This window comes from Streptomyces sp. NPDC046759 (assembly GCF_040645475.1).
Taxonomy (GTDB): domain Bacteria; phylum Actinomycetota; class Actinomycetes; order Streptomycetales; family Streptomycetaceae; genus Streptomyces.
The window spans coordinates 1-114167 of record NZ_JBEYYJ010000024.1; the positions used below are offsets into that span (position 1 = coordinate 1).

Below are 114167 nucleotides of genomic sequence, written 5' to 3' on the forward strand. Positions count from 1 at the left end.
TCGTCCGCCCGCTCCAGCAGGGCGCGGGCGTCAGGGAGCAGGGCGGCGCCGGCCGGGGTGAGGGAGACCGAGCGGCGGTCCCGGTCGAAGAGCCGAACGCCCAGGTCCCGTTCGAGCGCCTTGATCTGCTGGGAGAGCGAGGGCCCCGCGATGAGCAGGCGCTCGGCGGCCCGGCCGAAGTTCAGTTCCTCGGCGACGGCGACGAAGTACCGCAGCTGACGCAGTTCCACGCGCGCCATGCTACGCGCGCCAAGAGGCCGCGCCTCTCGGCAGCGAGGCGACCGCTCATGCCATCAGTGCCGGCCTCGGGCGCACGAATGCCTCACCGACGACCGCGAGGGTACATCGTGCAAAAGCTCCTGGCCGAGATCACCGTGAGCGTCCCCGACGGCACGAGGTTGGCCAGCGGTAGGCCGCACGACGGAACTGCCGGCCGTGGCGATCGGGCCCGGCTGTGGCGCCCTGTGGGCGAGTTCCGCGCCATCGGCGTGTGGCCGGCAGACGACGAGGAGGAGTTCCACCAGAGGTGCTTCGCATCCGGCCGCTGCGCCCGTGGACAACGCTCATCGCCGCTCCTTTGGAGTTCCTGCCGACGATCGGGCCGGTCCACGGCGTACGATGATCGCCCTGATTCCCTGAGCCCATGCCGCCAGGGCGGCCGCCACGCCCGGTCGCGGGCATGGGCGTCGGCCCTTTTCACCCAGGCCTCGATCCAGCCTGCTGATGCACGTTTGGACAGGGCTGTCCGCGGGTGCCGGGGCTAACCCGGCCGCCGCCAACTACTCCGGCTGTCCCCTCGGCGGACTCGCGGGCGACCGGCCCGACACAAGCCACGCCGCCCTCTTCCTCTGATGGGGCATCGCCGTCCCGGCCAGCCGCGTGATCAGAACGCCGTACGGTCCCCAGCCCTCGGCGCGCCCAGCAGGGCCCGGCAGTTCTCCCAAAGGGGACTCAACCGCTGGGTGCTGTTGTAGAGCTTGGCGAACATCACCTGGCCTTCCAGCTGGGCCACGACGGCGCGCGCCGCCTCACCGGTGTCGGCCACGGCGGCCTCGCCGCGCTCACGGGCCTCGGCGATGACGGACTCCACCATGTCGACCTGCGCGTCGAAGATCTCCTGCAGCCGCTCGCGGACCGCCTCGGTCTGGTTGCTCAGCTCCAAAGTGAGGTTCCCGAACAGACAGCCCGCCACGGTGCCGCAGCCCAGCTGTACGGCGCGCTGGCCGGCCTCCGTCTCCTCGAACAGCCGCCGCAACCGCCACAGCGGCTCCGCGTCACCGGTCAGGGCTTGGGTCCAGTCGCGCTTCTGGGCCGCCCAGTGTTCGTCGACGACCGCGAGTGCGAGGGCCTCCTTGGACTCGAAGAAGTAGTAGAAACTCCCCTTAGGCACCCCGGCGGCCTTGCAGATCTCGGCCACCCCAAGCGCCGAGTACCCGCGCTCCTCGATCAGCGAGCGGGCGGCGTCCAGGATCTTCCGCCTGGCGTCAGAGGTACGTCCCATGACATCAGCCTACGGAATAACCGACCGGTCGGCTATCTGCAGCGAGCGAACCTCGGGCGGCCGTAGGGCACCGATGCAGGGAGAGGCTCTCCAGCCCGGTCAGCGCGCAAACCGAAGTACAACCGTCTCGCTTCGTCCCTACAATCACCCTCCTCCCGTCTGTCGAACTGGGTACTGGTCGGTTCCGCACGAGGAACCGTTACGCGGATACGCCGTGTCGCGCGCGGAGGTCGATCACATCCGTTGGCGGCCACGGTCCTGGGGCGAGTGCCGCACCGCAGACCTCTCAGCCGACGTGGCGCCGTCGACTCAGCGGCTTTCTGCCGGTTTGTCGCGCAGCAGCGCGGCCGCCTCGGCGGCCTCGGCCGTGACACGGGTGGCGGCGCGTGCGGCTCGCCCGGTCATACGCCAGGCGATCATGCGGAGTGCCGTGGGCGGCGCCGGCGGAAAGAACCGAGCTGGCCGAGCACGGGGATGTCGTCGCGTACCGCCTCATGGCTCACCACCTTGCCCTCACGGAGACCGAGTACATGGATCTGCTCGAAATCGATGTCATGCCCGGTGGGGGGTATGGCTTGATCGAGTGCGCCGTCGCGGTAGCGGACGAAGGGCCCCGTGTGGCGGCCCCGCATGCGCAGCCGCACCCAGACCTGGTCGTCAGGCTGTCCCGGCTTCTCTGCAGGCTGCTCGGGCGCGGCGAGTTCGCGGAAGGACTGCTGCCATCCGGGACTGAGGGCGGGGATGTTCAGTGCTTTGCGCACCTTCGCGGGGCTCGGTCCGGGAGGTAGAGCAGCGCGTCGGCGTCGGCGACGCTGAGTTGTTCCGGTCCCTTGCGGGTGAGGGTGACGGCGTCACCGGCCTGGACGCGGCTTCGGTGATCACTCGGAGGTAGAAACCCGGCCGGTGGTGGGCGACGAGCAAGGAAGCCATGGCGGGTTCGCCCAGGCGCATGCCGACCCGGTAGCAGGTGACGCGGGGCTGCGAGACTTCGAATTCCGCTTCGCAGATGCGGTACCGGTCACCGGTGCATACTTCGTCGTCGGGCAGGCCGTCGACCGTGAAGTTCTCCCCGAAGATCCCGAAGGTCAGGTCGTCGCGACCGAGCTGTTTTTGCCAGTACCGGTAGGACTGCAGTGGCAGACGAGGACGGCTCGCATTTCGCCGCCGTGCCCGGCCAGATCTCCTTGACCGTCTCCGTCGACGTTCAGCCGCCGGACCATGCGGCAGCCCTGGACAGGGGCCTTCCAGGCTTCGGTGTGCAAGGACGTCGCAGTCGATCTCGCCCGCTGTAGGCCACGGGCTGGATTCGCCGCAGAAGCCGCGCCCAGGTGCCGTTCGCCGACCACAGCCGGTGGCGTGGAAAACGAGCAGATCAAGTGACGTCACACGATCGGCCGGAGGGCTCCTGGGTGTCCAGTCCCGGACCGAGGTGCTGGCGCATCAGCGCCTGCGCGGTCGTCTCGGCGGCGGCGAACCTGGAGCGTCCTGCGTCGGTCAGGGTGGCCTCGACCGTCCTGCGGTCTCCGGCACGACGCTGGCGATCAATCAGTCCGGCAGCCTGCAGACCCCTGAGGAGGTAGGACATCCGGTCCCCGGACTCCTGGAGGAACGCCGCCAGCTTGGCAACGGGCACAGATCCGCTCGCGGCCTCGGCGAGCGCGCCGAGAATGAGGTAGTCATGGAGCGACAGTCCGTGCCGCACCCGCAACTCACCGTGCACGAGACCCAAGGTCCGCAGGACCCCTGGAAACTGACACCGCGTGGTGTCCGACCGATCGTAGTCGATCATATTCCTTCCCAGGGGTCGGTTCTCCGGCCGCAAGCCCGCGGCCGCAGCATCACAACCAGATTCCATACGACGCCGATCCCGGGCCGGACGGACACGAAGCCCCCGGATCAGGACGACGTCACCCGCCCGCACTCCGAATATGCGACGACAGCAGGCAGCAGGCCGTCACCCGTCCGATGTCCTGATGTGAGGCCGTCGTGGCGCGCCCGGCCATCCGTCTCCGCGCTCCCGGCGTCCTAGCGTCGTCAGTGCGACGCGGTCGAACGGGTCGGTCTCCGCAACGGTTGCGAAGTCCTCGAACACCTGACACGCAGGCGGACGACCGCCGTAGCCGCGTCCGCCATCCCAAGGCTTCACAGAGGAAAGAAGGCGTTCGCGCCATGGCGTCGCAATCAGACACCGCTCGAGCAGCGTCTCAGAAACTGGACTTCGGGCTCAACGAATGGGTCGTGGACGAGCAGCGACGTCGTTACCTCCACGACCCCGGCTCGGTCGATGAGACGTGGAGGAACTTCTTCGCCGCTCTGGTGTCCCCGGCCGCCGGTGCCTCCCTAACCGCCTCAGCCCAACACCACAAGGACACCGACGAGGCGGCGCTCAAGGCGGTCCGGGTCGCGGCGCTCATCCACGCGTATCGCGTGCGCGGGCATCTGATGGCGGGAACGGACCCGCTCACGGCCCGGCCAGCCGCAGCACACCCGGAGCTCGACATCGCCGCGTTCGGACTTGACGACGCGGACCGGGCGGAGGACTTCGCCGTGGACGGGTTCGCCGGGCGCGCCACGATGACACTCGACGAAGTGCTGGGCGCGTTGCGGGAGTTCTACTGCCGCACCGCCGGGTTCGAGTACATGCACATCCAGGACGCCCGGGAACGCCGCTGGATCCAGCAGCGCGTCGAGGGGCCGCAGCGCCGCCCGGACCGTGCCGGACAGCTGCGGATCCTCTACCGGTTGGGGGCCGCGGAGGCCTTCGAGACGTTCCTGCAGACCAAGTACGTGGGCCAGAAGCGGTACTCGCTCGAAGGCGGCGAGTCGGCCATCGTGCTGCTCGACGCCCTGTTGCTCCGCGCCATCGAAGACGGTGTCCAAGAAGCCGTCATCGGGATGGCGCACCGCGGCCGGCTGAACGTCCTGGCCAACATCATCGGCAAGTCCTACGGCCAGATATTCGACGAGTTCGAGGACGCGGTGGACATCCGGTCGGTCCAGGGCTCGGGGGACGTGAAGTACCACCTCGGCGCGGAGGGCACCTACCGTGCCCTGGACGGCGGCACCATCGCCGTCTCGGTCGTGGCGAACCCCTCGCACCTGGAGATCGTGGGGCCGGTGGCCCAGGGCGTGGTGCGCGCCAAGCAGGACGTGGCCGGGGACCAGGGCGAGCCCTTCCCCGTACTGCCGGTCGTCCTCCACGGCGACGCGGCCTTCGCCGGCCAGGGCGTGGTCGCCGAGACCCTGAACATGTCGCAACTGCCGGGCTACCGCACGGGCGGGACGGTCCACGTGGTCGTCAACAACCAGGTCGGCTTCACCACCCTGCCCACCAACGGCCGTTCGAGCACGTACGCCACCCATGTGGCCCGGATGGTGGAGGCCCCGATCTTCCACGTCAACGGCGACGACCCGGAAGCCGTCGACCGCGTCGCACGGATGGCCTTCGACTACCGCCAGACGTTCCACAAGGACGTCGTGGTCGATCTGGTCTGCTACCGGCGCCACGGGCACAGCGAGGTCGACGACCCGTCCATCACGCAGCCGATGATGTACGAACGCATCGACGCCAAGGCTTCGGTGCGCACGCTGTACGCCGCGGCCCTCATACGCCGCGGGGACATCGGCGAGCGGCAGGTGGAGAGTGCCCGCCGCAACTACCAGGATCACCTCGAACGGGCCTTCGCCGAGACCCGGGCGCTGCCCGCTCCCACACCGGCCGAAGACCTTCCTTGCGCCAACGCCGGACAGGCGGCCACCCAGCGCACGGCGACCGCGATCGACGAGGCGAGGGCTCGTCAGGTCATCGCATCGCAGACCGACCTACCGCGGGGCTTCACCGTGCACCCGCGTGTCCTGCCGCAGCTCCACCGGCGCACGGCGACGCTCGACACCGGCACCGTCGACTGGGCCGCCGCGGAGACACTGGCGATCGGTTCGCTGCTGCTGGACGGCGTCCCGGTACGGCTGGCCGGACAGGACTCCCGACGCGGCACCTTCGGCCAGCGCCACGCCGTACTGACCGACCGGCGCACCGGCGCGGAGCACACGCCGCTGAACTCCCTCAGCCCGCAGGCCGCGAGCTTCGCACCGTACGACTCGATGCTGTCCGAACTGGCAGTCCTGGCCTTCGAGTACGGCTATGCCCAGGCCCGTCCGGAAGCCCTGGTGCTGTGGGAGGCCCAGTTCGGTGACTTCGCCAATGGCGCGCAGACGGTCGTCGACGAGTACATCGCCTCGTCCGAGCAGAAGTGGGGCCAGCGCTCCGCAGTGACCATGCTGCTGCCTCACGGCCTGGAGGGCCAGGGTCCCGACCACTCCTCCGCCCGGATCGAACGCTTCCTGCAATTGTGCGCGCAGGACAACATGACCGTGGCCATGCCCTCCCTGCCGGGCAACTACTTCCATCTGCTCAGGCAGCAGGCGCTGGACGGCAGCAGGCCACTGGTGGTCTTCACCCCGAAGTCGATGCTGCGGTCGAAGGCGGCCGTCTCCGCCCTGGCCGAGTTCACCCAGGGCGGCTTCCGCCCGGTCCTGCCGGACGACACGACGGACCCGGCCCGGGTCTCGCGCGTGCTGCTGTGCTCGGGCAAGGTCTTCTACGACCTCGACGCCCACCGGCACGCCGCGGGCTCGACCGACACGGCGATCGTCCGCGCGGAGCGCCTCTACCCGTTCCCCGACGAGGAACTCGCGGCGGAACTCGCCCGTTTCCCCGCGGCCGCGGACGTGCGGTGGGTGCAGGAGGAGCCGGAGAACCAGGGTGCGTGGTCGTTCCTCGCGCCGCGTCTGCACCGGCTGACCCGGCGCGCCGTGGAGTGCGTGAGCCGGCCCGAGGCGCCCGCGCCCGCGGCCGGCTCGGCCCGCCGGCACGGCGTGGAGCAGAAGGCTCTCGTGACATCGGCCTTCCAGTGATCAGCGGCTCGCGGGGTGCGCATCGGCTGCCCACAGCGCGTATCCGTCGACACCACGGCAGCATCGAGGAGGAGCAGCGGCATGAGCCTGCCGGCGCGCATCAACCAGCCCGCGGACTTGAGGGGTCTGAGCCATCCAGAGCTGGTCCGGCTGGCCGGGGAGATCCGCGACTTCATGGTCCGCCACGTCGCGGCCACGGGAGGCCGTCTGGGGCCCAACCTCGGCGTCGTGGAACTGACCCTGGCGCTGCACCGGGTCTTCGACTCCCCGCGCGACCGGCTGCTGTGGGACGTCGGGCACCAGGCGTACGTCCACAAGATCGTGACGGGGCTCGCCGGTGAGTTCTCCGGCCTGCGGCAGCGTGGCGGGCTTTCCGGATACCCGAGCCGGGAGGAGTCCACGCGCGACCACATCGAGCATTCCCACGCATCGGTAGCCCTGTCGTACGCCGATGGCATGGCCAAGGCCGCACAGCTCGCAGGAGAGTCGGACCGGCACATCGTCGCCGTCGTCGGCGACGGAGCACTCACCGGAGGGCTGGCCTGGGAGGCCCTCAACAACATCGCGGCGGCACCGGACCGGCCGGTAGTGATCGTCGTCAACGACAACGGACGCTCGTACGCACCGACCGTGGGCGGACTCGCCCGGCACCTGGCGGCCCTGCGCACCCACGCCGGCTACGAGCGTCTGGCCGGCTGGGGCAGACAGGCGCTCGACGGTGCCGGAGCGCCGGGCCGGGCGCTGCACCGCACCCTGCACGCGGCCAAGGAAGGCATCAAGGAGGGCCTGAAAGCGGGCCTCGCAGGGGGCAGCGCGGCGACATCACCGCCCTGGAAGCAGCCCTGGAACGGGCTAAGGCGGCCCATGGCGCCCGGTCGTCGTCCACTGCATCACGCGCCAGGGGCTCGGATACGCGCCGGCCGAGCAGAACGAGGAGGACCACCTGCACGGCATCGGCATCGTCGACCCGCAGACCGGGCACCCTCTGCGGCCCGCTGGTCCGACCTGGACGGCAGTGTTCGGCCGGGAACTGGTCGAACTGGCCGACGCACCCGGACGTCGTCGCGATCACCGCGGCCATGCCCGGCTCCGTCGGTCTCAACGACTTCGCCGCACGCTACCCGGCACGGTTCTTCGACGTCGGGATCGCCGAGCAGCATGCGGTCGCCTCGGCCGCCGGGATGGCCATGGCGGGCCTGCATCCGGTGATCGCCCTGTACGGCACGTTCCTGAACCGCGCCCTCGACCAGGTGCTGATGGACCTCGCGCTGCACCGGCTCGGTGCGACCCTGGTCCTCGACCGGTCCGGAGTCACCGGTGACGACGGCCCCAGCCACAACGGGCTGTGGGATCTTGCGATGCTCCAAGCTGTCCCCGGCCTGCGTATCGGGGCTCCCCGCGATGCGCGCATGCTGCGGCGGCAGTTGCGGGAGGCCGTGTCGATCACCGACGCGCCGACGGTCCTGCGCTACCCGAGAGGCGCGGTCGGCCCGGGGATCCCGGCGGTCGGCCGCGCCGGTGCGGTCCACGTCCTGCGCGAGGCCCACGGCCGCGGCGTCCTGCTGGTCGCTGTCGGAACGACGGCCTCGGCCGCTCTCGAAGCGGCGGAGCTCTGCGCCGAGCAGGGGGTGGAGGTCACCGTAGTGGACCCACTGTGGGTCAAGCCGCTCCCCCGCGATCTGCCCGCGCTCGCCGCCGAGCACGCCCTGGTCGTCACGGTCGAGGACGGCCTGCGCACCGGAGGAGTGGGCACAGCGGTGGCCCAGGGCCTGCAGGAGGCCGGCATCCGCACCCCGGTACGTGCCGTGGGCGTGGCGGACGGGTTTCCCCGGCAGGCCACCCGGGCCGAGATCCTCGCGGAAGCAGGCCTGACCGCTCAGGCGATCGCACACACCGTCACCGAGACCCTGGCCCGCGCGGCCGTCACCACGGTACCCACCGGTCCCCGCACCATCCCCGCACCCAAAAGGCAATGAATTCGCATACAAGTAAAGTGCTTCCACTGCGAAAGCGGCCGGAGGATGCGTCATGTCCGAGATCATCTGCCGCAGAATCGACGAGCAGACGCCAAGCGAGGACGGCGAGGTCGACGAGCGCGTGCTGGTCGGGTCTGGCCGGAAGATCTGCGCCGGCAACGCGCACCGGATAGCGGCGGCGGAACTCTCCGAACCGCTGGGGGCGGTGGCCGTACCAGCGCTGCAGCTCGATGGATGGTGCGACCTCCCGCAGCCATTCGTCGAGCCGGTCCTGGCCGAATGGCTCACCGAACCCGGCTCTCTCGATGAGCGGCGCCCGGATGCCGCCGTTCCCGAGAACGGACGTACCGGTCCCGGTTCCCGGCCGCCCGGACACCGCGCGGCCGTCTCGGCCGCGGTGGCCAATCTCAACGCGGGCGCACTCGCGTTCGTGATGGGCACCGGCATCGTCTCCACGGCCTGTACGTCAACGGCGCCGACACCGCCTCCGCCGTACTGCTGTGGGTGGCCCTGGCCGGTTATGCCGTACTGGTGCCCGCCTACGGCTGGCGGCTGCCGCGCCAGCGCGCACGGTTCGTCGCGGATCTCCTCGGGCCGCGTGCCTTCGCGTTCCTCACCCTCGCGATCTCCTCGAACGTGCTGGCTGCTCGCTTTGTACCGGCTGGACACACCGCGGTCGCCGGGGCGTTCCTGGCGTTTGGGACGCTGGGGTGGGTGGTGCTGGACTACGGCATCCCGCTCGCGCTCATCACCACGCTGGAGCGGGGCCCCTCGCTCGACCAGGTGAACGGCGCCTGGTTCCTGTGGCCGGTGGGATCGGAGTCGGTGGCGGTCGCGGGGGCATCGCTGGCGCGGGTGACCCCGGGACACGCACTGGCCGTCCTGGCGGTGGTGTGCTGGGCCGTCGGCCTGATGCAGTACCTGCTGACCACCGCGCTGGTCCTGGCCCGGCTGCTGGCCCGGCCGGTGCAGCCGGAGGGCCTCATGACGTCCGTACGGATCTTCATGGGGGCGGTGGCTATCGCCGTACTCGCCGGAGTCCGGCTGATCGCACTCCATCCAGGCACCACGATGTTGTCGCGCCCGCGCGTCGTCGGGACGTCCGTCGTCCTGTGGGCCTTCTCAAGCTGGCTAATTCCGCTCCTACTGGCTCTGGGCGTTTGGCCGCACGCGCTGCGCCGTATCCCGCTGCGCTTCGAGCTCGGCTCGTGGAACCTCGTCTTCCCGGTCGGCATGTATGCGGTCACCACGCATGAGCTGGGACGCGCGAACGCAACCTCGTGGATGAGCGTGGGCCGCTGGCAGGTCTGGATCGCCGTGGTGTTCTGGGCTGTCGTGTTCGCCGCCATGGTGGCAGCCAGACTCCGGGCCCGCCCCACGACCGCGCATGGATCCGCCGGTGCGGGGCAGACGGCCCGCCCGCAGAGCACGGCCTCGACGGCACCCGGGGCGCCGCCATCGGCACGTGTCGCGGTGCGGCGCAACCCGGCTGCCCGTCGGCAGACAGCCGGGTTCGCGCGATGCGTCCGTGTCATGCGGAGCGTTACACGGGCCCCGTCAGCGGCGGGCGCGCTCACGCTGCCGGACAGCATGCCGCAGGGAGTGCCAGGCGACCACCGCCCAGGCGGCGACGAGCAGGGCGTACAGGACGACGGCGATCCAGACGAACAGCTGCGAGCCGGTACGAGCAGCGAGCGCGCTGGTGCCGGTGACGCACGCACCGAGGGGGAAGATGAAGGACCACCAGGTGGCTGCGAAGGGCAGCCCTCTGCGGATTTCCCGTACGGTCAGCGCCGTGGCCAGTACCAGCCACAGCAGGGCGAAGCCCCAGATCCCGAGCCCACCCAGGAGCGCTACGACACCGCTCCCGCGCGCGTACGGGGCGGGCAGCGCGCTCGGCGACGCCGTGGCCAGCGTCCCCAGCGCTGTCACTGCCTGATCCAGCGCCCCCACGCCGATCCACATCGTGGGCACCACCGCACCGCCGGGCGCGTCATGATGCACCAGGCGGCTGTACACCATGGCCAGTACCAGCAGGACCGCGACCAACCCGAGCCCGAGCATCGAGTAGCAGCACAGCAGCAGGGCCAGCCGCACCTGCCCGGCCGGCGCCCGCGGGATGAGCAGCGCGCCCGTCGCGGCGGAGACCAGCGGCGGCACCACCGGTAGCAGCCAGCCGCCGAACGCCGCGTCCGGCGTGAAACGGTGCCGCGTGACCATGAGATACGGCACCGTGCAGGCGGTGGCAAGACCCAGCACCGTACCGGCCGACCACAGCACCCAGTCCGCATCCACCGCCGCACGCTCCCCGATCAGCCGCCGGCCGAGCAGCAGCGTCCCGGCTCCGACGGTGAGCAGAGCCATCGGTGGCGCCCCGAAGAACTGGGCCAGTACCGGATCACCGGCATGCACCCGCAGCGTCCGCTGCCCGGTATAGCTGACGGCGAGCACGATCAGCAGCAGCGCAGTCCCCGCCCAGACCACCGTGGCGGCCTCGCCGAGCCCGGGGAAACCGCGCGGCAGGGTGGCGGCCGCGACGGCGACGATCCCGCTGCCCATGACGGCGGCGAACCAGCCGGGACCGAGCCGGCCACGCTTCCTGCCGTTCGCCTCGTCCGGCTGGTCACGTACAAGCACGGATGATCTCGGGGCCGAGCCGACCGCGGACGCTCTCGGGGCCGGGCCGACCTGGCACGGGACCGCTCGGCTGGTACTGGGGTGGGGTGTCACGGCGCGGAGTGCCTTCTCTTGGGGTGTCGGATCCGTCACCGTCCACGACCAGCCACGGTGACGGGCCGGCCGACTGGCCGGGCCACACCCCAGCAGCTCAGGGACGCGGCCGAGACCATCGGCCCGTTGGCGCCGTTGACGCTATGGCGAAGCGCGGCTCCCGCCACAGAACAGCACGCGCCATGGCGCCCTCACACCAGGACATCGAGCACCGTGCAGGCCCGTTGCCGGGTGCCGGCCCGATGCCCCGATGTCCTTGTCCGAGCGTGTTGTGGCCACATCTGTGGCCATGACGAGACGGCAAGCGACCGCTGAACACGGGCGAGGCGCCGAAGCCTGATGCCTCGTTCCACACCACGGAAGGCAGCAGCATGCCGCAGAGACGCGGACGACAATGGGCACGGGAGCAGCAGAGCATCGCCGGGCGGATGATGGTGTCCTCCGATGTGGGCCCCAGTCCGTCCGGGAGGCGCACGATGAAGGACAGGCCGTCAGGCAGGAAGCCGCTCCTGGTGACCGTGCTGGTCTTCCCCGGCGTACGGCTGCTCGACGTCACCGGCCCGATCGAGGTATTCACGACAGCCAACGAATTCGGCGGCCGCTACCGCGTACGCACGGTCTCCCCTGACGGCGCCGACGTGGTCACCGCAGCCGGCACCGGACTGCGCGTCGACCTCGCTGCCGCGCAGGTACAGGCGGCCAGCGATGTGGTCGTCATCCCCGGCGGCCCGGAGTGGCCTTCCCTCATCAAGGACGACGCGCTGCTGGACGCCATGAGAGGGCTCGACGCACGCGGCTGCCGCACGGCGTCCATCTGCACCGGCGCCTTCCTCCTCGCCGCGGCCGGACTGCTCGACGGACGCAAGGCGACAACGCACTGGCGCTTCGCCGACCAGCTCGCCCTGCGCTACCCGAAGGTGACCGTGGAAGCGGACGCCCTGTTCGTACGCGACGGCCACATCATGACCTCCGCCGGCGTCACCTCGGGCATCGATCTCTCGCTCGCCCTGGTCGAGGAGCACCTCGGCGCCGACGTCGCCCGCGCCGTTGCCAAGGACATGGTCGTGTTCATGCAGCGGCCGGGCGGCCAGTCCCAGTTCAGTGTCCGCACCCACACCCCGCGCGCGAGACAGGAGATGCTGCGCCGGGTCCTCGACGCGGTCGCCGAGGACCCGTCCGCCCCGCACACCCTTGCCGCCATGGCGCGCCGGGCAGGTGTGAGCACCCGCCACATGACACGCCTGTTCCACGACGAGATGCACACGACCCCGGCCCGCTACGTCGAGCAGATCCGCATGGAGGCTGCCCAGGCGATGCTGGAAGACAGCGACGACCCCATGGCCACGGTGGCCCGGCGCACCGGCTTCGGGTCACCGGAGTCCCTGCGTCGGGCCTTCACGCGCAACCTCGGCATCACGCCGGGAGCCTACCGGGCACGCTTCCGCACCACGCACACCGGAGTCGACGGCAAGGGCGTCTGAGCCCTGGAGGTATCCGGCGAGCACAGACAATCGCCGAAATCCGACAGGCCGGCCGTGCCGGACGAGGCCAGTCAGGCCTCCTCGACAGTCTGTCCCAAGCACCGGCTCGGCGAGCGCGGCCCGCCACGCGGGCGCGCTTAAAGGACCGGCGAAGTACTGCGTCTCGTGCACGACCTGCTGGTCGGCGAATTCCATGACGCTCGCCGAGTACGAAGGCGCACCGTCGTAGAGGGTGACGCATTCGCTCACCCATACATGCGCGTGGCCGGTGACGCGCAGGGGGGTGAAGCGCCGGTCGGCAGGATGCCCGCCGCGTTGTCTCGCGGCCCCGGAAACGTTCGCCCGAGTGCGGATAGTCCAGCATCGCGTCCTCAGCCTGGATCGCGTACTCGGCCTCGATGTCACCTCGTCCGGAAGCGTGTTCCTTCCTCCAACGGCCTGGTGGGCGTTCGGCTCGAAGGTCCGTATCCGAGTGCCTCACGGCAGTTTCTCGGGCCATGGGGCGACGCAAGGAGAGCGCTGGGACGGCGGGGGGCGTCGGATCCGGCGTCCCGGAATCTCGACGGGAGGCAGCGGCTTGGCAGAGGACCGGACGGTCCCGGGCGTGGCCGGGACCGATCACGAGCAGTTGCGGGCGTTCGATGGGCCGGGGGCTGCGTCGGCAGGGCGGTCCGCCTTGCGCGAGCACTTCTTCGACCGGCCCGCCCTCGAGGTGGCTCCCGAACTCCTGGGGGCTCTCGTGGTCTCGCGCTCGCAGCGCGGCGTGACGGCGGTGCGTATCACCGAGGTGGAGGCATACGAGGGGCCCGATGACCCGGCCTCGCACGCGTTCCGGGGCCCGAACCGGACCAATCGAGCGGAGTTCGGGGCCCCGGGGACCTTTTATGTGTACCGGACGCACGCGGTGCATCGGTGCCTGAACGCCGTCTGCGGGCCCGGACGGCGTCCCGCTTCGGTGCTGCTCCGCGCCGGCACCGTCGTGGAGGGAGCAGACGTCGCGCAAGAACGCCGGGGGCCTGGGGTACGGGCGCGCGATCTGGCGCGCGGCCCGGCCAACCTCGCGCGAGCGTTGGGCATCGCCGATCTGCAGCATGACGGACAGTCAGCATGCGACGCAGCGGCGGAGTTGTTCCTCGCGGAAACCGCCGGGAGCGTCTCGTCCGCGCGGGTCGCTCGAGGGCCGCGGACGGGGGTGGGCGGTCCTGCTGCTTTGTACCCCTGGCGCTTCTGGATGCTGGGCGAGTCGAGCGTCAGCGCCTATCGGGCGCACCCGGGGTCCCGCCAACGGAGGCGGGCGAAGGGCTGATCCTCCCGCCGGCCTGGGACATCACGAGTGCCGGGGCCGCTCCCCGGAGGCGGCGGCAACCGGAGGTGCTTCAGCCTCGCTCCGGTACCGGCGCCGGGGTCTGCGACGAACCCGCAGCGAAGACCGAATGTGCGCCTTCACTGTCCTTATCCGCGGCCACGCACACCTGGCACCTGCGAGTTGAAAACCTCAGGCAATGTCCGTTGGGCCGGGCCCGCTTGCTGCTTCTCCTCCTGAGACGGCGTCCGCGGGGACGGCGGCGGCCCGACCGTATAGAAGGCGATCAGTGATGACTCCGATCAGTCCCGCTCCCGAACCGGATCCGCGCAGGTGGCGCGCGCTCGGGATCATCTGCCTCGTGCAGGTGATGCTGCTCCTCGATGTGACCGTGGTCAATGTCGCGCTTCCTCCCATCCAGCACGATCTCGGCTTCACGACCACGGGCCTGGCATGGGTCGTCAACGGCTACACCGTCACCTACGGTGGGCTGCTGATGCTTGGCGGACGCCTGGGTGATCTGCTCGGCCGCAGACGCCTCTTCCTGACCGGCTTGGCGATCTTCGCGCTGGCGTCGGCGAGCGCGGGAGTGGCCCAGCAAGCCGGTGTACTGATCGCGGGCCGCTTCGTACAGGGCGTCGGTGCGGCACTCGTCAGCCCGGCAGCCCTGTCCCTGGTGACGCTGCTGTTCACACAGCGGCAGGAAAGGGCACGGGCCATGGCCATCTGGAGCGGCCTGGCCGGAGTTGGGGTAGCCCTGGGAGTCGTGCTCTCGGGCATCCTGACCACCCTCGCCTCCTGGCGTTGGATATTCTTCATCAATCTGCCCATCGCCGCGTTCGCGTTTTTCGCCACCTTCAGGCTCGTCTCCGAAAGCCGGGCCACCAAGCGCGGTCGGCCTGACGTCCTCGGCGCCGTCACGGTCACCCTCGGTCTGCTCCTGGTCGTGTTCGGCCTCCTGGAGAAGGACAGTCACGTATGGTTCTCGTTCCCCGTCCTGGGTTGCGTCGTGATCGGTGTGCTCTGCCTGATCGGCTTCGTGCTGGTGGAGGCTCACGTGGCCCAGCCCCTGGTGCCCCTCGCATTCCTGCGCTCACGTAACCGGAGTATCGCCAACATCGTGCGCATCTGCTACTACGTCGGGTTCGCCACCCTTTTCTTCTCACTGAGTCTGTATGTCCAGCGCATACTGCGCTTTTCCGCGCTGGCGACCGGATTCGCCTTTGTACCGTTCGGGTTGGTCATTCTCTTCAGCGCCACTGTGATGGCACCACGTCTCCTTCCCCGGTTCGGTCTGCGGGCCCTGAACGGAGGAGGGCTTGCGGTCACCACGGTCGGCTACGTCCTCCTTGCCGGCCTCAGCAGCCACGGCACCTATGTGGCCGACGTACTGCCCGGACTGATCCTCGTGCCGCTGGGAGGCGGCCTCGTCCTCGTCGGATCCACTGTCGCCGGAGTGGACGGCGCCACCGGTGAGGACGCGGGCATCGCCACCAGCATGAACAATGCGTCCATGCAGATCGGCAGCGCCATCGGTCTGGCCGCCCTGGTCTCACTGGGCACCGGCCACGCCGCCGTGCTGCGGCGTGCGGGCGCCGACCAGGTGACCGCCGCCGCGCACGGTTACGCCTTCAGCTTCACCATCGCCGCTGGCATGACGGCCTTCGGTGCGTTCCTCGGCTTCGCCGGAATCCACCCGACACCGGCCGAGACTCCAACGGTGAGGACCAATGCCAGGCGACGCGTGGTCTGACGTGCCGCCGGCGGCGGTGCCGCCGCGGCGAAAGCGAGAGTCCGCGGCCGCGGCGGGCCTGGCGGAACGGTGCCGCCGCTGCGCGTCAGGGGACATAGTGGGCCTGCTCGAAGAGGCCGAGTGTGCACCAGCTGTTCGTGCGACGGCGGCATTGCCGGGTCTGAGCTTCCATCGGCCGCCTCCCCTGCCCCTCCCGTGGACGCCTCAGGCCGGTCATCCGGCATGACCCTGTGCTTCTCGAACTCCGCTCCGCCATAGCCATCCCCCGGCTCGACCGCCCGGCAGGCGGGTCTCCACCAGAACACGCCGGGCGCGCACACGACCAGCACTGCTCACTTCACCGCACAGGCAGGACTCCAGACATGACCACACACGACCATCTCGACTACTTCAAGCCGCAACTCGTCGTCATCCCCTGCGGCAGCCGCAAACTGGGCTCGCCCGCGCGCGCCGCAGACATGTACGTAGGCTCCTACCACCGGGCATGCCGCAAGGCGGCCGATGCACTGCAATCTGACCTGCTGCTCATTCTCTCCGCACGCCACGGGCTCCTCGACCTCGACGACGTCATCGAGCCCTACGACACACCTCATGGCGCAGCCGACGCGGTAACGAGCCAGGTCCTTCTGGAACAGGCAACCGTGCGTGACATCGTGGGCCTTGACCCGGTGGTGGCCCTCGGCGGTGCACACCACATCAGCCTCGTGCGCTCGGTCTGGCCGCACGTCCACACCCCGTTGGCCGGAGCACGCGGTATGGGTGAGCAAAGGGCCCGGCTTGCAGCATTGCGCGAGGGACGGGGAATGCCTCTGACATGACGCTACGTGCGGCGACCCCGAGGCCTCGCCGCCATGTGCCGAGGCGCATGGCACTACGGGGACTGGGGAGCGTTTCAGAAGTGACGGTCGTACATGGTGTGGTGGTACCACAGCGCGACGTCGTGAGGCTGATGGTGAAGGCGGTGCTGACCGACCCGACCTGCGGGCTGCGCGCCCGACTGGTTGTGCCAGTTGCCCCGCAGTCTCGGTTCTTAAGCTAGCGGAAGCGGTTAAACGAGCGGGGCGCTGCCGGTCAAGGGCAGCGCCCCGTGTGAGCTGACGCAGCACCGTCTCGCGGAGGTCGACGACGAAGACGGTCCCGATGCTGCTCCAGCGTGACCGTATGTCTGGTCTGGACCATCCGTACCAGTGCCAGAGCGGCCGCGGCCCTGTTAACGACAGCAGGCCCCGTCACTTCGCCGGCAGGATCGGATCGAAGCGAGGGCGACGTGCACCGGGCCACATGTCGCATGGCCGACTCCTTTCCGGCCCTCGTGCGAGCAGTGACCATTTCCCGGGACGGCGCTAACCGCCGCTTGTTCGAGCCACTGATGAGACAGGGCCGGAGCACTGGTCTTGAAATGCTCGATCGGCCTCGTCAGCACCGAGGGGCGGGGCATCAGTATGGGCCGGGACCGTCCTCCTCCTTCCTCACACCGGAACGGATGGCGCCCGGCACCCAGCGGCCACTCCCCCGGCATCGACGGGGGCCGGGCGGCAGTCGGTCCGGTGCCTTGACTGGCCTTGGACTGGGTTGGTTTGCGCGTGACCGGGACCACCTCATCGGGCGGGAGGTCAGCGGGCAGGGCGGGTGTTGGACGGTGAGGCTCCGCGTCGCCAGTCCGCGAGCTTGTGGCCGCGGAATGCCTCCCCGCTCTCGATCCCGGCCTTGTTCCTGGCGAACTCCCGCTCGGCTGCGTACATCTGCCGAGGTGCGCAGCCGAGGTGTCCCCAGCCGTCGGTCACCTCCGTGATGACCTCGCCCTCGCCATAGTCCTTGAAGCAGGTCTGGCAGGTGCCCGGGTACGCAGCCCGCGACGACTCACGCGACAGCGGCACCGCCTTCCTCGCCGGTGTCTTCCTTGCGGCGGCTTTCTCGACCAACCCCTTCTTCGCTGCCGCCCTCTTCTTGGCGGCTGCCTGGGCCCTCTTGAGCGCCTCACGCTGGGCCTTGCCGAGCTGTCGCCCGCGTGCCGCCTCGGCGGCCTTCTGTGCCCGGGCCTGTCCCACGCGCGGATTGCAGCGCCGCCGCCCGGTACCGTCGCGCGCCACGCGCCACGCGCACCGACTATCGGGGACCGCGGCGCACGGGTGCGTACCGGTGCGCGCGGCGCGATGGATGGATGGTGCAGGACGCCCCGCAGCGAGCAGCTCTGAGGATGCCGCGAGCACCTGGTGGGAGATTCAGAAATCGCCGTCAGAGCGCCCGGCGCACCGGTAGTCGCACCGCCGCACCTCGCGTGCCGTCGTCATGATTCCGCGAACGGGCCGGTGGCGACGAAGCGGTGGAGCTGGCGGGCGAAGCTCTGCGCCTCCTCGGGTGGCCAGGAGGCGAGGGACGCCTCGATGAGCGTGGCGAGGCGCTGCCGGGTGGCCTTCACCGCCTGCTGTCCGGTTTCGGTCAGGGCGAGCAGGGTGGCGCGGCGGTCGTCGGGGTCGGGTTCGCGGCGCAGCAGACCGGCTTCCTCCAGGCGGGTGGCGCGGCGGGTGACGCCGGAGCGGTCGAGGCCGATTTCGCCGGCGAGGTCGGCGGCGCTGCACGGGCCGGTCCGGGCGAGCCCACTGAGGACGGGGTAGGTGGTTTCGTCCACCGCCTCGCCCAGGCCGTCCGTCAGCCGCGCGTACAGCCGTGCTCGGGTGCTTCGCCTGAGCAGAGCTCCGAGGGCGTCGGCGATCTCGTGTCCCGCGTCGTTAGGCATGACCCAAGAATAGCGTGCGCGACGCACGCAATCTGTAGTACGGTGCATATGCGTGCTCGGCGCACGCACTTTCTGTCGAAACGCGAACCCAAGGGGACCGTCATGCCCACTGCCAGCACCCCCACCGACGCCCGCACCGCCCTCACCGACCTGCTCCTCACCCCGGGCCTCGACCTCGACGAGGCCGCCGACCGGCACTTCGCCCCCGACTACCGCCAGCGCACCGACGGAAGCTGGGCGAACCGCACCGAGTTCCTCGCCCACATCGCCCACCTGCGCACGGTCGTCGCCGGCGGCTCGGTCGAGGTGCACGACGAAGTGTCGTGCGGCGATCGCTACGCCGACCGCCACACGATGGAGGTCATCAAGACCGACGGTTCCACCGTCCGCATGGAGGTCTACCTCTTCGCCGAGTTCGCCCCCGACGGCCGCTTCCGCCGCATCGAGGAGACCACCCTCATGCTCGAAGGCACCGACGCCGACCGGAACCTCGGCAGCGCCCGCTGAGCCACATCGCCCACCTGGCGTCACAAGGCCCCCTGCCCCAGCGCATCGGCGCGCCGCCGTCATGGCGCATCATCCGAAAAGTGAGAGGAAGTGGTTGTCGTGCTCGACGTGCTCATCGCCGGGGCCGGCCCAGTGGGGCTCTGGCTCGCCGCGGAGTTGCGCCTGCACGGGGTGGAGGTGACCGTCGTGGAACGCCGGGCGGCACCGGACGGACGGTCGCGCGCGGTCGGCATGCAGGCCGGCACGCTCGACACCTTCGCCACCCGCGGCCTCGCGGAGCGGTTCATCGAGCGCGGCACCCCGGTGCCGACCGGCCACTTCGGAGCGGCGACCACCCGGCTGGACTTCTCCACAGTCGGGGCGGTGCACCCCTTCATGCTGGCGCTCGGTCAGTCCGTCACCGAACAGCTCCTGGAGGAGCACGCGGTCGCCGTGGGCGCCCGGGTCCTGCGCGGGGAGGAGGTCGTCTCGCTCACCCAGGGGCCGGACGCCGTCGAGGTGGTGATCCGGGCCGGCGGCACTCATCGGACCGTGCAGGCCCGCTGGATGGTGGGCTGCGACGGCACCCGCAGCGCGGTGCGCCAGGCGGCCGGCATCGACTTCCCCGGTCAGGACACCACTCTGACCGGGTGGCTCGCCGACGTCGAACTCGACGATCCGCCAGCCGCGCCGCTCGCCGCCACCGGGCCGGCCGGTTCGTTCCTGGCGGCCCCGATCGGCGACGGCGTCCACCGACTGGCGGGCCTGTCCACGGCCACCATGCACCACGGCACCGGCGAACCGCTGACCGTGGAGGAGGTGCGCGAGCAGACCCGCGCGCTGGTGGGACGGGACCTGGGCATCCGCAACCCCCGGTGGCTCTCGCGCTACGGCAACGCCACCCGCCAGGCCGCGCGGTACCGGGCCGGACGGGTGCTGGTGGCCGGGGACGCGGCGCACATGTTCTTCCCCGCCGGTGGGCAGGGCATGAACCTCGGTATCCAGGACGCCACCAACCTGGGCTGGAAGCTGGCCGCCACCCTCCAGGGCCGGGCACCCGACGGACTACTCGACAGCTACGACACGGAGCGGCGGCCGGCCGCCCGCGTCGTCATCGACAACACCCGTGCGCAACTGGCCCTGTTCGCGGCGGCGAGCCCGGAGCAGATCGCGCTGCGCGAGGTCTGGTCCGCCGCGCTCACCGAACCGCGGACCAACCGCCAGTGGGCCCGCCGGATCGCCGGCTTCGACGACCCGCTCCCCGCCGGCATCGCACCCGGCGCGCACTCGCTGACCGGCACCCGACTGGCCGGCCTCGCCCTGGACACAGCCGGCGTACCCACCGCCCACCCGCTGATGCACCACGGCCGACCACTACTGCTGGATCTCGGCGGAACGCGGACGCCGTGTTCGGCGCCCGGCCTGGACCGCCGGACGGTAGTCGTCAATGCCGAGCAGTCGAATCCGGTCTGGCGGGACGTCACCGCCGTCCTGATCCGGCCAGACGCCCGGATCGCCTGGGCCGGCACCGACACCGAGCCCCAGCGCCGGGCCGAGGACTGTCTCACCGCTCTGCGCACCCTGTGCCGCTGAACGCCGCTCGGTGAGCCCACCCGCCGGCCCCGCATAGGTCGTGGCCGGGCCGAGCAACCTGCTGCAGCCGGCCGTGACGAGCAGCCCGGCGGCCGCCTGCTGCAGCCACTCTGCCTCCTTGGCGGCGGCCGCACCGGCCGTGAGAGGTCAAAGCGGACCTTGTGCCCCGTCCGAAAAGTCCACCAGCGGCTCCTCGGCCGGCCGCGGTAGCCCGCGGCCCCTGCCGGAGCGGTGCCGCTGCAACCTGCCACAAACACGCAGACCATCTGCCCGGTGCGGGGGTTGTGCGCCGGCCTCGCCCTGGCCGTGCCGGCCGACGGGGAGCATACCGAGACGACGCCGTCCACCACGCCGCCGCGAAGCCCGGCACCACCAGCACCGCGATCGGCACGTAGGGGAACGTCTTTCACACCATCGCTGAGAGCCGGGCGGGCGCACACCCCCTCCGCCGAGGTGGGAATGGCATAGCCGTGCACGCTCGGCGGGGCGGACGGGGCCGGCGAGCAAGCACGGTCCCGGTGTCGGCCTCTGGACGCAGTACGTGATGGCACGTCTTCCCACCGTGCCGCCGTGGCTGTACCCGCCACGTGCGCCTGATTTCCCCGACTCAACTCTGTCAAAAAGTTGGATCCCCGGTCCGGCCGATGCCGTCTTAAGGGTATCCGCGAGCGATCATGTCCGTTCGCCTTACTGTCCGTTGCGAGGGGAGACAGCGGGTGGCTGGAGCATTCCAGTTCGAAATACTCGGCGCGGTCCGCGCACACCGGGGGGACGTAGAGCTGCGCGTGGGACCACCGCAGCAGCAGGCGTTGTTGTCGCTTCTGCTTCTGCGCGCCAACCAGCCCGTGTCCATGGCTCAGATCGTCGGCGCGCTCTGGGCGGACGCGCCGCCCACCCGGGCGGTGACCACCATCCGCACCTACGTCTGGCGGCTGCGCAAGCTGCTGGAGTCGGAGGGCGCCGCGCCGACCGTCCTGGAACTGGCCGGTGACGGCTACCGGCTGGTCGTGCCGGTCGGGGCACTGGATCTGCACCGTGTCGAGGAGCTGGCTGCCGGGGCCGCCCGCGCCGCGGCCGGTGACCGGGTGCCGGAGGCCGCGCAGTTGCTGGCACGGGCCCTGGACCTGTGGCAGGGGGAGCCACTGGCCGGGGTGCCCGGGCCGTTCGCCGAACGGCAGCGCGTCCGGCTCGAGGAGCTGCGGCTGACGCTGTGCGAAAAACGCTTCGAGCTCGCCCTGGCGTTGGGCCATCACCGCTCGGCCGTCCCGGACCTGGTCGAGCTGACCGACGCCCACCCGCTGCGTGAACGCCCCTACGGTCTGCTGATGCGCGCGCTCTACGGGGCGGGGCGTCAGGCCGACGCCCTCGCGGTGTTCAGCCGAGTGCGGGACCTGCTGATCGAAGAGCAGGGCATCGAGCCCGGTCCGGAACTGGCTGAGGTGCACCGGAGGATCCTGGCCGGCGACCCCACTCTGACCGGACCCGGCCGGACCCGATCGAAACCGGCGCAGCCTCAGCCGATGCCGCCGGAGAAGGGCACGGAGGGCGACTGCGCGCCGCCGGTCGACGACAGCGGCGACGGCGACAACGGCGAGGCCGGCCGGCGGGAGACGTCGGTCCCGGTTGTCGTGTCCTCCGCGTGGCAGCCGGTGCCCGCCCAGCTCCCCTACGACGCACCGGACTTCGTCGGCCGAGCCGATCAGGTCGACGCCTGGCTCGCGCTGCTCACCGAACCGGTGCGCCGGACGCCGGTCGTGCTGGCCGCCGCCGGGATGGGGGGCGTCGGCAAGACGTGCCTCACCCTGCATATCGCCCATCGGGCCCGCACCCACTACCCCGACGGTCAGCTCCACGTCGACCTGCGGGGCAGCGGAGCCGACCCGGCGAAACCGGGCTTCGTCCTTGCCGGATTCCTGGCCGCGCTGGGCGTCCCCGAGGGTGAGGTGCCAGACGGCGTCGAAGACCGCTGTCGGCTGTTCCGGTCGCTGGTCGACGGACGACGGCTGCTGATCGTCCTGGACAACGCCCGGGACGCCGCCCAGATCCGCGAGTTGATTCCGGGTTCGTCCAGCTGCGCCGTCATCCTCACCAGCAGATCGCCCATGTTCGACCTTCCGTTGACGGATCAGCTCCTGCTGGAGCCGTTCCGTTCCGAGGAGGCGCTGGACCTGCTCGGCTCGATCATCGGCCGAGAGCGGCTCGAGGCGCAGCAGGAGGACGCACTGAAGCTGGTCGAGGCCTGCGGCCATCTGCCGCTCGCGGTGCGCATCGTGGCCACCCGGCTGGCGGCGCGGCCCGCCTGGTCGGCGGCGACGCTGACCGCGCGCCTGGCGGACGAGCAGCGGCGTATCGCCGAGCTGCGGATCGGCGCTCTGGCCATCGACGCCGTCTTCGAGCTGGGTTACCAGCAGCTCACCGCCGCGCAGGCGCGGGCGTTCCGGCTGGTGGCCCTGGCCGGTGCGGCGGACATCGGAGCGCGGGCGGCGGCTGCCGCGATGGGTGTCGATGAGGCCACCGCGGAGGTCCTGCTGGAGTCGCTGACCGACGCGGCGATGCTGAAGTCCGCCAAGCCCGGCCGATACGAGTATCACGATCTGGTACGCGTCTTCGCCCGGCAGCGTGCGGAGTCACACGACCCCGGGGAGGCGGCGGCGGCCCTCGGCAGGCTGCTTGACTTCCTCCTGGCGACGGCCGCCAGCGCGTTCCCGCACGCGATTCCCGGAGATGCGGTGGCGGACGCGTTCGGCCCACTGAGATCGGACGGGCTCAAGTTCCACGACGTTCACGCCGCGCGTGCCTGGGTGGTGGCCGAGATCGACGGCCTGGTCGCGGCGGCGTTGAGTACCGTCACGCTGCGTCTGCCGGACGCCGCGCAGGACCGGCTCGGCAGTGCGGTGGACCTGCTGCTCGCGGTCAGCCCGTTCGCCCATGCCGTCTGGTACGAGCGGATGACCCCGGTGGCGCTGGCGCTGACCGAGACCGCGGAACTGACCGGCTGCCAGCGGATCATCGGGCGGGCGCGGATGCTCTGCGGGGGCATTGCGCTGCGCGCGGACCGGATCGAGGACGCGGGGCGGCATGCCGGGCTGGCCGTCGAGGCGGCCCGTGCCGCGGGCGACGTGTACACGCTGCGGCAGGCCCTCAACGACCTTGGACTCGTGGCGCAGTTCCTGCGCCGCTTCGAGGAAGCGGCGGCCTGCTACGACGAGGCGATCGCCCTGGCGCACGCCTTGGGTCACCACTCCGGTGCGGCAGTGACGACCGTCAATGCGGCGCTGGCCCGGGTACGCAGCGGGCGACCCGAGGAGGCTATCCCTTCCTGCGAGTCCGCGTTGTCGCTGATGCGAGAACTGGGTGACAATGTTGGCGCGGCCTATGCCCTTTATGTACTCGCTCTGGCGCTGCACGAACTGGGCCGCTACGAGGAGGCGGTGGCCCGCTACGGCGAGGCTCTGACGGTGTGCCGGGCAGTCGGGCTGCGGGAGCGGGAGGCACAGGTGCTCTACCGCCTGGCGGAGACCTTGCGCAGCACCGGGCGGCGGCAGGAGGCAGCGGAGCACGCGGCCGAGGCGGTCGCCCGCTGTGAGGAGGCCTGCTCCGACCGGGACCGGGCGCAGGCCCTGGTCGTCATGGGGCGGGCACTGGCCGATCTGGGGGAGACGGACCGGGCCAGGGAGCACTTGGAGCAGGCCCGTGTTGTCTTCACCCGCTTGGGACTGCCCGACGCGGCCGACGTGTCGAAGCTGCTGGCCGAGGTGCCCGGCCCGTGCTGACGGAAGGTACGGCAAAGGCCGCCCGGGGCCGGGGGTGCCCGCGCCGGGCGGCCGTTCGTCAGCCGTGGATCACATCTTCGCGCCCGGCGGATTGTAGCTGGATCCGGTGTTGTTGACCTCGGTCCGCCCGTCGGCCTGGACGATGCCGTGCTCGCCCGCGGGTGTGCGGGTGTGTGCCAGACCGGCGGATCCGGCGGCCCCCAGGGCGGTCGCGGCGAGCAGTGTCAGGGCGAGTGCCGTACAGGCGCGGCGCAGCTGATACATGGGAGGTCCTCCTTGACGGTCACCACCGGTGGTCTGCCGGTGGTTGATTGAAGGATGGTGCACTGCTATGGACGGGTCACGTCAGCAGCAGAGGGGTATGTCGGTGGTGGGCGAGGTGGTTTCGATCGCGGTCAGCGCGTCGCGGAACTCCGGCGCCGGTGCCGTGGCGAGCGAGGCGGGGAGCACCGCCAGCAGCAGGGCCAGGACAACGGCCCGGGCGGCTCGGTGGTGGAACGGGCCGGTGACGGCCCCGCCGGGCGTGCGGGCACCGGTGGGGCGGCTGGAGGCGTACGACATGCTGAGCATCTGCTTTCGTCGGGGAGGACCGATGAACGGTGCCGGAAAAGGGGCGGCCGCTCCTTTCCTGCGCGGTCTCCTTCGACGTTAGGCGCCGGCGATCAACACTGGTTCAGCAACCGATCTATGCCCGGGTCGATCGCTTGTGACCGGCGGACCCCGGGGCGGCTGTTCGCGCGCCGGAGGCCTCCGTGACGGCCGCTTGGTCCGTGGACGGGAGCAGGCTGCTGCGCTGGCCGAGGCAGCGCAGGCTCTGCCGGTACGCCCCCAGGGCACGGTCGGCGTGTCCCGAGCGCTCCAGCAGGTCCCCGAGGTCGTTCCAGGCGGAAGCCGCCTGCCGGTCCGCCCCGGAGGCCTCCAGCAGCAGTGCGGCCCGCTCGCAGCCGGCTTCGGCCGCCGCCGCGTCCCCGAGCTGCAGTTGGGCGCCCGCAAGCACCAGGAGGGTGCGCGCGGTCTCCAGCCGGTGTTCGCCGCCCAGCAGTTCCAGTGCCCGCCGGGCGTGCCGCTCGGCCTGGCCGGCGTCGGACTCCAGCAGGCACGCGCGGGCCAGCGCGGTCTCGCAGTACGCCATGTCGATGGTGCTGCCGTGGTCTGCCAGGCTCTCGGCGCTGCGGGTCAGCTGCGCCTTGGCCTCCGCGAGGTCGCCGTCCGGCGCCTGCATCAGCACCGACGCGTAGGCGTTGCGCAGCCGGGACAGCGCCCGGGCGTCGTCGCCCTCGGAGTAGATGGCCAGGGCCCGTTCCAGCAGCAGCAGGGCGTCGGCGGAGGCGCCGTTGCGGTGCGCCACCACGCCGGCGTTCCAGTACGCGGCGCCCAGGGCCTTGCGGTCGCTGACCCCCTCCGCTTCCTCGATGGCAGTGCGGGCCAGAGCGGCCGCGCGGTGCAGGTCGCCGCGCTCGCAGTGCAGGCCGACGAGCGTGGCCAGCAGTTCGACGCCCAGCACGGTCGGCGTGAGCTGGAGCCCGCGGGCCTCTTCCAGGGTGGCGGTGGCCAGGTCGATCGCGTGGGCCAGATCGCCCATCTCCCGGTAGCAGCGGCACAGCGCCACCGCCACCGCGAGCCGCGGGACCAGGGACTGCCCGTAGCCGGCCTGGTCCAGCAGCGCCTGGTAGTGGTCGGCGGCCTCCTCCAGCCTGCCGTCGTGCTCCAGGGCCTGGGCCACGCCGTACTCGGCGGACAGCCGGACGGCGTCCTTCCCCGCTGCGGCGGCCTCGTCGCGGACTGCGGCATAGGTGTCCAGGGCTGTCTTCGGGTCACCGTTGCGCAGGCTGATCTCCGCGTAGCGCAACTCGGTCTGGAGGGTGTCGTGCCGTTCGGTCGCGAGCAGTTCCAGGAGGTGTCCGGGGGCGCAGCCGAGCCGGGCGGCGATCTGTTCCAGGACCTCCGGGGAGGGGGTCCGCTTGCCCGCCTCCAGCAACGAGATGTAGCTCGGGGAGAGTGTCGCGCCGGCCAGGTCCATTTGCGACAGGCCGGCCTCGCGACGCAGCTGGCGGATCCGTGAACCCAGACTCTGCGATTCCGCCATGATGGCTTCCTCTTATTATTGTGACTGACGGCAGGACGTGATGAGTGAATATACTCGGTCAAGTCCGGGTTGTGCCAGGCCTGCGTGTCAGCCGGCGCATGGGGCCGAGAAATAGGCCGCTTCGGGGCCTGCGGTTCAGCCGGCGGGGAGCAGTCCCCCGAGCCCGTGGGCACGCTCGACGACGAAGCCCTCCGCACGGTCGGTTCCGCTCAGGCTTCCGTGGAAGCGGTCCGCGGCCTCCACCGCCGCCAGGTCGAGGGGGCGGAAGCCGGGCCGGGCGGCGCCGAAGGGTTCCAGGGCGCGCCGCTTGGCCGCGGCGTATGCGGTGATGTCGACGAACGCCTGGGGGGCGAAGCGGGAGAACGCCGGGGTGCGCATCTCGCCCGGCCGCATCCCGTAGAGGTCGACGCGGCAGGTGCGGGTGGCGGCGGCCACCGCCCGGGCGGTGAGGCGGTGGTCGGCGTGGCCGTCGCCGCTCCAGTGGGTGAGCACCGCCCGGGGGGCGACGTCGGCGATCAGCCGGTCCACCGCGGCCACCAGGACGATCTCCCCGATGTCGGCGACCTGCCGGTTTTTGCCGCCGGTCGGCCAGCGCAGTTCGTAGCCGAGGGTCGCGGCCGCCTGCTCGGTGTGCCGGGTGCGCTGCTCGGCCCCGGCTCCGGACTCCGGCAGCGAGAGGACGGCGGTGACCACCCGGACGCCGTGTGCGCCGAGGTGGGCGATGGTGCCGCCGGCGGCGATCTCCGCGTCGTCGGGGTGGGCGACCACCACCAGCACCGAGGCCGGCCGGTGCCCGGCGCCGGGTGCGGGGCCGGATGCGCTCACACCTGCCATCCGTAGAAGGCCACGGTCTTGTCGATCTGCTCGGCGGGCAGCCGGGCGTACCAGTTGAGGGTCTCGGCCAGGGAGGTGGTGTAATCGCTCAGCCGCAGATCGCCGAGGACATCGCGCAGCTCGGTCATGTCGGCGGTGAGAACGGTGCGGGGCACCTCGCCGGGGCGCATCGGCAGGTGCTGGATGCCGGCGGCGTTGCCGAAGTGTTCGTTGACCGCGGTGGCCACCTCGTTGACGCTGACGCTGATGCCGCTGCCGCAGTCCGGGATCACGTCGGTGCGCTCGGTGCGGGTGAAGCGGATGGTCATGTCGGCGAGGTCGTGGGAGAAGACCATGTCCACGATCTGCTCGCCGTCGCCGTACACCTGGATGGGCAGGCCCCGCATGGCCTGAGCGGCGAAGGCGGGGACGATCTTGCGGATGGGGAGCAGCGACTGGCCGGGGCCGTAGGCGTTGTAGTAGCGCAGGGAGCAGATGCGGCTGGGGCCGGAGTCGTTGGCCATCTGGGCGAAGGACTCCGCCGCCGCCTTGGTGATGGTGTAGGTGTTCAGCCAGACGTTGGGCTTGCCGGGGTAGAAGACCCGGGGCACTCCGCAGGTGCCGGCCGCTTCGAAGACCTTGACCGTGCCGCCTATGTTGATGTCGATGGCCTCCTGCGGGGTCTCCTGGAGTTCGGAGGTGCCGAGCACGCCGGCCAGGTGGTAGACCTCCTCGGCGTCCTGGAAGGTCTTCATCAGCAGTTCGGAGTCGCGCACGTCGCCCTGCACGAAGCGGGCGTCGGGGCTCAGGGCCTTGGTGCCGATGGGCACCAGGTCCAGGACCGTGACGTCGTGGCCCTCTTCGATCAGGCGGCAGGCGATGGTGCTGCCGAGAAATCCGCTTCCGCCTGTGACGACGGCTTTCATGGGGTCTCCTTGGGTGGGTGTGCGAACAGACGGACGGGGGCCGGGCGGACGGGTGGGTCTGGCGCCGCCCGAGGGCTCAGGGCCGGGGTGCGGCGGACGGCCGCGCGGCGGGGGTGCCCCATTCCGCGTAGGGGACGGCGGTGCCGCGCAGCGCGGCGCCGTAGCCGCCGAGGTTGTCCACCAGCGCCGGCGGGTCCTGCAGGGCGGAGAGGCGGGCGGGCAGGTCGGCGTAGAGGTCGTGCGGGGTGGCGGCGACCAGGGTGCCGAGGCCGCTCAGATCGTCCGGCCAGCGCAGCGGGCGGGCGCCGGTGAGGGCGGTGATCTCCTCGGGGGTGAAGTAGGGGTCGTGCAGCAGGACGTCGGCGCCGCGGGCGAGCAGGTGCTCGGTGACTCGCGCGGCGGGCGAGCCCTCGACGATCCTGGCGTTGGGCGCGTAGCTGAGGCCGAGGATGCCGATGGGGCCGTCGGTGATCCGGAGGATCGATTCCGCGACCCGGGCCGGATGGTCGCCGTCCCACGCCATCGCGGCGGCGACCAGGGGCAGCGGGGTTTCCTCGCCCGGGTGGCCGGTCCCGTCGACGGCGAACCGGGGGCTGAGCGGGATGCAGTAACCGCCGATGCCGATCGAGGGGTGGAAGGTGGGAACGTTCCACTTGGTGCCGGCCAGCCGCAGCACTTCGGGGACGTCCAGGCCGGGATAGGCTTCGGCGAGCTGGTTGGTGAGGACCAGGTCCAGGTAGCGGTAGAGGTTCTCCACGGGCTTGGTCAGCCCGGCGTGCCGCCAGTCCGGCGCGGGGTGGACGACCTCACTGATCGCCCCGTACAGCTCCCGGGCCAGCGGCAGGGATTCCGGTCGGGCGGTGCCCACCACCCGGGGCAGGGTGCGCAGGTTCATGTCGGGCGAGAGCATCCAGTCGCGGCGGGGCGCGGCCACCAGGTGCAGTGACGCGTCGGTGGCGGGGGCCGCGCCGAGCGCGGCGGGCACCAGGTCGTCGAGCCAGCGCAGGCTGACGGTGCTCTCCAGGGCGACGAGGGTCTCGCCGCCGGCGCGGGCCCGGCCGACGGCGGTCAGCACCGTGGTCAGCGGCCCGGTCACCGGCCGGCCGGCGCGGTCGGTGTTGACGCAGACCAGGTGCACCCGGGCGGCCACCGCCGCGGTGTCGTCGGGGGACGCGGCGCGCAGCCGTCCCCCGGAGCGGGCGGCGGCGAGGGGGATGACGTCCTCGAAGCCCGGCAGCGGGACCACTCCGGCGTTGATCTCGCCCACCCGGTGCTCGTCGGTGTCGAGCACCGTGCAGGGGAATCCCGCCTGGGCCAGCGCGCACGCGGCGGACAGACCGATGAAGCCCGCCCCCCACACCGTGACGGGCTCCGTCCGGTCCTGCAGCGCCGCCAGAAGCGGGCGGGGGGACGTCGAGGGCTGCATCGGCCTACTCCCTTTCGTCGAACCTAATTGACTGAAATGATATTGACAGCTTTACATCGCAGTCAATATCTGAGTCACAATGACAGTCAAAAACATTTTCAACGGTGTGCGTATGCGGTCTGCGGTTCGGTCAGGTCGAGGTTTCTCGTGACCCCGGTGGTGGCCGCGTTCTGCAAGGTGAGCCGCCCCGTTTCGGCCTCCTTCTCCCCCACCAGCGCGAACCAGTGGGTGGGCCGGGCCGGGACCTGGCGGAGCTGGCGGCGCAGCCTCCGGGGCCGCCAGTGCTCCAGCACGTCGTACCCGGCCCCGCGCAGGTGCCGCGCGGCGTCCATGAAGGTGCGCAGGTCGGCGGAGGGCATGCGCATCAGGTGCACGCACTCCGCCTCAGGCACCGGTCCCAGCTCGGCCAGCAGGCTGACCGAGGCGCTGGTGCTCCAGCAGGTGCTCAGCCCGATGTCCAGGGTGCGCACCATGTGGTGGTAGCCGCCGCCGTCCCCCAGCGTGCGGCCGTCGCCGGCCCGGGCCAGGAAGCACAACCCCGCCTGGTACTCCGGCGCGTGCTCCCAGTCCAGGCCGAACTCCACCCGGACCCCCAGCTCGTGGGCGATCGTCAGGACGGTCAGCAGGTGAGCCGTCCGCTCCACGGCCACCGGCTCCGCCGTCGCCACCCGCTGGGGGGCCTCGTCCGGCGGCAGTCCGCGGCACAGTGCGGAGAGGCGGTCCAGGCGCCGCAGGAACCGTTCGTGGGACGGCGGTGCCGGCTTCTCGTCCCGCGGCTCCCCGGCACCGTGGCGGCGGCGGCGGTGGAGCGCGGTGCGGGCGTCGGCCGGGCTCAGGCCCTCGTCGGCGGCTATCGCGTCGAGCACCCCGTAGTCGCAGTACTCCAGCCGGCCCCCTGCGGCGGGGCCCAGGATCTGGAAGATCTCGGCCCACAGGCGCAACAGGGTCAGGTCGGCGGCGAGTTCGTCGGTCTCGTTGCAGATGACCGCGACCGCCTGGCTCCAGCCCCGGTGCCGCTTGCGCCGGTAGCGCGCGATGGGCACGCAGGCCGCGCCGAGGGCGCTGGCGCCGCCGGTCAGCCGCCCCGACCCGGCCAGTGCCCGTAACACAGCCACCAGGGAGTCCGCGGTCAGGGCGAGCCGCCGGCCGGAGAGGTCCTCGAAGGCGAAGATGCGTCCGGTGGCCGCGGAGCCGAACTGCTCGAAGGTCTCCGCGTATCCGACCGGGGCCACCGTGACGGGCGCGAAGCCGAAGCTGCGCGTCACCGAACGGAACATCGCTTCGGCCCACACCCCCTGGGCGGCCTCCTCGCCCACCAGGTCGCTGAACCCGCGGGGCAGGGCCTCGAACGTGTGACTCATGTCTACCTCCCCTGGGAGCGCGCTCAGCGCAGCGACAGTGATCCGGTGCGGACGGTGTGCCGCAGCGCCCTGGTCAACAGCAGCCAGGCCAGCAGGCCCCAGCCCGCGGCGACGGCGGCCTCGCCGGCCACCGCGCCCAGGTCGAGCGGGCCGCCCGCGGCCAGCGTCCGGGCGGCCGACAGGCCGTGGGTGAGTGGCAGGATCCGGGCCAGCAGGCCGGCGGCCCCGGATCCGGGCACGGCCGTGGTGACCCCGGCGAGCAGCATCAGCACGATGGTGGTGCCGGCGGTCAGATACATCCGGGAGCCCGGCCTGCGGACGCTGACGCTCGTCATGCACAGGGCCAGGCAGTAGCAGGACACCGTGCTGAGGCAGAGCACGGCGAGGATCACCGGCAGCGCCGCCCAGTGCAGCGGCACCCCCAGCAGCGGGGAGACCACGCACAGCGCGATGGTCGAGGTCAGCAGACCGTCCGCCATCCAGTGCAGGCCCCGCGAGGCCAGCACCAGGAAGGTGCTGCCCCGACTGAGCAGCAGGAACTGCAGGGTGCCGGAGACCCGTTCGCCGACGGTGGAGGAGACCACGCCCAGTGCGCCCAGCGGCCCGAGGACCGCGGCGTTGCCGAACGCGAGGTAGGCCTCGGCGGAGGGGGAGCCCACCAGCCGGCCGAGGCCGGCGAAGAACAGCACCTGGCAGATCAGGCGCACGGTCCAGCCGAAGAGCCAGGTCCGCAGGCTGAACATCGCGCGGTAGTCCTGGTAGCTCGCCAGCGCGCCGTAGGCGACCTGGCGTCCGGCGGCGCGCAGCCGCGCGGCCGGCGCCGGGCGCCGGGCGGGGACCGCATCCGGGGCGGGGACGCCGGGAGCAGGGCCGGTTCCGAAAGCGAGGTCAGTCATGGAGAACCACCCGTCCACTGCGTACGAAAGACAGCACCCGGCGTACGGCCCACAGCCCGGCGGTGGCCTGGAGGGCGACCAGGGCGCACAGCACGGTCAGCCGGGCGCCGAGATCGGTCACCGGGCCGGCGGCGGCGTCCCGCAGCAGTTGCGCTCCCCAGGAGAGGAAGAAGCCGCGGGCGATCCAGCGCAGCGGCTCGGGGAGCGTCGCGACCGGCAGGATCAGCCCGCCCAGCAGGTAGAAGGGGTAGGTCAGGGCGTTCTGCAGGCTGCGGGCGGCGCGTACCAGGATCATCAGGCCGCTCATCAGCAGCGCGGTGGCCGCCACCCCCATCGTCACCAGCGCCGCGACCAGCAGGGTGAGCCCCGGCCGGTCCACCCGGACCGGCAGTCCGAAGACCCAGCGGCCGACGAGGAACATCTCCCCGAGCACGGGCAGTGCGAGCGAGGTGGTCAGCAGAGTCCGCAGGGCCAGCGCGAGCAGGTAGCGGGAAGGCGTCAGCAGGGACAGGCTCAGGGTGCCCTGGGCCCGGTCGTCGTCCACCGCCTGCGAGGCCACGAACACCGCGTGGGACCAGGCTCCCATCAGGAAGGCGGTCAGGGCCGTGGTGGTGGCCAGCCCGCCCTGGTGGTGCCCCTTCAGGAAGTGGAAGAAGACCAGCGAGTAGCACGGGATCACCACCAGGGTGGCGAAGAGCTGGGGTGAACGGATCAGCATCTGCGCCTGGGCGCGCACGAAGTGGAGCATCAGAGCGCGAACTCCCGGTCGGTGATGACCGTGCGGTACAGCTCGGTGAGTCCCGGCGGTGCCACCGCGATCTCGGTGGCCCCGGCCTCCAGCAGGAGGGCGAGCGCCGCGGACTGGGCCTGCGGGCCGTCGAGCCGGGCGGTGAGGGAGCCCTGCTCGGTGACCTCGACGGTGCCGGGCAGTTCCGCGATCCGGGCGGCGACCTCCGCGCGGACGCCCTGGGCCCGGATGGTGCGCGGTGCGCCGATCCGGGCGAGCAGCTCGTCGGCGGCGCCGATGTTGAGGATGCGGCCGTGGTCGATGAGGGCGATGCGGGTGCAGACGTCCTGGGCCTCGTGCATGTCGTGCGTGGTCAGGACGACCGTGCAGCCCGCGTCCTTCAGTTCGTGGACGAGCTGGCGGAAGCCGGCCCCGGCGTGCGGGTCCATGCCGTTGGTCGGCTCGTCCATGATCAGCAGCGGGGGGCTGCTCAGCAGGGCTCGGGCGAGGTGGACGCGCTGGACCATGCCGCGCGAGAAGAGCTCGACGCGGTCGTCGGCACGGGCGCCGAGCCCGAAGCGCTCCAGCATCTCGTCGGTCCGCCGTCGGGCCTGCTTGCCGCCGAGGCCCTGCAGGGCGCCCCAGTACAACAGGTTCTGACGTGCCGTCAGACGGCCGTACAGGCCCCGGTCGCCGCCCAGGACGAGGCCGATCAGACGGCGGACCTCCTTGGGCCGGCGCACCACGTCGTGGCCGCCGATCCGGGCGGTTCCGGAGGTGGGCAGCAGCAGTGTGGTCAGGATGCGGGAGAGGGTGGTCTTGCCGGCGCCGTTCGGGCCGAGCAGGCCGAGCACCTCTCCCTCCCCGATGCTGAAGGTCACCCCTTCCAGCGCGGTGGTCCCGGCGCCGCGACGGGAGGTGAACACCCGGCCGAGGTCTTGTACGTCGACGATCGCCACGGCTCAGCTCCCGCTTCCTGCGGGGGCCGCGGCCGTGGCCGGAGCGGGACGCTCGGGCCACGGGGCGAGCGCGGACAGCGCGGCCTGCGCGACCTCGTGATCGGCGGGGTCGACGAGTTCACCGGTGACCAGCAGGAGGTCGGCCACCGGGGTGCGACGCAGCAGCACCCCGTCGAGGTCGTGGTCCTCCATCGCGTCTCCGGCTCCGCGACGCAGCGGTTCGGTGAGCTGGAAGCCGTACAGGCGCGGTGCGCCGGCCAGGGGTCCGAGTGCGGCCCGGCGGGCGCGTTCGAGTCGGGCGCTCTCGCGCAGGCCGTCCAGCAGCTGCGCCGGGACGACGGGGGCCAGTGCCGGGTGGCCGGTGACCTTGAGGCAGAGCTCCTCCAGCTCGGGCGCCAGCGCCTGGTCGGCGGCGACCCGGACCAGCGCGGCCGGGTCGGGGGCCGCGGGTGAGGTGAGGACGCAGACGAGGTCCAGTACGTCCTTGAGGGTGAAATCGCGCTGGAAACGCTCCTCCGCGACCGCCAGCACATCGGCGTGCACCTGCTCGGCGGGCAGTTCGGGCCGCAGCGGCACTCCCCGCTCGGGCAGTCCGCCGTAGGCGAAGGTGGTGACCTCCACCCCGCGGTCGAGGTCGAGCATCGGGTCCTCGCCGAGCCACCACACCGAGACCAGCAGGTCCCGCCGGCCGTCCGTGTCCAGCTGCGTCATCAGCACCTCGACCGCCTCCTGGCGGTCGAGCACCTCGGCCAGCACCCGCCACAGCGTCGCCTCGTCGGGGACGACGACGTCGAGGTCGCCGACCGAGCGCAGCAGGCCTTCCGGGTAGTAGCGGTTCAGGGAGGGACCCTTGACGGTGCGTGCCCCGGGTACCGCGCGGATGGCCGCGTCCAGTTCCCGGTAGAGCTCGCACCGGCGGGTCATCCGGGCCAGTTCGGCCCTCGATCCCTCGCCCAGGGCCACCCCCTCGCGCTCGGCCAGGGAGAGCACCAGGGTCGAGACGACGGCGCCCTCCTGCCGCGCCCGCCGCAGCAGGTGGCGGGGGGCGAGGTCGCGGTCGACGTCCAGCAGCTCGTACAGCAGGTCGAGGCTGAGGGGGAAGACGGAACGAGTCGGTGGGTTCACTGGGTCTCTTCCTGGTCCTGGGGTGCGGCCGCGTCCTTCGTGCTCGGGCGGGACGCGTGGCGGTACTGATGGGTGCGGCGCCAGCCGCGGGCCTCCAGGGCCGCGGCGACAGCTCCGGTGCGGCCCGCTTCGTCGAGGCCGTGGCAGACGTTGCCCAGCAGGGGCAGCCCGAGGCCGTCCGCCAGGACGGCGCAGGCCCGCACCAGGGCCGTGATCGCCTCGGGGCGAAGGACAGGGTCGTCGATCAGGATGTCGACGAGGTCCACGAAGTCGGTGCCGCTGGGGTCGTCGTGGGCGTCGACGCAGAGCGTGGCGTGGCCGACGGGGTGGTCGCCGTCGCCGGCGTACACGACGAAGGTGCGCCTGCCGGGAGAGTCCAGCAGGGCGTCCACTGCGGCCCGCACCTGATGCGGCCGGGTGGTCAGGCCGCGGCCCGCGGCACCGGTGACCATGGCCCGGCGCAGCCAGTCGTGGACGGCGCGGTCGTGCTCGCGCATCTCGTCCGGGACGATCCTCAGCCCGGAGGTCCGCGTGTCCTGCGGGGCGGGTGCGGCGTCGAAGGGCAGGGACAGGTAGCTGAGATGGGGGGTGAGTGCGGGGTGCGGGTCGTCGGTGCCGGCCACCCGGACGACCGCCTCGGTGCAGTGCGGAAAGCGGGCGAAGAGCACTTCGAGGAAGGCCGGCGCCGCACGGAGCAGGCGCGGGTCGGCGTGCTCCACCAGGCACTGGTCAACTCCGGTGAGCGGCTCGTGGTAGGCACCGGCCACGTACACCAGGCCGTCGATGCGGTGGAGCAGGCCCGCCTCGTCGGCGGCGGCCAGGTAGGCGTCGCAGGCGGTCAGGGCAGCGGTGGGCGCCGGGGCGGCGCGGTCGGTGGTCACGGGATTCGGTCCGCCTCGGGCCGGACCACGGCAACCAGTTCGCGCGCCACCGCGGCCGCCGCGGCGGCGACCTCGTCCTCGGTGACCCGTCCGAGGGCCTCGATCTCCTGCTCGGGCAGGGTGACTTCAGCGGCCAGCACCCGGTCGGTGGCCAGCGCGATGGCGGCCTCCTGCTGGGACTCGGCGCGCAGCACGACCTCCACCACGGCCTGCCGGACGGCTGCCGAGAAGGCCTCCTCACCCGGCCCGTCCGCGGCGATCTCGGCGAGCAACGCGCGGAAGGAGCCGAGCAGCCGGGGGCCGTTGGCGGGGTCGACGCCGGCCAGCATCCGCCAGGCGCCGGTGTCGCTGTAGCTGCGGGACCAGGATTGGAAGGAGTAGGCGAGCGCCTCGTCGTTGCGGATGCGTGCGTAGAGCAGGGAGGCGGGGCTGGCTCCCATGAGATGGCCGAGCACGGTGTAGGCGTGCCGGCGCGGATCGCCGAGGCGCGGCGCCCGGCTGCCCGCTTGCAGCCAGCAGAACTCCTCGGGCCAGCGCTCGGGGGTGCCGGTGCTGACCGGGGGCGGGTCCTTCAGCGGGCGGGCGCCGAGCGGCGGCGCGGCCGGGAAGGTGCCGAGGGCCGCCTTGTCGAGGGCGGCGAGCAGTTCCCCGACGGGCAGTCCGCCGACGGCGCTCACCGCGACGGGCGCGCCGGACAGGGCCTGGCGGTGGGCGTCGCGCATGACGTCCACCGTGATGCGGGCGATGCTCTCGGGGTCGCCGCCGACCGGGGAGCCGAGCGGGTGGCCGGCGAACAGCCGGGCCAGGAAGGCGTCCTGGACCGCGTCGGAGGGGTCGGAGGCCGCCGCAGCCAGTTCCTGGAGGACGACCTGGCGCTCCTTGTCCAGGTGGGCGGCGGTCATTTCGGGGCGGAGCAGGGCCGCGCCGATCCAGCCGATGACCTCCGGCGCGTCCTCGTTGAGCACCTGGGCGTGGATCACGAGGAGTTCGGGGCTCGTGAGGGCGTTGGAGTTGCCGCCGAGCCGCTCGATGCGCTCGCTCAGCGAGGGGCCGCCGTCCAGCGGGACCGACATGACGAGGTGTTCGAGCATGTGCGTGGCACCGGCGACCCCCTCGGGGTCGTGCCGGGCACCCGATCCGAGGGCCACGCACACGGTGGTGGTGCGGCTGCCGGGGGTGTGGTCCACCAGTACGGGGACGTTCTGCATCAGGAGCTGTTCGGTCACGGGGGGAGGTCTCCGTCGCTGCGCGGTGCGGGCGGGGTGGGGCTGCGGGCGGTCCCGTCCGGGAGGCCGCCGGGAGCACCGCCGGGGACCGGGCCCGCGGACACGGCCGGGAACGCGGCGGCCGGGCTGCCGCCCGAACTGGGTCGGCAGCCCGGCACTGGTCCTGCTTACTTGCCGGCGCGGACCTTGATCTTGTCGAGACGGGGGCGCAGGCCGACAGCGTGGTTACGGGTCATGATGACTCCTTCATTGTGTGAGTAATCCGCAAGGCATTCGTTCCCTTGCCGACGAAGCGATATGACCATGACTATGACCGCCGAGTCAAGCGGTCATGTCAATAACTTCGGGAGCGACCGCATCGGCGGCGGCGCAGATGGGTGCGGACACTGCAACATGGTTGCGGTGCAGCAGTGTTGGCCGGTCGGCTATCGCGCACGGGAGAGCATCCGCCCGTCGCCAGGAACTTGACTGCGTTTATTGACTAAGCGTGGCGCGGCGTGTCAATCTCGCGGTGCCAAGCATGCGAACGTAAAGGGGAATCCGTTGGGAAGCGTGTCGGAGAGCCAGCACTCCCTGCTCCTGATCAAGCCGGACGGGGTCTCGCGCCGCCTCCAGCCCTTCATCCTCGACACGGTGCGCGAGGCCGGGCTGACCGTCCTGTGCCACCACCGGATCCTGCTCGACGAGGACGACATCCGCCGGGCCTTCGCCGACATGCGACGCAGCGAGAACCCGCTGGAGCACCTCACCCTCGACCTCTGGTACGCGCACCGGCCCATGGAGGTGATCGTCGTCCGCGGCGGCGACGACACCATGGAGACGGCCGCCGCCGTCAAGCGCAAGGCACGCGCCGCCTACCGCCTCGGCGTGTGGGCCAACGTGGTCCACACCCCGGACCACTGGGAGGAGTTCGCGCTCCAGCTCTCCGTCTTCGGGCAGGACTGCCCGGACTGCCGGGCTCTGCTGGGCGACACCGACTTCGGGCACTACCAGGACGTTCCGCAGGCCTACCCGCCCGGGATCCTGCTGCCCCCGCAATGGCGCGATCCCGAGGCGCTGAGCGCGGTCGTGGAGCCGATGTGGCGCGACCCGGCCTCCTGCGTCTGGCGCCCCACCTACCCCCGTCTGTACGAGGCGCCGCACCCCGCGGACGGGCCGCGCGACCACGCCGTGTGCGTCACCCGCTCGCCCAACCAGCTCTCCTTCGACAACCTGGTCGCCGCCGTGATGGCCGCCCTGCCCGGCATGGACTTCCCGCAGGCCTTCGAGGTGATCTTCACCTCCCTGCACCACGCCGAGTTCCCGCTGGCCGCCGGCACGCTCGCGGAGTGCGAGGGCTATGCGGCGGCGCTGTGGGACACCGGTCTGCGCACCGTCGTGCGAGCGCTGGACGACGACTTCGTCTATCCCGCCGAGGACGGGCCCGGGCACCGGGCCGCGGCCGCCCGGAAGGTTCCGGCGTGAGGGCCCCCGCCGCCACCGCGCTCGCGGACACCGTCCCCCAGCGGCTCGACGCGCTCCTCGGGCGCGCCTGCGCCCGCTTCGCGGACCGCGTCGCCCTGGACGACGGCGAGGACGTCCTGGACTACCGCACCCTCGGCGAACGCGGCCGTGCCCTCGCCGGCGCGCTCACGCAGGCCGGACACCGGCTCGGGGAGCCCGTTATCGTCGCCGTGGACAACCGGTGCGGCGACCTCGCGTGCGAACTCGGCGCCTGGGCCGCCGGGGCGGTGGTGGTTCCGGTGCACCGCGACTCCCCCGCACTGGTGCTGCGTTCCACCGCCGAACGCGTCGGCGCCCGCCTGGTGCTCGGCGATCCACGGCACCACCCCGTGGCGTGGGAGGACGCCACCGGCCCGGCCGGACACCCCTGGATCGGCCAGATCGTTCCCGGCACCGGGACCGGCACCCGCGGCGGCGGCCTGCCGCGGGTGCCGGCCGAACTGGACGCCGACCAGGCCCTGGTGGTCTTCACCTCCGGCTCGACCGGCCGCCCCAAGGGCGTGGTGCTCTCCCACCGCGTCCTGCACACCAAGCTCCGGGCGATCTCCTCGACGCTGCCGTTCGGGGAAGGGCACAGCGCCCTGCACCTGCTGCACCTCAACTTCAGTTTCGGGCAGTGGACCTCCCTGCTCACCTTGGCCACCGGCGGCACCCTGCTGCTCACCCCGCGCTTCCGGGCCCGCGAGGTACTGGACCGCCTCGCCGAACGCCCCGTCGAGCGGACCGCCGTCGTGCCCAGCATGCTGCGGCTGATCCGCCGCGAACTGGACGGGTCCCCGGACGCGGCCGCCCTGCTGCGGCGGCTTGCCGAGGTGGGCTCCCCCGGCACGTGGATCTGCGGCGGCGAACCCCTGCCCGCCGGACTGGGCCGCGGGATCAGGGCGCTGCTGCCGCACGCCCAGATCGCCGACGTCTTCGGGCTGAGCGAGAGCGCCACCTCCGACTTCATCCTCACGCCCGACCGCTACGACGAGGAGGCCGGCACCATCGGGCGCCCCTCCCCCGGCGTGGAGTACCGCATCGTGCCGGCGGACGGCGCCGCCGGCACCGGCCCGGACGCCGCGACCGCGGGCGCTGCCGGCACGGACACCGGTGCAGGCGGGACGGCACCGGCCCCCGGCATGGCTGCCCTGGGCGTGGCCGGTGAACTCTGGCTCCGCACAAACCATCTGATGACCGGGTACCTCGACGATGCGGCCGCCACCGCCGCCACCATGGCCGGGCCCTGGCTGCGCACCGGCGATCTCGCCCGGCACCGGCCGCAGGACGGCCTGGTGGAACTCGTCGGCCGCGCCAAGCAGCTCATCGTGCGCGGCGGCGCCAAGATCTCACCGCTGGAGGTGGAGGACGCCTACGCCGACCACCCCGACTGCGCCGCCAGCGTGGCCGTCGGAGTTCCCGACGCACTGCTGGGCGAGCGCCTGCACCTGCTGTTCGTGCCCCGCGCGGGCCGGGCGCCCACCGAGGAGGAGCTGCGGGCCCACGGGCTGCGCCGGCTGGAGTTGCACAAGGTGCCCGAGCGGGTGCATCTCATCGAGGAACCACCGCTGGGGCGCACCGGCAAGACCGACCGGGCCGCGGCCGCGCGCATCGCCGCGGCGCGCGCATCGGCCGCGCTCCCGGCCTCCGACGGCGCACCGCGGGGTGCGGCATGACCCTGCTGGGCGTCTCCACCGGTGTGCTGGCCGACCGTAGCGATCTGACGGGGCTGCTCGCGTACGAGCCCGATGTCGTCGAGTTCTACAACTACCCCCGGTCGATGCTCGGCTCGATCGGCCGGTTCTGCCACCGCCACGGCATCCGGCCCGCGCTGCACACGCCCGTCCCCTACGACGAGCCGCGCCCGCTGCGCCGGTTCGCCCCGACCGGTCCGGACCCGGACGAGGCGGCGGCCGCGCTGCGGATGACCGGGGCCACGGTCCGCTGCGCGGCCGACCTCGGCGCGCTCCACGTGGTGGTGCACTTCCCTAGCCCCTATCCGCCCTACCCGGCCGCGGGGTTCGACAGCTGGTGCCGTGACTTCCTGGACGCGGTCTGCGGGCTGGCCCGCGAGCACGCAGTCCCGGTCCTGGTGGAGAACCTCTCCGCGCACCCGCTGCTGCACACCGCGGCCCACTACCGCGACGCCCTCGCCGACCGCCCGGAGCTGGGGCTCTGCCTGGACCTCGGCCACGCCCACCTGCTCGGCCCCCAGCAGGGTCCGCTCGCCTACGCCCGGGCCCTGGGCCCCGCGGTGCGCAGCATGCACCTCTACAACACCACCGTCGCGCGGTATCCCGAGCACGGCCACGAACCCGCCCACGCCGGGCAGTCGGCCGCCGAGGGCTACCTGCCGGTCGCCGAGGTGCTGCCCGCGCTGCTCGCCCTCACCGGCGCCCCCGCCGTCGTCCTGGAGCACCGGCCCCTGGCAGCCGGTGACCCGGGACCCGAGGAGATCAGCCGGTGGATCCGATCGGTGATCGGCCGCCGGCCGGACCCCCCGCAGGAAGACGGCCCTGCCCCGCGCGCGCCCGACGACCCCGCCCGTCCCGCGCCCACCGGACCTCTCTGTCCCGCCCACCCCTGAGGAACCCCGATGCCCGACACCCCTTCGCTGGAACTGCTGCGGCGCCTGGCCGCCGCCGACGACGACCTGCGCCCCGCGCTCCTCAAACACGTCTCCGAGGCCACGCAGCGCCTGATCGACCGCACCGGCCGCGGCATGGACCTCACCGAGGCCGACCTGAGCGGTCTCGACCTGCGCGGCGCCGACCTGCGCCGTGCCACCCTCAACCGGGCCCTGCTGCACAGCACCCGCCTGCAGGAGGCGGACCTCTCCGAGGTCACCATGGTGTGCCCCGGTATGGAACGCACCAACCTCACCGGGGCCAGCCTGCGCTCCGCCTACGTCCACGCCCTCGCCGCGCAGACCTGCGTGTTCGACGGCGCCGACCTGACCGGACTGCGGGACGCCACCGGCACCCTCTTCCACGGGTGCAGCATGCGCGGCACCCACCTGGACGACGGGCACCTGTCCGGTTCCTCGTTCTACCAGTGCGACCTGTCCGACGCCTCGATGCGCAACATGAACCTCCAGGGCGCGCTGATCAGCGAATGCCTGCTGGACTGTGCCGCCCTGGACGGCTCCTGCGTCGACCAGCTCTCGATCACCAAGTCCAGCCTGCGCGAGGCCTCGCTGCGTTCGGTGGCCGGCCACAATCTGACTCTGCAGCGGCTCACCGCCGCCGACGGCCTGGTGCTTTCCGATGCGGGGCTGCCCCAGCTCCGGCTCACCGGCATCCAGGCGCACGGCTGGAGCGCGGCCGGGCTCAAGGCACCCGACGGCGACTTCGCCGACCTCGCCGTCACCGCCGCCGACCTCAGCGGCGCCCAGCTCACCGGGGCCCGCTGGGTGCGCTGCACCCTGCCGCAGGTCCGCCTCGGCGGGGCGTCGCTGAACAACGCCAGCATCGTGGAGAGCAGCCTGCGCGGGGCGGTCCTCACCGCCGCCCGCGGCGAGAACCTCCACATCGTGGAGAGCGACCTGTCCGACGCCGAGATGAGCACCTTCCTGGGCCGCTGCCTCACCGTGCGCGACTCCAGCCTCGCCGGGGCCAACCTGCGCCACGCCAACCTCTACCGCGCGATGATCACGGGTGATCCGCCGCGCGGCATGAGCCTGCGCCGCGCCGTCCTGGACGGTGCCACCCTCGTGCAGGCCTACGTCGCCGCCGACCTGCGCGAAGCCGGCCTGGTCGGCGCGAACTGCGCCTACAGCCGTTTCAGCCAGTCCGACCTGTCCGGTGCCCGGCTCGACGGTGCCGGGATGTATCAGTCCACCTGGGTGAAGACCGTCGTGACCGGCGCCTGTCTGACGGGGGTCAAGGCACCGGTGTTCACCGACCGCTGCCCAGGGCTGGCCGAGGCCCTGGAACGCGACGGCGGACCGGCCGCGCGCGAGTTCGCCGCCTTCGTCGACAGCCTGGGCGCCGCGCTGGCGAAGGGCCGCAAGGGTTCGACGTGACCATCGACCAGAGCCCCGACGACGGATCGGCCGGCCGGCGCCGGCTGATCGAGGCCGGAGTGACGCTGGGGCCGGGCGTGCGCGCCTGGCTCGGCGCCAATGTCCTCATCGGCCGTGACGTGACCATCGGCGCCGGCACGGTCCTGGCCGCGGACACCCTCACGCTGCGCGACGGCGTCACCATCGGGGAGAACTGCGACCTGCGCGCCGGGACCCTCTTCCTGGGTGACGCCAGCGAGTTGCAGGACTCGGTCACCGTGCTCGTCGCCGACGCCTTCGAGATCGAGGGCGGCGGGCGCATCGAGTCCGCCACGCACATCACCTGCCGGTCCTTCCAGGCCGACCGGCTGCTCTACCTCGGCCAGGGCACCAGCGTCGGTTACGGCGGCACCACCGCCTCCACCTCGCACGTCGTCCTCGGCTCCCGGGTGGCGATCGGGCCGCACAGCATCCTCAACGCCAACCACCCCATCATCCTGGGCGACCAGGTCGGATCCGGCTCGCACCTCACCGTGTGGACCCATGGATTCCACTTCGGTCACCGGCTCCTGGACGGCTACCCCGCGACCTTCGCACCCGTGCGCATCGAGCGGAACGTGTGGCTCGCCTACCACGCCACGGTGCTCCCGGGGGTGACCATCGGCGCCGACACCATCGTCGCCTCCGGCAGCGTCGTCAGCCGCAGCCTGCCCGCCGGGGTGCTGGCGGGCGGCGTGCCCGCCACCGTCAAGCGCACCCTGGATCCCCGGCCCCCGCAGGGCGTCGAGGCCCACCGGTGCGTCGACGCGCTGCTCGACGACTGGATCGCCGAACTCCAGTGGAAGGGCCTGGCCGCCGGGCGTACCGCCGACGGCGGGATCGACGTCGGCGACGGCCACCGCGTACTGCTGGTCACCGAGGACACCTGCCTCGACACCGTCAACGCCCACGCGGCCGGCCGGCGCGGCTTCCATCTGCTCGCCGTGGAGGACCGTCCCGACCTGCGTCCCTGGACCGGCCGCAGCCGCGCCCTGTTCGAACTGCGCTCCGGGCGGCTGACCGGCGGCCTCGACGACATCGGCCACGACCTGCGGGACTTCCTGCGCCGCAACGCCCTGCCCTGCGGCGACCAACTGCCCTTCCGCAGCCTGCCCGTCGAGGGATTCGCCCGGCTGGCCGCGCTCACCCGTAAGCCCACGACCACCGGGAACGGCCGATGACCACCACACCCCGACCCGCGCGGCACACGGCCCTGCCCGGGCCCGCAGGCGGCCCGCGCAACCTGGACCTGCGCTACGCCGACCGCCCCGTGGACCAGGACCACCCGCACTACTTCCCCTTCGTCCTCGACCACGCCGCGTCCTGGCTGGAGGACGGCCCCGGCAAAGCGGTGTGCGAAGTGGGCTGCGCGGCCGGAGCCTTCGCCCACTACCTCCTCGAACGGCATCCCCAAACCGACCTGACCTGTGTGGACATCCAGCCCGCCCTCATCGAGCAGGCCCGGCTGCGGGTGCCCGGCGCCCGCTTCCTGACCGGCGACGTGCTGCGGCCCGACACCCTGCCCGCCGGGCCGTTCACCACCGTCTTCATGGTCGCCCTGCACAGCCACTTCGACGACCCCCAGCAGTGGATCGACGCGCTCGTGCGCCTGACCGCGCCCGGCGGGCGCGCCTACGTCTTCGGCCTGTTCAACCCCGAGCCGGTGGACGTCGTCGTCCGGCTGCGCCACCCGGACGCCGACCCCGAGTGGCTGCCCGGCTGGAACCAGTTCTCCGTGCAGACGGTCGGCCGGCTGCTGGACGGGGCCGGACTGCAGCACGTCTTCCACCGCTACCTGCCCACCGCGGCCCGCGCACGACGGCCCGAGGACCCGCTGCGCTCGCACACCGTGCCCGACCCCGAGGCCGACGCCGCCGCGGACCCGGCGCTGGTGTTCCTCAACGGCAGCCAGATGCTGCACCGTTTCGCGCTGCTGGAGATCCACCGGCCGAAGTCCGCGGCGGCCGGCAGCGGTGGCCGGCCGTGACCGACTACCGGCACCGGCCGCCCGGCGGTCCGCGCCGCGGCCGCCTCGCCGCCCACGGACACAACGTCTTCGCCGAGATGTCGGCCCTGGCCGCACAGCACGACGCCGTCAACCTCGGCCAGGGCTTCCCCGACACCGCGGGCCCCGACACCGTCGTCGAATCCGCCGTGCGGGCCCTGCGCGCCGGCCACCACCAGTACCCGCCCGTCCCCGGCCTGCCCGGCCTGCGCCGCGCCGTCGCCGACCACCAACAACGCTTCTACGGACTGGACATCGATCCCGCCCGGGAGGTCGTCGTCACCACCGGCGCCTCCGAAGCCCTGGCCGCGGCGCTGCTCGCGCTGACCTCGCCCGGTGACGAGGTCATAGCCCTGGAGCCCTTCTACGACTCCTACTCCGCCTGCGCCTCCCTGGCCGGGGCCACCCTGGTGCCGGTCCGGCTGCACGCACCGGACTTCACCTTCGACACCCGGGACCTGGCCGCGGCGATCACCGGGCGCACCCGCATCCTGCTGCTCAACACGCCCCACAACCCGACCGGCGCGGTCCTGTCCGTCGAGCAGCTGCGCGAGGTGGCCGCGCTGGCCCGCGCCCACGATCTGCTGGTGATCTCCGACGAGGTCTATGAACACCTGGTCTTCGACGGGGTCCACCAGCCCGTCGCGACGCTGCCCGGCATGTTCGAGCGCACCCTCACCGTGTCCTCGGCCGGCAAGTCCTTCTCCTTCACCGGCTGGAAGGTCGGCTGGGCGACCGGTCCCGCCGACCTCGTCACCGCCGTCCGCGAGGTCAAGCAGCACCTCTCCTTCGCGGGCGGCACCCCCTTCCAGCACGCCGTGGCCGACGCCCTGCGCCTGCCCGGGGAGTACTTCGCCACCGCCACGGACCGCCTGCGGCGGCGCCGGGACCTGATGACCGACGGGCTGCGCGCCCTCGGTTTCGACGTCCGCCCGCCCCAGGGCACGTACTTCGTCACCGCCGACATCACGCCCCTGGGCGAGCGGGACGGAATGGAGTTCTGCCGCGCGCTGCCCCTGCGCTGCGGCGTCGCCGCCATCCCCCACCAGGTCTTCTACGCCGACCCGGAGGCCGGGCGCCGCCACGTGCGCTTTGCCTTCTGCAAGCGCGAGAGCGTGCTGCGCCAGGCACTGGACAGGCTGAAGGAGGGGTTGGGGTGATCCCGCCGCAAGCCGGGCCCCGGCACCGGGACGGCGCAGCGCGCACCGGGCCCGTGGTCCCGCACAACGGGCCGCTGGTCACCGAGGACGACATCGCCGCCGTGACCGGGTCGCTGCGCTCCGGATGGCTCGCCTCCGGCCCCCGGACCGCGGCCCTCGAGGAGGCGTTCGCCGGGCGCTTCCGTCCCCGCCACGCCAGCGCCGTCTCCTCGGGCACCGCGGGCCTGAGGCTGGCGTTGCACGGCGCCGGCCTGGACGGCACCGGCGCCACCGTCGCCGTCCCCACCTACGGTTGCTCGGCCCTGCTCGACGCCGTGCTGGCCGCCGGCTGCACCCCGGTGGTCGTGGACGTCACCGAGCGGACTCTCACCCTCGATCCCGCACGGCTCGACCCGGCGCGCCGGCCCGACGCCGTGATCGCCGTGCACACCCACGGCCACCCCGCGGACCTGGACGCCCTGCGCCCCATGACCGCACTGCTGGTGGAGGACTGCTGTCAGAGCCTGGGTGGCCTGGATGGGCACGGGCGCCCCCTCGGCGGCATCGGGGACGCGGCGGTGTTCTCCTTCTACGCCACCAAGACGCTCGCCGCGGGAGAGGGCGGGATGCTGCTGCAGGCCGACCGCGCGGCCTGGGAACGCGTCCGCGTCCACCAGGACCCGGCGGCCCGCGAGGTCTACACCCCACGGTTCAACCACCGCCTCTCCGACCCGGCCGCCGCCCTGGCGCTCAGCCAGTTCCGGCGCCTGGACCGCATCACCGCGCACCGCCGCGCCCTCGCCGCCCGCTACACCGCCGCCCTGCCGCCGCACGTCGCACCCCCGCCCGGCCTGGATCCCGGCCAGGTGCCCTACCGCTACTGCCTGCGGGCCACCGGCCGCACCCAGCAGCAGCGGTGGATCGGCCACCTGCGCGCCGCGGGCGTCCGCGCCGACCCTCTGATCCCCGCCCGGCACCTGCTGCACCGGCAACTGGGCCTGGATCCACAGGACTACCCGGTGGCCGAACGCGTCGTGGACAGCACCGTCTCGGTGCCGCTGTTCGCCGCGCTCACCGAGGAACAGGCAGACCGGGTGGCACAGGCCCTGACCGGTCTGCCGGACTGAACGAGGAGGAACCACCGTGACGACACCCCTGCCCCCCGCCCCCGAAGCACACCTGGAACCCGGCGCCCGGACAGACCGGCGGGCCGTCCTGGCCCAGCGGCTGGCCACCGTCCGCGCCCGGATCGCGGACGCCGCCCGGGCGGCCGGACGCGACCCCTCCGCGATCACCCTCATCACCGTCACCAAGAACCGGCCAGCCGAGGACGTCCGTCTGCTGGCCGGGCTGGGCGTGCGCGACGTGGGCGAGAACCAGGACCAGCAGGCGTCCGCGAAGGCGGCGGCCTGCGCCGATCTCTCCCCCGCGCTGTCCTGGCACTTCATCGGCCAGCTTCAGACCAACAAGGCCGCCTCGGTGGCCCGTTACGCCGACATGGTGCACTCCGTGGACCGTTCCCCCCTGGTGTCCGCGCTCGGCAAGGCCGCCCGCCGCGCCGAGCGGGAACTGCGCTGCCTGATCCAGGTGAGCCTGGACGCAGGACCCGGACGCGGCGGGACCCACCCCGACGAGGTCCCCCGCCTCGCCGCGCTCATCGCCGACCAGCCCCTGCTCACCGTGGCCGGGGTGATGGCGGTGGCCCCGCCCCTGGAGCCGGCCGACCGGGCGTTCGCCCGGCTGCACCGCGTCCGGGAGCGGCTGCTCGCCGATCATCCGGACGCCGGGGTGATGTCGGCCGGCATGAGCGGGGACCTGGAGGCCGCGATCGCCGCGGGTGCGACGCACGTCAGAGTGGGATCGGCCGTGCTGGGGCCCCGCACGCCCGCGGGGACACCCGCACCATCGCTCTGACACCACGTCAATAAGCCTTGTTACAATGTCATTCACTACGTGTGACCCCATAGGAGCCCCTCCGTGAGTCGTCTGCTGCCCACCGCTCCCTACCGCGGCACCAGGGATTTCCTCCCTGCCGAGATGTCCGTCCGACAGCAGGTGTTCAGCCATCTGTACGAGACGGTGGAGCGCTACGGCTACGGCCGCTACGACGGGCCGATCCTGGAGTCCGCGGAGATCTACGAGGCGAAGTCCGGCCAGGAGATCGCGAACCAGCAGCTCTACTCCCTCACCGACCGCGGCGGCCGCCGGATCGCGCTGCGCCCGGAGATGACCCCCTCGGTGGCCCGGATGATCGCGGCCAACGCCAGCAGCCTCCAGTTCCCGGTGCGCTGGTACAGCCACGTCAACTGCCACCGCTACGAGCGGCCGCAGCGTGGCCGCACGCGTGAGCACTGGCAGCTCAACGTGGACATCTTCGGGTCCGACAGCCCGAACTGCGAGATCGAGATCTTCGAGCTCATCCACGACCTGATGGGCTCGCTCGGCGCGACCCGCGACATGTGGCTGCTGCGGGTGGGCGACCGCGCTGTCCTCAACAGCATCCTGCGCGACGTGGTGAAGGTGCCCGAGAGCGCGCACCAGCAGACGATGGCCCTCATCGACCGCTGGGAGAAGGTGCCGGACGAGAAGCTGCGCGAGGAGGCCGAGGAGTTCGGCCTGGACGCCCGGATGTTCGACCTCCTGGAATCCACGCTGCGCTCCGGGGCCGAGGTGCTGCCCGCCCTCCCGGACGAGGTCCGTGAGACCTCCGCGCTGGCGCAGGTGATGAAGAGCGAGGCCAGGGATCTCTTCGTCTTCGACCCCTTCATCGTGCGCGGCCTGCAGTACTACACCTCCACCGTCTTCGAGGTGTTCGACCGCTCGCCGGAGAACAACCGCTCGCTCTTCGGCGGCGGCCGCTACGGCGACCTGGCCGGCCTCTTCACCAACCAGCGCATCCCCGGCATCGGCTTCGGGATGGGCGACGTCACCCTGCACGACTTCCTCGGCACCCACGGTCTGCTCCCCGAAGCCCGGAGCGAGGTGGACGTCAGCGTGATCCCCGTCGACGACGACCTGATCCCTGCCTCCCGCGAGGTGGCCCGGCGGCTCAGGCAGGCCGGGATCCGCACCTCGACCACGCTGGAGCCGCGCAAGCTGGGCAAGGAACTCTCGCGCGCCGACCGCGGCGGCTCCCGCTTCGCGGTCATCGTCGGGCGCGACGAGTGGCAGCGCAAGGCCGTCGTCCTCAAGGACCTCAAGGGCAGCGCGCAGCACGAGATCGATCTGGCCGACGTGGTCGCCCACCTCACGGAGCGCCTGGCGGCTCCGGGGGCGTGAACCCCCGGGGAGCCGGGCTCCCCGCTCGCCGTGCCCACCGCACCGGCGGCCTCGGCGCGCAGCCGCCGAGGCGTCCGGTCACGCGGCGCCCCGCCGCTCCCCGGTCCACCGGTCCCGGTGCCGGTGCCGGCACCGGCGTGAAGACGTCCGTTCCCCCCGGAGGGCGCCGGATCTCCCCGAGACCCCCGGACTCCCCCTCCCCCACACCCTCCGGCGAGCGCCGCCACGGCGGACGGGGCTGCGCGCCTCGGGCTGCCGCAGGAACCCGGACGCGTCGACGCTCCCGCATCGGTCGCGCGGCCGGCGGGCGAGTGCCCGAGGTGACCCGGCGCGTGCCGGGGAAGGGCTGGACGCCGCGGTTCCCCGTGCCGCTCGTCCGACTCCGTACGGCATGGGCCGGCTCCCTGCTCCCGGCTGGGCGCCCGCCGGCCCCTTCCCCCTGAACTCCCGGAGACTGAACCCAGATGAACGACGAGAAACGCCCGACCGGCGAGGAGCTGGTGGAAGGGCTCTGCGAGGCGCTAGATGCCGACAGCGGCTGGATCCCCGCCCTCGCGGGCCCTGGCGGACCTGCCGGTGTGAGCACCGGTTCGGCGCTGGACGTGGTCGTGGCGCAGCTGTGGAAGTTCGTGCAGGCGCCGACCACCCCTGAGCACGTCGCCCGCCCACTCGCGCGCGCGGCCGAGGCGGCCGACACCGCCCTCGTCACGGAAGGCGCCGCGCGGTACGGAGCCCTGGACACGGCGTACGCGTGCGTGCTCCAGGCCTGGCAGGCGGCGGGCCGCTGAGCCAGCCCCGAACGGCAGACGCGACCACCGGCCCGTCGCACCGGCAGCCCCGACACGTCGAAGGGCACGACGGATCCACCCCGTCCATCCCACGCCAGGACACCAGCCTCGCCACAGCGCAGGCGGTTCAGCTCGGAGCCGTCGCCGACGCACCAGTGACCTGATCGAGGCGGTACCGGATCCCGGGCAACCGAATCCGCCGCATCTGTGGTCTGGAGGGCGAGGGAGGGTGCTTGATGCAGGCCAAACAAGAGGCCGAGTTCCAGGAATTTGTCAGAGCGCGGTGGTCCCATCTCGTGCGGACCGCGTATCTGCTCACGGGCGATGTGCACCACGCCGAAGACCTGACTCAGACGGCGCTGGCCAAGGCGTACCGGTCATGGCGGCGCGTCTCGCGCAGCGACAGTCCGGAGGCGTACGTCCGGCGGATAGTGGTCAACTGCAACAGCGACCGGTTCCGCAAGCGGCGGGTTACGGAGGCTCTGACCGCGGCGCCGCCGGAGGTGGCCGGGGCCGATGAGGCCGTCTCGTGGGCCGACGAGCGCAGCGCCCTGCTCGCGGCGCTAGCCGGACTGCCGCCGAAGCAGCGGGCAGTGATCGTCATGCGCTATTGGGAGGACCTGTCCGAGGCCGAGGTCGCCGAAATGCTCGGCTGCTCGCCCGGCACGGTCAAGAGCCAGGCGTCCAAGGCGCTGGCGAAGTTGCGTACGCATCCGGGGCTCGGGCAGATCGTGGACGAACCTGTCCGCAGCCGCGTGCCGTCAGGGCAGGAAGGCAGCAAGTGAACGAGGAGCAGAAGCAGCAGGGAACGGAAACCAGCGGGAACTTCGAGGAGCAGCTGCGCGAGCTGCTCGCCGAGGACGCGAACACCATCCGACCCGCGCCGGTGCCGTATCCGGCGATTCGCCGCCAGGGCACGATCGAGCGCCGACGCCGGGTGGCGGCGATCGGGGCAGCCCTGGTGACGCTGGGGGCGATGCCCGTGGGGGCGTACGCACTAGCCGACGGGGATACAGGCAAGGACACGACGGCGTCGGCACCGTCGGTCACCGCCACGCCGCGGACGTCGGCGACGCCGGCACGGACGCCCTCCCCGTCACCGCCGGGGCCCGCGCGGCCGGCCACGAAAGGCCAGCTCCTCGACGGGATCACCTTCGGGCAGGCCGTCGACGGGCTGAAGAAGTGCCTCGCATACGACCAGTCGCACACAGGCGGCCCGTCCGGCAAATTCCACACGGACCTGGGCACGGCAGAGAACTACCGGATCATCCTGGCGATGAACAGCATCGGCGACTCCAACGCGCCCGGCAACGGGATGTACGTCATCGCGGTGAAGGAGCAGCCGAAGCGGATCCGGCTGATCTGCAACATCAAGAACGGCGAGGCCGAGGGTCTCAACACCAGCGTAGGGTCCGACGATCCGCCGGGTGCCGGCCCCGTGACGGCCGACAGCAACGGCGGCAAGCTCTACCAGCAGTCGTTCCTCGACCGCGGCCACTGGAAGCTGCCTTTTCGATGGGGTGTCATCGGCACCGTCAAGCCGTCCGTGGCCCGAGTGACCGTCTCCTACGGCGGCGCCACCAGCGAGGGCGCCCTGGACCACGGCTGGTTCGTCGCCTCTGGCGTCCTGAACCAGCAGGTCACCGCGGCCCCGCACATCAAGGGTTACGACGCCGACAGCAAGCTGGTCTACGACTCCGACAAGGACAAGTACTACGAGAAGCAGCTGCCGTAGGCCACCCGGCCGGGGGCGCCAGACAGGGGATGGCGCCCCCGGACCTTGGTCAGCGGTGCAGCACGAGGGCCTTTCTCGCCGAGTCGCGCCTGCACGGTGGCCTCGTCAAAGGCGTCATCCCTGAACAACTCCAGCAGCGCGATCACGGCGCCCCGCCGCACCAGGAGAGCAGTCGCACATACGCTGTAGGCCTGTCGACGGGCTCGTTGTTCCTCCGTGTCAGCCTCCACCCGGCAGGTGATCCTTGCCGATCCCAGCATGCCTGCCACGCCGATGATCGTGCCGGGAAGTGTCCCGCCAAGGCCTGCAAGACCCGAGTAACGTCGTTGAGTCCACCCTGGCATTCTCAGGCCGAGCACCACCTTGTGGTTCGCGAGGCGGCTGGCCGGCCTCGCTTCCCCGGCGGGTGCATGCCTCGTGCTGGATGGCCGGGCAGAGATCGCGTCGAACGGGCTGTCTATGCCTCCTCGGCGAACATCCGGTCCAGGAAGCGCTCAGGGTGGTTGACGAACGCACGGGTCAAAGCCACGGGCTCGGCCTGCTCATATTCCACCTGCTCGATGGTCCCGTCGCTTTCGATCTGCAGAATTCGTGCCCCGGGCATGGCCAGCAGGATCGGCGAATGCGTGGCAACCACGAACTGGCACCCCTGGTGGAGGAGTTCCCGGATCCGAACCATCATCGCCAGGCATCCCTGCACCGACAGGGCTGCCTCTGGCTCGTCCAGTACGTAGAGACCGTTCGGGCCGAAGCGGTGGTGCACCAGATCGAGGAACGACTGGCCGTGGGAGCGTTCGTGCAGGGACCGGCCGCCGTAGGCGTGCAGCAGTTCCCCCGAGCCTTCGTCCAGCCGCTCGATCTCGGTGGCCACGTTGTAGAAACTCTCCGCGCGCAGGAAGAAGCCCGTGCGAGGTCTACGGTTCCAGCACACAGTCAGGTGATCGCCCAGATCGGACTCGGTGGCCCGGCTGGCGAACCGGAAGGACCGGGAACCGCCCTCGGGGTTGAACCCGGCGGCCAGGGCCAGCGCCTCGATCAAGGTGGACTTGCCCGAGCCGTTGTCGCCGACCAGGAACGTCACCGCCGGATCCAGATCGAGCCTGTCCATGCCGGCGAGGCGGGTGACGACCGGCAGGCTGAAGGGGTATCGGTCGGTGCCCACGCGCGAATCGAGCGCGACATAGCGGACAAAGCCCTGGCCGTGGCGAGTCATCGGCTCCCCGTTCTCATCCAGTCCGGCGCACCAGGGTCCATCGGAGTCATGCCCTGACCATAGATCCAGGCACTGACAGCCTGTGGACTGGGCGCTGTACGCGCCCAGCCACCGCGAGCGGTATCCGGTGTTGTCCTGCGGCGGTCCGGGCGACGGCGCCGCGCCGTCAGTGGTCGTCCGGGGCCCGCGCGCCACTGGCGGGGGAGCGCCACCGCGAAGACCCGCCCTGGTGGTGCGGTGGCGAGGGCCGGAGTTCCCCTGTGGTGAGGCGTCCACTGGCATGTCGATCGGAGCCGGAGCGCAGTAGCTGCTCTCGATGCCGAACAGATCGAACGACAGATAGCAGCCAGCGCTTGCGAGTCGACGCATGTCACGGATGTCGAACAGTGTGCGCTCTACGTGACTCATGAGTCAGCGTGACACGTCGCCCCCCGCTCTCGTGACGATGTCCACGCACTCGAACGGCGCCTTGGGGTCGCGGCCAGGGTGTATCACCAAGGCCAGCCCTGACGCGAGCTGGGTCCGTACCGCGGCGCGCAGCGCCATGACCTCGCTGTGCGACGGTGGCCACCCGAGACCGATCTCCCCAATGACGCCGGCCCGGACGCCCGTCGAAGCCACACCGTCGACGATGTCGGCGAGGATCAGGGCCGCCATGCGCTCCTCGCCCAGTTCGGCGAGACCGCCGGGATGGAACCGCTCGGCGTAGTAATCGCAGCCCATCACGATGTTCACGTCCGTCGCCGAGGAGACGGACTTCAGACCTAGGGGGTCACGACCGATCCCTGCTGGCGCATCGCGTTCGGGATCGGGAGACCCCTTCCGCGTCTTGGTCCGCAGGAAGGTGATGCCTCGGCGCACGAGCAGGAGCCGTAAGGCTTCACGGCCGATGTGGTATGCGGTGTGAGCCACCGGTTCGACGAGATCGGCCTGGCCTGCCTGGACCCTCGATGGTCGGGAGGCCGTCCCCGCCTGCCCACTCCTGACGACGAGGACTTCTTCATCCAGACGGCCACCACCTGCCCAGCAAACTCGGCCAGCCCTTCACCCGCTGGTCGCCTCCCGCACCGGGTCCTCGTCGGCCTGGACCAGCCGGGCGATCACCGGGACACGGTGCTGGCCGGCCGAGGCGAGCAGCATCATCGCCCGCCGGTAGCGCATCGAGCTGGTACTGCCGCGGCGCACGACCTGCTGCAGCTTCTGCTCTTCCTGATCGGTCAGTCTGCGTACCCGCAACAGACTCGGCCACCATCCCTCCAGCAGACTGAACGGACGTCAGCACACATCCCACCGAAGGAACCAGCGGCCCGGCGAACCTTCCCGGTCAGAGCACTAGCGGCGGCGCCTGGGCGGCTTGCCGATGGCCGGGAGCGGTCCAGCCATCTTGAGCGTGCGCAGCACGGGCGCGCTGTCCAGGGTGCGGATCGCCTTCAGGGCGCCCAGGCGTTCGATGAGGTAGCGGTGCAGTGCCGCCGGGTCGGGGCACAGGGCGTGGGCGGTGAGATTGTGGGGGCCGGTGACGGCGGCCACGTAGGCCAGCTCCGGGTGCCGGGCCAAGGTACGGGCGACCTGGTCGAGGTGGGCAGGGACGACGGCCATCCACAGGAGCGCCTGCGTGGTGACGCCCAGCAGGGCGGAGTCGAGTTCGACGTCGAAGAAGAGCCGGCCGTCGGCCCGCAGTTGCTCCAGCCGACGCGCGACGGTGGCGGGCGACCATCCGGTGGCTGCTGCAAGGCTGCTCAGACTCGCCCGACCGTCGCGCTGGAGGGCGGCGAGCAGGTCGGAATCGGCATCGGTGAGAGCCGCCTGCCCCCCAGAGACGGCGGTGACAGACGCCGCCTCAGCCACGGCGGTGCGCAGGCGGCGCTGCTGCGCGGCGTCGAGGGCTTGTTCATGGCCGGACCAGGCGGTGGGACCACCGAGGTAAGTGTGCAGCACGCAATGTGCGGAGACGGCGGTGATGCCGGCCGTGCGCGGGATGTCGTGCAACAGCAGCGCGTGTCCGGCGGGCCCGTCGGCGGTGGAGGTGTGCACGATCGCGACGATCTCGGTGCCGCCCGAGGCGAGCTTGACCCAGGAGGTGTCGGCGCGGTGGGCCAGCGCGTCGGCAAGGTCCTGGGCGGCGCGCGGGCCCGCGGTCAGCCGCAGCAGCCACTGGGTGCGGTCGCTGTGCTGCGGCTCGGCCAGGCCGACCACCCGCAGCGCAGCGTCTGCGCACAACCGCCGGTAGCGGCGGGAGACCGTCTGCGCCGAGACGCCGAGGACGTCGGCGATCGCACTGAAAGGCGCCCGCCCGTCGATGCGCAGGGCGTGGATGAGACCACGGTCGATATCGTCCAGCATGTGAGAATCATGCACGAAAGACCTTCCAATGGAATGATTCGACAATTCAGCCGCCCAAAGTGGAGGTGGCGCGGCGGCGGCGCGCACTCTCGGGCGCATGTCGTACTCCACCACCACTCCGCCTCCGCAGAGGCGCTGGGCGGGACTCGCCGTGCTGCTGGTCGCCGAGGCCATGAACCTTCTCGACGCCACCATCATGACCGTCGCCGCCCCTGTGATCCGCGCCGGTTTGGGCGGCCCTGCCTCCAGCATCCAGTGGTTCAGTGCCGCGTATACCTTGCCGTTCGCCGTCCTCCTGATCACCGGCGGGCGGCTGGGTGACATCGTCGGCCGGCGGCGGGTGTTCCGTCTCGGCATGGCCGGCTTCGTCCTGGCCTCGCTGGGATGCGCGCTCGCACCGTCCACGGCGGCGCTGATCGCCTTGCGGGCGGTGCAGGGCTCGGCGGCCGCACTGATCATCCCGCAGACCATCGGCATGATCCGTGCCATGTTCGCCGGCCCGGAACTGGCACGGGCCATGGGCACCATAGGCCCGGTCATGGGGCTCGCCGCGGTCACCGGCCCCGTGGTCGGTGGTGTGCTGACCCAAGCGGATGTGCTGGGTTCCTCCTGGCGCGCGGTCTTCCTCGTCAACGTTCCCCTGGGCGCCGCCGTGTTGGCGGCCAGGTCGTTGCTGCGCGAGGACCGTGCCGCGCTCCGGCCGCGGCTGGACCACGCCGGCACGGTGCTGGCGGTCCTGAGCAGCAGCCTGCTGGTCTATCCGCTCATCCAGGGCGGCGCACATGGCTGGCCGGGCTGGTGCTGGCTCATGCTCGCAGCTGGCGGCGCGGGGCTGGCGGGCTTCGCCGCACATCAACGGCAGCGGGCCCGCAGGGGACGCAGCCCGCTCATCGAACCGGGCCTGTTCGTCGACCGTGCCTTCACCGCCGCGCTGGTGTCCAGCGTGCTGTTCTTCTCTGTGGTGGGCGGTCTGATGCTGGTGACCGTGGTGCAGATGCAACTGGGCCTGCACCGCGACGTCCTCTCGGCCGGCTTCACGCTACTGCCCTGGTCCGCGGCGATGGCACTGTCTTCCTGGGCAGCCGGCGCCTGGCTCGTCCCCCGCTACGGGGCCCGGGTCATGAGCGCCGGCCTGCTGGCCCTGCTCGCCGGAGTCGTATCGGCCGCCGCCGTGTATGCCACCAGCCGGCCCGCCTCCTACCCCTGGCTGCTCCTACCCGCGCTGGCCGTGGCCGGGATCGGTCAGGGCCTGTACGCCGTGCCGTTCTTCACCACCGCCCTTCACCGAGTCCGCCCACACGAGACGGGCTCCGCCGCTGGCCTGCTCAATGCGGTGCAGCAACTCGGCGGCACTCTCGGCGTCGCCCTGCTCGGCAGCCTCTTCTTCCATGCCGCCGCGCCCGGCGCCCCCACCCCGGCTGCCGCCGCGCTCACCGGCGCCCGTAACGCCTTCTGCCTCGGCGCCGCGCTCATCCTCACCACCGCAGTGACCACGGCCATGATGCTCCGGCGGCGGCGCCCGTCGCGCACGAGGCCGGATCGACCCTTCGTGCCCGATGCCACGGCCAGGTGACAGCTTTGGAGCGGAGGGCCGTCAACCCATCAGTGCTTCGAGGTCAACTCATTGCCCCTTTGACGCAGTACAAGTTCCCGCCAGGTCCTCTCGAAGCCTGGCATGTCCTCGACCAAAGTCTCCCACGCGGTCTCGTCGAACCACTGCGCATCGGTCGGCCGATACCACTGCTCTGCCGCTGTTGACTGTGGTCACGGGTCCTCCCCTTCCGGACCTGCAGCCGGATGCGCTCCCGCCCAGCCCTCCCTGCGCCGGCAGCCCACCTCGTTGTACGTATCTCAGGCCCCCGGACCTACCGGAACCCACCGGTCACCACCAGGCGACCGGCCTGTGGTCTCACACTCTCGCGTTCAGCAGTTCCCACTGAGGGCGCTCGGGGTCGCGGTCGGCGACGCGAGGTCACCACAGGTCCCACCACCGGCTAGTCCTGCTCACCGAGCAGCCGTCACTGAGTAGCCACGCCGAACAGCCACAACCCGTAGGGCATGAGGATCAAGGGAGCCGAGATCAGCAAACCAATCCTCCAGGATGTCCTTGACCCGACGAAGAGGCCGAATGCCGCCATGAGGATTGGCCAGACGACCAAGACGGCGAAGACGATCACACTCGCACCTGAACCCATACCTGCCCCCTCTTGTCACCCGCCCGGCGTGCATCGGCAGCCTTCTCTCCGATCACGAAGGCACTATTTGAACACGTTCAAATCCCTTGTGACCAGTGCTCTGCCCCGCATCGTTCGCCGGGTTGGCAGGGAGTAGCACGGTGTGCGGTGCGATCGTCCGCGTCGGTCTGCCGAGGGACGCGTTGCAAGCCGCGCTGGGCCTCGACGACGAGATCACTGGAGCGGGCAGCAGCAGGGGACGCTGCCACCTCGACGTGGGAAATCGAGGCGACCCTGGATCCCGGCCTCGCAGTCGACCGGCTGCGTGCCGCGCTCGGCGGGCTCGGCGGGCTCGGTGTCGAGGCATGCGCAACGTTCGACGTCAGCGACTGATCAGGCTGCTGCTCGGCCTCCTCAGCCAATGCCCTTCTCGCTGCGGATGCGGGCGCGTTCGCGACACCGGGCGACGAGGACGTCGCGGTGGCGGGCGTTGGTGTTGCGCCATGGGAGGTAGGCGTGCAGGCGCGGGTCTGTGCCGGGGGGTTGGGTGCTTGGGGTTGGTGATCGCGAACTGCCGCAGCGGGCCGAACCGGGCCTCGATCGGGTTCGCCCACGAGGCGTAGGTGGGGGTGCATTACAACTCGACCCGGTGCTTCTTCGCCCAGCGCCGGATAGTGTCGCCTCTGTGAGCGGATGTGAGCGGACAGGTTGTCCAGGGTCACGTAGATCTGGGCGCCGTCCGGGCGGGAGGCCCGGATCGGCCTCGATGCGGCCAGAGTAGTCGCGGCGCCCTTGTGGTTGTGGTTGACGCCCCGGAGGTCGTCGTCGCCGACGGAGCAGTAGCCGTGGAAGTAACGCACCCCGTCCGTGCGGTGGAACGTGGCGGGATGCCGCTCGGGGCGGCTGTGCTCGGCCCAGCACGACCCGGCGATGGGGCGGATGCCGAGCGGCCCCGAAGTCGGCGAAGGCGAACAGGCGGTCGCGAAAGCTTTACAGGACGTGCTCGATGCGGTCGAACTTGGTGTCGCGATCGGGGTCGGGGGACGCCTTCCAGATTTTGGTGCGCTGGAAGGTGACGCGGCGGCGGGCGAGCAGGCAGCGCAACGCTTCCCGGCTGATCCGGCTGACTTCATCATCCGGGCGAAGTCGTGAGAGGCGTAGGCCACATCGCGTCGCGGTGGTGGCGCTCCTCTGCATACAACTGAGCGTAGGAGTCACGAAGTTGCTCGACCTTGCACTGCTCTTCGGCAGCCCGCTGCACACGGCACGAGCCCACTCTTCCTGCGCGGCTCTCGCAGTTCGGCGTGCTGGGCAAGGCTCGCCGGCGCCGAGCGCGAACGGCGCGTGGCCACCGGTCCGTCCCGTCCGGCCTCACTGAAGACCGCCACGTTGCGTGGCGTGCACGTCGAGCGAGTCCCACGCCACCGTCGCAGACGGTCGAGTCGACAGCCGATGGCGGCTCGTAGAAGGCGAGTGAGTGAACTCAGCCAGAATCCGGCAGCGCCGCCTCACCAAAATCGTCATCCGGCTCCGCACTCGCCTCGCCAGCCGGCTTCACCTCCCGCCGGGGCGGCTTGCGAACCACCCCAGCAGCCGCGCGAGCCAACTGCTCCTGCAACTGGCCGAACGCCATGGAGGCTGACCGCTTCCTCAGCCTGCGATTTCTGCTCATATGGGCATAACGCGCCACTGCACCACCCGTCACCCCAATACCGCCGAACGGAGCACCCGTGCATGTCAGCGGGCGGCTTGGGCCGATCTGTCCCGCGCGTCGCAGGCACCTTCGTCCACGACGTCGCCCTCTGCACCGGCCTGCGCGGACGACCACCCAGCGGACCGCGGCGTGCCCGCACCGCGGCCGTCGCCTCGGAATGACGTCGTACGGTGGTGAACCGCCAGGCCGCCCAGCCTAGTCGGTCTCTGGGCTACGTCGCCCGGGAAACGGTAAGCGGTTGCCGGCGCCCGCTGCTGTAAATCCCTGCCCGGGTCGTCCGCATGGCGTACGCTGGGTACACCGACGCGGGGTGGAGCAGCTCGGTAGCTCGCTGGGCTCATAACCCAGAGGTCGCAGGTTCAAATCCCGCCCCCGCTACCAACATCTGGCCCCCTTTCCGACACCGCGTCAGAAAGGGGGCCAGAGCCGTCTGTGCCGTCCAGTCCTCCCGGGGCGTGGCCATGTCCGCGGTCACCCGTCGAAGTTGGACCAGAAGATCCCGACGCCCATGCCGTTCTCGTCACGGCCGACCAGGATGCTGTTCGACGTGAAGTCACAGGTGGGGAAGACCAAAGCATTCGCGCCGCTCGTCGGGTCGACGACGACATCGAGCATCGGGGTCCGGGAGCCGGCCTCCTGCTGCGCCTCGAACTCGGCCATGGCCCGGGCCACGGGGTCCTCGGCCCCGGCGAACCCAGCGGTCCGGTGGAGGGCCCTGCCGATGACCAGGTTGTCCGGGGTGCTGGAGTAGATCGCGGACGCATCCTCACTCAGCTGGTTGACGTCATCCGACGCCTCCTCCCAGCTCGCACCTATCAATGCCTCCGAGGTGGCACCGCTCGCGACCAGCGCGACCGCCGAGACGGCGGCGCCTCGCTCGTCGTCCCAGTCGAACGCCAGATACACCTCGTGCAGCCCGTCGGCGACGTCGTCGAATGTGAAGAATTCCCCGCCGTCGAGGCCGCACACCGCAATCTCGCCGCGGCTCAACAGCTGCCCGGCCAGCGTGAACTCGCCCAGGTACCCGGGCTCCCCCTCCGGATCGTTCGCTTTCAGAACCGCTTCGATCGCTTCAATCATCTTCATGCCGGTGAGTGTGCCATCCCCCACTGACAGGCCCGGACCAAGCGGCCCGGGGCCTCTGACATGCGGTGTCAGGCGCGATGGCGAGGACGCATGCACGAGCGTCTCGGTCCCACTCCTGGTATGCCCGAGTGGGCACAACAGCTCTCCAACATCGCCATGCACCGGACATGACGCCGAAGCGGAGCCGTCTCCTGAGCGGCCTCACGGGCACCGGGACGTGCGAGGTCCGCAGAGGGCGCTTGTAGGCGAGTTCTTCCTTGCCGGAGACGATGAGTCCGCGGTGCGGGTGGGCCCGCGCGAGAGTCAGTGCTGTAAAGGGTCCGGGCATGAGTAGCTGGTGAGGCCCCGATGAGTAGGTGGGCTCATGTCGCTGTCGGGTCGCCGAGTGCAGCCTGGATCCGTGAACGTGCTCCGGAACGTCAAGCCCCGCGACCTGGCCGACTGGCCCGCGTGTCGCTTCCTTGCCCTGTTTTTCTGGAGCTGGGTGGCGGTGTTCACCTTCGGTCCCGTCCTTCTCCTGGCTGTTCTCTCCGTCGCCTGGATGCAGCCATTGACGTCGGTGATCGCGTTGACAAAAGTGACCGCGCTCCAAGTCGGCTTCATCGCAGTCACCGTGACACCCCCTTTACTTCGCCTCTGGCATCCGTCGTCTCGCCCGCTCCGCCCGGTTCGCGCTGCTGGGTCCCCTGGCCAGTGCCATCGCTCTGGCCGTGTTCCTGTGCCACGGCCCTCACAATTGACCTGTGTCATCGCGGCGTGTCCTCCGATGGTCCGGTCAACAGCTCGATGCCGCCCTGCGCAGCAAGCGTCGATGCAGTGCCTGAACTTCGTGCGCTCATGGCCAGCGCGTTTCTCGGCGCGAGTCGGGAGCCGGGCCAGAAGGTCACGTACGCGGTGGTGACGGTGCCACTGGGTGCGCCGGCAGTCGGGGCGGGCGTGTGCCGGCCGTCGGGATACCTCGTCGACGACGTCTCGCCGCTCGTACACCTTCGGGTACCGCTGCCCGGAAGGCTGACGGAGATTCAAGAGCTCCGCGACTTGGTCACTCGCGTGACCCTCGCCAGGCCGTTCTCACGCAGGGGAGGGCAGCATCAGCAAACCGGCCTCCGACGACGTCATCCCGTTCCCTCGATCGACAGCATGACGGGGCTGCTCTGATCGGTAAGGCTCGCAGCGTGCGTGCACAGCATTGGCACCTCCTGGACGGTCGAGCAGTCCAGGATTCGGCCGTCGGCGGTGCCGATGAGCAGTCGGCCAGGTTCGGCAACGGTCAGCGCGGTCGCCACGACGGGCACTCCGGCAACAGCCAGGTGCCGACGCCAGCGGACGCTGCCGTCACGGAGATCGAGTCCGACGATCTCGCCATCGTCGTACGTGACATAGACGGTCTCCGTGTCGTGGTCGAGGTCCGTGGCTTTCCGGTCCGTCCGAAAGACCCAAGTCGGCTCGCCACTGGCCACCGCGCGCCGTACGACGAACGAGCCGCCGGGTTGCAACCCGTGGCCGTGGTAGACAGTGCCGGCATGAATCAGGTCACCGTCGGCGGTCTCCACGCCGGGGCCGGCGAAGTGTGTCTCACCTGGTTTCCAGGAGTAGGGAAACAACTGATTGCCCCCCGCTCCCCCAGGCTCACGTGGACGTCCGGCAACCGGTATGAATCCCAGGTCCGCTGCCGCCACCCAGACTTCACCTCGTTCAGGCTGCTGCCCGCCCTTCATGGAAGCGGTTCCCAGGAAGTAGATCCGGCTGCCACGCCGGATACGCAACCTGCTGCGCTCCCCGTTCCGCCCAGCTGGGGCGAGGGCGGGCAGGCCGTCAGCACATCGCACCAGGGACACCGAGCTGCAGGGAGTGAGGTGGTCGAGCTGCGCCCCGTCCTGGAGCGCGAGTCGGACCACGGCCTGAGCACGCTCCTCCCACGGAGGCCGCACCAGACCGACCCAGGCCGATCGCTCATCTGCAGCGATGACAATGTCACGGCCGCCACCATCGTCGTCACGGACAGCCCACTGCCGTCGCCCCGAGGGCAGCCAGCATTCCAACCGGACCCTGTCGAGCGTCGCCACGATCCTGCCGTCGCACAATTCCTCAACCGCCCGGATGTTGCGTCGGGGGTCCCAGTTCGTACTCAGACCGGAGACCGTCTGGCGGGCATGCTCTCGACGGTCGGTTCGCGGGGCCGCTACCCGCGGTCCGGCCAGGTCATATCCGGTGATCGACCGGGGTGGTACGACCCTCCAGTCGGGCCGATGCACCACGGCGACGTGCCCTTCGCTCCACGCGTCTTTGTCCTGCCAGTCGTCAGGCGGTGCCATCAGCACACGCAGTTCCTGTTCGCTGAGCCATTCCAAGCCCAGGACCTGGCGGCCGAGCTCGTGTTCGATGAGCGACGTGGCGCTGCCCGTCTCCAAGTCCAGAAGGAGCAGTTCCCCTTCGAAGAAGTAGCCGCCGTCGTAGTGGCCCGTCCCGACCGCAAGGAGGGGGAGCCTGGGGTGGAAAGCCATCGCGTGTACGGGATAGCGGGCATGGACAAGGGCTCGGCAGGCCAGATCATCAGTGCCGTAGACGCCAACAGGCGCAGTGCTGCCGAACTCGTGCACGCCCGCCACGGCCAGCAGCCCGCGGCCCTCGTCATCGACGGCGAGGACGGGATCACTGACCTCGGCGAAGGGACGGTCACCGAGGATTCGATCGATGCGGAACGAGAAGGTCACGGTGGTGATCTTCTCAGCGGTCAGAAGCGCCGTGAAGACGCGGACTTCGAGAAGCCGAACGGAAGAACGTGACGGGGAAGCGCGGCGAGGACTGGATCGCCGCACGTACGGCGCGCTCAGGGGGTCGGGGCTTCGCTGCCGAGGCCGGCCGCGATGGACGCCGAGACCGGCGAGCAGGAGGTCTTCGACCGCGCGAGTGGCGCACCGCCGGCCTGCGCCGTGGCGGCAAGCACGGCCTTCGCGGGCACCTACCCACCGATCACCATCGACGGCCGCCGTTGCATGAACGGCACCCTGCGGTCGGCGACCAACGCCGGACTCGCCGCCGGAGCCCGCACGCTCGTCGTGACCGACCCGCGGGCGGACCTGTTGCCCGGCGAGTTGCTCCCCCAGGAGCTTGCGCGGTCGCCGCGGCGCACACGATCAGCAGCTGCCAAAGCAAGTCGTCCGGTCGCCGTGATCACGATCTACCGCTTGAGTACTGCTCCCTGGTCCCTCGTCCCTGGCCGTGGGGCAGGGTTTGGCGTCGACTACCGGTCAGGATTTGAATCTTAACGACGGGGCACGATGTGGGACCGTCAAGGTCCCGGACGTCAGTCCACCTCATCGCCGTAGGTGTAGGGGTACGTGGCGAAGTAGTGCTCCCCGCGCTTGGCCATGTCCGCGGCATATTCGACTCGTGCCCACCGGTCCGCTGCACTGATGTCGGGGTGTACGGGAAGCGTTTGGGGAGCCGACCAGAGCTGGATCAGGTGCCTCTCCCCGTGGTCGCCGATGCCGGGCTGGGGGTTGTCGACGTGGCAGTACAGGCGCATGCGGACCCAGCCACCGCTGTCGGCAGCCGGTGGCGGCGCCTGAAAGGGCGGTTGCTCTTCGGGCCATGCATCCCAGAAGTCGCCTTGCCCAATGGTGGCGAGGTAGAAAGTGGAAGTTTCGGTAAGCAGGCTCAGCTCCTCCGGCAGCTCCCGTCCGTCACCGGACTCGGGGCGGGGCGGGCTGTCGTGTATCTGAACGGTCATCTGCAAGGGGCCGGTGTCGGTGGTGGGCAGGACGACAGCGGTGGCCTGCGTGGCCGGGCCGCAGCGCCACCCGAACGGCATCTCGGGCGGGAAGTCGTAGTCGTCGAAGCCGATGAAGTAGCCGTGTTCGCCGAGGTCAACGGTGAACGAAGCTTCACAGACCAGCATGGGGACCCTCCTTCAACGGAGCGAGAGTGCCCTGCTCCCGAACACGCCGGGATGCGGGGCACCTGTCCGGCGGCGAGTCTAGCCGCGCTTGCGCGATCAGGTAGCAGGGATCTTGGTCTATGACGTGCATCTGGCATTGCCACGCTGGGTTGCGGCCGCCCTGGGACTGTTCTCGTTGACCTTCATCCAGGTGATTTCCCGCTTGCTGGCGGGGAGGTGGGTGCCGCCCTCGCCATGCGCTGGACCTAGCAAACTCGTGGCCGGCTACCTCCTCGGCGAAACTGCGCCAAGTGCCGAAGCACCGGGCCTGATCGGGTCAGCCACCGCGCGGACCTTTCCGGCCCTGGGGACGAGCAGGCCGATGTCTTCGCAGCGGTAGCCACATTCGCTCGCGCGCATAGCCGTGACATCCGCGATGGCCGCTGAGCGACCACGCAGCGCGCAGACATGATCGGGCATCAGATGGCCCCTGTCAGCTTCTGAACGGCTTCGATCACGCTGTCCACCACCTCGGTCACCGGCTGGGAGGCATCGATGATCGTCGCGCCACGGTTCCCGTAGATCGCTCGCATCCGAGGATTCCACTTGAGAGCCGCCGCGAGTTCTTCGGGATGCTGACCGAATGCATTCGTCGTGCGGGTCGCGAGCCGGTGGCGGAGAGTCTCCTCGTCGATCACCAGGCATACGACGAGGTCAAAAAGTTCGCGGACCTCTGCCTCGTTCTCCGCCGACCCGCACAAGAACGCGATTCGGAAACGAGACTCCTCGACGAGGGTCTCAACGCGCTCCCGGACGATTGCCCACCCGTATCGATCGAGCCAGCCCTCGGGAACCGGATACGGAGGATCCATCACGACCTCGCCCGTAACCCGCTCGATCCAGCGACTGAAGCCGTCCTCGTCGGCGTCGAGCGCGACATAGCCACGCGCTCGCAACATCCCGCAGACCGTGGACTTACCAGCCCCTGAATTGCCCGTCACCCACACCAATGTCACGACGCCAGAGTAGACACGGCCACCTCGGGCTGGCGGCACACCGGCGACCCCGACGGGAGAAGTCGTACACCAAGGCGAAGACCTCGGACGCTGGGTGTGATCCGTCCGGCTCGCCCGGGAGAGGCTGACCGCCGTGCAGCAACGGATTCCATCGGTCCGAGGCGAGGGCTCCGCCGCAGCCGACGACGGATTCCGTCCGCGCCACGCTCCAGGCTCGCCCGGCGGCACAGTCCTTCTCAGGCGATGGGCAGTTCGGTGTTTTCCCGCCTGAAAGGTCCCGGCCAGGCCATGGACGTTCAGGGCGGCCACCGTAACCGTTCCGGTGCGGTTTCCGGGCATCCCCTGGCAGGTAGACGCGATGTTCGCGGTCATTCTCACGCCAACGACGACTGTTTGACGGACCTTCACTTCAGCAACCTGAAGACCTCGGGAGCACCCCCTACTCTCCTACTGCCCGAAGCAAAGACGACCGCCTGAGCAGTAGACAACCCCCCGCGCTGTCCCAACCGCTCCCACAGGAGGTCCACCGTGTCCTTGCTCTCCCGCATCAAGCGCTCGCGCCGGGCGCTCTCCCTCGCCGCACTCCCCGCCGCCCTGGTCGGGGTGTGGGCCGCCGCCCCGGCTGCGCAGGCCGCCGCTCTCCCCGCCCCCGACCACGTGATCGTGGTGGTGCTCGAGAACCACTCCTACGAGCAGGTCATCGGCAGCACGAGCGCCCCCTACCTCAACAACACCCTGGTGGCCGGCGGCGGCAACCTCAGCCAGTCGTACGCCATCACCCACCCCAGCCAGCCGAACTACCTGGACCTGTTCTCGGGTAACAACCAGGGCATCACCACCGACAACTGCTACACGCCGCAGTTCAGCAGCGCCGCGAACCTCGGCTCCGAGCTCGTCTCCGCCGGCAAGACGTGGGGCAGCTACAACGAGGGCCTGCCCTCCCAGGGCTCCACGGTGTGCACCAACTCCGCCACCAAATACGCCCGGAAGCACAACCCGTGGTTCGCCTTCAGCAACGTACCGCTGAACACGGCGCACACCTTCACGCAGTTCCCGACGGACTACACGACCCTGCCCAAGGTCTCGTTCGTCATCCCGAACCTGTGCAACGACATGCACGACTGCTCCATCAGCACAGGTGACACCTGGCTGGAGAACAACCTCGGCGCCTACGCGACCTGGGCCAAGGCGCACAACAGCATCCTGGCCGTCACCTTCGACGAGGACGACAGCTCGCACAGCAACCACATCGCCACCGTGTTCTACGGTGCGCACGTCGCTCCGGGCAGCACCACCTCGACCCACTACAACCACTACAACACCCTGCGCACCCTCGAGGACCTGGCCGGGCTGACCACCCATGCCGGAGCCGCGGCCAACGCGTCCGACATCACCGGCATCTGGAACTGATCCCCGGGTCCGGCTTCAACGCCGTAGCACGAAGATGGCCCAGGCCCACAGCAGTGAGCCCGCGTCAGAACCGCTGCCTCGCAGGAGTCGGCGGTTCTGATGTACCGGGTGGTGGCGCTTGTACGGCGTCCGCTCGTCGGCGTCGTCAGCCTTGAACGCCGAGGTCCTGGCGACGCCAGCAGATCAGCCGTCAGATGGGGCCACCCCATCGGTTCCATGCACCTCTGCCCAGCCGGGAGGCGGGATGGCAGAGCTGGTCAGGGTCCGGCGGTGGTCGGACGCGGAAGGGCAGAGGCTGCAGCGGATCGTGCGCCGTGGCAGCATGAACACGGTTCGCTGTCGGCGGGCGATGATCGTGCTGGCTTCGCCCGGCGGAAACAGCGTCCCGGTCATCGCCCGGCTCGTGCAGACCGACGAGGACGCCGTCCGCGATGTGATCCACCAGTTCAACGAGACGGGGCTGGCTTGTCTGCACCGTCGGTGGGCGGGAGGCCGTCCCCGCCTGCTCAGCGATGACGACGAGGACTTCGTCATCCAACGAGCGCCCGGACCGCACCTTCGCCTTCCACGAGTTCGGCCCGCTCGGCATCCGCCCCCACCGCCGGCCTGTGTTGGGCGAAGCAGGGCAGACCTGACCGGCTTCCGGCCACCTTCCACCGCACCCACGGAGTGCGCTGCTTCCACGGCTGTCACTCGGTTGGCGACGACACGCGTCTGCACGAGCGGCCTCACCCTGGGAACGAGCCCCGTCAGGGCCTTTCGGGCTTTCGGGCCAGGAGGCAGGCGCGTGGTCGGTTCACCCGTCCGCCGGGCTCCTGCTCCAATCTCGCGGTGAGGACGAGACCGGCCTGGTCCAGCAGCTCGACCATGCGGTCCAGGGGCAGAAGGTACGACTCGTAGGACACCGGACGGCCATAGCCGTGGGTCGGCTGGAGTCGCTCATTGCCGACATAGTCTCCCCAGAGCAGGTAGCCGCCGGGCGCGAGGGTGCGGTGGAACTCGGCGAACACCGCCGGCAGCCACTGCGGGGGCGTGTGGTGGGTGGAGTACCACGCCAGAATGCCGCCGAGGTCGTCGTCCCTCATCTCCAGCGCGGTCATCGAGCCCTCGGTGAACCGCAGGTTCGGATACGCGTGCCGGGCCAGCCCGATCATCTTCGGCGACAGATCGACGCCGAAGGCGGACACTCCCAGCCCGGCCAGGTGCGCCGTCACGCGGCCGGGGCCGCACCCCAGGTCGGCGACCGGCCCCAGAGCGGGGGTCCGCACGAGTTCAGCAAACCCCGCCAGCATGGCGCGTGACAGCGGGTCCATCTCGGATGGAGGCGGGACGCGTTCGAGGTAATCGGCGGCGACCGTGTCGTACGACTCGCGGACGGCGGTCAAGAAGGAAAGCTCAGCCATGCCGGCGACCCTAGAGCAGGGAACTGACAGGCCGTGGGCCCGCCTTGAGTTGACCTGCGCGGCGTCCACCGCTGTAGCCCCCCTGCCCACACCCCGTTGGTCGTTTTCGGTCATGGCAGTAGGTGGAAAAGGTCCTTCCCCACGGAGACGGGTGCCGCACATGCGCAAACACCGTCACCGCCCCGTGCGACGAACCTTGCCCTTCGCCGTCATACAGTCCGCCGGCGCCATGACGAACGTTCGTTGTCGGTGGCATCGGCTAACGGGCTGCCCCATGACTGATCTTAGGGCGTTCCGGCCCGCCGGCGTGGGGGTCGGCGGCCTGGTGGTTCCGCAATCGCAGGTCGGCCCGTTACTCGTACCGGTACTTCAGCGAATCAGCCTCCGCCTGCTCGATGTCGGCGATCGTCAGCTCGGGCATTCGCAGCTGGGCCAGCGTCACCTCGGCCGAGGTCGGCTGGGCGTCGGCCGACAGCCACTGCTCCGGCTTCCAGGCCCCGCTGCGCAGCAACGACTTGGGGCAGTGCGGGTAGACCTCCTCGATCCCCAGCACCAGCGCACTGGCCGGCGGCTTGCCCACGGCGGTCAGCTGCGACAGCAGCTCCGGGCGGGTGGAGACGCAAGCCCGGCCGTTCACCCTGAGCGTCGTGGTGCGCCCCGGAACGACGAACAGCAGGCCGGCCCGTCCGGTGGCCACGACGTTCTGCAGGGTGTCCAGACGCTTGTTGCCGGTCGCGTCCGGTATCGCCACCGTCCGTGCGTCCAGGACGGCGACGAACCCGGCGGGGCCGCCGCGCGGGGAGACGTCACAGTTGCCCTCGGCATCCGCGCTGGCGACCAGGACCAGCGATGAGCAGCCGATCAACCGCCGGGTTTGCTCGGTGAGTTCGGTCATTTGCTTGCGCACGGCCGCGTCGCCGGGGAGTTCGTAGACTCGGCGCAACGCCTGTTGGTCGGGCACGGCGTCGAGGCGGAGCGAGTCGAAGGCGCTGCCGGCAAGGGGTGTCGTCATGCCTCCGACCCTAATGGGCCGACCTGCGATTGATCTTGGTCGGTTTCCGTACGGACAGGTCCTCGACCCGCCCACCACCGCTGACCTTGCTCTCCCGGTGTGGCCCTTCCGGGGCGCGCGACGGCAGGCCCCCCGGCTGCGCGAGGCCCACATACAACCCACGCGGGGACCCTCACCCGCCGGGTCTCGAGGGCCACCATCACCCAGCCCTCCGTACTCACCGGCCCCATCTCAGGACGTCGGCTGACCAACGCCGGGCAGAGCCTCTTCTACCGCGAGCCGGAGGGACTGGCCATCAGCATGCCCACGGCGCACACCGGCTCCCCGAAGACCGCCGGACGCACCGGAGCGCCGGACGGACATCCACACAAACCGGCTGCGCAGCTCAAAGAACGCCCAGTCACCGGCCGCCGCCGGTACCGTGCGCACCCTCCGCGCCACGAATACCGCCCGGCACGGGCCCCCACGACTCGTTCCCCGTGATGCCCGCACCGCGTGAGCGGGGCGACAAGCGGGCCGCCCCCACTGCTCCACTGGACCTCCAGCACACCCTGCAGCCACTCGCGGCGACAAACCGGCACTGCCGCCCCCGCGACGAGCCGGGTCAACCGGCAGAACCTGATCGCACTCCACCCCGGCCGAGCGGGACGCTCCGCCAGAGCCGCGGACCGATGACCCCTGGACCCGTCCCAGGCAAAGACAGACCCGCGACGCCGGAGATTCCCCGGCAGCCGCAGGCCGTCCTGCCGGATCCCGTGGCCGGACCTGACCCGGCCGCCCCACGCGCATCCCCGCCTTTCCAGGGCCCGGGTGAAGCGGTGATGCCACAGCGGGGCCCCTCGGCGGCGAGTTCCGCCGCCAGCCACCACTGAACGCCGAACGCCGCAACGCCAGACCCTGCGCGCGCTGCCGAAGGCCGACGGCACAGACGCGGCACGTGCCCGCGGTCCCGTCTGCGCGTAGTGGCGGGCCGGGCCGTGCGTACCTGCGTTCACGCGCCCGGGAACTCGCGGGGAGCCCCGAGGGGGCCCCAGGAGGACGCCGGGACGGCGTCGCGGTCAGTGCGGGTGGCCGGGGTGGTCACGGTGGTCGTGCCCCGTGGGGCGCTGTGCCAGTGCCTGGGCGCGTGTGCTGACCTCGTCCGTGGACACGGCACACAGGCCGGTAAGCACGTCCTCCAGCGCGGCCAGCCAGAGCCGGTAGTAGTCGTACGGCTCGTCCACGGCTGAGGAGGTCTCCCAGGTTCTGATCCGGGCGATCAGTGCGGCCTGGAACTGCGGCCAGGTGAACGTGCCGGCCTCGTAGAGGCTGACGGCCATGCCGAAGGCGCGGCTCTCCCAGGGCTCGGTGAACACCAACTCCCCGTTGGAGCGGGGCGGTGCGGCCGGGCCCTCGATGTCCAGCGGCGCGCTCATGGCGCTTCGACCTTCGCCACGCCGACCATCGCATCCCTCGTCACCAGCGGCACGAGTTCCTCCTCGGTCAGGTGCTCGGTGCCGGCCGGGCGTTCCGGCAGGACCAGCCAGCGGACCTCGCTGGTGGAGTCGTGGACGGTGATCTGCACGTCGTCATCGAGGTCGAGGCCCATCTCGGACAGCACCGTGCGCGGCTCCTTCACCACGCGCGAGCGGTAGGCGGGGTCCTTGTACCAGCTCGGCGGCAGGCCCAGCACCGGCCACGGGTAGCACGAACACAGCGTGCACACCACCACGTTGTGGGTCGTGGCGGTGTTCTCCACCACCACGATGTGCTCCCCTTGAAAGCCTCCGAAGCCCACTTCCCTGATGGCGGCCGTGCCGTCCTCGAGCAGCCGCCGACGGTAGTCCGGGTCCGTCCAGGCCCTGGCGACGACCTTGGCGCCGTTGAGCGGGCCCACGTGGGCCTCATAGGTGGTGATGAACCCGTCGATCGTCTTCGGATCGATCAGGCCCCGCTCGGTGAGCAACTGCTCGAGCGCCTCGGTACGCAGTGCTACGGGAATGGTCTCGTCCGGGTCGTTATGGGCAGCGGTCATCAGGGGGTCTCCAGGTAGCACTCGAACATTTCCACGGTGACGGCGAAAGGTTCGGCGTCGGTGCCCCACAATTCACGTGAGTCGAATCGCACCGAGTAGACATGCTGCGGGTTCTCGCCCAGGAAATGGGCGTTGGTGTCCGGCAGCACGTGGGCCGGCTGGACGATCTCGACGACGCCGGTATGGCCCCGCACATAGCCTGGTAGCCGGGTGTGCCCGGGTACGGACATGTTCTTCGCCTGTACACGCTCACCGACGGTGAAGGCCGGCGCGGTGCCGACGGTGCGCAGCGAGCCCTCGGCGGTCGGCGAGTAGTTCGGCTTGGCGGGCTTGGGGACCGGCGGTTCCTTCACGTGTTCACCGCGCAGGTTTCGGGCGCGGGCGTCGATCGCGCCCGGCGCCAGGATGGCGCTGTCCAAGAGCCTCAGCTCCCCGGCGTTGAGCCAGCGACCGTAGTAGCCGTCTTCCAGGTAGGCGGCTCGGTCCAGGCGTTCCAGCGCGTGCCGGAAGGAGTCCAGGTTCCCCCCGGACACCCGGTTGGCAAAGATAGCCAGCGCGAATGCCCGGCCCTCCCAGGACTCCTCGAAAACAGGTTCATCGCGCCTCGGCGGATGCATGGGTCCCCATCCTGGGGTTCCTCCCATGTCAGCGAGTCCATCCATCACATACCTCGCATATTGCGCATTAGCCAACATTCTTTCTCGGATCGGAGGAATCAGATACCTCTCTCGCATTGCGCTGACCTGCACTCGTCTGTCGCTCCTCGCGACTTGCGCGGAACCACATGCGACGGAGGGCACCGACCGGTCGTCCCGAGTCCGCCCCGCGGCCGATGCGTGGTCACTGTCCTCTCCTCGTTCCCCGGGACAATTGCGGATGCCGTCGCCTGTCGGACCCCCCGAGCAGCACTGACCCGCCGCAGGTCGTCGAGTCGACGGGCTCCCGAAGAGAGCGACCGCCTCCACGCCGCCCGGCCGCAGCCGAGCAGGAACGGTCTCAGCGGGCGACCCCGCAGGTGGGTCGATACGGTGCCGGCTCCGGACAGCGGCACGGCTCCGACACAACAGTCACCGAGGAGCCGCGGAACACGGACGGCAGTCGGCAGTCGGCAGTCGGCAGTCGGCAGTCGGCACCCAATGATGCGGCGAAGCCGGAGTCGCAGGTGCCCGTGGGATATGAAGAGCCGGCCCTGCCAGTGCTGCCGGGTGACTACCAGCGCATCCGTGAGGCAGGACTCGCACCGAAAGCGGACAGTTCGCCGCCCGGGCTTCCCCGCTCGGTGGTTGTTCGCCGCCCGGCTGTGGTTGACGGGGCGATCTTTCCAGCGTTCGTATCCGCGGTAGTCCGAGCTCGAGAAATGTTCCTCGTTCCGGTGCTTCCGGAGCGATGGCCGTGGGTGCGGCACTGGACCGTGTGAGGGCAGGTACAGGGGCCGAGTTCGGTGGGCACCGTAAGTGTCAAGCGCACCGGACGCAAGGTCCGTCAGACCACTGACCGCTCCGGAGCTGCCTGAGCGGTGACTGCGTGCCGAGTGGCCTGTCACCGAGCCGCAGCCGGTGCGGTTCCCCGGGCGTCCCACTAGTTTCGGGCCTTCGGCGGCCGCGGCTTTACTCGGCCCAGGGCGTGAAGCCGGTGTCGAGGACGGCTTCGAGGAGCGCACGCATCTGGGCTGCCTCTTCAGCTCCGAAACACTCCTCGAACCGAGCCGGCATTTCCCGCCACAGCGGCAGCGCCGCCTTCATCCGGGCCCCGGCGTGATCGCAACGATCCGTGCCCGGTGGTCGGCCGCGGACGGCTCGACGGTCACCAGGCCCTCCCGCGCCAACGGCTCGAGGTGCGAAGCCATCGTCGTACGATCCATCGGATCATGCCGTCGAGACTGGTGATCCTCATCTCCCCGTGCGCAGTGAGCTTCTGCAGGATGCTCGACTGCGTCGCACGAAGACCGACCGAGATCAGAGCCGTGTCACAGGTCGCGCTCAGATACCGGGCCGCCTTACGCAGAGCCAGGTGTGACCCAAGAACCGGCGCCTGAGGAAACCACTCTTGCTACCCGGACAAAAACGAGCATGAGCTCCTGGAGTCTCGGTCTTCACCAGCCTGGCCAGGCGCCACACCGACCGCGTCCTGGGGACAGCCCGAGTCGGTGACCGCGATGGGCCGAGCATTCAGGCAGAGGCGGGGGAAGCCCACAGGTGTCCTCGGTGTCCACCGCTGCGGGGCGGGTCACGTCGTGCATGCTGTGGTGCATGGCCACGATCCACCGCCGTCCCGACACGCTGACCGTCGGGGTGCTTCTCGCAGCAGTCGGCGGTTTTCTGGACGCATACACGTTCATCCGGCATCAGGTGTTCGCCAACCTGCAATCGGGCAACGTCCTGCTGTTCTGCGTGGAAGCCACGGCCCGGCACTGGCACAGAGCCTTCCTGCTGCTGGTCCCGATCGCGGCCTTCAGCGTCGGCGTTCTCCTGGTGGAAGTACTCGGCCTGCCTCGTGTCAACCGGCTCGTGCGCCGACCGCTGCGGCTGGTGCTGACGCTTCAGATCGCCTTGCTCGCAGCGATCGCAGCACTGCCTGCCGGCATGCCTGAACAGGTGACGACGGTGACGGTGTCCTTCGTCGCCGCGCTGCAGTTCTCGACGTTCACCACTCTGCGCGACAGCCCTTACACCACGCTGGCGGGGAGCGGGAACCTACAGAAAAGCCTCGTCGCCGCGCACCAATGGTGGGCGACCAGAGAACAGGCGGCCGCACGGCGGGCGGGACGGTACGCCTCGGTCGTCGCTGCCTTCGCGGCTGGCGCGGCCACCGGCGCGCTCCTTACCCGCGCGGCCGGGACCTGCGCCGTCGGCGCGGCCGCCGGCCTGCTCGCCGCCGTCCTCACGGCGCTGATCCGGCAGACACGGCAGATGGAGCGCGGCACGACGGACCGAAACCCGCCGGCGCCCCCGCCTGCGGCCACCCGCTGATCTTCGAACGTCACCGCCCGACGCCTGCCGTCGGGCGGCCCGGGTCGGGCCCGGAAGCGGGGCCGGGCGCTCGCCTCGACCGATGCTGATGACCGGTGCTGATGACCGATGCCGATGACCGACGTGCGGTGACTGGCCAGCTACCACCACCCCCGGCGTCAGGACCGTTGACGAAAATGCGACGTGACGTGTTTCGGCCAGCGTCAGACAGTGGCAGCCGGCAAAGCACTGGTCAACGCTGCTCTCATGAAATCGAAACCCCTCGTACGAGCATTGCTCGCCGCGAGTTTCAGTACGACCCTTGCGGCCACCGCGGTGTCCACCGGCGCGACTCCGAGCGTGGCGGACACCGCGGAATCCTCGGCAACAGCGCACTGGCAGTCCATGGGCCCCGACACCAGCGGTGGACGTCTCGCGTTCACTGCGGCCGCGCCAGCCCGGCTGTATGTGCTGACGAACGCAGGGAACAGCGTCTACCGCAGTGACGACCACGGCGCCACGTGGGGCGCGCCGGGCTGGCTGGGGCCCCGCGACTCCAGCGGCCGTCGCCTGGCGGCGGATCCCGGCAACCCCGACATGGTGTGGGTCGCGGCTACCGCCCCGGGTACAGAGCTGGGCTCGGTGCTGCGCAGCCAGGACGGTGGCAAGACCTTCCAGGTGGTCCTGAGCAGCCCGACGGACATCACCGACGTGGTGGTGTCCCCCACGGGCCGTCAGCTCTTCGCCGCGGGATCGGCGGGTGTCTGGGAGAGCCTGGACCACGGCACGCACTGGGCGCTGCTTCCCGGCTCACCGGGCCATGTGCAACGCCTCGCGCTCAACGGCGAGCGTCTGTTCGCCGGCACGACGACGTCGCTGTACGTGATCGCGGACGCGCTGACGCATCCGCAGGAGGCCCGGAAGCTCCCGCTTCCGGCAAGCGTGTACGTCCAGCATCTGTCCGCTCGCGGCGGGGTCGTCGTGGCCGATCAGAGCCCTGACGGCAGCGCGGTCATCTCCACCGACGACGGCGGCAGTTGGGACACGCTTTCGGGTCCCTGGGGCACGGACTACGTGGTCTTCAGCGCTCTGACCGCGAACGGTGAGATCCAGGTGGAGACGCTCCAGCCGGCTGCCGACGCCACGACCGCACGCAGGAACATGTGGATCAGCTCCGACCGTGGCCGCACGTGGACTGCCCGGCCGAACGCCGTGACGGCGCTCGACCTGTACGAGGACCTCGGCAGCTTCCCGGACCGTCCGGACCAGCAGGTGGTCACGGGACCTGCGGGTACCTTCAGCACGTACAACTCGGTCCGCTACCGGCGCATGGGGGTGCCCGCCGCGGAGGTCGACGCCCTCGCGGTGTCGGATCACACGCTCTTCGCGGGTACGTCCGTGGACAGCTACAGTTCGCGGGCAGTGCTCTCCAAGGGGCTTCCCGCCGGCTTCCAGAACTGGGGCTGGAACGGGCGGTCGCCCGACACGCTGGGCAACGCGATCGGCGCGCTTGCCGTGGTGCCGGGCCAGGGAATGATCAGGGCGCGCATGGCACTGTGCCCCGATTCCTGCATCGCTTTGGAGCGGTCCAGCGACGGTGGTGCCACCTGGCAGCCGTTGAACTCGGTCTTCGTGGACGGGGCGACCCGCTCCATGGCCATCGACCCCCATGACCCCTCCCACCTCTACGTCGGGGCGTACGGCCTGGCCAGCGGTCTGTACACCAGCAGGGACGGCGGCCGGACCCTGCAGAAGAACTTCATCCCCGGGTTGCAGGGCGTCCGCTCCGTCGCCATCGATCCCCGCGCCGACGGTTCGCTGTGGATCGGCGATGTCTCCGGGCTGTACCTGAGCAAGGACTCCGGCGCGAGCGCGGTCCAGGTGCTCAGCGGGGACGTCGAGCGGGTCGCTGTCGACCCTCAGGACCCCGATCACATCGTGGTTGCCGGCAAGAACATGCTCAAGGTCAGCCATGACGGTGGCGCCTCGTTCAGCGACGCCGTGGGCCCTGCGGCGGACTACGACGATGCGGCCTTCGCCCCGGACGGAACGGTGTTCGCCGCTTCCGCCGACGGGATGGGGGTGACTGGCCAGGGTGTGGTCCGCAGCGTGGACGGCGGTGCCCACTTTGCCGATGCCACCACCGACCTGCCCGACCGTGATGTGCGTTCGATCCTGGTCTCGCCCGACGGAGAGTGGCTGTTCGCGGGCACGGGCGGCAGCGGTGTGTACCGGATCGCCCTGAACCGCCTCGGCGGGTAGTCAGAGCGGGTGCCGGGGGCCGTCCTCGCCGTACGCAAGGCCCCCGGCATCGTCGTCCAGCCAGCCGAGCTTGCACGCCTGCCAGGCCAGCTGCATCCGGCCTCGTGCGTGGGCGCGGCGCATCAGGTCGTGCACGCGCCGCTGCACCGTTCGCGGACTGACGCGCAACTGCTTGGCGATCGACTTGTCGCTCATCCCGCCGATGAGGAGGGACAGCAGCTCACGCTCCTCCACGTCGAGAGGGCCGTCACCGTGCAAGGAGTCGATCAGCACGGGCGTCGCCCGCTCCCAGTGTGTCTCGAACAGGGAGATGAGCGCCACCAGCAGGCTCGTTCCCCGGACCAGTGCGGCGGTGGGTTCACCGGTCGTCTCGTCGCCCAGCGGGCACAGCGCCATCGACCGGTCGGCGATGGCCATGCGGATCGGCAGTCTCGAGATCGACCGCGCACGCTCCCCCGCGCGCAACCCCTTTGCAAGGTCTGCCGTCGCTCCCGGGGCGTCCAGCAGTGCGGACTCATAGATCACCTGGTAACGCACGCCCCGGGCCAACGCACGGAACTCCTCGTCGTTCTCCCCCGCGGTCATGGCGATGGGTTCGTCACGGCAGAACCACAGCATCTCCTCCCGGGCGTCTCGCTGCAGACTCAGCGCCTGCTGCCGGATCGCCTCCGCGCCGGTCAGCACCTCGACCAGCTGCGCGGAATCGCGCCGTAGCGCGCTGCTGCGGTACTCCTGGGCCAACTGGGCAACGGCCGCCCGCGCCCGCTCCAGTTCCGCCTGACCGTCCACGAGCAGCGGCCCGAGCGCGACGTCCGGCGGCGTGGGTGCGAAATATCCTGAGGTGCGGCTGATGAACCGCTTGTCCAGCAGGACCTGCAGGACCGGCTCCACCTCGGAGGCCGGCAAGCCGAGTTGAGCGGCGACCTCTTCGGGAGCGGACCGGTAGCCACTCACGATCACGCGGTAGACCCGCTCCTCGTCATCGTTCAGGCCGAGTACCCCTAGCACCGCGCCTCCTCCCTGCCTACTCCTCAGTGACCAGCCGGAATGTTAACCGGACGGTCGCTTGTACGGATTCCCGTGAGTCTTCGCACGCGAGCTGCTCGCCGCAGGGACTCAAGCCCCCGGCGAGCGGCGACGTACGCATCTGGCCCATCGGGAGCGGCACCGAGGCGGTGACACACCCCTTCACCCAGCACCGCGCGCGTTCCCGGGTGCTGCCGACGGCGGCCGCCAGCGGTGACCGGCAGGCGGGGTTCAGCCGGATCTCGATGTCGTCGGACGTCATCTCCGGCACTGGGTCGGCCGTGACGCGGCCCCGCACCGGACGGCCGCTCTCGGCCTCGACGAACGACAGGGGCGGCCGGCCATCCTGGGGTGCGTATCGCCCCCGATCAGCGACATGAGCACCGGCAACAGGTCTTCGCCGGCTTTCGTCAGCCGGTACTCGTCGCGGGCCCGGCTCCCGGGCTCCCGGGCTCCCGGGCTCCCGGTAGGGAACGGGCGCGACGATCTGCGCGGCCTTCGACTGTGCGAGTGCCCGGGACACGGCGGGCGCCGAGGCCCCGACCCGCGCCACGAAGTCGTCGAACCGGCCGACGCGCAGGGCCGCATCCGCACCGACGCCCTGGCCGACACGCTGGAACGGATCCCGGAAGGTGAGCCGGTCATCGTCTGCCTGCAGGCCGGAAACCTGCACTCGGGTGCCTTCGACCCCATGGCCGACGCGATCACTCTCTCCCACGCTCGCGGCGCATGGGTCCATGTGGACGGTGCCTTCGGTCTGTGGGCCGCGGCCTGCCCGGACCTGCGCCACCTCGTCGCAGGTGTCGAGGCCGCGGACTCCTGGGCCACCGATGCGCACAGGACCCTGAACGTGCCGTACGACTGCGGTGTCGCCATCGTCGCCCACCCGGAGCCCTGACCTCCGCCATGAGCATCCGGGCGAGCTACCTCATGTCCGACGCCGACGGGTCGGCAGACCCTCACTACAAGGTGCCCGAACTCTCACGCCGCGCTCGCGGCGTCCCCGTCTGGGCCGCCCTGCGCTCACTCGGCCGCGAGGGAGTCGCCGCTCTCGTCGCACGACTCGCCCACGGTGCACGGTCGATCGCCGAGCAGATCGCCGCCATCGACACCGCTCACGTCCTCAACGACGTCGTCCACACCCAGGTCAGTGTCTCGTTCGGCGACGACGAACGGACTCGCGAGGTCACCGCCCGGCTGCTCGCCGACGGCACCGCGTGGATGTCCGGCTCGCGGTGGAAGGGCCGCGACGTCCTTCGCGTCTCTGTCAGCAACTGGACCACCGACCAGGGAGACGTGCGTCGGTCCGTCGAGGCGCTGCGCCGGGCCTCGTCCGGGCGATGACAGGCTTTCCCCCGCGAGACCCGGGTCATCCGCCCCAGTCGGGGCCCCCTCACCACGGCGGGAAGGCCACGTGGGGCCCCGGGCACTGCTCCCGGGGACCCCCCGGCCCCGGCCTTCCTCCCGACATGGAAGATGTCGACGGGACAACGGTGACGCACGAACGAGGGTGGCCGACGTCCGACAGCCCGCGGGCAGGCGACATGAAGGCGGAGAACGGCTTGACATTCAACGTGCTTGGACTGACAGAGGTAACCCAGCGCGTCTACGCCATGCTGGTCCATATGCCCCACGCCACGGCTTCGGAGCTCGCCGGCGCCTGTGAACTGTCCGTTCCCGCAACCACGCGGCAGCTGGCCGATCTGGTCAGGCAGGGCCTGGCGACGCGGGCCACCGGCCGGCCACCCCGGTTCACCGCGGTGGCCCCCGACATCGCCGTCACCGCGCTGATACGGCGCCGTGAGAAGCAACTCGATGAAGCCCGGTCGCAGGTGCACCGGCTGATGGAGGCACACCGGGAGGCATCCCGGATCAGCAGCCCGGACCTCGCGGTGGAACTCCTCACCGACCGAGCCGACGTCAGCGCCGCGGTGCAGTGCCTGACCACCCAGGCGCAGCGTGAGATACGGGCCTTCGACCGGCCGCCCTACGTCGACCGGCCCGGCAGCAACTTCGACGAACAGATCGCGCGGCAGCGCCGCGGCGTCGCCCACCGCGTGATCTACGACCGCGCCGCCGTCGCCTGGCCGGGCCGCCTCGCGGACGACATCCTGCCCAGCGTCCGGGCCGGCGAACAGGCCCGTGTCCGCACCGAGCTGCCGCTCAAACTCGTGATCTGCGACAGCCGGGTCGCGATCATCCCCATCAGTTCGGCGCCGGGCGGGCAGTTGGCGGCGTATCTGGTGAAGAGTTCACCGATGCTGGTGGCCCTGGAGTCGCTCTTCGAGGTGGAGTGGGAACGGGCGGTACCACTGCCCCTGCCGAACGGCACAGTCGCCGCCGAGGCCTGCCCCGAGAACAGCACCGGCGAACCCGACCACGAGACCCGGTCGCTGGTGTCGCTGCTCGCGGCAGGGCTCACCGACGCCGCGATCGCCCGGGCCCAGGGATGGAGCGAGCGCACCACCCAGCGCCGTATCCACCGGCTGATGGGTCAACTGGGGGTGGACACTCGATTCCAGGCCGGGCTGACCGCCGCACGCCGCGGCTGGCTGTGACCCTGCGCCGTCGGCCACGCGGCGGCGGACGGCCCGGCTTCCCTGGGAGGCCGGGCCGTCGTGTGTCCGCGGTACACGGTGAGGTCGGCGTTCGGCAGCGCAGTCCAGGCGTTGTCGGCGGGGTCGGCGCATAGGTCTTCCGGCCGTTGGCGGTGCTGTAGGCCGCTCCCCCAGGTGGTGTCTCGGCAGATCGGCGATCGGTGACAAACTGTTGGTGCCGGGGGTGTAGGTGGACCGTGCGTCCCTTCCCCCCGGTGCCGACCACGCGCCCCCCGGCGCCGCCCCGGTCCGGCCACGGACCACTCGAGTCCGGTCACCCCAGGATGGGCGTGTGAGCTCCGATACGCATCGGATGGCGATCCTCACCTACGACGGGGTCACACTGCTGGAGCTCGCCGGCCCCGCCGAAGTGCCCGGGGAGGCGGATCCGCTCGGCGCCGGCTACCGGATCGCCCTGGGGGCCACGACGGTTCTCAGGCAGGCAGTGCACCGGGACCTGTTGCCGCAGGGCATCGAGCGCCTGCTTCCGGGAGGCCGGGGCGATCACCACCTGCCTCCGGGAGTCGACGCACGTGGTTCCCACTGATCAACGAAGCCACCTCGGACGGCCGAGCCGCCCTCTGGTGCCCTGGTGGTGGGCGGCAGGCATTGCGACCGTCGGTTCACCGGCGTGACCGGGTGGGCCGGGTCGCCGGCTCCTGCGCCAGCTTCTCCTTCTCCGCCTTCAGCTTGCGCCATACCGTGCCGAGGGCCTCGATGTCGCGCTCGTCGAGGAGGTCGGTGAAGACCGGCGCCAGAACCTCACGGCGGGTGGCGTCGGCCTGCCCGAAGACCTGGCGGCCCTCCTCGGTGAGCGAGACCTCGACCGACCGAGCATCGCGCTCCGATGGCGTGCGGGTCACCAGCCCCCGCGTCTGCAGGGCGTCCACGACCCGGGATACCTGGCTGCGGCTGAGCATGGTGCTGTTGCCGAGAACGGAGGCGGGCACGGGCTCGGGGCTCGATGCCAGCCACAGCATGACCTCGAACCAGGACACAGGGAGATCGTGCGCCTTGATGAGGGCTCGGTCCACGCGCTCGGTCATCACCGTGCCCGCCCAGACCAGCCCGTAGAAGGCGTAGTCAGCGGCGGGCATCTCGGCCTGGGGCAGCTTCTTCGGCATGACGCGAGTATAGGCGGTGTTGCGTGCGCACACACATAAAGCTATGTTGTGTGTGCACGCACTTAAACCGCTGCGAAAGGCTCCGCCATGTCCCCCACCCCCCGTACCGTCCTGATCACCGGCACCTCCTCCGGTATCGGCCTCGCCGCCGCCGTCGCCGCCGCCCGGGCGGGCTGGCGTACGGTCGCCACGCTCCGCGACACCACCCGGGCCGGCGCCCTGCGCAAGGCCGCCGCCGAAGCGGGCGTCGAGCTCGACGTCCGACAGCTCGACGTGACCGACGAGGCATCCGTCACCGCCGCCCTCGACGGCGTGATCGCCGACTACGGCCGCCTGGACGCCGTCGTCAACAACGCGGGCGCCGGCCACCTGGGCACCCTGGAGAACGACTCCGTGGCGGACATCCGCAGCGTGATGGAGGTCAACTTCTTCGGCGTGCTGAACGTCTCCAAGGCCGCGCTGCCGCACCTGCGCGCCGCCGAGGGCCGCCTGATCACCGTCACCAGCGTCGGCGGGGTCATCGGCCAGCCGTTCAACGAGGCCTACTGCGCGGCCAAGTTCGCCGTCGAGGGCTACATGGAGAGTCTGGCCCCTGTCGCCCGCACTCTGGGGGTGAGCGTATCGGTCGTGGAACCCGGCGCCGTGGCCACCGAGTTCGTCAACAACATCGGCGTCGACCTTGATGCCGCCATCGACGCCGGGCCGTACACCGACGCCCTGCGCCAGTACATCGACCGCACCGCCGAGCAGTTCCTCGACGGCAGCGCCCAGACCGCGGCCGGGGCTGCGGAGGCGGTCATGGAGGCTCTCCACGCCGACCGGCCCGCCTTCCGCATCCAGACCACCGACTGGGCCCGCACCTTTGTCGGCACCAAGCTGGCCGACGTCGACGGCTCCGCGGTACAGGCCCTCACCTCCGCTTGGGTCGCCTGACCACGTTGCTGACAGCGTCGCCGTGACCGCGCCCGCCTGCGAACCGAAGGGCGGACGCCCGGCTGCTCAGAGCGGTGGAGCCCGTCGATCTGCTCGACCAGGCGCTGGTCTGAGCGGTGGGACTCGCCTGGGACTCACCAGTGGTGGGCGGGCGGGTACGCCCTCACTGGGTGAAGCTGAAAGCGTGAGCATCAGTAGCGAGCGCCCGGTAAGCGCTGAACAGATCTACGCAGCACTGACCGCTCTGGCGGCCGAGCCGGTGGCGGATCCGGAGAAGCGACCCGAGGGGCCGCAGGAAGAAGACCGCCTGCACCTGCTGGGCAGCCTCCTGGCGAAAACAGAACTCGAGATCACCGCCGCAACCCGTCTGACAGGGGAAGAGGAGGAGATCGAGGACGTCCTCGAGACGTTGCTCGGCTGGGGGGAGCAGGTAGGAGCGGATCCCGGCCTGGCGGTGAACGTCCTGACGAACCGGCTGCAGCGCACCGCGGTGCAGGTCTCCGAGCCCGAGGCGGAAGAACTGCCACCCGGCCGGGAGGCCGCCTTCGCCGCCGTCATGACGGCGGTGTACACGCTCGGCGCCCAGCTGCACGCCGACCGCGGCGACACGGAGGGAACCCGACACGCCCTGAGCGGGGCGGAAGAAGCCCTCATTGACATCCTGCAAGGCATCCATGACCTGCGCATCGCCATCGGCGACGCGCCCGGGCCCGAGGAACAAACCGACGACTGACCGGTCCGGCCTCACGGTCCCCAGCCCCCAGCCCCCTGCCGGCAGCAGGCAGCCGGCAGCAGGCAGGGGCACGGTCCGACCGCAGAAGAAGCCGAGTGCCTCCGACGGCGTGAGTGCTCACCTGCCGGCGGCTACGGCACCGGGTCCCGCCGACCCCCGGCACATCCCATCAAGCGGCTTCCCCTCCCGCGCTCGGTGTCGGCCCGGCGGCGATGGAGAAGCCCAGGACGAGGCCGGCGCCGCCGGCGTGCGCCGATGTGAGCGCGACGCCGTGGGGCAGTGCGGTGACGGCCACCGTCCTGGGCTTCAGCTCGTCGCGGAGTCCGGAAGTGGCCGGCAGCCCGGCGAGGTCGTCGACGGCCACGCTTCGGCCGAGGACGCTCACCGTGGTCGGCGTGACGGTGAGGGCGTGCGCGGTCGTGGACAGGGTCGCCCGCACGGTGACCGGCAGGCCCAGGCGCCCGACGGTCCCTGCGAGGATCAGGTCCCCGTCCCGGCCGCCGGCGGTGAGGCCGTTGCCCGTCGCGCCCAGGCGCCGGGTCACCTGGTCGTATCCGACGAGGGCGGTCGCGGTGCCGCCGGCGCTGTCGCCGTTCGTCGTGACGTCCTTCAGGCGGACGGTCACATCCAGCACGGCGTGCTGACGGTGTACTCCCTTCGCGTTCACCTCGACGTCTCCGACCTCCCCTCCCAGGGTGCGCAGGCCCGCGAGGGGGGTGGTGAGGTCGGCGTGCACCGCGCCGTCCGGCTTCAGCCGGCGCGCGGCCTGGGCGACCACCCGCTCCTCGGTGCGGTGCTCGACGAAGAGGTCGGTCGCGCCGGTGAGCAGGGCCAGGGTCGCGGCGGTGGCGGCAAGGATGAGGCGGGTTTTCCCGCGGAAGTTCGGTCTCACGTCGTCATTGCTCCGGATCGGTCGGCGTGCGGTCAGGCATGCAGACGCGGGAGGACCCGGTCGAGCCGGCGGGGTAGCCACCAGTTCGCCCGGCCGATGAGGAACATGGCGGACGGCACCAGGATGAGGCGGACCACTGTGGCGTCGACGACCACGCTGATCGCCAGCCCGAGGGCGAGCATCTTCACGACCACGGTCGGTGAGGCGGTGAAGGACAGGAACACGGCGGTCATGATGAACGCGGCAGCGGAGATCACGCGCGCCGTCGCGGACAGCCCCTCCCCCACGGCGAGCCGGTTGTCGCCGGTGCGGTGCCAGGCCTCCGCGATCCGGGACAGCAGGAAGATCTCGTAGTCCATGGACAGCCCGAAGACGATCGCGAACATCATCATCGGCACGTACGACTCGATGGGCACCGGCTCCGAGAGCCCCAGCAGCGAGTCGCCCCACCCCCACTGGAAGACCGCGACGAGCACGCCGTAGGACGCGGCCGTGGTGCACAGGTTGAGCACGACGGCCTTGAGCGGGATCACCAGGCTGCGGAAGACCGTCATGAGCAGCAGGAAGGCGAGGACCAGGACGATGCCGATGACGATGGGCAGCCGTTCGCCCACCGTGTCCCGGAAGTCGGCCTGGCCGGCCACGGTTCCGGTGAGGTAGGCCTCGGCGCCCGTGCCGTTCAGGGCCTTGGGCAGTGCGCGCCCGGAGAGGGCGTCGAGCAGGTCGCCGGTCGCGGCGTCCTGCGGGCCGGTGGTCGGAGTGATCGTGGTGACGAGGATCCTCCCGTCGGCGCTCGCCTTGACGGGGGTGAAGGCGGCCACGCCGTGGGTGGTCCTCAGGGCCGTGGCCACGTCGCTCGTGATCCGGTCGACGGGGGACTTCGCACCGCTCACGTCGACGACGCCTACGACCGGCCCGTTCGCCCCCGCACCGAAGCCCTGCCCGTCGGCGTGCGCGATCCAGTCGTACGCGGTCCGGGTGCTGCTGCCGAGCCGGTCGGCACCGGCATCGACGTGGCCCAGGCGCATCGACAGCAGGGGTACGGAGCACACGCCGAGGACGGCGACGCCGACGGCGAGGAACGTCCACGGGCGCCGGGCGACGAGGTCCGCGTAGCGGTTCCGGCCGCCGTCGGCCGCCGTGCCCTCGGCGACCGGGCGGCGCAGCCGCAGCCGGTCGATGCGCCGGCCGACCAGTCCCAGGGCCGCCGGTACGAGGGTGAGGGCCGCAGCGGCGGTGACGACGACGGCGAGGGTGGCCGCGAGGCCGATCTTGCCGATGAAGGTCAGCCCGCAGGCGTAGAGGCTGAGCATGGCGACGGCCACGGTCAGGGCGGCGATGAGGACGGCGCGTCCGCTGGTGTGCGCGGTGCGGGCCGCGGCGTCGACCGGATCGCGCCCGTCGATGAGGTCCTGCCGGAAGCGCGTCGTCAGGAACAGGGCGTAGTCGATGCCGACGCCCAGGCCGATCATGCCGGCGAGGGTGGTGGCCGAGGTCGCGAAGGAGAGCGTGGCGGCGACGATGCCCACGATGCCGAGGCCGACCCCGACGCTGATCAGCGCGGTGCCCAGGGGCAGCAGCGCGGCGAGGACACTGCCGAAGGCCAGCAGCAGGATGACGAGGGCGGTGACGACCCCTACACCCTCGCTGAGCTTGTCGTCGGCGGGTGTACGGACCACCTGATCCAGATCGCCGCCGTAGGCGAGGCCGAGCCCCGCCGCCCGGGCGGGGCCGGTCGCCTTGTCCAGTCGCCCGGTGTAGTCGTGGCCGAGGTTCTTCAGCTGCTCGTCGAAGGAGACGGTGGTGTACGCGGTGCGTCCGTCGGTGCTGGTGACGGGCGCGGAGACGGCAGTGACGTGCGGCAGATCGCGCAGGTCCGCCAGGGTCCGGTCGAGCGCGGAGCGCTGGTCGGCGACGGCGCCGGAGCCGGTGTGGAAGACGACTTTGCCGTTGGGCCTGCCCGCCTGCGGCATCGAGGTGGCGAGGAGATCGGCGCCGGTGTGGGAGGCGGTGCCCGGCAGGCTGACCTGGTCGCTGAAGGTGGGCGCGGCGAGATGCCGTCCGGCCACAGCCGCGACGAGGACCAGCAGCCAGGCGGCGATCACCGCTGCCGGGTGCCGGGCGCAGAAGCCGCCGAGGCGACCGAGTCCGCGGCGGGCCGCGGCGAAGTCCGTCGCCGGATGGGCGAGGTCCGTCGCCGGATGGTCTGCGGTGTGTGCCCCGCTCGGTGCGGGTGGGTGGTGCAGAGGTCGGGCCACCGTGGTCTCCAAGTGAAAGTGTCACGAGCGACACGAACTCTAGAGAAGAAGTGGCATGAATGACAATTGGCAGTGGTGTCATTTGCTGGCGTGACGACGTCGGGAGGGCCCGCGCACCAGGGACGGGACGGGGCGACCGTTGGGGGTGGCATGTGCGTCAGCCGCACGTAAGTGGCATGTGTGTCAATTGACAGTCGCGGCACCGTGGCGGGAGGCTTCGGACCATGCCCAGTGAGATCGCCCCGGCCGGCCTGCGCGAACGCAAGAAGGAGGAGACGCGGCACCGCCTGCTGGAAGGGGCCGCACGCCTGTTCAAGGAACGCGGCTTCGAGGCCACCACGGTCGCGGACATCGCCGCGTACGCGAACGTCTCCGTGCGCACCTTCTTCCGCTACTTCGAGAGCAAGGAAGCGCTGCTGCTGCCGGACGGCGTCGAGATCTTCGCCTACGTCGAGAACGCCCTGGCCCGCCGTCCGGCGGACGAGGAACCCCTGGACGCGGTGTGCAACGCCCTGCTGGAGGCGGCCGAACCGTTCGCCGCATCCACGCTGACCGCCCTCAGCCATCCGGTCCAGGACATCGAGAACGTCGTCACGGCCCGGCTCGTCCAGGCCTTCTCCGACTTCGAGGAGCGGCTCACCGTCCTGGTCGAGCGCAGGCTGCCGCCGGGCACGCCGGACGCCGACCTCACGGCCGCGGTGATCGCGTGCGCCGCCCTGTCCGCCGTCCGCGCCGTACTGCGCACCCGCAGGGCGCGCCGGGCGTCCGGCCTGCCCGACACGGGCCCAGCGCCCCTGCTGCAGGCCCTCGGGATCCTGCGCGGGATCGGCTCACCCGAACGACCCTGACGGCGGGCGGGGAGCCGGTGGCCGCGGCGGGGAGGGCGCGGGAGTGGCACGGCGCGGCGCGGCAGTACGCCGGTCCCACCGTCGCGGAGGCGCGGTGCTGGCGGAGGCGCGGTGTCGGCGGAAACGCGGCCGCGCGATTTCGGCGGCGTGCACGTGCGACTTCGGTCTCGACGGCGCCCGCAAGGCGTCAACAGACGCTCAGCCCGGTCCGGACCGCCCCGGGCCTTGACTCGCCATCAGCCGAGAAGGGCCGCCGACGCCTTCGACGCGCCTGGCGAAGCACACCACGGCCCCGGAGCGAAGGGCGCCGGGACGAGCCGGCTGCCTCTCACGCGTGTGGGGCCCGGCCGTGATCGGCCGGGCCCCACAGCACTCCTGCGCGGTGCGTACCGCGCGCACTCAGATGCTTGCCTACCAGCGGTACCAGCGGCCCCTCCGGCCTGCACCATCCGCAGAACGGACGACGAAGCCCAGTAGCCACACCACGAGCACGATCACCGCGATCCACCACAGTGCCTTCAGTGCGAAGCCCGCACCGAAGAGGATCAGAGCCAGCAGAAGAACCAGAAGCAGGGGAACCATTGTCATCAACCTCCTGGCCACCGGATGCCCTTACTTCAGTCCTACAAGCACATAATTTTGGAGTTACTTCCGTTGGGTGAAGGCATGCGCGCGCCCTGCACGGTTCCCCGTCTCCCGCATCTCAAGGGTGCGCCGGGTTCGTGGTGCCGGGAATGGCCAGCACGTGCGGACCGCGGTGGAGGGTCCATGCGAGCCGGACCTGGGCCGGCGTCGCATCGTGGGCGCGGGCGACAAAGTGGACACGTGCGTCGTGCTCCTGGCTTGCGGCGGCCTCGCGACGCAGGCCGGAGACCGCGAAGAACGGGACGAAGGCGATGCCCTGCTCCCCGCACAGGTCCACCAGCCCGCATTCGTCAGCGTGGCGCCAGTCCAGGCCGTAGGAGTTCTGCACGCAGACCACGGGCGCGATCGTCGAGGGATCACGCGCCGGGCCGACCTTGGTGACCACGACCACGTCGCCGTACCAGGATGAGAGGGCTCGGCTGATGAGCTCGTTCGCGGGCCGCAGTGGCGCGACGTAGAGGCGGCCGTGTCGATGTGGTGACACCCTGCTCGAACGCGCTGTGCAGCAGGCTGAGGGCGACGTCGCGGTCGATCGGCGTGCCGTCGGAGTTCCCTCTCATGCCGTTACCCGTCAGCCGCATCGCGCCGTAGCCGATGCGGTTCACCTCCAGGTCCCCGAGCTTCCAGGTTCCTGCTGCCGCCGCTGCGCTCACCGTGCTCCTTCGCCGTCGGTTGGTCAGGTCCTGGAGTATGGGGCCGTCACGGTGTCCTGCGACAGGTCAACTGGTGGGCGAAACGTCACATCGCCATCGGGAACTAACGGTCGCCTCAGGACCGTTGGACCCGACGAAAGAAAGGCGACGGCGGCTGCGTTCAGCGCGGCCGTGCAAGGTGCTCACCAGCCCGCCGGTCGTATGCGGCTGGGACGAGCGGGACGGAACGCGACCTGCCCACGAGCAGGAAGTGGGGAGATGAGGCGAACACGTCCGTCCCGTGCCTGAGTACAGGGGGGATTTTCGTATAGACCCCTCGATGTCGGGCGACCGCTCATCCGCCTGCCGCAGACCCGGACCGAGGCCTTTTCACACAGGAGGACTGCTACATGAATGACCGGCCCTTGACGCTCATGGCGGTGCACGCCCACCCCGACGACGAGGCCACTGGAACGGGAGGCGTCCTCGCACGGTATGCGGCGGAGGGCATCCGCACGGTCCTCGTGACGTGCACCGACGGCAGTTGCGGTGACGGACCGGGGGGTGTAAAGCCGGGCGATCCCGGGCACGATCCGGCGGCCGTCGCCTTGATGCGGCGTCAAGAACTCGAAACCAGCTGCAACATCCTGAAAGTCAGTCACCTCGAGATGCTCGACTACGCCGACTCCGGGATGACGGGCTGGCCGGCCAACGACGCCCCCGGATCCTTCTGGCAGACCCCCGTGGAGGAGGGCGCTGCCCGACTCGCGGAACTCATGCGCCGCCACCGGCCCGACGTGGTCGTCACCTACGACGAGAACGGCTTCTACGGCCACCCCGACCACATCCAGGCGAACCGCATCACGATGGCGGCGCTGGCGATGACCGAACCGACACCGAAGGTGTACTGGACGACGGCGCCCCGCTCGATGATGCAGCGATTCGGGGAGGTCATGCGCGAGTTCGGTGCGGACTGGCAGGAGCCGGATCCCGCAGAGGCCGCCGCGATGGCCCGGATCGGACTACCCGACGAGGAGATCACCACCTGGGTGGACACCACCGCCTTCGGCAGCCAGAAGTTCGATGCGCTGGCCGCGCACGCCAGCCAGGGCGAGAACATCTTCTTCCTCAAGATGGGCCAGAAAAGGTTCACCGAATTGATGGGTGTCGAGACCTTCGTACGTGTCCACGACACCACTGGCGCGGCCCTGCCCGAGAACGACCTCTTCGCCGGACTGCGCTGATCCGCCCGCCTCCCCAGGTGCCCGGGAAAGCTGATGGCCGGCAGGGCTCGATCGAATGGCGGCACGGCTCGATCGAGGGGCTTCGCACGCTTGAAGGCTTGCTCACGCGGGGTCCGCTCCCCCCGCCCACGACCAACAGGACCAGCGCCGTGGAAGCCACCGACAACGCCACCTGACAGCAGCCCGACTCGGCCGACGCAGCCCGGGCGAGCGCCCCCTCCCCCGAGCCCACCATCCACGCGGCACGAGGGTCTCCGACAGCGAATCGTCCGAGACCCTCGTGCGGCCGAGCTCGACAGGCCGCGAGCCTCCGGCACTGCACAGCGACACGCATCGTGCGGCGCACCTGCCCATCCGGCTCGAAAACCCACGACACGGCACGAGTGGTGCCGCGCCGCCATCCGGCCGGACCCGGGACGTCGGGCACGGGCGCGGACCAGTGGCTGACCGGACCCCGGCCGGTGCGGGACGCAGCACACCGGGCGGCGGCTTCAGATTCCGAGGGACAGTCCGAGGGGATAGCCCACAAGGGTGCTGACGGGTCGTTCGAGAAGACCGTCGGTGATGTCGTCGGTGTCCCGTGCCTGGGCGGCTGTGGCGGGGACGATCCCTCCCAGGGAAAGCAGCGCGCTCACTGCTGCAACGGTCAAGATGCGGCGGACAGACATCATGGTGATTCCCTCTCGGTGAGGAGAGACGCCGGACATGCGGACAGGCAAGAGACTTCCCACCCGCCAGACCAGTGCACGCTCCACGTCACTCGTTCAAGGGACGGCCGCCCCCGGCCCCGCCTACGACTGTGGCTGCCCTGGCTTTGCGGACACGACCCAGAGCACGAACGAAGAGCTCAAGCACTCTCGGCTCGTGGGCCTGTGGCATAGGCCAGTGGCGGCGCGATCGCCCGTACGTCCGCCCGCTCCCCCACCCACAGTCCGATGAACAGTGCGGCGGTCGCCTCCAGCAGCCCGGCGCGGTCCAGCCCGCCCCCGGCCACCGGTTCGCAGCCCGTGTCCCGCACCAGCTTGCGTGCCAGTGCGAGTGCCGCCTCGTCGTCCCCGCAGATCGGAACGGTCAAGGGCTGCCCGTCGAACACGGGCGGGGTCATGCGCCACACCTCCTCGTGACAGAGGTTGAACGCTTTGACGACATGCACGCCCGGTGCCGCCGCAGCCAGTCGGCGCGCGGCCGAGGGGCCGCCTTCCGTCAGTAGCCGGAAGCCGGGCCCGACGGGATTGGCGCAGTCGAGCAGAACCTTCCCCTGCAGTGCCGACTGATGCTCTCTGACGGTGTCCGCTCCCGCGCCGTACGGCAGCGCTGCGAGCACCACCTCGCCGAAGCCGGCCGCCGACCGCAGACTCCCGTGCCCCGTACCGCCTATGCGCGTCGCGAGCCGCTGGGCCTTCTGCTCGTCCCGGCCTCCGACGAACACCTCGTGTCCGGCCCGCACCCACTGGGTGGCCAGTGCGTCGGCCATGTTCCCCGTTCCCAGCACACCGATCTTCATCGATACACCCCTGTCCGTATCTGCTCCAACCGCTTCCGGGACGACACTAGGAAACCCGTCGGGCACCATTTGGTACGTGACGACCGACGCCTACCTCGCTGACTGCCGTGCCCGCCTGGCCTTCGACCTCCTCTCCAACACCTGGAACCCCGTGCTGATCTGGGTTCTGCGGGACGGCCCCAAACGTCCCGGCGAACTACGCGAGCGCATCGGCGGCATCAGTCCCAAGGTCCTGACCGAGACGCTGCGGCGGCTGGAGTTCAACGGGCTGGTGACACGGCATGCCTATGCCGAAGCGCCGCCTCGTGTCGAGTACGAACTCAGCGCTCTGGGGCGGACGTTGCTCGGCCCGATCGACGCATTCGGCGCTTGGGCCTTCGAGCACGGCGATGAGGTCATGGCCGCCCAGGAACGAATGGGTGGGTGAGCTCCCGCCCGTGAGCTCCCAGCCCGTGTCGCGGACCTGCCAGCGGGTCCGCAGGCGGCGGAACCCGTGCAGGTGGGCGAAGTCGCGGTCGACAACCGGGCGTTGAGCACCCAGTCCGGAAGCGTGCTCGGCGCCTCGCCGGGTGACCAGCGGCCTCACGCCGGGCTTCCCCACCAGGCGACGGCACTTGTCGAGGTCGTACCCGCGGTCATCGCGAACGATGTCCGGCCGACGCCGTGGTCGGGGTCCGCGTTACCGTCCCCGTCGCCCCTAGCCGAGGCCCAGGCCCGGGCCCGGGCCCGGGCGCGCAGCGTGTCCGGCGCATCGGCCGCGTCGGAAACCGTCCTTGACGGAGGCGCCCGGCGCGGTGGTGTCGATACGCGCCGCCGGCACGGTGGGGTCGACACCCGGCACCACCGTCACCGCGTCGGGTTTGTACCGCGGCGTGCGGGCCGGCGCTGCCCAAGCCTCCAGGGCGAACTCGCCCACCAGGGGTTCTTGCGGTGCCTCTGGCCGGCGCCTCAACCAGGGGTCAGGAAACCGTCAACGACCCGGCGGGCCACATCCGCCGCCGCGGCGTCCCCGAGTCGCAAGGCGGTGTTGGTTCCGAGGAGGACCGCGTCGATCTGGAACGCGGCGAGCTCGGCGTCGGCTTCTGCGATCTGCCCGGTCTCGACGGCACGACGGAACTCGCCCGCGAGCAGGGCCAGCCAGTCCCGACGCTGCTGGGCCAGCGCGTCGCGGACCGGGCCGGGGCGGCTGTCGAAGTCGGGGAGGCTCGCCGCCCAGAAGCAGCCACCGGGGAAGAGCGGCGCACTCGCGTAGGCGATCCAGTGTTCCGTCAGGGAACGCAGTCGTTCGGCGCCGGGAGGGGACGTCAGAGCCGGGCCCACCACTTCGTCCAGGAACGCCTCACGGGCCGCTTCGACGGTGGCGAGTTGGAGCTTTTCCTTCGTCCCGAACAGGGTCTGCACCCCGCTCTTGCTCAGACCCAGGTCGGTGGCCAGCCGGCCGATGCTCAGCCCGGACAGCCCTTCCAGGGAGGCCACGTCGGCGGCGTGACGAGTGATCGCCTTGCGAGTCCGGTCGCCACGGACCAAACGGAGGTCCGTGCGTCCCGGAGTCTCAGCCCTGTGCAGCTCGTTCATGGCTCCATCCTGCCACGCTTGAACAATACGTACGATCGGTCGTACTGTTGATGTGTGACTCAGACGACCAGAGCTGCGACCGAGAAATCTGACCCGTTCTGCCTGCCTGCGGACCGCGCCGTAGAGCTGCTCGCCGACGCTCCTTGGCGCCGGTTCGCCGTCATCGGCGACAGCCTCTCGGCCGGGACCGGCGACCCCCGCCCCGGATACGCTGCCGGCGGCTGGGCCGACCGCGTCGCCGGCGTGCTACGCCGGATCCACCCCGGCCTGGCCTACTGGAACATCGCCGAGGTCGGGGCGACGACCGCACGAGCCCTGGCGGCACAGGCGCCGCGGCTGGCCGACTTCCATCCGGATCTGGTTCATGTGCCGTGCGGCGCAAACGACCTGTTCCGCCCGCAACCCGACTACGCACTGATCGAACGAACCCTGCGGCGCGTCTTCGACGCCGCCACGGCCACCGGTGCGCAGCTGACCGTGTTCACTCTCGGCCGCGCCTTTCAGGTCCCCGCCTTCCCGGACTGGGACGACAGGATCCATACCACCAACGCCATCACTCGGGACCTGGCCCGCGCGTACGGCGCCGTGCTGGTGGACATGTGGGATCACCCGGTCAATGACCGCGCCGACTTGTTGAGCGCGGACGGCATCCACTTCGCCGCCGCAGGTCAGGCCGTCATGGCCGCCGAAGTCGTCAAGGGACTGGCCGGTGTGCTCGGAGGTCTGTCGTGAGCAACGCTGAAGCCTCCGTAGACCTCCCCGCCGCCGAGCGCGCACCGTCTGCAGCCGTGCCCTGGTTCGCCGTGTCCATCGTCCTGGTCGGCGCGTTCATGGCGATCCTCGACGGGTTCATCGTCATCGTCGCCGGGCCCGCGATTCAGGCCGGACTCAAAGCGTCCGCCGGACAGCTCCAATGGATCCTGGCCGGGTATCAGCTCACTTACGCCGTGCTCCTCATCACCGGCGGCCGCCTGGGCGACCTTTTCGGCCGCAGACGCATGTTCATCACCGAGATGGCCGTCTTCACCGTGGCCTCGGTCGCGTGCGCTGCGGCACCGACCACGATCGTCCTCGTCGTCGCCCGACTGGTCCAGGGCCTCGGCGCAGCGGTGATGCTGCCGCAGGTGTTCGCCGCCATCACGGTGCTGGTCCCCGCTTCGAGACGACACCGCGTCTTCGGCGTGCTCGGCGTCGTGATGGGTGTCGCCACCATCAGCGGCCAGTTGGTGGGCGGGCTGCTGATCGGCGCCGACCTCTTCGGCTCCACCTGGCGGCCGGTGTTCTGGATCAACGTCCCGATCGGGGTGGCGACGATCTGGCTGGCCGCCCGGCGATTGCCCGAGTCCCGGGCGACCGGTGTGCGCAAACTCGATGTTCCCGGTGTCCTCATCCTCAGTCTCGCCCTGTTCCTGCTCGTCTTCCCGCTCATCCAGGGGCGGCAGGACGGATGGCCGACATGGACATGGATCTGCCTGGCCGGCAGCGGGTTCGCCTTCGCCTTCTTCGTGGCCGTCGAACAGCGGATCGGCGCCACAGGAGGCGACCCTTTGGTCCGGGTCCACCTGTTCCGGACCCGCTCGTTCGGCATCGGCGTACTTCTGGTTCTGGCCGTCTACACGGTGGTGACGTCCTATTACCTGGTGCTGTCGATCTCACTCCAGGACGGTCTCAAACTGTCCGCGCTCAAGGCAGGCCTCGTCTACACCCCGGCTGCCATCATGTTCTTCAGCTTCAGCATGATCGCCAGCCGGCTGGTGCCACGGCACGGCCGCCGCATCCTGGAGATCGGGGCGGTGATCCTCGTCGCCGGATACGCCGCCACCGCGATCGTGCTGCTCGGCGGGGCCCCGTTCAAGCCCGTCGTAGTCATTCCGACGCTGATGCTGCAGAGCATCGGTGGCGGCCTGCTCATCACCCCCGCGATGAACGTCGTCCTCGCGCGCATCGAACCCAGGGACGCAGGCATCGCCTCCGGGGTGCTGTCGACGGCCCAGCAGATCGGCGCCGCGCTCGGCGTCGCGGCGATAGGCGCCGTGTTCTTCGCCGCTTTCGGCCACCCGAGCGCCGACCGGACACACGCTGCCGGTCACGCCCTTGCCATGGCGTCCCTGGCCACCATGACCGCGGCGGTCGTCGCGACGGTGCTGGTGCATCTGCTCCCTGGCGGCCGGCGTGACTGACGGTGACAGTCCGATGCTCCCGGGACGACACGCCCCGCTGCGGTGCGCTCTGCTGAAAGCCTGACCGCGTCGTTCCGGAAGCCGGCCGACAGGGCAAGCGGTCACCCGACCCCGAGCCTGCGTGCGCCGGCGCAGTGACCGGCAGCCGTTCCGTGACACAGAGGGGTTGATGAGTTTTTCGATGGAATGGTTGTGCGATAGGGAGAAAGACTTGCACATTTGGTGCAGAAGGGTGACTCGTGCGCGGAAGTGGCAGGTCAGCGGGGTGTGACCGCGGCGGGGTGACGTGAGGTCGGGTCACGTGGTCATGACATGAGAATGACGTGTCGGTGAACAGGGGTTCCTAGGGTTCTTCACAGCCTCCCTGCCCGGTTCAGTCCCCCCACCTCGGAGGGGCGGGCAGGTGCGGACATACACAACGTTCCTTCACTGAAAGTGAGTTGCAACAGGCATGTCGTTAGCCATCAAGCGCCGTACCCCGCGCGTGGTCCTCGCTGCCACCGCCGTCGTCGCCTCCGTCCTCCTCGCCCCGGCGCCTGCCGCGTTCGCCGCCGCGCATCAGGGTGTCGTGGCCGGGCAGAACCCGGGCGGCACCATGGTCCGTACCGAGCAGCTCGCCTCCGGGGGCGGATTCGTGGAGATCTACCGTGTCTCGGCCTCCCACTACTGGGGCCGGATCGTCACCTACTACGGCACCAGCGTCATCGACGCGAACGGTGAGACGGTGGCGCTCCAGGACAACGGCGAGTACATGTTCCTCACCCCGCAGGGGCACTTCGGGTCCTGGATCGCCGTCTCGGGCAAGAACCAGTTCCGCGGGCCCGGCACGTTCACGATCGCCCGTGGCTATACCGCGATCGTCGAGCAGACCGGCAAGAACCAGTGGCGGGCGAAACTGAAACGGCCCGCGGGCGGTGCGTTCCTGACCCTTCAGACACACGCGGTCGACGACGGCCACGGCACGCTGTCCCACGTCTACGCCGGGGAGGAGATCGTCGACCCGGGCGGCAAGGCGATCTACGTCGTGCTGAGCGCGGACGGCATCATCACCTCCTTCGGCCCGCAAGCCGCCACGGGCGGTGAGCCCCCGGCGGACAAGTGCACCGCGACCCGCGTGCAGTCCATCGGGGCGGGCACCCTGGCGCACATGAGCAACCGCCCCACAGGGCCCCGGGTCTCCTTCACGTCCATCTACGACGACGGCAAGGAGCGGCCGGTGCTCATGCCGCTGGACAAGAACCACCCCTCGCTGCCCGCTGACGCCGGCATCGTGGCGCGGATAACGGGTGCGAACACGGCGGCACCCAAGCTGGTCACCCGTGTCGAGGGCGGCAAGGGTGCGCCGGAGGCGGTCACGGCGTTCCCGGCGGTTCCGAAGGGGTGCCGCGGCACGGGCACCAGTACCTCCGGTATCTCGGGCACGTCCGGACTTCCTGGACGCACGGCACACTGATCGAGACCGGTCATCGCCGCGCGGCGTCCTTGTCCGCCGCACATGGGCTGAGCCTCGCCGACCCCTGTGGGCCAGAGCCCCTGCCGGTTGTGACTGGCCGACAGGTCTGCGGCCGGCGTGCTGCCCCCTGCGACCGACCTGCGCGGCATTCCGCAGACGCGTAGACGGCCTGCGGGGGCACACTCCGGGGGCGGCCGGGCCGGATTCCTCCACGGGATCGCCGGTGGGCCGTCGCCGGTGGAAGGCGATCGAGTCCGTCAACGCGGAGCCGGCTGCGGACACTGCCTCACCCTCACGTTCCTGCTCCGGCGCCGCTGAAGCTGTGGGACCTGCGCTCCTATAACCAGGTCAGCGAGCTGGAGCAGGACGTCGCATCCACTGGGCCCGTCCACCAGGCCCCGCCTGCGTTCCCGCTTCGGGCGGGCGCGGCGCCGCAAGCCCTGGTGGAGTCCCTGATAGCGGCTAACATCGGTCAGGTGGCGCCTGGATGACGCTGATTGAGGTCGGGGAGTTCCTCGCCAACGCTCCTTCGTCCACGTGCGGAGCGGATCTGCCCGACGTGGCCAACCGTCCGCACGGTGCGGAAACCCGTCGATCACCTGCCAGTGCGCCGGGTGGCAGTGACAGCCATTGGGCTCGTAGGCAAGGACGCGCAGCTTCTGTCGTACCTGGCCGCTACGTTCTCCATCATGAGCGACGGAATCGAATGGATAGACGCTGAATTGGGCCCTGAAGGCTTCTCCCTCTTGATGGTGAAGGGCATCGGCCATGAGGAACTGGCTGTCTACCTGGGCGCACAGCCGGGCGCCGTCATGGACCCGGACGAGAAACGCTGGGGCCTTCCCACGGCCTTGGACAGTACGACCTGCCGGACTCGCCGACCACGTCCACCAAGACGTCGCCTCAGATAAGACGATGTCGGATGTGTACAAGGTCATGGGTGAGTACTACGGACTAACCCTGCCGCGGCAGGCGATCGCCGACCGACGCCTGCCGCACGTATTCACTGAGCCCAGGGTTCTGGTACGACCGCAGGCCCAGTGCCCAGCCTGTGGCGAGGAGCGGATGCTCCCGTACGGCAGCGGATCTTGGCGGTCCGGTGAGTACCGGCTGGTGTGCACCTACTACAAAGTCCGCGACATCGCCGGCTACCCGCAACAGGGATGCCCGGGAGAGATCAGCGGGCCCGCGCTGGTCGGGGCAGTGCGCGAGGAGCCGAACTCGAAGTACGGCAATGTTCGCATGCCACGCCGCATGTGAGCACCCCAGCGTCGCGTGATCGGCCGGGCAGCTCCTGGCCCCAGGACACATCAGGCCACCGGAGGCGCTCCTGCCGCGTCGTGTTCGATGTTCACGAGAGGCGACAGCACCGGGGCCGCGTAGTGCGTCGCCTCCGCACGCCCAGGGCCAGGCACGCCGGAGAACGGCACCGTGGGCCGTGAGGTGTGCCGCTGGCCGGTCCACGGTCGTCAGTGCTCGTCGGCGAAGATTTCCTTGACCTCCCGCAGTGCGTAGTAGACCAGCACGTACCCGGCAGCCGGGTCGGCCCACCACAGGCCGGCCAGAGAATTCAGCAGGAGGCCGAGCAGCACGGCGGCCGCCAGCACGCCGTCGATCAGGGTGACCCGTCCCTCGGTCTTCAGCACCGGGTTGTCCAGCGCGGTGCCGGTGCGTGCCTTGCCGGCGGCAAGCGCGAACATCACCGCGGCCGTCACCGCAGTCCAGCCGATACCCAGCGGCGAGTGGTGGGGCCGGAAGCCGCTGGCCAGCGCCCAAGTCGACTGCATCAGCAGGTACACCGCCAGGAGCCCGAAGCCGACACCGATCAGCTTCAGCGCACGGCGCCGGCGGTCCTCGCCGGTACCGAACAGCTCCCAGATCACCACGGTAGAAGCGCCGATCTCGATCAGGGAGTCCAGACCGAACCCCGCCAGCGCCACGGACCTCGCCGCGATCGCGGCGACGGCGAGCACCACGATGCCGATCGCGTTCCAGCCGAGGGTGGCGTACTCCAGAGCGAAGCCGCGGCGGACAAGGCTCCGGCGGGCGGCGTCATCAGTGCTGGTCACCACGAGATCCTCCCAGACCTGCCTGTCGGACGTGTACAGCGCCTCGGGCAGTGCCGTCGATGCTCGTGAACTGCCACCCTCGCCGCACGACCCGACCGAGCACCACCCGCCGAACACGAGCACCCCAGCCGGCGGACCTATCTCCTGGTACGACGACTCCCGTAGGCACAACAGCGGATGGGCGCACCACCGGCGCCGACCCACAACAGACGTGGCGACGCCTGCGCACCGAATGAGAAGGCACGCCGGGTGGCCCGCACGGGGTGGCCGATCGGCATGGCGCCTTCGACCGTAAGCTCTGCAAGCGGCGCAACACCGTCGAGTGCTGCAGCAACCGCCTGAAGCAGTGGCGCGGCATCGTCGTATGTGCCAGCTATGTACGGAACATGTCACAGGGCCCGTAGCGCCACGTGCCGCCGCTTCCCCCGAGCCTCCACGGGTGAGATGTTTACCGGCCGGAGCGGCCCACAGCGGGCCGCAGGGAGAAAACGGGGTGGAGACCTTGACGCGCCAACAACACCGCAACGGCAACGGCAGAACCGCCGGAAGAACTCGGAGAATCGGTAGGCCCGGCGGGAACGGCGCAACGCCTCGCCGCCTGGCGGCGGTGGCGGCCACGGCCCTCGCCACGGCCGTACCACTGACCCTCGGCGCTGCAGGAGACGCGGGAGCGGCCGGGGACCATTCGATCGTGTTCGCCCGCTACACCGCGACGGCACCGGTCGAAGACCTCTACGCGATCTCCTCCACGGGCGGCACGCCCGTCAACCTCACGCACACCTCCACCGTGAGCGACGTGATGCCCACCTGGTCCCCGGACGGCAAGCGGGTCGCCTTCGTCCGCTACGGATCCGGTGGCGCCGTCGACGGCATCTGGACGATGAAGTCCACGGGCGGCGACCTGAAGGCCGTCCCCGGCACCAAGGACGCCTCCGACCCGGCGTGGTCCCCGGACGGCAAGCGGATCGCCTACGCCAAGCCGGTCGGCACCCAGCGCGAGATCTATGTCGCCGACATCGACGGCACCCCCGCCACCCGGCTCACCCACAACGCGACGGACGACCTCCATCCGACGTGGTCCCCGGACGGTAAATACATGGCGTTCAGCCGCGCGGACGCGGGCGGACACAGCAGAGTGATGCGGATCCGGCTGTCCACCCTGACCCAGACGGCGGTCACCGGGTCCGCCTCCCACGACTGGACACCCGACTGGTCGCACAACGACCGGATCGCCTTCAGCCGCGTGGACTCCTCGGGCTTCGCCCACCTGTACGTCGTCCGCCCCGGCGGCGCCGGACTGCACCGCATCACCAACGCCCGCCTCAACGACAAGAACCCCTCGTGGTCCCCGGACGGCAGCCGTCTGGTCTTCACCAGAGGCGGCACCGACGACGGCGACCCCGAGCACCTCTATCTGGTACGGGCCGACGGAACCGGCCTGACCCAGCTCACCAAGACCGACTCCCACGACCTGCAGGCCGACTGGCGCCCCTGATAGGCCGGTCAACAGCCGGTGGCCGCCCGGGGTCGGCCATCGAGGAGGCCGGCCAGTACCCACCAGGTTAGGCACGCTGGATCGAGAGCGTCGCAGAGGGCAGTTCTCGCGGGCACCAACCGGATGGGCCGGCCTCCGCGACAGCCACGTCACCGCTGGTTCGCACCAGCGGTGACCACGGGCCGCTACTCGTGACACATCGTCAGGAAGGCAGTTGCCAACTTTGGTTGGCCGCTCCGGAGCACGACCATATCTGCAGCCGGGTACCGTTGGCCGAACTCGGGCCGGTTGCGTCGAGGCACTTGCCCGACTGCGGATTGACAAGCGCGCCGTTCGCGCCCCGCTGCCAGATCTGTGACCCAGTACCGTTGCAGTCGTAGAGCTGCACCTTGGTTCCATCGGCGGTGCCGGCGGCAGTCACGTCCATGCATTTTCCAAGGGCTGTCAGCGTGCCGTCGCTGCCCACCGTCCAGTTCTGGGCGCCTGTGCCGTTGCAGTCGTAGAGCTGCACGGCTGTGCCGTTGGCTGTCTTCGCGCCGGCGATGTCGACGCACTTCCCGCCGTAGCCGTGGATCGGGCCGGTGGCCGTCGCGGGCGGAGTGACCGGGCCCGCTTGCCCTGCCGCCCACTTGATCTCCTGCAGCAGCAGCTGGTTCTGCTGCGCGCTGGCGAACGTGGACGACAGCGTGGTGTTCGTCGAGTAGTCCATCGCGTTGTGGCCGAAGTTGTTGTAAACCATCCTGTAGTTGCGGTTGGTCCACACGATCGGGAAGTAGCCGCTGTACCAGGTCTGACTGGGGTCGGTGCCGACCGGGAAGGTGGACGGGTCCATCGACGCCAGGATGTCGATGTCGGGGTTCTGTCGCAGGTCGTACTGCCAGCTGTACCACTCGCTCACAGAGCTGGTGACAGTGGACGGCAGGCCGGCGGTCGCCGCATGGCCGCGGTCCTCGACCTTCAGCGTCTCCGAGGTCGGTCCCCAGGAATTGCTCCGGAACGTGCCGGTGCCCAAGAACGTGTTGTGATACCAGGGCCAGTCACTCGAGTCGGCGGTGTACGCGGAGACGTGGAAGCCGATGAAGCCGCCGCCGCCGGCCATGTACGTCTGGAAGGCGGACTGCTGCGCCGCGTTGTGCGGGTAGTCGTCGAGAAACATGACCACCTGGTAGTTGGCCAGGTTCGCCGTGTTGAGCTGACTCCAGTCCGTGGTGGCGGTGTAGGTGAACCCGTTCTGCGCACCGGCTTCGGGGAACCAGGCGTTGGCTTCGTGATCGAAGCTGATGTGTGCCGCGTCGTAGGTGCCGTCGTAGAAGGCGAGCACCTTGAACGTCGTGGCCGCGTGGGCGGCGAGCGTCGGGCCGGCCTGGACACCGAGGACCAGGGCGAGCAGCGTGAGCAGTCTCAGCAGGAGGGGCGACCGATGGACGGCCGTACCGGAACGGGGCATGCGAAGGCCTTCCTCGTGCACGATGGTTGTGTGGGGCGTGCCGGTGCACTCCGACCAACAGCATGAACCGTGTTCATGTCAATGAAAATGGTCTGTACCAAATTTCTGACGATCGCCTGCCGTTGCATCCGCCAGACGGCTCGCCCGGCCCCGCTCCGGCTCACCGACGGCCACCTGATGCGCCACGACGAAACGTGAAACCGAGTCCCGACGACACGCACGCACCACATCAGCGCGGTCACACGCGCGGGTTCACAACACACCCAAGCGGTCGCAATCTGGCGCTGAGCAGGATCACGGTCTGCGCTGAGGTGCAGCCGCAGCTATGTCGATCAAGCGCGAGGCGATGACCCGGGCAGACACCGTGTGCCGTGCCGCCTCGTGGTCAGAGGACTCCTCCAGTGCGCGGGTGAGGCTTCAGAACGGGCGTTCGGCCGTGCCCAGGACGACGAGCTCGGTGCTGTCCAGCACCTCCGCGAGTGCCTGCGGCGCGCCGCACATGTGGCAGTAGTCCCACTGCGCGCGGCGGATCACCTGTTCCGGGTGGCCGAGCGCGCGCAGCACGTCCCAGTGCAGGGCTTGGGCCCAGACGTACCCGGGCTCGCCGTCGACATCCATGTCCTCCGCGTCGATCGGGGTGTCCGCGAGCGCGGAGGCCAGGCGGTGGCTGTCCACGGGGCCGCGGGCGAAGTCCAGGAACGCAGCGGGGTCCGCGCCCACGGGTGTGCCGTCGGCGGCGTCATCGTCCCTGCCGGGCCAGGAGTCGTAGCGGTGGGCGCGAACTCCGTCACGCCAGACCTCCAACTCCAGCCGGTCGCCGTCGTACTGGAAGGCCGCCAGTACTGGAGCGCCCAATCCGGCGCTGATCGGTCCGGCTAGCGCGAAGACATGGTTCTCGTCGACGAACCGGTCCGGATGGACGAGGCAGAATCTCGGCCCGGCCGGGGTCGCGTAGCCCACCGTACAGACCTCGCGCAGGACGTGGGCCGCCTGTTCGAGCGGCATGGGAATCAATATCGTGCCGTACGTGGTCACGGCCTCACCTCCTGGGATGCGGTGACCCTAGGTGGTGGTGACGCTGCGAGGCCAACGAAATACGCCCACTTCAGAAGCTCTCCCCGATGCCCGCTGCGTCGGGAACGTCGGGCCCATGCCGGGCCCGGCGCGCGGCAGGAGCACTTTGGTGTGTGGCTGGAGCGTGTGCAACCCCGGGCGTCCCTGGCTGGCGCAGCTGGTGGGGTGAAGCCCGTGGGGATGGGCGCCGCGCAAGAGGCCAGTGATCGTCACGGCGGGGGTTGAAAACACCCCGGCAGGCTTCGGACGGAGACGGCGCGGCATGGTCTCACCAGGGAATCGGCCCGTCCTCGGCCAAAAAGGCGCACGTCGGGCCGTCCTCGCCCGCCGTCGCCAGGTCGACCGCCACGGCCGCGCCCTCCTCCGCCGTGCGTATCCCGGTGTGACGGTTGAGGTCGGTCGCGCAGTAGCCGGGACTCACCGCGTTGACGAGGATCCCTTCGGCGCGCAGTTCATCGGCGTAGAGCACGGTGATCGCGTTCAGCGCGCTCTTCGAGGTGCAGTAAGGGAGGAGGACCGAGGAGTAGGCGGACCACGGGCTGCCCGGGTCGGCCAGGTGGGTGAGGGAGCCGAGTTCGCTGGACATGTTGACGATGCGTGCGGCGGCGGAGCGACGGAGCAAGGGGAGCATGGCGTGCGTCACCGCGATGACGCCGAACACGTTGGTCTCGTAGACCTGCCGTACGGTGGCGGCGGGGGTATCACTCGGTTTTTGCGGTCCGGCGGCGATCGCGGCGTTGTTGACGAGGATGTCGAGGCGGCCGAACGTGGCGTCGATGTGCTTGGCGGCGGCCTGGACCGAGATCTCGTCGGTGACGTCCAGCGGTACGAACCGTACGTCGGCGCCGCCCGCGCGAAGCTCCCCGGCCGCCGCCTCGCCACGTTCGGCGTTGCGGGCGCCGATCAGCACGGTCATGCCGAGGGCTGCGAGCCTGCGCGCCGTTTCCTTGCCGATGCCCTTGTTCGCGCCGGTGATCAGAGCAGTCTTCTGCGAACTCGTCATGGCATCCAGCCTCCCCTCACCCACGGGCGGCAGGGAAAGACCAGAAGACTCTGGATCTATAGTCCACAGATATGAGTGAGCTGGAGGTACGGGAGCTGAGGTACTTCATCGCGGTCGCCGAGGAACTGAACTTCAGCCGGGCCGCGCAACGCCTGGGGATGGCGCAGCCCCCGCTGTCGAAGGCGATCGCTCAGATGGAGTCCCGGCTCGGGGTACGCCTGCTGGAGCGCACCACCCGGCAGGTGAGGCTGACCAACGCCGGTCAGGTGCTGCTCGACCAGGCCCGGATCGCCGTCGACGCGGTGCACGCGGCGGCCCGGCGAGCACGCCGGGCCGGTCAGCCGACACCCCAGCTCGTCGTGGCGGTCAAACCGGGAGGCGATGCCGGGCTGCTGCGGGAGATCCTCGCCGCCTACCGGGGAACGGGTTCGCATCTGCCGCCGCCTGAAGTCGTCGTCGGCGGCAGTGGAGAGCCGATCGCCATGCTGCGGGACGGCCGTGCCGACGTAGCGCTGCTGCGCAGCCCGTTCGACGGTCAAGGGCTGGATTGCCAGACGCTGGTGGTCGAGCCGCGACTGGCCGTCCTCCCCGCCGCGCACCGCCTGGCCGGACGCCGGCGACTGCGGCTGACCGACCTCAAGGGCGAACCGATCCCACGCTGGAAAGGGGCCGCCCCCTCCACCACCGCCTACTACACCGGATGCGACGGAGCGGAAGCAGGCGATGACCGCACGAGCTTGGCGCCGGCCGACACTCCTGAGGGGCCGCTCGTGGCCAGCGTCGAGCAACTCCTGGAGGTAGTCGCGCTGGGGCAGGCGGTGGCGTTCCTGTCACGCTCCACCACCGAGCGGCACCAGCGCCCGGACATCGCATACCGGCCGGTCACCGGCCTCAGCCCCAGCGCGGTCATGGTCGCCTGGCCGGAGACCTCGCGATCCGCAGCCGTCGCCGCCTTCGTCCAAGCCGCCCACGACGTCGCCACCCACCACCCTGACCATATGACCGCACTGGCCTGACCGGCGTACTCAACCCCTGGTCGCGCCGACCACGCACTTCTTCCTCGCCCCGATACCAGACAGCAACCGTCACTCTCGCGTCCCCCCTCCGGGTCGCTACTGAAAAGGCTCCCTGCGTTGTTCCCGCCTCATCGTCCTCGTCTGCGGCCTCTGCCGGGTCGCGCAGGGACCGCGCCGCGCCGCCGGCCGGACCGGAGCCGCGGAAGCTGTAGCGGCCCAGGACGTTCAAGTTGGCGTGCCTGAGCGGGGAGAGCAGGGCGACGTCCTCGTCCAGCACCTGGTGCTCGCGCTGCTCGGCGGGCAGGGCGCGCAGCTGCTCGACGGCGGCGTCCGGTAGCGGGTGGTCCACAGCACCGCGGCGTTCAGCACCAGGCCGAGCGCGCCGAGCTGGTCCTCCTGGCCCTGGCGGTACACCTGCATGATCTGCCCGCGCTTGCCGTGGCAGATGTCCCGGGCGAGCTTGTGCCTCGACTCCTGGACGGTGAGCCGGCGGTTCATCTGCCGCCGGTAGGTGTCGTCCACCGGGTCGACCACCTGCAGCAGGTGCGGCGTCTTGGCGATGCGCCCGCACTCGGCCAACGCGGCGCCCAGAGGGGTCGGCCGGCCCTCGCGGCCGAACATCCGCAGCAGGTCGTAGGCGCGCACCTGACCGGTCACCAGGGAGCCGGCCACCCGCAGCATGTCCAGCCAGTGCACGGTCACCTTGGCGAGGTTGACCCGGTTGCGGGCCTGCGGCTCCAGCGCCCCGTAGTCGCCGCCCCCGCCCCGGGCAGTTCGGCCCCGCCAGAACCGCTGATCGGCCAGGTCGCGGAAGCGGGGCGTGAAGTTGTAGCCGAGCAGCGAGAACAGCCCGAACTGGGGGCCTCGCGCAGCGCGGCGCCGACCACTCGAACGATCCGCATCCGCCGGTCGGCGGAGGAACCCTACGCCCTGAAAGGGGTGTCCCGTGCCGTCTGCCGCCGGTGCCGCGGACCCGCCGGCAGGCGCAGCTCGTCACGCAGTGTGGCGGTGAGTCCTCCACGGGTTTGGCCATGTCCGCGACGTAGTCGGCTCGTGCCTGCCGGTCCGCTTCATCGATGTCGGTGGGTACGGGAGACATCTGAGGGACCGGCCACGTCCACTCCGCGGTCGGCCGCGGTTCGGGAGGCACTCGCCCCGCCGCCGCGGGACGCAATGGTCACCAGTTTCGACGACATCGGGCAGTCCTCACAGGCCGAAGGCGTCCAGCGCCTCGTCTGTCCCGTACGACCGGTTCAGGAAGGGGCACCCGTCAGGACTTCCACCTTGCCGGTGTCGAGCGAGTAGTAGGCGCCCACCACGGCAAGGGCGCCCTTTCCCACCAGTGGGGCGAGGTCCTGGTTGGAGCGCAGATCGGTGGCGGTCAACTTGGCCTGGGCACGGGCCATGGTCTCGACCGGATCGGCGCCGCCCTGCTTCGCTGCCTGCTCGTATGCCGGCTGCAGAGCCTTGACGATGGCCTGCAGGTTGCCGGGCAGCGGTTTACCGTCGCGAAGAGACTCATGCGCCGCCTTGACCGCGCCGCAACGCTGGTGACCGAGGACCATGATGAGGGGGGTGCCACTGGTCATGGGCCCGTACTCGGCAGAACCGGTGACCACCGGGTCGATCGCCTCCCCGCCCGTACGCATGACGTAAAGGTCACCCAGCCCGGTGTCGAAGAGGAGTTCAGGCGGCACTCGGGAGTCGATGCACGAGAGGATCGCCGCAAACGGCTTCTGTTCCTGGGCCACGAACTGACGCCGGTTCGGATCCCGGTCGGGGTGTTGAAGGGCTCCGCTCACCCAGCGGTCGTTGCCTTCCATCAGTCTCGCCAATGCCGCGGCAGGTGTGGTCGGCCGCGCCGTCGGTGAGGCGTCAAGCGATGCCGGGGCGGCTTTCATCGACGAGCACCCCGCGAATGCGAAGGTGCCGCAGGCAAGCAGCGCTCTACGCCCAAGACGCCCTTCTCTTTCCATCGTTCGTTCCCCTCGACGCCGCTCAGGTGCATCCCTGTCTGTTGACCAGGGCAATTGTTCCGCGGGCGCGGCCGAGCCGGCAGAAGGCGCAAGTGTGCGCGGGTTACGTTGCTGCAGACGGCTCACAGTGCGGCTCACGCGCCGGCGTGAGTGTCTGGGAGGGGACCTCGCCTCCCGAAATCGGTCGCGGTCACAGCCTGCAGCCGCCGAGTCATGTCGGTGACTGGCAACGGGGCTGCCACAAGGTTCCAAGATCGCTTGACGTCGCCCCTGAGGAAAGGACGACAGTGGCTCCATAGATCGCATGAGCGGGCGGTGTGCAGTCGCCGGCTGCCGGCAGGACGAAGAGGGGAAGTTCGAGTGACCAAGACCTGCCTCATTCTCGATGTCGGTGGCGTGCTGGAGATCACGCCGGAAACGGGATGGGTGCAGCGGTGGGAGGAACGGCTGGCGACGCCGCCGGGCACGGTGCATGAGCGGATGCGCGACGTCTGGCAAGCCGGGAGTGTCGGGAGCATCAGTGAACGACAGGTTCACGAGCAGGTCGCAGCACGTCTGGGGCTCGACGCGGCCCAGGTCGAAGCCTTCATGGCTGATCTGTGGGTGGAATACCTGGGAACGCCTAACGAGGAACTCATCGCTCATGTGCGAGGGCTGCAGGGAAGCTGCGGGCTCGGCATCCTGAGCAACAGCTTCGTCGGTGCCCGCGAGCGGGAGAGGGCGCTGTACCGCTTCGACGAACTGGTCGAGCGGATCGTGTACTCGCACGAGATCGGCATCGAGAAGCCGGACCTACGTGCCTTCGAGGCCGTATGCGTCAGCCTGGAGGTGCGGCCGGAGAGCTGTCTCTTCATCGACGATTTCGCCGTGAACGTTGAGGCGGCCCAGGCGGCGGGCATGCAGGCGCATCTGTTCGAGGGCAACGCCCAGACGATCTCGCGGATCGCAGCTCATCTGAACGCAGGCCCACGGCTTGCAGGGCGTGTCCCGCTCGGATGACGTCGGCCTGACCTGCCTTCAGCGGTTTGCCTGGGCAGGTGCTGAAGAAGCCTGCCCTTGATGCCGGCCTCGGTGCCCAGGGCGATGAGCGTCGGCGGAATCCCCGGCCTCGTACAGCAGCCTGCGCCGCCCTATCGCTGATGCGTCATAGCGGTGCTGACCGTCGACATGCTCCACGCGGCAGGCCCGCGTCAGCCAATCTGTTCTGCTAGCGCGACGATGATGCCTGCGGGGCCACGGAGGTAGCAGAGCCGGAAGAGGTTCTCGTACTGCGCCACCTCGCCGAGGAGTTCGGCTCCGTGGGCGCGCAGGCGGGTGATGGTGTCGTCGATGTCATCGACGGCGAACATGACGCGATGCAGGCCCAGCGTGTTGGGCGGAGGGTTCCGCGGCTCGGCGTCGGACAGCGCGGGTGTGTGGTATTTCGTCAGCTCCAGCTTGCTGTGGCCGTCCGGGGTCCGCATCACCGCGATGTCGCTCCGTACGCCGTCGAGTCCGACGGTGCGGTCCGCATAAAGGCCTTCGATCTGCGCCTTGCCTTCCAGCTCCATGCCGAGCTCGGTGAAGAAGGCGACTGCCGCGTCCAGATCGTCGACGACGATGGCGACGTTGTCCATCCGCTGAATGGTCATGTCTCTGAGCCTAACGACTCGATAGGCGGGAGCGCGGGACCGGCCGTGACATGACGACGGCGGCGCAGGTTGAGTGAACTACTGCTGTTGGGGCGGGCGGGGATCCCATCCGACCGCGAACGACCACGTGACCTTCGGCTCGGCCGTGACCTCCAACGAGCTCGTGGCACGGTCCTTGCTCATGTGAATCTCGTTCATTGTGGGCGAAACCTTTCCCTCTTCGCACACAAGGGGAAAGGAGATACCAGTCGGCTTCACCTGCACGTGAAGTCGCCCTGCTCCCTGGCAGTTGATGGCGATTGCCACGGTTCTTCCTGCTCTGATTCCCCCGGGAATCGGGTAGGTGGCGCTCCCTGTGATTCCGGTTCCGGTGATCAGTGTGGTGATGCCATCGGAGGCGAGCTTCGGTGTCGTGGCGACCGGCGGACCGTGTGGATCAGCGGCCGTGCCGTGCACCGCCGCGGTGGGTGATGTGCTCGTAGCGGGGCTTGAATGGCTCTGTGCGGCGGCGCTGCCTCCGTGGGAACTGCAGCCGGCCACGGCCAGGACGGCGGCAAGTGCACAGAGGACCCCGCGGACCGGTGCACCGGTGTGTGACATCAACTCGTCTCCCAGATGTACCAGCCGACGTGGTCAGGGGGGTGGCTGGTGATGGTCTTCGCAGCGAGGCTGACAGGTCTACGTTGTGTCGCTGCACGATCTTGTCGATCCTCGCGTCGACGCTGATGGTGGGCCCCGCTGACGGAGGTGCCGTGGCCGCCGGGTGGTTGCCGGAACCACTGTCGCCGCTGCCCGGGATGTCGAGCTCGACGTCGACCTGGTCCGCAGGAATGTCCGCGACGTCTGTGTCGGTCGGTCAGGTGCCCGCGGCGGTTCCGTGTTGATCAGCATGCTGGTGTCTGCCGGTAGGTTGCGAGTGGAGGCAATGTGCGGGCTTCCCGGTGAACTGGGCTGGGCACGGGGCGAGTCGGTCACCTGATCGGCTTCGCCATCTCAGCGCGGATCCGGAGCGTCATCCTGGCGGCGGCCTTCAGGTCCACGTTCATCGCGGTATCCAGGGTCATGTACGCCACCCGGCCCCAGGTGTTGCCGTCCGCCCAGGCGCAGACCGGGTAGGTGAGCGTCGCCCCGCCGGCCCAGGTCCGGGTCAGCACCTCGCAGCTGACCCTGATGTGGGAGCCGGACGGGGTGACATCCTTCGATGGCACGAGCACCTTCACCCGGGTGGTGTTCGCGCTGTTTTCTGCCAGCACGCGGCCACGGACCTCGGCGGTGTTCCTGAACCGGCCGTACATGCCGGTCACGGAGAGAGCGCCCCGGTCGCCGCTGCCCGGGTGGTAGAGCGCGACGACGCCATGCGCGGCCTTGGCGTTCCAGCTGAACCTCCAGCCCCTTTCCAGCTTCCGGCCCAGGGTCGTGGAATCGTCCTTGGCCAGCGTGTAGCGGCCGTCGAGTAGTGTCCCCGGCACGGTCAGGGCATTCTCAGCGCGGGGATAGCTGTTGTTGATCTCCTTCGCGAACAGCACCAGCGTTGCCAAGAGCGCGACGATCAGGAGAGAGACACCGCCGATGATCCCAGCCATGAGGCCGACCCGGCTCTTGTCTTGCTGGACGGGGGGCGGGGCGCCCCAGGGATACAGGGGCGTCTGGTACGGCGACTCGGGCACCGGAGGCATGGACACGCCAGGACGTTACTCGATCCCGAAGGCGCCGCCGAAACCACCCTGGTTCGCCTGGTTGCGCACCCGGTGGAAGGAAGGGTGGGAGGAGGGCAGTGACCAGTACGGGACGAGGGAAAACGTCCTCAGCGCCCCGAGGACGGCTTCCGGGCTTGAGCCGCCCGGCTCCGTGCGCGTCCTCATGGCGATCCGCGCCCACTGCGCATCTGTTGGCAGCCCACCCGGACCAACGACGGGCGATTCGAACGAAACTGCCTAGCGCTCAACGTCCTGCGCCCACCACTCCTTCCGACGGGGGAGGCTCGACATCGAACGGCTCGTCGTACGCGCTGAACGACGTGGTGGTGACGTTTCCGCGGCCCCTGTAGACGGTCCTCAGCAGGTACGGCTTACCTTCGGTGGCCACGTAGAAGGTGTACGTCCCCTCTTTATCTGCTTTATCCGTCACGCGTAGAGCGACCGCCTCCCGGCCGCCGATCCGAGTGGCCCCGCCCTTCTTCGCCTTGCCGAACGAGGCGAACGTCCAGGTGCACGTCGCCAGTCCGTCATCCGGCTGTGCCGCGTCGACGGGTTCCTTCACCCACTGCTTCGGCCGGAGGCCGTCGATCTTCCTGCCGCTCCACTTCTCGAGGTATGTCTCGTCCGGCCGGACGTAGTCCGTTTCGCCGATCCGGATCTGTTCGAGGCTGCCGCTCTCGGCCCAAGTGGTCTTCGCCTTGCATCGGTTCTTGAGATCAGTGCTGAGTCGGGTCACCACCGTGCCGTGGGCCGTTGTATTGGTCGTCTCCACGGTCACGGAACGCAGTGCGCGCATTGTGCCGTTCGCCTCGTCGAGCAGGTCGGCCGCGGACTTCGTCGCGCCGCCGTCAGCGGTCGCGCACCCGGCGAGTGCGGCCCCGCTCAGTACACACGCCAGTGCCCTAGTCATGGAAATCGCTCGCACGGGGCCCCCGCTCCCTCAACGTACAGTGAATGATCATGCTCATGATCAACAGCGGGAGCCTATCAGCCCGGCGGAAGCTGGTAGGGGGCACCTCGCCGGCGCAATGACCAGCTCGTTGCCATGCCAACGGTCCCCTGGTCCAAATGAAACGCCCCCATCTCAACGGGGCCTGCCGCACCGTGATCGCGCTGAGGCAGCCTGGGCGTCCAGCCGTTCCGCCGGCACGCCGGCGCAACGACAACGAAACTCCGCAATCTGTGGCACCGGGTGGTCCTGCAAGAGTCAGGGCGCGGGGGACGAGGGCCCGAGGATGACCACCGGAGCATTGACTTCGGCGCGGGCACGCTCCACTGCAGCGTCGACTCCCTCACGGGCCTGCGGCCACCGTCTCGTCGTTTGTCCACACAACTCAGGATGATCAACGGTGGCCGTACCCGTCCCCGCACCGGCCCTCACCAGCAAGATCACTATCTGCAGCTTGATTATTAGGCTGAGCGGATGTTCGAACGCAATACGAGGAGGATGCAGGTGCTGCCTGCTTACACAGTCGAGGTTGGAACCGAACCGCTGGTCCGTCCGGCGCGGAATTCGGTGGGAGGCTGGCCCTTCCTCGACCAGGCCCAGGACTGGCCCGAGTGCTTCTGTGGTGAGCGGATGGCTCTATTCTTCCAGTTCGACATCCCCTGGGACCTGGAGCCTTTCGGCGGAGACCACCTCCTCGTCTTTCACTGCCGTGCGCACAACGACGCGTCCGACCCCCAGCTTGCTGATGGCCGGCTCGTGCCGAAGTACTGGGACGCTCCGCAGCCGCCGTACCCGGCTCCGTTCTGGTGTGTACTGATTCAGAGCCGCGGGGCGCTGCCGGCCCCGGAAGCCGAACCGTCCTTGTGCGCGCTGCCGCTGGCTCTGCGGCCTTTCGTGGATACCCCCGTCGGGGCCCAGACTTTCAAGGTGGGCGGTACCCCGTCCTGGGCACAGGATCCCGAGTACTACAGGTGCGCATGCGGCGCGGACTTGGTGTATGTCTGCCAGGTTCCCGAGGGTATGGACTTCGCTGTCTACCCCGGCCAGCCAGAACAGCCCTATAGCGTCAGGGCCGACACCTACTGGCTGTTCCTGGGCAACGAAGTCTACTTGCTGGCGTGCCCGGCCCGCTGCGATCCGGCGGCCATCTGGCCGGTCAATCAGCACTGACGCGTCAGCATCACCGCCCCCATCCCACGCCAGCGGTGCCCAGTAACCACCACCGCGAGCAGGCAGCTACCGGTCCGGAGATCATTTACGGGACAGCACTTGGGCTATGACCTGCGGCCACTGCAAGATCGCTAGTCTTCACACACCAATGATCAGCGGTGGCCGTACCCGTCTCCCCCCTCTGGCAGCCATTGGTGAGACGCCCCAACCAGCAAGATCACGATCTATGGCTGGAGTATGAGAACTACCGGTACTCGAGCAACCACCGGGTCGTCATCGACGCCGACAGCCGACTCGTCGTCGCCGTCGGCCGGCCGGTCACGGGCAACCGCAATGATTGCAAGGCGAGGGGACTTTCCGGTGCGAAGGCTGCCGTCGGCCGGGCCACGGTCATCGCGGACGGCGGCTACCGGGGCACCGGCCTGCTCATCCCGCGCCGCCGTGAACGCGGGCAGACCGAACTGCCAGCTTGGCAGGGGGAGCACAACGCCTCCCTCCGCAGGGTGCGGGCCCACGTCGAGCACGTCTTCGCGCGCATGAAGGCCTGGAAGATCCTTCGCGACTGCCGTCCGAAAGGCGACGGCGTCCATACCGCCGTGCTCGGCATCGCTCGGCTGCACAAGCTCGCCCTCAGCTCCCCACCTCTGCGGCGCGGAGAACGCTCAGTCGATGCAGAACTCGTTGCCCTCGATGTCCAGCATCGGGATGCACGCATCATTGCCGTCATACAGCGTTCGCACGTGTACCGCGCCGAGCGGGACCAGTCGCGCACATTCGGCCTCAAGTGCGGCGAGGCGCGCTTCACCCACAAGGCCGGTGCCGACCCGCACATCAAGATGCACCCGGTTCTTGGCGGCCTTCCCTTCGGGGACGCGCTGGAAGTACAGTCGCGGGCCCACTCCAGAGGGATCTATGCAGGCGAACCAAGAATCCCGCTGCTCAGGTGGCTGCGAACGATTGAACTCGTCCCACGTGGCAAACCCCTCCGGAGGCGGCGGTACGACGTACCCCAACACCTCGCACCAGAAGCGAGCGAGGCGCTCAGGTTCTGCGCAGTCAAAGGTGACTTGAAACTTCTTGATCGTTGACATCGGCGCACCATAGCAGGGGGACTCTGCCGCTCATTTCCCCAGGCGGATCCACCTGCCAGGACAACCGAAGGTCTCGTCCAGCATCTGTTCAAGTACGGCGGTGTCCATGTCGCCCTTGCCATGTGGTCGGAGCACTAGCAAGACGCTGCAGCCCGCCGCCGGGCAACGTTTGGCCGTTCGCCGGCCGGAGAGGCGGGCGGAGAGGCGGGCGGAGCCGTCCGCGTCTGCGGGCGCACCCGTGCGGTGGGCTGCCCGGCTCACCGGCCACGGCCGGGTCCCCACTGGCCTGCGCCGAGGCAAGCCCCTCCCCCGGCCACCCAACCGACGGGCCGGAAGACGGCGAGGTCCGCCACGCATGCCAAGCAAACCGGTGCCGCACCGCCCACGGGCATGCTGGAACGGCACTCGCCGACGGCGCGTGCACGGCGTGCCCGGGCCGGCACCCCTCAGATGTGCCCGAGGCAGGCTTACCTCCTGTGGTGGTCGAGACGGGGCATGGCCCGGCGGCCATTCGTTACTCACTTTCAGGTGGACACGGCCGCCAAGGCGGCCTTGTGTCCGTTGCCTTCTTCCGCTCGTCGCCTGACCGCGACCGTCGCGGACGCCGTCCACGTCCACACCGAATGCGGCCGCCACACCCGCCCCGACCCTGTTCCAGGATCGTCGGGCTACGTGTGGGAGAACGACGAGGACACCGCGACCCTGCGCAACGACCACGGCCGCTTCATCGACGCCGTCCCCTGGGGCCGTAACACTGCCGCGACGGCGGAGGCGACCACCGCGGTGACGGCCAGCGCCGTGACGGCCACGGCCACCGCGGCGGACACCGTCACTGACCCCGGCCGACCGCGCTGACGCCGACCGGTGACCAGGCGTCCGGTGTGCAACGAGAGTGTGAAGCTGCGCGCATTCGTCTTCGGCGTCGGCGGCAAGCACGTCCTGGATGCCGGCGTCGGCCTCCGGCTCGTAGACGCCGGCGGAGCAGCTGTGCGATGCGCTCCCGCTTTCCCGCGGTCCAGGAGATTTCGGCATCGCGCACTTTGAAGCGGGTCAGCCCTGCCAGACGTCGGCCACGGAAGGGGCCAGCGCACTGGCCTGGGCGTAGCCCGCGCGGGCGGCAGCCGGCCGGCGTGTGTCGTCGGCCATGTTGCGGCCCATCGCGCGGCGCGCGGCCCGGTCCGGGGACAGCAGGACGACGTGCGCCCCGCCGTCGGAGAGTTCGTCGGCCTGCTGCGAGGCGCTCGGATGCGGCCCGACCGCCCGGGGGACCGGCACGACCGCCAGCACCCGGCGGTACCCGCGTGCGAGCTGGAGGTTGGCGGTCGAACGACTGCCGCCGTCAATCCAGCGCCGGCCCGCCACGGTGACCGGCGGCCATACGACGGGCACGGCGCAGCTCGCCGCGACCGCTTCGAGCAGTGTCACTCCGGAGCCGGAGTCGAAGACCTCCAGTCGTCCTGTCCGCACGTCGACCGCGGTGATCCGCAGCTCGCGGCCGGGCCAGTCGCGTGCGTCCCCCAGGAGCGCACCGACCGTGTCGAAGACGTCCGACTCCGGGCCGGTCCTGGCGCTCAGGGCCGCTCGGGCAAGGCGTTCGGCGGACCGCTGGGCATTGCGGGAGCCGAGCGCCGCCCAGAGGAAGCGCGCTGTCTGGCGCGCGGTCACCGGAAGACGGACCGCGTCTGCTCCGGAGAGCTGACGCTCGTACAAATCCGCGGCCGTAACGCCGTACCGGAGCCGGGACCCGAAGACGGCACCGGCGGAGGAGCCGATCACGACGTCGGCGCTGCCGAGATCGATCCCGGCCTCCGCGAGCCCGGCGAGCACCCCGGTCATCCAGGCCCCGCCCACCGGCCCGCCGCCGCCGAGCACAAGTGCGCTGCCGGACATGCTTCGCCCTCCCCGTGAACGACCGCGGACGCCCCGCCCGCGGGAAGCAAAACGGGGAATGGCCCCCGCTTACCCGGCCGACGATAGCATCCGTACCGGGGAACGCTCCCCGGTACAGGGCGAGAAGAGGGAGACGCGATGGACGACCGTCCGCCGGTAGGGCGCCGCGATGCGCTGCGCAACCGGAAGCTGCTGACGGACCGAGCCCGCGAGGTCTTCGCCGAACAGGGCCTGGACGCCCCGCTCGATGAGATCGCCCGGCGGGCGGGCGTGGGCAACGCCACCCTCTACCGCCATTTCCCGAACCGTGCAGCGCTCGTGGACGAGGTCTTCCGAGATGCGCTCACAGAGACCACAGCGGCGGGCGAGCGGGCACGTACCGCCGAGGACGCATGGA

99 protein-coding genes, 1 tRNA gene and 8 pseudogenes (1 of these 108 running past the window's edge) are annotated in these 114167 nt (G+C 70.4%); 51 read left to right on the forward strand and 57 right to left on the reverse strand.

The genetic code is table 11. From position 1 onward, the window contains the following. The 5 genes from ABZ919_RS28445 to ABZ919_RS28465 all read right to left on the reverse strand — a co-directional run. On the reverse strand, window positions 1–239 hold a 239-nt coding region (locus ABZ919_RS28445; protein WP_361247130.1), incomplete at its 3' end, for a LysR family transcriptional regulator. 644 nt (window positions 240–883) lie between these two features. Then, complete coding sequence (locus tag ABZ919_RS28450; protein WP_361253165.1) at window positions 884–1501, reverse strand: TetR/AcrR family transcriptional regulator; 618 nt, start codon at window positions 1499–1501, stop codon at window positions 884–886. 416 nt (window positions 1502–1917) lie between these two features. Next, a complete protein-coding gene (locus ABZ919_RS28455) occupies window positions 1918–2262 on the reverse strand; it encodes an ester cyclase (protein WP_361253167.1) in 345 nt (114 codons plus the stop codon). Further along, complete coding sequence (locus ABZ919_RS28460; RefSeq protein ID WP_361253169.1) at window positions 2159–2887, reverse strand: MOSC domain-containing protein; 729 nt, start codon at window positions 2885–2887, stop codon at window positions 2159–2161. The genes ABZ919_RS28455 and ABZ919_RS28460 overlap by 104 nt, the downstream gene beginning before the upstream one ends. Then, window positions 2874–3221, reverse strand: a complete 348-nt coding sequence (locus ABZ919_RS28465) for a MarR family transcriptional regulator (RefSeq protein ID WP_361253171.1) — start codon at window positions 3219–3221, stop codon at window positions 2874–2876. Before ABZ919_RS28465 ends, ABZ919_RS28460 begins: the two co-directional genes overlap by 14 nt. Window positions 3222–3670: 449 nt before the next feature. Between ABZ919_RS28465 and ABZ919_RS28470 the strand changes: the two genes are divergently transcribed. Next, window positions 3671–6415: a multifunctional oxoglutarate decarboxylase/oxoglutarate dehydrogenase thiamine pyrophosphate-binding subunit/dihydrolipoyllysine-residue succinyltransferase subunit gene (locus ABZ919_RS28470; RefSeq protein WP_361253173.1), complete on the forward strand. Its 2745-nt coding sequence runs from the start codon at window positions 3671–3673 to the stop codon at window positions 6413–6415. An 81-nt stretch (window positions 6416–6496) separates the two neighbouring features. Beyond that, window positions 6497–8391 (forward strand): annotated as a pseudogene (gene dxs, locus ABZ919_RS28475) (1-deoxy-D-xylulose-5-phosphate synthase). Here dxs and ABZ919_RS28480 read toward each other — a convergent pair. After that, complete coding sequence (locus ABZ919_RS28480) at window positions 8339–8767, reverse strand: DUF488 family protein (protein ID WP_361253175.1); 429 nt, start codon at window positions 8765–8767, stop codon at window positions 8339–8341. The pseudogene dxs and the gene ABZ919_RS28480 sit on opposite strands and share 53 nt — an antisense overlap. A gap of 128 nt (window positions 8768–8895) precedes the next feature. On the opposite strand from ABZ919_RS28480, the pseudogene ABZ919_RS28485 reads away from it, so the two are divergent. Further along, a pseudogene (locus ABZ919_RS28485) lies at window positions 8896–9684 on the forward strand (tellurite resistance/C4-dicarboxylate transporter family protein); the annotation flags it as partial. A gap of 264 nt (window positions 9685–9948) precedes the next feature. Here the strand turns inward: ABZ919_RS28485 and ABZ919_RS28490 are convergent. Continuing rightward, window positions 9949–11028, reverse strand: a complete 1080-nt coding sequence (locus ABZ919_RS28490; protein ID WP_361253177.1) for a TDT family transporter — start codon at window positions 11026–11028, stop codon at window positions 9949–9951. 569 nt (window positions 11029–11597) lie between these two features. Between ABZ919_RS28490 and ABZ919_RS28495 the strand changes: the two genes are divergently transcribed. The 4 genes from ABZ919_RS28495 to ABZ919_RS28510 all read left to right on the forward strand — a co-directional run bounded on the left by ABZ919_RS28495 (window position 11598) and on the right by ABZ919_RS28510 (window position 16476). After that, window positions 11598–12602 (forward strand): GlxA family transcriptional regulator, encoded by a 1005-nt coding sequence (locus tag ABZ919_RS28495; protein WP_361253179.1) that lies wholly within the window; start codon window positions 11598–11600, stop codon window positions 12600–12602. A gap of 604 nt (window positions 12603–13206) precedes the next feature. Next, on the forward strand, window positions 13207–13908 hold the full coding sequence (locus ABZ919_RS28500) for a DNA-3-methyladenine glycosylase (protein WP_361253181.1): 702 nt from the start codon (window positions 13207–13209) through the stop codon (window positions 13906–13908). A 358-nt stretch (window positions 13909–14266) separates the two neighbouring features. Next, window positions 14267–15658 carry an MFS transporter gene (locus tag ABZ919_RS28505; protein WP_361253183.1) on the forward strand — a complete coding sequence of 464 codons (1392 nt, stop codon included), beginning with the start codon at window positions 14267–14269 and terminating at the stop codon, window positions 15656–15658. A 362-nt stretch (window positions 15659–16020) separates the two neighbouring features. After that, the gene (locus tag ABZ919_RS28510) at window positions 16021–16476 is read left to right on the forward strand and encodes a DUF6884 domain-containing protein (RefSeq protein ID WP_361253185.1); all 456 of its coding nucleotides are present in this window, start codon (window positions 16021–16023) and stop codon (window positions 16474–16476) included. Between the two features lie 795 nt (window positions 16477–17271). On the opposite strand, the gene ABZ919_RS28515 is transcribed toward ABZ919_RS28510, so the two are convergent. Both ABZ919_RS28515 and ABZ919_RS28520 read right to left on the reverse strand, forming a co-directional pair. Then, entirely contained in the window at window positions 17272–17706 is a 435-nt protein-coding gene (locus ABZ919_RS28515; RefSeq protein ID WP_361253186.1) for a hypothetical protein, read from the reverse strand. Window positions 17707–17945: 239 nt separating this feature from the next. Next, on the reverse strand, window positions 17946–18395 hold the full coding sequence (locus ABZ919_RS28520) for a MarR family transcriptional regulator (protein WP_361253188.1): 450 nt from the start codon (window positions 18393–18395) through the stop codon (window positions 17946–17948). A gap of 102 nt (window positions 18396–18497) precedes the next feature. Between ABZ919_RS28520 and ABZ919_RS28525 the strand changes: the two genes are divergently transcribed. From ABZ919_RS28525 to ABZ919_RS28535, 3 genes are all read left to right on the forward strand, one after another. Beyond that, window positions 18498–18902 (forward strand): nuclear transport factor 2 family protein, encoded by a 405-nt coding sequence (locus ABZ919_RS28525; RefSeq protein WP_361253190.1) that lies wholly within the window; start codon window positions 18498–18500, stop codon window positions 18900–18902. Between the two features lie 99 nt (window positions 18903–19001). Then, a complete protein-coding gene (locus ABZ919_RS28530) occupies window positions 19002–20474 on the forward strand; it encodes an FAD-dependent monooxygenase (protein ID WP_361253192.1) in 1473 nt (490 codons plus the stop codon). A gap of 716 nt (window positions 20475–21190) precedes the next feature. Then, entirely contained in the window at window positions 21191–24247 is a 3057-nt protein-coding gene (locus ABZ919_RS28535; protein ID WP_361253194.1) for a BTAD domain-containing putative transcriptional regulator, read from the forward strand. Window positions 24248–24316: 69 nt separating this feature from the next. On the opposite strand, the gene ABZ919_RS28540 is transcribed toward ABZ919_RS28535, so the two are convergent. From ABZ919_RS28540 to ABZ919_RS28600, 13 genes are all read right to left on the reverse strand, one after another. Continuing rightward, a complete protein-coding gene (locus tag ABZ919_RS28540) occupies window positions 24317–24511 on the reverse strand; it encodes a hypothetical protein (RefSeq protein ID WP_361253196.1) in 195 nt (64 codons plus the stop codon). Window positions 24512–24592: 81 nt separating this feature from the next. Continuing rightward, entirely contained in the window at window positions 24593–24817 is a 225-nt protein-coding gene (locus ABZ919_RS28545; RefSeq protein ID WP_361253198.1) for a hypothetical protein, read from the reverse strand. A gap of 115 nt (window positions 24818–24932) precedes the next feature. Continuing rightward, the gene (locus tag ABZ919_RS28550; protein WP_361253200.1) at window positions 24933–26333 is read right to left on the reverse strand and encodes a helix-turn-helix transcriptional regulator; all 1401 of its coding nucleotides are present in this window, start codon (window positions 26331–26333) and stop codon (window positions 24933–24935) included. A gap of 135 nt (window positions 26334–26468) precedes the next feature. Next, window positions 26469–27158: a PIG-L family deacetylase gene (locus ABZ919_RS28555; protein WP_361253201.1), complete on the reverse strand. Its 690-nt coding sequence runs from the start codon at window positions 27156–27158 to the stop codon at window positions 26469–26471. Continuing rightward, complete coding sequence (locus tag ABZ919_RS28560) at window positions 27155–28072, reverse strand: NAD-dependent epimerase/dehydratase family protein (protein WP_361253203.1); 918 nt, start codon at window positions 28070–28072, stop codon at window positions 27155–27157. The genes ABZ919_RS28555 and ABZ919_RS28560 overlap by 4 nt, the downstream gene beginning before the upstream one ends. A gap of 76 nt (window positions 28073–28148) precedes the next feature. Beyond that, window positions 28149–29498, reverse strand: coding sequence for a UDP binding domain-containing protein (locus tag ABZ919_RS28565; protein ID WP_361253205.1), 1350 nt, complete (start codon window positions 29496–29498; stop codon window positions 28149–28151). Between the two features lie 98 nt (window positions 29499–29596). Then, a complete protein-coding gene (locus tag ABZ919_RS28570) occupies window positions 29597–30859 on the reverse strand; it encodes an ATP phosphoribosyltransferase regulatory subunit (RefSeq protein WP_361253207.1) in 1263 nt (420 codons plus the stop codon). Window positions 30860–30882: 23 nt separating this feature from the next. Then, window positions 30883–31755 carry a hypothetical protein gene (locus ABZ919_RS28575; protein WP_361253209.1) on the reverse strand — a complete coding sequence of 291 codons (873 nt, stop codon included), beginning with the start codon at window positions 31753–31755 and terminating at the stop codon, window positions 30883–30885. Beyond that, entirely contained in the window at window positions 31748–32503 is a 756-nt protein-coding gene (locus ABZ919_RS28580; protein ID WP_361253210.1) for an ABC transporter permease, read from the reverse strand. The genes ABZ919_RS28575 and ABZ919_RS28580 overlap by 8 nt, the downstream gene beginning before the upstream one ends. Next, window positions 32503–33441 (reverse strand): ABC transporter ATP-binding protein, encoded by a 939-nt coding sequence (locus tag ABZ919_RS28585; RefSeq protein ID WP_361253212.1) that lies wholly within the window; start codon window positions 33439–33441, stop codon window positions 32503–32505. The genes ABZ919_RS28580 and ABZ919_RS28585 overlap by 1 nt, the downstream gene beginning before the upstream one ends. Before the next feature lie 3 nt (window positions 33442–33444). After that, window positions 33445–34566, reverse strand: coding sequence for a hypothetical protein (locus ABZ919_RS28590; RefSeq protein ID WP_361253214.1), 1122 nt, complete (start codon window positions 34564–34566; stop codon window positions 33445–33447). Continuing rightward, window positions 34563–35447, reverse strand: a complete 885-nt coding sequence (locus ABZ919_RS28595) for a hypothetical protein (protein WP_361253216.1) — start codon at window positions 35445–35447, stop codon at window positions 34563–34565. The genes ABZ919_RS28590 and ABZ919_RS28595 overlap by 4 nt, the downstream gene beginning before the upstream one ends. Further along, a complete protein-coding gene (locus ABZ919_RS28600) occupies window positions 35444–36673 on the reverse strand; it encodes a pitrilysin family protein (protein ID WP_361253218.1) in 1230 nt (409 codons plus the stop codon). The genes ABZ919_RS28595 and ABZ919_RS28600 overlap by 4 nt, the downstream gene beginning before the upstream one ends. 552 nt (window positions 36674–37225) lie before the next feature. On the opposite strand from ABZ919_RS28600, the gene ABZ919_RS28605 reads away from it, so the two are divergent. From ABZ919_RS28605 to ABZ919_RS28665, 13 genes are all read left to right on the forward strand, one after another. Next, a complete protein-coding gene (locus tag ABZ919_RS28605; RefSeq protein WP_361253220.1) occupies window positions 37226–38137 on the forward strand; it encodes a hypothetical protein in 912 nt (303 codons plus the stop codon). Next, entirely contained in the window at window positions 38134–39831 is a 1698-nt protein-coding gene (locus ABZ919_RS28610) for a class I adenylate-forming enzyme family protein (RefSeq protein ID WP_361253222.1), read from the forward strand. The genes ABZ919_RS28605 and ABZ919_RS28610 overlap by 4 nt, the downstream gene beginning before the upstream one ends. Next, complete coding sequence (locus ABZ919_RS28615; protein WP_361253224.1) at window positions 39828–40742, forward strand: TIM barrel protein; 915 nt, start codon at window positions 39828–39830, stop codon at window positions 40740–40742. The genes ABZ919_RS28610 and ABZ919_RS28615 overlap by 4 nt, the downstream gene beginning before the upstream one ends. Window positions 40743–40751: 9 nt before the next feature. Further along, window positions 40752–42179 carry a pentapeptide repeat-containing protein gene (locus ABZ919_RS28620; RefSeq protein ID WP_361253226.1) on the forward strand — a complete coding sequence of 476 codons (1428 nt, stop codon included), beginning with the start codon at window positions 40752–40754 and terminating at the stop codon, window positions 42177–42179. Next, window positions 42176–43378, forward strand: a complete 1203-nt coding sequence (locus tag ABZ919_RS28625) for a DapH/DapD/GlmU-related protein (RefSeq protein ID WP_361253228.1) — start codon at window positions 42176–42178, stop codon at window positions 43376–43378. Before ABZ919_RS28620 ends, ABZ919_RS28625 begins: the two co-directional genes overlap by 4 nt. Continuing rightward, window positions 43375–44184, forward strand: a complete 810-nt coding sequence (locus ABZ919_RS28630; RefSeq protein WP_361253230.1) for a class I SAM-dependent methyltransferase — start codon at window positions 43375–43377, stop codon at window positions 44182–44184. Before ABZ919_RS28625 ends, ABZ919_RS28630 begins: the two co-directional genes overlap by 4 nt. After that, a complete protein-coding gene (locus tag ABZ919_RS28635; RefSeq protein WP_361253231.1) occupies window positions 44181–45362 on the forward strand; it encodes a pyridoxal phosphate-dependent aminotransferase in 1182 nt (393 codons plus the stop codon). The genes ABZ919_RS28630 and ABZ919_RS28635 overlap by 4 nt, the downstream gene beginning before the upstream one ends. Continuing rightward, window positions 45359–46468, forward strand: coding sequence for a DegT/DnrJ/EryC1/StrS family aminotransferase (locus tag ABZ919_RS28640; protein WP_361253233.1), 1110 nt, complete (start codon window positions 45359–45361; stop codon window positions 46466–46468). The genes ABZ919_RS28635 and ABZ919_RS28640 overlap by 4 nt, the downstream gene beginning before the upstream one ends. A 16-nt stretch (window positions 46469–46484) precedes the next feature. Next, window positions 46485–47255: a YggS family pyridoxal phosphate-dependent enzyme gene (locus ABZ919_RS28645; protein ID WP_361253234.1), complete on the forward strand. Its 771-nt coding sequence runs from the start codon at window positions 46485–46487 to the stop codon at window positions 47253–47255. 63 nt (window positions 47256–47318) lie between these two features. Further along, window positions 47319–48620, forward strand: coding sequence for a histidine--tRNA ligase (hisS, locus tag ABZ919_RS28650; RefSeq protein WP_361253235.1), 1302 nt, complete (start codon window positions 47319–47321; stop codon window positions 48618–48620). A 464-nt stretch (window positions 48621–49084) separates the two neighbouring features. After that, window positions 49085–49408 (forward strand): hypothetical protein, encoded by a 324-nt coding sequence (locus ABZ919_RS28655; protein ID WP_361253237.1) that lies wholly within the window; start codon window positions 49085–49087, stop codon window positions 49406–49408. Between the two features lie 236 nt (window positions 49409–49644). Next, window positions 49645–50193 carry a SigE family RNA polymerase sigma factor gene (locus ABZ919_RS28660; RefSeq protein WP_361253399.1) on the forward strand — a complete coding sequence of 183 codons (549 nt, stop codon included), beginning with the start codon at window positions 49645–49647 and terminating at the stop codon, window positions 50191–50193. Continuing rightward, a complete protein-coding gene (locus tag ABZ919_RS28665; protein ID WP_361253238.1) occupies window positions 50190–51143 on the forward strand; it encodes a hypothetical protein in 954 nt (317 codons plus the stop codon). The genes ABZ919_RS28660 and ABZ919_RS28665 overlap by 4 nt, the downstream gene beginning before the upstream one ends. Window positions 51144–51600: 457 nt before the next feature. Here the strand turns inward: ABZ919_RS28665 and ABZ919_RS28670 are convergent, their stop codons facing one another. After that, window positions 51601–52356 (reverse strand): AAA family ATPase, encoded by a 756-nt coding sequence (locus ABZ919_RS28670; protein WP_361253240.1) that lies wholly within the window; start codon window positions 52354–52356, stop codon window positions 51601–51603. Window positions 52357–52767: 411 nt separating this feature from the next. After that, window positions 52768–53268 (reverse strand): hypothetical protein, encoded by a 501-nt coding sequence (locus tag ABZ919_RS28675; RefSeq protein ID WP_361253242.1) that lies wholly within the window; start codon window positions 53266–53268, stop codon window positions 52768–52770. Here ABZ919_RS28675 and ABZ919_RS28680 point away from each other — a divergent pair. After that, window positions 53248–53414: pseudogene (locus ABZ919_RS28680) on the forward strand (helix-turn-helix domain-containing protein); the annotation flags it as partial. The gene ABZ919_RS28675 and the pseudogene ABZ919_RS28680 sit on opposite strands and share 21 nt — an antisense overlap. On the opposite strand, the gene ABZ919_RS28685 reads toward ABZ919_RS28680, so the two are convergent. Both ABZ919_RS28685 and ABZ919_RS28690 read right to left on the reverse strand, forming a co-directional pair. Further along, entirely contained in the window at window positions 53401–53592 is a 192-nt protein-coding gene (locus ABZ919_RS28685; protein ID WP_361253407.1) for a hypothetical protein, read from the reverse strand. The pseudogene ABZ919_RS28680 and the gene ABZ919_RS28685 overlap by 14 nt on opposite strands. A gap of 96 nt (window positions 53593–53688) precedes the next feature. Continuing rightward, entirely contained in the window at window positions 53689–54699 is a 1011-nt protein-coding gene (locus ABZ919_RS28690; RefSeq protein WP_361253244.1) for an AsnC family transcriptional regulator, read from the reverse strand. Window positions 54700–54796: 97 nt separating this feature from the next. Between ABZ919_RS28690 and ABZ919_RS28695 the strand changes: the two genes are divergently transcribed. Continuing rightward, the gene (locus tag ABZ919_RS28695) at window positions 54797–56272 is read left to right on the forward strand and encodes an MFS transporter (protein WP_361253246.1); all 1476 of its coding nucleotides are present in this window, start codon (window positions 54797–54799) and stop codon (window positions 56270–56272) included. Window positions 56273–57803: 1531 nt separating this feature from the next. Further along, a complete protein-coding gene (locus tag ABZ919_RS28700) occupies window positions 57804–58025 on the forward strand; it encodes a hypothetical protein (RefSeq protein WP_361253248.1) in 222 nt (73 codons plus the stop codon). A gap of 331 nt (window positions 58026–58356) precedes the next feature. On the opposite strand, the gene ABZ919_RS28705 is transcribed toward ABZ919_RS28700, so the two are convergent. Beyond that, the gene (locus tag ABZ919_RS28705; RefSeq protein WP_361253249.1) at window positions 58357–58506 is read right to left on the reverse strand and encodes a hypothetical protein; all 150 of its coding nucleotides are present in this window, start codon (window positions 58504–58506) and stop codon (window positions 58357–58359) included. Window positions 58507–58891: 385 nt separating this feature from the next. On the opposite strand from ABZ919_RS28705, the gene ABZ919_RS28710 reads away from it, so the two are divergent. Further along, window positions 58892–58968 (forward strand) — tRNA-Met (locus ABZ919_RS28710). A gap of 90 nt (window positions 58969–59058) precedes the next feature. Here ABZ919_RS28710 and ABZ919_RS28715 read toward each other — a convergent pair. Then, entirely contained in the window at window positions 59059–59673 is a 615-nt protein-coding gene (locus ABZ919_RS28715; RefSeq protein WP_361253251.1) for a hypothetical protein, read from the reverse strand. 1115 nt (window positions 59674–60788) lie between these two features. Then, window positions 60789–62387, reverse strand: coding sequence for a hypothetical protein (locus tag ABZ919_RS28720; RefSeq protein ID WP_361253253.1), 1599 nt, complete (start codon window positions 62385–62387; stop codon window positions 60789–60791). Between the two features lie 153 nt (window positions 62388–62540). Here ABZ919_RS28720 and ABZ919_RS28725 point away from each other — a divergent pair, with 153 nt between their 5' ends. Then, complete coding sequence (locus ABZ919_RS28725) at window positions 62541–62942, forward strand: hypothetical protein (protein ID WP_361253255.1); 402 nt, start codon at window positions 62541–62543, stop codon at window positions 62940–62942. Window positions 62943–62980: 38 nt separating this feature from the next. On the opposite strand, the gene ABZ919_RS28730 is transcribed toward ABZ919_RS28725, so the two are convergent. Then, window positions 62981–63574 (reverse strand): hypothetical protein, encoded by a 594-nt coding sequence (locus ABZ919_RS28730; protein ID WP_361253257.1) that lies wholly within the window; start codon window positions 63572–63574, stop codon window positions 62981–62983. 458 nt (window positions 63575–64032) lie between these two features. Then, complete coding sequence (locus ABZ919_RS28735; RefSeq protein ID WP_361253259.1) at window positions 64033–64569, reverse strand: hypothetical protein; 537 nt, start codon at window positions 64567–64569, stop codon at window positions 64033–64035. Window positions 64570–65097: 528 nt separating this feature from the next. On the opposite strand from ABZ919_RS28735, the gene ABZ919_RS28740 reads away from it, so the two are divergent. Both ABZ919_RS28740 and ABZ919_RS28745 read left to right on the forward strand, forming a co-directional pair. Further along, complete coding sequence (locus ABZ919_RS28740) at window positions 65098–65979, forward strand: alkaline phosphatase family protein (RefSeq protein WP_361253261.1); 882 nt, start codon at window positions 65098–65100, stop codon at window positions 65977–65979. A gap of 244 nt (window positions 65980–66223) precedes the next feature. Further along, window positions 66224–66690, forward strand: a pseudogene (locus tag ABZ919_RS28745) (helix-turn-helix domain-containing protein); the annotation flags it as partial. A gap of 38 nt (window positions 66691–66728) precedes the next feature. Here ABZ919_RS28745 and ABZ919_RS28750 read toward each other — a convergent pair. From ABZ919_RS28750 to nthB, 5 genes are all read right to left on the reverse strand, one after another. Further along, window positions 66729–67382, reverse strand: coding sequence for a class I SAM-dependent methyltransferase (locus ABZ919_RS28750; RefSeq protein ID WP_361253262.1), 654 nt, complete (start codon window positions 67380–67382; stop codon window positions 66729–66731). A 352-nt stretch (window positions 67383–67734) separates the two neighbouring features. Continuing rightward, window positions 67735–68394 carry an MSMEG_1061 family FMN-dependent PPOX-type flavoprotein gene (locus ABZ919_RS28755; protein ID WP_361253264.1) on the reverse strand — a complete coding sequence of 220 codons (660 nt, stop codon included), beginning with the start codon at window positions 68392–68394 and terminating at the stop codon, window positions 67735–67737. Window positions 68395–69452: 1058 nt separating this feature from the next. Continuing rightward, complete coding sequence (locus ABZ919_RS28760; RefSeq protein WP_361253266.1) at window positions 69453–69809, reverse strand: nitrile hydratase accessory protein; 357 nt, start codon at window positions 69807–69809, stop codon at window positions 69453–69455. Next, on the reverse strand, window positions 69806–70408 hold the full coding sequence (gene nthA, locus ABZ919_RS28765) for a nitrile hydratase subunit alpha (protein ID WP_361253268.1): 603 nt from the start codon (window positions 70406–70408) through the stop codon (window positions 69806–69808). The genes ABZ919_RS28760 and nthA overlap by 4 nt, the downstream gene beginning before the upstream one ends. Continuing rightward, on the reverse strand, window positions 70408–71103 hold the full coding sequence (gene nthB / locus ABZ919_RS28770) for a nitrile hydratase subunit beta (RefSeq protein ID WP_361253401.1): 696 nt from the start codon (window positions 71101–71103) through the stop codon (window positions 70408–70410). Before nthB ends, nthA begins: the two co-directional genes overlap by 1 nt. Before the next feature lie 1554 nt (window positions 71104–72657). Here nthB and ABZ919_RS28775 point away from each other — a divergent pair. Beyond that, a complete protein-coding gene (locus ABZ919_RS28775) occupies window positions 72658–73377 on the forward strand; it encodes a YoaK family protein (protein WP_361253270.1) in 720 nt (239 codons plus the stop codon). A 246-nt stretch (window positions 73378–73623) separates the two neighbouring features. Next, entirely contained in the window at window positions 73624–75618 is a 1995-nt protein-coding gene (locus ABZ919_RS28780) for a hypothetical protein (protein WP_361253272.1), read from the forward strand. Here the strand turns inward: ABZ919_RS28780 and ABZ919_RS28785 are convergent, their stop codons facing one another. Beyond that, window positions 75619–76626, reverse strand: a complete 1008-nt coding sequence (locus tag ABZ919_RS28785; RefSeq protein WP_361253274.1) for a LuxR C-terminal-related transcriptional regulator — start codon at window positions 76624–76626, stop codon at window positions 75619–75621. A gap of 394 nt (window positions 76627–77020) precedes the next feature. Between ABZ919_RS28785 and ABZ919_RS28790 the strand changes: the two are divergent. From ABZ919_RS28790 to ABZ919_RS28800, 3 genes and pseudogenes are all read left to right on the forward strand, one after another. After that, window positions 77021–77988: pseudogene (locus tag ABZ919_RS28790) on the forward strand (pyridoxal-dependent decarboxylase). A gap of 200 nt (window positions 77989–78188) precedes the next feature. After that, the gene (locus ABZ919_RS28795) at window positions 78189–79202 is read left to right on the forward strand and encodes a helix-turn-helix domain-containing protein (protein WP_361253276.1); all 1014 of its coding nucleotides are present in this window, start codon (window positions 78189–78191) and stop codon (window positions 79200–79202) included. A 331-nt stretch (window positions 79203–79533) separates the two neighbouring features. After that, the gene (locus ABZ919_RS28800) at window positions 79534–79788 is read left to right on the forward strand and encodes a hypothetical protein (RefSeq protein WP_361253278.1); all 255 of its coding nucleotides are present in this window, start codon (window positions 79534–79536) and stop codon (window positions 79786–79788) included. A 76-nt stretch (window positions 79789–79864) separates the two neighbouring features. On the opposite strand, the gene ABZ919_RS28805 is transcribed toward ABZ919_RS28800, so the two are convergent. Beyond that, the gene (locus ABZ919_RS28805; RefSeq protein ID WP_361253280.1) at window positions 79865–80365 is read right to left on the reverse strand and encodes a MarR family transcriptional regulator; all 501 of its coding nucleotides are present in this window, start codon (window positions 80363–80365) and stop codon (window positions 79865–79867) included. A gap of 87 nt (window positions 80366–80452) precedes the next feature. Between ABZ919_RS28805 and ABZ919_RS28810 the strand changes: the two genes are divergently transcribed. Continuing rightward, window positions 80453–81298 carry an SDR family NAD(P)-dependent oxidoreductase gene (locus tag ABZ919_RS28810; protein ID WP_361253281.1) on the forward strand — a complete coding sequence of 282 codons (846 nt, stop codon included), beginning with the start codon at window positions 80453–80455 and terminating at the stop codon, window positions 81296–81298. Between the two features lie 184 nt (window positions 81299–81482). After that, a complete protein-coding gene (locus ABZ919_RS28815; RefSeq protein ID WP_361253283.1) occupies window positions 81483–82031 on the forward strand; it encodes a hypothetical protein in 549 nt (182 codons plus the stop codon). A gap of 169 nt (window positions 82032–82200) precedes the next feature. On the opposite strand, the gene ABZ919_RS28820 is transcribed toward ABZ919_RS28815, so the two are convergent. Together ABZ919_RS28820 and ABZ919_RS28825 are read right to left on the reverse strand one after the other, a co-directional pair. After that, window positions 82201–82923, reverse strand: a complete 723-nt coding sequence (locus ABZ919_RS28820) for a hypothetical protein (RefSeq protein ID WP_361253285.1) — start codon at window positions 82921–82923, stop codon at window positions 82201–82203. Window positions 82924–82955: 32 nt separating this feature from the next. Continuing rightward, complete coding sequence (locus ABZ919_RS28825; RefSeq protein WP_361253287.1) at window positions 82956–85181, reverse strand: MMPL family transporter; 2226 nt, start codon at window positions 85179–85181, stop codon at window positions 82956–82958. 224 nt (window positions 85182–85405) lie between these two features. Between ABZ919_RS28825 and ABZ919_RS28830 the strand changes: the two genes are divergently transcribed. Then, a complete protein-coding gene (locus tag ABZ919_RS28830) occupies window positions 85406–86029 on the forward strand; it encodes a TetR family transcriptional regulator (RefSeq protein ID WP_361253289.1) in 624 nt (207 codons plus the stop codon). Window positions 86030–86440: 411 nt separating this feature from the next. On the opposite strand, the gene ABZ919_RS28835 is transcribed toward ABZ919_RS28830, so the two are convergent. Together ABZ919_RS28835 and ABZ919_RS28840 are read right to left on the reverse strand one after the other, a co-directional pair. Next, window positions 86441–86611, reverse strand: coding sequence for a hydrophobic protein (locus ABZ919_RS28835; RefSeq protein ID WP_201836391.1), 171 nt, complete (start codon window positions 86609–86611; stop codon window positions 86441–86443). 127 nt (window positions 86612–86738) lie between these two features. Further along, window positions 86739–87327: pseudogene (locus ABZ919_RS28840) on the reverse strand (aldo/keto reductase); the annotation flags it as partial. A 389-nt stretch (window positions 87328–87716) separates the two neighbouring features. On the opposite strand from ABZ919_RS28840, the gene ABZ919_RS28845 reads away from it, so the two are divergent. Beyond that, a complete protein-coding gene (locus ABZ919_RS28845) occupies window positions 87717–88550 on the forward strand; it encodes a PIG-L family deacetylase (RefSeq protein ID WP_361253291.1) in 834 nt (277 codons plus the stop codon). 491 nt (window positions 88551–89041) lie between these two features. Here the strand turns inward: ABZ919_RS28845 and ABZ919_RS28850 are convergent, their stop codons facing one another. Both ABZ919_RS28850 and ABZ919_RS28855 read right to left on the reverse strand, forming a co-directional pair. Further along, window positions 89042–89185 carry a hypothetical protein gene (locus ABZ919_RS28850; RefSeq protein WP_361253293.1) on the reverse strand — a complete coding sequence of 48 codons (144 nt, stop codon included), beginning with the start codon at window positions 89183–89185 and terminating at the stop codon, window positions 89042–89044. A gap of 212 nt (window positions 89186–89397) precedes the next feature. Beyond that, window positions 89398–90054 carry an NAD(P)-binding domain-containing protein gene (locus ABZ919_RS28855; protein ID WP_361253295.1) on the reverse strand — a complete coding sequence of 219 codons (657 nt, stop codon included), beginning with the start codon at window positions 90052–90054 and terminating at the stop codon, window positions 89398–89400. A gap of 76 nt (window positions 90055–90130) precedes the next feature. On the opposite strand from ABZ919_RS28855, the gene ABZ919_RS28860 reads away from it, so the two are divergent. Continuing rightward, on the forward strand, window positions 90131–90481 hold the full coding sequence (locus tag ABZ919_RS28860; RefSeq protein ID WP_361253297.1) for a helix-turn-helix domain-containing protein: 351 nt from the start codon (window positions 90131–90133) through the stop codon (window positions 90479–90481). A 521-nt stretch (window positions 90482–91002) separates the two neighbouring features. Here ABZ919_RS28860 and ABZ919_RS28865 read toward each other — a convergent pair. Next, window positions 91003–91629, reverse strand: coding sequence for a TetR/AcrR family transcriptional regulator (locus ABZ919_RS28865; RefSeq protein ID WP_361253299.1), 627 nt, complete (start codon window positions 91627–91629; stop codon window positions 91003–91005). A 54-nt stretch (window positions 91630–91683) separates the two neighbouring features. On the opposite strand from ABZ919_RS28865, the gene ABZ919_RS28870 reads away from it, so the two are divergent. The 4 genes from ABZ919_RS28870 to ABZ919_RS28885 all read left to right on the forward strand — a co-directional run bounded on the left by ABZ919_RS28870 (window position 91684) and on the right by ABZ919_RS28885 (window position 96522). Then, window positions 91684–92361, forward strand: a complete 678-nt coding sequence (locus ABZ919_RS28870; protein WP_361253301.1) for an SGNH/GDSL hydrolase family protein — start codon at window positions 91684–91686, stop codon at window positions 92359–92361. Further along, window positions 92358–93809 carry an MFS transporter gene (locus tag ABZ919_RS28875; protein WP_361253303.1) on the forward strand — a complete coding sequence of 484 codons (1452 nt, stop codon included), beginning with the start codon at window positions 92358–92360 and terminating at the stop codon, window positions 93807–93809. The genes ABZ919_RS28870 and ABZ919_RS28875 overlap by 4 nt, the downstream gene beginning before the upstream one ends. 451 nt (window positions 93810–94260) lie before the next feature. Then, window positions 94261–95262, forward strand: a complete 1002-nt coding sequence (locus ABZ919_RS28880; RefSeq protein ID WP_361253305.1) for a hypothetical protein — start codon at window positions 94261–94263, stop codon at window positions 95260–95262. A 915-nt stretch (window positions 95263–96177) separates the two neighbouring features. Beyond that, the gene (locus ABZ919_RS28885; RefSeq protein ID WP_361253307.1) at window positions 96178–96522 is read left to right on the forward strand and encodes a hypothetical protein; all 345 of its coding nucleotides are present in this window, start codon (window positions 96178–96180) and stop codon (window positions 96520–96522) included. 209 nt (window positions 96523–96731) lie between these two features. Here ABZ919_RS28885 and ABZ919_RS28890 read toward each other — a convergent pair whose 3' ends face one another. Next, window positions 96732–97331 carry a cation transporter gene (locus tag ABZ919_RS28890; protein ID WP_361253308.1) on the reverse strand — a complete coding sequence of 200 codons (600 nt, stop codon included), beginning with the start codon at window positions 97329–97331 and terminating at the stop codon, window positions 96732–96734. Window positions 97332–97938: 607 nt separating this feature from the next. Between ABZ919_RS28890 and ABZ919_RS28895 the strand changes: the two genes are divergently transcribed. Beyond that, window positions 97939–98826 (forward strand): hypothetical protein, encoded by an 888-nt coding sequence (locus ABZ919_RS28895; protein WP_361253310.1) that lies wholly within the window; start codon window positions 97939–97941, stop codon window positions 98824–98826. Between the two features lie 202 nt (window positions 98827–99028). On the opposite strand, the gene ABZ919_RS28900 is transcribed toward ABZ919_RS28895, so the two are convergent. The 3 genes from ABZ919_RS28900 to ABZ919_RS28910 all read right to left on the reverse strand — a co-directional run bounded on the left by ABZ919_RS28900 (window position 99029) and on the right by ABZ919_RS28910 (window position 102350). Further along, window positions 99029–100273: a ThuA domain-containing protein gene (locus ABZ919_RS28900; protein ID WP_361253403.1), complete on the reverse strand. Its 1245-nt coding sequence runs from the start codon at window positions 100271–100273 to the stop codon at window positions 99029–99031. Window positions 100274–100690: 417 nt separating this feature from the next. Further along, entirely contained in the window at window positions 100691–101308 is a 618-nt protein-coding gene (locus ABZ919_RS28905; RefSeq protein ID WP_361253312.1) for a hypothetical protein, read from the reverse strand. Window positions 101309–101615: 307 nt separating this feature from the next. Continuing rightward, complete coding sequence (locus ABZ919_RS28910; protein WP_361253314.1) at window positions 101616–102350, reverse strand: SDR family oxidoreductase; 735 nt, start codon at window positions 102348–102350, stop codon at window positions 101616–101618. Window positions 102351–102421: 71 nt separating this feature from the next. Between ABZ919_RS28910 and ABZ919_RS28915 the strand changes: the two genes are divergently transcribed. Continuing rightward, window positions 102422–103366, forward strand: coding sequence for a LysR family transcriptional regulator (locus tag ABZ919_RS28915; RefSeq protein WP_361253316.1), 945 nt, complete (start codon window positions 102422–102424; stop codon window positions 103364–103366). Between the two features lie 307 nt (window positions 103367–103673). On the opposite strand, the pseudogene ABZ919_RS28920 reads toward ABZ919_RS28915, so the two are convergent. Both ABZ919_RS28920 and ABZ919_RS28925 read right to left on the reverse strand, forming a co-directional pair. Then, window positions 103674–104221: pseudogene (locus ABZ919_RS28920) on the reverse strand (Tn3 family transposase); the annotation flags it as partial. A gap of 398 nt (window positions 104222–104619) precedes the next feature. Then, complete coding sequence (locus tag ABZ919_RS28925) at window positions 104620–105267, reverse strand: carbonic anhydrase (protein ID WP_361253318.1); 648 nt, start codon at window positions 105265–105267, stop codon at window positions 104620–104622. 435 nt (window positions 105268–105702) lie between these two features. Here ABZ919_RS28925 and ABZ919_RS28930 point away from each other — a divergent pair, with 435 nt between their 5' ends. Beyond that, complete coding sequence (locus tag ABZ919_RS28930) at window positions 105703–106341, forward strand: HAD-IA family hydrolase (RefSeq protein ID WP_361253320.1); 639 nt, start codon at window positions 105703–105705, stop codon at window positions 106339–106341. Window positions 106342–106532: 191 nt separating this feature from the next. Here the strand turns inward: ABZ919_RS28930 and ABZ919_RS28935 are convergent, their stop codons facing one another. The 4 genes from ABZ919_RS28935 to ABZ919_RS28950 form a co-directional block, all read right to left on the reverse strand. Further along, window positions 106533–106973, reverse strand: coding sequence for a VOC family protein (locus ABZ919_RS28935; protein ID WP_361253322.1), 441 nt, complete (start codon window positions 106971–106973; stop codon window positions 106533–106535). A 971-nt stretch (window positions 106974–107944) separates the two neighbouring features. Continuing rightward, complete coding sequence (locus ABZ919_RS28940) at window positions 107945–108640, reverse strand: hypothetical protein (protein ID WP_361253324.1); 696 nt, start codon at window positions 108638–108640, stop codon at window positions 107945–107947. Window positions 108641–108664: 24 nt separating this feature from the next. Beyond that, window positions 108665–108835: a hypothetical protein gene (locus ABZ919_RS28945; protein WP_361253325.1), complete on the reverse strand. Its 171-nt coding sequence runs from the start codon at window positions 108833–108835 to the stop codon at window positions 108665–108667. Between the two features lie 79 nt (window positions 108836–108914). Next, a complete protein-coding gene (locus ABZ919_RS28950) occupies window positions 108915–109448 on the reverse strand; it encodes a hypothetical protein (protein ID WP_361253327.1) in 534 nt (177 codons plus the stop codon). Between the two features lie 645 nt (window positions 109449–110093). Here ABZ919_RS28950 and ABZ919_RS28955 point away from each other — a divergent pair. Both ABZ919_RS28955 and ABZ919_RS28960 read left to right on the forward strand, forming a co-directional pair. Beyond that, window positions 110094–110789: a hypothetical protein gene (locus ABZ919_RS28955; RefSeq protein WP_361253329.1), complete on the forward strand. Its 696-nt coding sequence runs from the start codon at window positions 110094–110096 to the stop codon at window positions 110787–110789. A gap of 239 nt (window positions 110790–111028) precedes the next feature. Further along, window positions 111029–111424, forward strand: a pseudogene (locus ABZ919_RS28960) (transposase); the annotation flags it as partial. A gap of 27 nt (window positions 111425–111451) precedes the next feature. Here the strand turns inward: ABZ919_RS28960 and ABZ919_RS28965 are convergent. Further along, window positions 111452–111880, reverse strand: a complete 429-nt coding sequence (locus tag ABZ919_RS28965; RefSeq protein WP_361253405.1) for a VOC family protein — start codon at window positions 111878–111880, stop codon at window positions 111452–111454. Between the two features lie 528 nt (window positions 111881–112408). Here ABZ919_RS28965 and ABZ919_RS28970 point away from each other — a divergent pair. Next, entirely contained in the window at window positions 112409–112735 is a 327-nt protein-coding gene (locus ABZ919_RS28970) for a hypothetical protein (protein WP_361253331.1), read from the forward strand. 195 nt (window positions 112736–112930) lie between these two features. Here ABZ919_RS28970 and ABZ919_RS28975 read toward each other — a convergent pair whose 3' ends face one another. Continuing rightward, on the reverse strand, window positions 112931–113770 hold the full coding sequence (locus ABZ919_RS28975; protein WP_361253333.1) for a patatin-like phospholipase family protein: 840 nt from the start codon (window positions 113768–113770) through the stop codon (window positions 112931–112933). A 138-nt stretch (window positions 113771–113908) separates the two neighbouring features. Between ABZ919_RS28975 and ABZ919_RS28980 the strand changes: the two genes are divergently transcribed. Further along, window positions 113909–114167: the 5' portion of a TetR family transcriptional regulator gene (locus ABZ919_RS28980; protein WP_361253335.1), read on the forward strand. It continues 398 nt past the right edge of the window; 259 of the gene's 657 nt are visible here — the first part of the coding sequence; it begins with the start codon at window positions 113909–113911; its stop codon lies off the right edge, out of view.

Bases quoted from the DNA above. Each gene is read 5' to 3' on its own strand.
- ABZ919_RS28450 (WP_361253165.1), bottom strand. From the start codon at position 1,501: ATGGGACGTACCTCTGACGCCAGGCGGAAGATCCTGGACGCCGCCCGC.
- ABZ919_RS28470 (WP_361253173.1), top strand. From the start codon at position 3,671: ATGGCGTCGCAATCAGACACCGCTCGAGCAGCGTCTCAGAAACTGGAC.
- ABZ919_RS28495 (WP_361253179.1), top strand. From the start codon at position 11,598: ATGAAGGACAGGCCGTCAGGCAGGAAGCCGCTCCTGGTGACCGTGCTG.
- ABZ919_RS28510 (WP_361253185.1), top strand. From the start codon at position 16,021: ATGACCACACACGACCATCTCGACTACTTCAAGCCGCAACTCGTCGTC.
- ABZ919_RS28520 (WP_361253188.1), bottom strand. From the start codon at position 18,395: ATGCCTAACGACGCGGGACACGAGATCGCCGACGCCCTCGGAGCTCTG.
- ABZ919_RS28525 (WP_361253190.1), top strand. From the start codon at position 18,498: ATGCCCACTGCCAGCACCCCCACCGACGCCCGCACCGCCCTCACCGAC.
- ABZ919_RS28540 (WP_361253196.1), bottom strand. From the start codon at position 24,511: ATGTATCAGCTGCGCCGCGCCTGTACGGCACTCGCCCTGACACTGCTC.
- ABZ919_RS28545 (WP_361253198.1), bottom strand. From the start codon at position 24,817: ATGCTCAGCATGTCGTACGCCTCCAGCCGCCCCACCGGTGCCCGCACG.
- ABZ919_RS28550 (WP_361253200.1), bottom strand. From the start codon at position 26,333: ATGGCGGAATCGCAGAGTCTGGGTTCACGGATCCGCCAGCTGCGTCGC.
- ABZ919_RS28560 (WP_361253203.1), bottom strand. From the start codon at position 28,072: ATGAAAGCCGTCGTCACAGGCGGAAGCGGATTTCTCGGCAGCACCATC.
- ABZ919_RS28565 (WP_361253205.1), bottom strand. From the start codon at position 29,498: ATGCAGCCCTCGACGTCCCCCCGCCCGCTTCTGGCGGCGCTGCAGGAC.
- ABZ919_RS28570 (WP_361253207.1), bottom strand. From the start codon at position 30,859: ATGAGTCACACGTTCGAGGCCCTGCCCCGCGGGTTCAGCGACCTGGTG.
- ABZ919_RS28575 (WP_361253209.1), bottom strand. From the start codon at position 31,755: ATGACTGACCTCGCTTTCGGAACCGGCCCTGCTCCCGGCGTCCCCGCC.
- ABZ919_RS28580 (WP_361253210.1), bottom strand. From the start codon at position 32,503: ATGCTCCACTTCGTGCGCGCCCAGGCGCAGATGCTGATCCGTTCACCC.
- ABZ919_RS28615 (WP_361253224.1), top strand. From the start codon at position 39,828: ATGACCCTGCTGGGCGTCTCCACCGGTGTGCTGGCCGACCGTAGCGAT.
- ABZ919_RS28620 (WP_361253226.1), top strand. From the start codon at position 40,752: ATGCCCGACACCCCTTCGCTGGAACTGCTGCGGCGCCTGGCCGCCGCC.
- ABZ919_RS28630 (WP_361253230.1), top strand. From the start codon at position 43,375: ATGACCACCACACCCCGACCCGCGCGGCACACGGCCCTGCCCGGGCCC.
- ABZ919_RS28655 (WP_361253237.1), top strand. From the start codon at position 49,085: ATGAACGACGAGAAACGCCCGACCGGCGAGGAGCTGGTGGAAGGGCTC.
- ABZ919_RS28660 (WP_361253399.1), top strand. From the start codon at position 49,645: ATGCAGGCCAAACAAGAGGCCGAGTTCCAGGAATTTGTCAGAGCGCGG.
- ABZ919_RS28670 (WP_361253240.1), bottom strand. From the start codon at position 52,356: ATGACTCGCCACGGCCAGGGCTTTGTCCGCTATGTCGCGCTCGATTCG.
- ABZ919_RS28690 (WP_361253244.1), bottom strand. From the start codon at position 54,699: ATGCTGGACGATATCGACCGTGGTCTCATCCACGCCCTGCGCATCGAC.
- ABZ919_RS28695 (WP_361253246.1), top strand. From the start codon at position 54,797: ATGTCGTACTCCACCACCACTCCGCCTCCGCAGAGGCGCTGGGCGGGA.
- ABZ919_RS28700 (WP_361253248.1), top strand. From the start codon at position 57,804: ATGGGGCGGATGCCGAGCGGCCCCGAAGTCGGCGAAGGCGAACAGGCG.
- ABZ919_RS28705 (WP_361253249.1), bottom strand. From the start codon at position 58,506: ATGGCGTTCGGCCAGTTGCAGGAGCAGTTGGCTCGCGCGGCTGCTGGG.
- ABZ919_RS28715 (WP_361253251.1), bottom strand. From the start codon at position 59,673: ATGAAGATGATTGAAGCGATCGAAGCGGTTCTGAAAGCGAACGATCCG.
- ABZ919_RS28725 (WP_361253255.1), top strand. From the start codon at position 62,541: ATGGACGCCGAGACCGGCGAGCAGGAGGTCTTCGACCGCGCGAGTGGC.
- ABZ919_RS28730 (WP_361253257.1), bottom strand. From the start codon at position 63,574: ATGCTGGTCTGTGAAGCTTCGTTCACCGTTGACCTCGGCGAACACGGC.
- ABZ919_RS28750 (WP_361253262.1), bottom strand. From the start codon at position 67,382: ATGGCTGAGCTTTCCTTCTTGACCGCCGTCCGCGAGTCGTACGACACG.
- ABZ919_RS28755 (WP_361253264.1), bottom strand. From the start codon at position 68,394: ATGACGACACCCCTTGCCGGCAGCGCCTTCGACTCGCTCCGCCTCGAC.
- ABZ919_RS28760 (WP_361253266.1), bottom strand. From the start codon at position 69,809: ATGAGCGCGCCGCTGGACATCGAGGGCCCGGCCGCACCGCCCCGCTCC.
- nthA (WP_361253268.1), bottom strand. From the start codon at position 70,408: ATGACCGCTGCCCATAACGACCCGGACGAGACCATTCCCGTAGCACTG.
- nthB (WP_361253401.1), bottom strand. From the start codon at position 71,103: ATGTTGGCTAATGCGCAATATGCGAGGTATGTGATGGATGGACTCGCT.
- ABZ919_RS28775 (WP_361253270.1), top strand. From the start codon at position 72,658: ATGGCCACGATCCACCGCCGTCCCGACACGCTGACCGTCGGGGTGCTT.
- ABZ919_RS28780 (WP_361253272.1), top strand. From the start codon at position 73,624: ATGAAATCGAAACCCCTCGTACGAGCATTGCTCGCCGCGAGTTTCAGT.
- ABZ919_RS28795 (WP_361253276.1), top strand. From the start codon at position 78,189: ATGAAGGCGGAGAACGGCTTGACATTCAACGTGCTTGGACTGACAGAG.
- ABZ919_RS28805 (WP_361253280.1), bottom strand. From the start codon at position 80,365: ATGCCGAAGAAGCTGCCCCAGGCCGAGATGCCCGCCGCTGACTACGCC.
- ABZ919_RS28810 (WP_361253281.1), top strand. From the start codon at position 80,453: ATGTCCCCCACCCCCCGTACCGTCCTGATCACCGGCACCTCCTCCGGT.
- ABZ919_RS28830 (WP_361253289.1), top strand. From the start codon at position 85,406: ATGCCCAGTGAGATCGCCCCGGCCGGCCTGCGCGAACGCAAGAAGGAG.
- ABZ919_RS28835 (WP_201836391.1), bottom strand. From the start codon at position 86,611: ATGGTTCCCCTGCTTCTGGTTCTTCTGCTGGCTCTGATCCTCTTCGGT.
- ABZ919_RS28845 (WP_361253291.1), top strand. From the start codon at position 87,717: ATGAATGACCGGCCCTTGACGCTCATGGCGGTGCACGCCCACCCCGAC.
- ABZ919_RS28855 (WP_361253295.1), bottom strand. From the start codon at position 90,054: ATGAAGATCGGTGTGCTGGGAACGGGGAACATGGCCGACGCACTGGCC.
- ABZ919_RS28865 (WP_361253299.1), bottom strand. From the start codon at position 91,629: ATGAACGAGCTGCACAGGGCTGAGACTCCGGGACGCACGGACCTCCGT.
- ABZ919_RS28880 (WP_361253305.1), top strand. From the start codon at position 94,261: ATGTCGTTAGCCATCAAGCGCCGTACCCCGCGCGTGGTCCTCGCTGCC.
- ABZ919_RS28885 (WP_361253307.1), top strand. From the start codon at position 96,178: ATGTCGGATGTGTACAAGGTCATGGGTGAGTACTACGGACTAACCCTG.
- ABZ919_RS28900 (WP_361253403.1), bottom strand. From the start codon at position 100,273: ATGCCCCGTTCCGGTACGGCCGTCCATCGGTCGCCCCTCCTGCTGAGA.
- ABZ919_RS28910 (WP_361253314.1), bottom strand. From the start codon at position 102,350: ATGACGAGTTCGCAGAAGACTGCTCTGATCACCGGCGCGAACAAGGGC.
- ABZ919_RS28915 (WP_361253316.1), top strand. From the start codon at position 102,422: ATGAGTGAGCTGGAGGTACGGGAGCTGAGGTACTTCATCGCGGTCGCC.
- ABZ919_RS28925 (WP_361253318.1), bottom strand. From the start codon at position 105,267: ATGAAAGCCGCCCCGGCATCGCTTGACGCCTCACCGACGGCGCGGCCG.
- ABZ919_RS28935 (WP_361253322.1), bottom strand. From the start codon at position 106,973: ATGACCATTCAGCGGATGGACAACGTCGCCATCGTCGTCGACGATCTG.
- ABZ919_RS28945 (WP_361253325.1), bottom strand. From the start codon at position 108,835: ATGAGGACGCGCACGGAGCCGGGCGGCTCAAGCCCGGAAGCCGTCCTC.
- ABZ919_RS28955 (WP_361253329.1), top strand. From the start codon at position 110,094: ATGTTCGAACGCAATACGAGGAGGATGCAGGTGCTGCCTGCTTACACA.
- ABZ919_RS28965 (WP_361253405.1), bottom strand. From the start codon at position 111,880: ATGTCAACGATCAAGAAGTTTCAAGTCACCTTTGACTGCGCAGAACCT.
- ABZ919_RS28975 (WP_361253333.1), bottom strand. From the start codon at position 113,770: ATGTCCGGCAGCGCACTTGTGCTCGGCGGCGGCGGGCCGGTGGGCGGG.